The sequence below is a fragment of the Kitasatospora sp. NPDC101235 genome (assembly GCF_044767505.1).
Lineage (GTDB): Bacteria > Actinomycetota > Actinomycetes > Streptomycetales > Streptomycetaceae > Kitasatospora.
This window is the reverse complement of sequence record NZ_JBIWNZ010000003.1, coordinates 159,645-271,722: the sequence shown is the minus strand read 5'-3', so window position 1 is coordinate 271,722 and position 112,078 is coordinate 159,645. Positions and strand designations below refer to the sequence as shown.

General features: G+C 71.0%; 113 protein-coding genes and 5 tRNA genes (2 of these 118 only partly in view). 100 read left to right on the top strand and 18 right to left on the bottom strand.

Going from position 1 to position 112,078, the window contains the following annotated elements:
- A protein-coding gene (locus ACIRRH_RS07365; RefSeq protein ID WP_403062984.1) for a sigma-70 family RNA polymerase sigma factor crosses the window boundary here: on the top strand, window positions 1-766 show its 3' portion. 173 nt of this gene lie to the left of the window's left edge; 766 of the gene's 939 nt are visible here — the last part of the coding sequence; its start codon lies off the left edge, out of view; it ends in the stop codon at window positions 764-766.
- Between the two features lie 22 nt (window positions 767-788).
- Here the strand turns inward: ACIRRH_RS07365 and ACIRRH_RS07360 are convergent, their stop codons facing one another.
- Window positions 789-1,793, bottom strand: coding sequence for an NADP-dependent oxidoreductase (locus ACIRRH_RS07360; RefSeq protein WP_403062981.1), 1,005 nt, complete (start codon window positions 1,791-1,793; stop codon window positions 789-791).
- Window positions 1,794-1,931: 138 nt separating this feature from the next.
- Between ACIRRH_RS07360 and ACIRRH_RS07355 the strand changes: the two genes are divergently transcribed.
- The gene (locus ACIRRH_RS07355; protein ID WP_403062978.1) at window positions 1,932-2,945 is read left to right on the top strand and encodes a LysR family transcriptional regulator; all 1,014 of its coding nucleotides are present in this window, start codon (window positions 1,932-1,934) and stop codon (window positions 2,943-2,945) included.
- Here ACIRRH_RS07355 and mug read toward each other — a convergent pair.
- The 3 genes from mug to ACIRRH_RS07340 all read right to left on the bottom strand — a co-directional run bounded on the left by mug (window position 2,870) and on the right by ACIRRH_RS07340 (window position 5,782).
- Complete coding sequence (mug, locus tag ACIRRH_RS07350; protein WP_403063673.1) at window positions 2,870-3,427, bottom strand: G/U mismatch-specific DNA glycosylase; 558 nt, start codon at window positions 3,425-3,427, stop codon at window positions 2,870-2,872. The genes ACIRRH_RS07355 and mug overlap by 76 nt on opposite strands.
- Before the next feature lie 14 nt (window positions 3,428-3,441).
- Window positions 3,442-4,509 carry a phosphatase PAP2 family protein gene (locus ACIRRH_RS07345; protein WP_403062975.1) on the bottom strand — a complete coding sequence of 356 codons (1,068 nt, stop codon included), beginning with the start codon at window positions 4,507-4,509 and terminating at the stop codon, window positions 3,442-3,444.
- A 109-nt stretch (window positions 4,510-4,618) separates the two neighbouring features.
- Window positions 4,619-5,782, bottom strand: a complete 1,164-nt coding sequence (locus tag ACIRRH_RS07340) for a M24 family metallopeptidase (RefSeq protein ID WP_403062972.1) — start codon at window positions 5,780-5,782, stop codon at window positions 4,619-4,621.
- Window positions 5,783-6,372: 590 nt separating this feature from the next.
- On the opposite strand from ACIRRH_RS07340, the gene ACIRRH_RS07335 reads away from it, so the two are divergent.
- Window positions 6,373-6,867, top strand: coding sequence for a hypothetical protein (locus tag ACIRRH_RS07335; protein ID WP_403062969.1), 495 nt, complete (start codon window positions 6,373-6,375; stop codon window positions 6,865-6,867).
- A 156-nt stretch (window positions 6,868-7,023) separates the two neighbouring features.
- On the opposite strand, the gene ACIRRH_RS07330 is transcribed toward ACIRRH_RS07335, so the two are convergent.
- A complete protein-coding gene (locus ACIRRH_RS07330) occupies window positions 7,024-7,512 on the bottom strand; it encodes a YajQ family cyclic di-GMP-binding protein (protein ID WP_224280366.1) in 489 nt (162 codons plus the stop codon).
- A gap of 217 nt (window positions 7,513-7,729) precedes the next feature.
- On the opposite strand from ACIRRH_RS07330, the gene ACIRRH_RS07325 reads away from it, so the two are divergent.
- The 8 genes from ACIRRH_RS07325 to ACIRRH_RS07290 all read left to right on the top strand — a co-directional run bounded on the left by ACIRRH_RS07325 (window position 7,730) and on the right by ACIRRH_RS07290 (window position 18,511).
- Window positions 7,730-7,810, top strand: a tRNA-Tyr gene (locus ACIRRH_RS07325).
- Between the two features lie 384 nt (window positions 7,811-8,194).
- Window positions 8,195-10,027: an APC family permease gene (locus ACIRRH_RS07320; RefSeq protein ID WP_403062966.1), complete on the top strand. Its 1,833-nt coding sequence runs from the start codon at window positions 8,195-8,197 to the stop codon at window positions 10,025-10,027.
- 498 nt (window positions 10,028-10,525) lie between these two features.
- Window positions 10,526-10,615: a K(+)-transporting ATPase subunit F gene (gene kdpF, locus ACIRRH_RS07315; protein WP_380608319.1), complete on the top strand. Its 90-nt coding sequence runs from the start codon at window positions 10,526-10,528 to the stop codon at window positions 10,613-10,615.
- Between the two features lies 1 nt (window position 10,616).
- A complete protein-coding gene (gene kdpA, locus ACIRRH_RS07310; protein WP_403062963.1) occupies window positions 10,617-12,281 on the top strand; it encodes a potassium-transporting ATPase subunit KdpA in 1,665 nt (554 codons plus the stop codon).
- Window positions 12,281-14,389, top strand: coding sequence for a potassium-transporting ATPase subunit KdpB (kdpB, locus tag ACIRRH_RS07305; protein ID WP_403062960.1), 2,109 nt, complete (start codon window positions 12,281-12,283; stop codon window positions 14,387-14,389). The genes kdpA and kdpB overlap by 1 nt, the downstream gene beginning before the upstream one ends.
- Before the next feature lie 21 nt (window positions 14,390-14,410).
- The gene (gene kdpC, locus ACIRRH_RS07300) at window positions 14,411-15,046 is read left to right on the top strand and encodes a potassium-transporting ATPase subunit KdpC (RefSeq protein WP_403062957.1); all 636 of its coding nucleotides are present in this window, start codon (window positions 14,411-14,413) and stop codon (window positions 15,044-15,046) included.
- Window positions 15,047-15,178: 132 nt separating this feature from the next.
- Window positions 15,179-17,740, top strand: coding sequence for an ATP-binding protein (locus ACIRRH_RS07295; RefSeq protein WP_403062954.1), 2,562 nt, complete (start codon window positions 15,179-15,181; stop codon window positions 17,738-17,740).
- A 96-nt stretch (window positions 17,741-17,836) separates the two neighbouring features.
- The gene (locus tag ACIRRH_RS07290; protein ID WP_403062951.1) at window positions 17,837-18,511 is read left to right on the top strand and encodes a response regulator; all 675 of its coding nucleotides are present in this window, start codon (window positions 17,837-17,839) and stop codon (window positions 18,509-18,511) included.
- Window positions 18,512-18,759: 248 nt separating this feature from the next.
- Here the strand turns inward: ACIRRH_RS07290 and ACIRRH_RS07285 are convergent, their stop codons facing one another.
- Window positions 18,760-20,028 carry a hydrolase gene (locus tag ACIRRH_RS07285; protein WP_403062948.1) on the bottom strand — a complete coding sequence of 423 codons (1,269 nt, stop codon included), beginning with the start codon at window positions 20,026-20,028 and terminating at the stop codon, window positions 18,760-18,762.
- 278 nt (window positions 20,029-20,306) lie between these two features.
- Here ACIRRH_RS07285 and ACIRRH_RS07280 point away from each other — a divergent pair.
- From ACIRRH_RS07280 to ACIRRH_RS07245, 8 genes are all read left to right on the top strand, one after another.
- Window positions 20,307-20,379 (top strand) — tRNA-Thr (locus ACIRRH_RS07280).
- A 43-nt stretch (window positions 20,380-20,422) separates the two neighbouring features.
- A tRNA-Met gene (locus tag ACIRRH_RS07275) sits at window positions 20,423-20,495 on the top strand.
- 83 nt (window positions 20,496-20,578) lie between these two features.
- Window positions 20,579-20,743, top strand: coding sequence for a 50S ribosomal protein L33 (gene rpmG / locus ACIRRH_RS07270; RefSeq protein WP_006604855.1), 165 nt, complete (start codon window positions 20,579-20,581; stop codon window positions 20,741-20,743).
- Window positions 20,744-20,858: 115 nt separating this feature from the next.
- Complete coding sequence (locus tag ACIRRH_RS07265; RefSeq protein WP_403062945.1) at window positions 20,859-21,317, top strand: MaoC family dehydratase N-terminal domain-containing protein; 459 nt, start codon at window positions 20,859-20,861, stop codon at window positions 21,315-21,317.
- Between the two features lie 5 nt (window positions 21,318-21,322).
- Window positions 21,323-21,745, top strand: a complete 423-nt coding sequence (locus ACIRRH_RS07260; RefSeq protein WP_030055766.1) for a MaoC family dehydratase — start codon at window positions 21,323-21,325, stop codon at window positions 21,743-21,745.
- A gap of 102 nt (window positions 21,746-21,847) precedes the next feature.
- Window positions 21,848-22,411: a TetR/AcrR family transcriptional regulator gene (locus ACIRRH_RS07255; protein ID WP_403062942.1), complete on the top strand. Its 564-nt coding sequence runs from the start codon at window positions 21,848-21,850 to the stop codon at window positions 22,409-22,411.
- Between the two features lie 98 nt (window positions 22,412-22,509).
- Window positions 22,510-23,955, top strand: a complete 1,446-nt coding sequence (locus ACIRRH_RS07250) for an MFS transporter (protein WP_403062939.1) — start codon at window positions 22,510-22,512, stop codon at window positions 23,953-23,955.
- A 17-nt stretch (window positions 23,956-23,972) separates the two neighbouring features.
- Complete coding sequence (locus ACIRRH_RS07245) at window positions 23,973-25,055, top strand: UDP-N-acetylmuramate dehydrogenase (RefSeq protein ID WP_403062936.1); 1,083 nt, start codon at window positions 23,973-23,975, stop codon at window positions 25,053-25,055.
- Here ACIRRH_RS07245 and ACIRRH_RS07240 read toward each other — a convergent pair.
- Window positions 25,052-26,116 carry an adenosine deaminase gene (locus ACIRRH_RS07240; protein WP_403062933.1) on the bottom strand — a complete coding sequence of 355 codons (1,065 nt, stop codon included), beginning with the start codon at window positions 26,114-26,116 and terminating at the stop codon, window positions 25,052-25,054. The genes ACIRRH_RS07245 and ACIRRH_RS07240 overlap by 4 nt on opposite strands.
- Before the next feature lie 165 nt (window positions 26,117-26,281).
- On the bottom strand, window positions 26,282-27,529 hold the full coding sequence (locus ACIRRH_RS07235) for a pyridoxal phosphate-dependent aminotransferase (protein ID WP_224278186.1): 1,248 nt from the start codon (window positions 27,527-27,529) through the stop codon (window positions 26,282-26,284).
- 283 nt (window positions 27,530-27,812) lie between these two features.
- On the opposite strand from ACIRRH_RS07235, the gene ACIRRH_RS07230 reads away from it, so the two are divergent.
- The 18 genes from ACIRRH_RS07230 (at window position 27,813) to ACIRRH_RS07145 (ending at window position 49,347) form a co-directional block, all read left to right on the top strand.
- Window positions 27,813-27,885, top strand: a tRNA-Trp gene (locus ACIRRH_RS07230).
- A 146-nt stretch (window positions 27,886-28,031) separates the two neighbouring features.
- Entirely contained in the window at window positions 28,032-28,361 is a 330-nt protein-coding gene (gene secE, locus ACIRRH_RS07225) for a preprotein translocase subunit SecE (RefSeq protein WP_403062929.1), read from the top strand.
- Between the two features lie 209 nt (window positions 28,362-28,570).
- The gene (gene nusG / locus ACIRRH_RS07220) at window positions 28,571-29,449 is read left to right on the top strand and encodes a transcription termination/antitermination protein NusG (RefSeq protein ID WP_403062927.1); all 879 of its coding nucleotides are present in this window, start codon (window positions 28,571-28,573) and stop codon (window positions 29,447-29,449) included.
- Between the two features lie 165 nt (window positions 29,450-29,614).
- Window positions 29,615-30,049: a 50S ribosomal protein L11 gene (rplK, locus tag ACIRRH_RS07215; protein ID WP_207809812.1), complete on the top strand. Its 435-nt coding sequence runs from the start codon at window positions 29,615-29,617 to the stop codon at window positions 30,047-30,049.
- Window positions 30,050-30,146: 97 nt separating this feature from the next.
- Entirely contained in the window at window positions 30,147-30,869 is a 723-nt protein-coding gene (gene rplA, locus ACIRRH_RS07210) for a 50S ribosomal protein L1 (RefSeq protein WP_207809814.1), read from the top strand.
- Window positions 30,870-31,087: 218 nt separating this feature from the next.
- The gene (locus tag ACIRRH_RS07205) at window positions 31,088-31,870 is read left to right on the top strand and encodes a hypothetical protein (RefSeq protein ID WP_403062924.1); all 783 of its coding nucleotides are present in this window, start codon (window positions 31,088-31,090) and stop codon (window positions 31,868-31,870) included.
- A 125-nt stretch (window positions 31,871-31,995) separates the two neighbouring features.
- A complete protein-coding gene (locus tag ACIRRH_RS07200; RefSeq protein WP_403062921.1) occupies window positions 31,996-32,841 on the top strand; it encodes a hypothetical protein in 846 nt (281 codons plus the stop codon).
- Between the two features lie 88 nt (window positions 32,842-32,929).
- On the top strand, window positions 32,930-33,847 hold the full coding sequence (locus tag ACIRRH_RS07195) for a hypothetical protein (RefSeq protein WP_403062918.1): 918 nt from the start codon (window positions 32,930-32,932) through the stop codon (window positions 33,845-33,847).
- 195 nt (window positions 33,848-34,042) lie between these two features.
- Window positions 34,043-34,921, top strand: a complete 879-nt coding sequence (locus ACIRRH_RS07190; protein WP_403062915.1) for a hypothetical protein — start codon at window positions 34,043-34,045, stop codon at window positions 34,919-34,921.
- A gap of 368 nt (window positions 34,922-35,289) precedes the next feature.
- A complete protein-coding gene (rplJ, locus tag ACIRRH_RS07185) occupies window positions 35,290-35,853 on the top strand; it encodes a 50S ribosomal protein L10 (protein WP_207809823.1) in 564 nt (187 codons plus the stop codon).
- 91 nt (window positions 35,854-35,944) lie between these two features.
- Window positions 35,945-36,328: a 50S ribosomal protein L7/L12 gene (gene rplL, locus ACIRRH_RS07180; protein ID WP_403062911.1), complete on the top strand. Its 384-nt coding sequence runs from the start codon at window positions 35,945-35,947 to the stop codon at window positions 36,326-36,328.
- Window positions 36,329-37,009: 681 nt separating this feature from the next.
- Window positions 37,010-40,486 carry a DNA-directed RNA polymerase subunit beta gene (rpoB, locus tag ACIRRH_RS07175; RefSeq protein WP_224278208.1) on the top strand — a complete coding sequence of 1,159 codons (3,477 nt, stop codon included), beginning with the start codon at window positions 37,010-37,012 and terminating at the stop codon, window positions 40,484-40,486.
- A 98-nt stretch (window positions 40,487-40,584) separates the two neighbouring features.
- Entirely contained in the window at window positions 40,585-44,478 is a 3,894-nt protein-coding gene (locus ACIRRH_RS07170; RefSeq protein WP_403062909.1) for a DNA-directed RNA polymerase subunit beta', read from the top strand.
- Window positions 44,479-44,641: 163 nt separating this feature from the next.
- Window positions 44,642-44,715 (top strand) — tRNA-Met (locus ACIRRH_RS07165).
- Window positions 44,716-44,905: 190 nt separating this feature from the next.
- Complete coding sequence (locus ACIRRH_RS07160) at window positions 44,906-45,646, top strand: SIR2 family NAD-dependent protein deacylase (RefSeq protein ID WP_403062907.1); 741 nt, start codon at window positions 44,906-44,908, stop codon at window positions 45,644-45,646.
- Between the two features lie 91 nt (window positions 45,647-45,737).
- The gene (locus ACIRRH_RS07155; RefSeq protein WP_403062905.1) at window positions 45,738-46,952 is read left to right on the top strand and encodes a cytochrome P450; all 1,215 of its coding nucleotides are present in this window, start codon (window positions 45,738-45,740) and stop codon (window positions 46,950-46,952) included.
- A 20-nt stretch (window positions 46,953-46,972) separates the two neighbouring features.
- Window positions 46,973-47,971: an ADP-ribosylglycohydrolase family protein gene (locus ACIRRH_RS07150; RefSeq protein ID WP_403062902.1), complete on the top strand. Its 999-nt coding sequence runs from the start codon at window positions 46,973-46,975 to the stop codon at window positions 47,969-47,971.
- A 56-nt stretch (window positions 47,972-48,027) separates the two neighbouring features.
- Entirely contained in the window at window positions 48,028-49,347 is a 1,320-nt protein-coding gene (locus ACIRRH_RS07145) for a serpin family protein (RefSeq protein ID WP_403062899.1), read from the top strand.
- A gap of 18 nt (window positions 49,348-49,365) precedes the next feature.
- On the opposite strand, the gene ACIRRH_RS07140 is transcribed toward ACIRRH_RS07145, so the two are convergent.
- The 4 genes from ACIRRH_RS07140 to ACIRRH_RS07125 form a co-directional block, all read right to left on the bottom strand.
- The gene (locus tag ACIRRH_RS07140; RefSeq protein ID WP_403062896.1) at window positions 49,366-50,478 is read right to left on the bottom strand and encodes an ADP-ribosylglycohydrolase family protein; all 1,113 of its coding nucleotides are present in this window, start codon (window positions 50,476-50,478) and stop codon (window positions 49,366-49,368) included.
- 59 nt (window positions 50,479-50,537) lie between these two features.
- On the bottom strand, window positions 50,538-51,809 hold the full coding sequence (locus tag ACIRRH_RS07135) for a DUF2786 domain-containing protein (RefSeq protein WP_403062893.1): 1,272 nt from the start codon (window positions 51,807-51,809) through the stop codon (window positions 50,538-50,540).
- Between the two features lie 155 nt (window positions 51,810-51,964).
- Window positions 51,965-53,578 carry a transporter gene (locus tag ACIRRH_RS07130; RefSeq protein WP_403062890.1) on the bottom strand — a complete coding sequence of 538 codons (1,614 nt, stop codon included), beginning with the start codon at window positions 53,576-53,578 and terminating at the stop codon, window positions 51,965-51,967.
- A 73-nt stretch (window positions 53,579-53,651) separates the two neighbouring features.
- The gene (locus ACIRRH_RS07125) at window positions 53,652-54,473 is read right to left on the bottom strand and encodes an ABC transporter ATP-binding protein (RefSeq protein ID WP_403062887.1); all 822 of its coding nucleotides are present in this window, start codon (window positions 54,471-54,473) and stop codon (window positions 53,652-53,654) included.
- 260 nt (window positions 54,474-54,733) lie between these two features.
- On the opposite strand from ACIRRH_RS07125, the gene ACIRRH_RS07120 reads away from it, so the two are divergent.
- The 9 genes from ACIRRH_RS07120 to ACIRRH_RS07080 all read left to right on the top strand — a co-directional run bounded on the left by ACIRRH_RS07120 (window position 54,734) and on the right by ACIRRH_RS07080 (window position 66,150).
- Window positions 54,734-55,297, top strand: a complete 564-nt coding sequence (locus tag ACIRRH_RS07120; RefSeq protein ID WP_403062884.1) for a DUF1707 and DUF4190 domain-containing protein — start codon at window positions 54,734-54,736, stop codon at window positions 55,295-55,297.
- Window positions 55,298-55,479: 182 nt separating this feature from the next.
- A complete protein-coding gene (locus tag ACIRRH_RS07115) occupies window positions 55,480-57,081 on the top strand; it encodes a DUF2142 domain-containing protein (protein ID WP_403062881.1) in 1,602 nt (533 codons plus the stop codon).
- A gap of 377 nt (window positions 57,082-57,458) precedes the next feature.
- Complete coding sequence (gene rpsL / locus ACIRRH_RS07110; protein WP_014144289.1) at window positions 57,459-57,830, top strand: 30S ribosomal protein S12; 372 nt, start codon at window positions 57,459-57,461, stop codon at window positions 57,828-57,830.
- Window positions 57,831-57,832: 2 nt separating this feature from the next.
- Complete coding sequence (gene rpsG / locus ACIRRH_RS07105) at window positions 57,833-58,303, top strand: 30S ribosomal protein S7 (RefSeq protein WP_030232420.1); 471 nt, start codon at window positions 57,833-57,835, stop codon at window positions 58,301-58,303.
- Between the two features lie 39 nt (window positions 58,304-58,342).
- Window positions 58,343-60,448 (top strand): elongation factor G, encoded by a 2,106-nt coding sequence (gene fusA / locus ACIRRH_RS07100; protein ID WP_403062878.1) that lies wholly within the window; start codon window positions 58,343-58,345, stop codon window positions 60,446-60,448.
- Window positions 60,449-60,648: 200 nt separating this feature from the next.
- Window positions 60,649-61,842: an elongation factor Tu gene (gene tuf, locus ACIRRH_RS07095; protein WP_403062875.1), complete on the top strand. Its 1,194-nt coding sequence runs from the start codon at window positions 60,649-60,651 to the stop codon at window positions 61,840-61,842.
- Between the two features lie 354 nt (window positions 61,843-62,196).
- Entirely contained in the window at window positions 62,197-63,147 is a 951-nt protein-coding gene (locus tag ACIRRH_RS07090) for a glycosyltransferase (RefSeq protein ID WP_403062872.1), read from the top strand.
- Between the two features lie 102 nt (window positions 63,148-63,249).
- Entirely contained in the window at window positions 63,250-65,670 is a 2,421-nt protein-coding gene (locus ACIRRH_RS07085; protein ID WP_403062869.1) for a hypothetical protein, read from the top strand.
- 27 nt (window positions 65,671-65,697) lie between these two features.
- A complete protein-coding gene (locus ACIRRH_RS07080) occupies window positions 65,698-66,150 on the top strand; it encodes a GtrA family protein (RefSeq protein ID WP_363380916.1) in 453 nt (150 codons plus the stop codon).
- A 42-nt stretch (window positions 66,151-66,192) separates the two neighbouring features.
- Here the strand turns inward: ACIRRH_RS07080 and ACIRRH_RS07075 are convergent, their stop codons facing one another.
- The 3 genes from ACIRRH_RS07075 to rfbA form a co-directional block, all read right to left on the bottom strand.
- Window positions 66,193-67,476 carry an acyltransferase family protein gene (locus tag ACIRRH_RS07075; protein ID WP_403062866.1) on the bottom strand — a complete coding sequence of 428 codons (1,284 nt, stop codon included), beginning with the start codon at window positions 67,474-67,476 and terminating at the stop codon, window positions 66,193-66,195.
- Window positions 67,477-67,594: 118 nt separating this feature from the next.
- Entirely contained in the window at window positions 67,595-68,194 is a 600-nt protein-coding gene (locus tag ACIRRH_RS07070) for a dTDP-4-dehydrorhamnose 3,5-epimerase family protein (protein WP_403062863.1), read from the bottom strand.
- Window positions 68,191-69,066: a glucose-1-phosphate thymidylyltransferase RfbA gene (gene rfbA / locus ACIRRH_RS07065; RefSeq protein WP_403062860.1), complete on the bottom strand. Its 876-nt coding sequence runs from the start codon at window positions 69,064-69,066 to the stop codon at window positions 68,191-68,193. Before rfbA ends, ACIRRH_RS07070 begins: the two co-directional genes overlap by 4 nt.
- Before the next feature lie 81 nt (window positions 69,067-69,147).
- On the opposite strand from rfbA, the gene rfbB reads away from it, so the two are divergent.
- The 43 genes from rfbB (at window position 69,148) to glmM (ending at window position 99,418) form a co-directional block, all read left to right on the top strand.
- A complete protein-coding gene (gene rfbB / locus ACIRRH_RS07060) occupies window positions 69,148-70,125 on the top strand; it encodes a dTDP-glucose 4,6-dehydratase (protein ID WP_403062857.1) in 978 nt (325 codons plus the stop codon).
- Window positions 70,122-71,057 (top strand): dTDP-4-dehydrorhamnose reductase, encoded by a 936-nt coding sequence (rfbD, locus tag ACIRRH_RS07055; protein WP_403062854.1) that lies wholly within the window; start codon window positions 70,122-70,124, stop codon window positions 71,055-71,057. The genes rfbB and rfbD overlap by 4 nt, the downstream gene beginning before the upstream one ends.
- Window positions 71,058-71,107: 50 nt before the next feature.
- Window positions 71,108-72,391: a lipopolysaccharide biosynthesis protein gene (locus ACIRRH_RS07050; protein ID WP_403062851.1), complete on the top strand. Its 1,284-nt coding sequence runs from the start codon at window positions 71,108-71,110 to the stop codon at window positions 72,389-72,391.
- Between the two features lie 68 nt (window positions 72,392-72,459).
- The gene (locus ACIRRH_RS07045; RefSeq protein ID WP_224273900.1) at window positions 72,460-73,149 is read left to right on the top strand and encodes a glycosyltransferase family 2 protein; all 690 of its coding nucleotides are present in this window, start codon (window positions 72,460-72,462) and stop codon (window positions 73,147-73,149) included.
- Complete coding sequence (locus ACIRRH_RS07040; RefSeq protein WP_224273902.1) at window positions 73,146-73,544, top strand: DUF2304 domain-containing protein; 399 nt, start codon at window positions 73,146-73,148, stop codon at window positions 73,542-73,544. Before ACIRRH_RS07045 ends, ACIRRH_RS07040 begins: the two co-directional genes overlap by 4 nt.
- Before the next feature lie 4 nt (window positions 73,545-73,548).
- Window positions 73,549-74,454, top strand: a complete 906-nt coding sequence (locus ACIRRH_RS07035) for a glycosyltransferase family 2 protein (RefSeq protein WP_403062847.1) — start codon at window positions 73,549-73,551, stop codon at window positions 74,452-74,454.
- Window positions 74,455-74,749: 295 nt separating this feature from the next.
- A complete protein-coding gene (locus tag ACIRRH_RS07030) occupies window positions 74,750-76,555 on the top strand; it encodes a hypothetical protein (protein WP_403062844.1) in 1,806 nt (601 codons plus the stop codon).
- Between the two features lie 393 nt (window positions 76,556-76,948).
- Entirely contained in the window at window positions 76,949-77,257 is a 309-nt protein-coding gene (rpsJ, locus tag ACIRRH_RS07025) for a 30S ribosomal protein S10 (protein ID WP_012785157.1), read from the top strand.
- Window positions 77,258-77,271: 14 nt separating this feature from the next.
- The gene (gene rplC / locus ACIRRH_RS07020; RefSeq protein ID WP_207810335.1) at window positions 77,272-77,919 is read left to right on the top strand and encodes a 50S ribosomal protein L3; all 648 of its coding nucleotides are present in this window, start codon (window positions 77,272-77,274) and stop codon (window positions 77,917-77,919) included.
- 5 nt (window positions 77,920-77,924) lie between these two features.
- A complete protein-coding gene (gene rplD, locus ACIRRH_RS07015) occupies window positions 77,925-78,602 on the top strand; it encodes a 50S ribosomal protein L4 (protein ID WP_403062841.1) in 678 nt (225 codons plus the stop codon).
- Window positions 78,602-78,919 carry a 50S ribosomal protein L23 gene (gene rplW / locus ACIRRH_RS07010; RefSeq protein WP_030280768.1) on the top strand — a complete coding sequence of 106 codons (318 nt, stop codon included), beginning with the start codon at window positions 78,602-78,604 and terminating at the stop codon, window positions 78,917-78,919. Before rplD ends, rplW begins: the two co-directional genes overlap by 1 nt.
- A 46-nt stretch (window positions 78,920-78,965) precedes the next feature.
- Window positions 78,966-79,802, top strand: coding sequence for a 50S ribosomal protein L2 (gene rplB / locus ACIRRH_RS07005; RefSeq protein WP_403062838.1), 837 nt, complete (start codon window positions 78,966-78,968; stop codon window positions 79,800-79,802).
- Between the two features lie 11 nt (window positions 79,803-79,813).
- Window positions 79,814-80,095 carry a 30S ribosomal protein S19 gene (rpsS, locus tag ACIRRH_RS07000; protein ID WP_030280772.1) on the top strand — a complete coding sequence of 94 codons (282 nt, stop codon included), beginning with the start codon at window positions 79,814-79,816 and terminating at the stop codon, window positions 80,093-80,095.
- A 55-nt stretch (window positions 80,096-80,150) separates the two neighbouring features.
- Window positions 80,151-80,498: a 50S ribosomal protein L22 gene (gene rplV / locus ACIRRH_RS06995; protein ID WP_030280773.1), complete on the top strand. Its 348-nt coding sequence runs from the start codon at window positions 80,151-80,153 to the stop codon at window positions 80,496-80,498.
- Window positions 80,498-81,322, top strand: a complete 825-nt coding sequence (gene rpsC, locus ACIRRH_RS06990) for a 30S ribosomal protein S3 (RefSeq protein WP_355253411.1) — start codon at window positions 80,498-80,500, stop codon at window positions 81,320-81,322. The genes rplV and rpsC overlap by 1 nt, the downstream gene beginning before the upstream one ends.
- 5 nt (window positions 81,323-81,327) lie before the next feature.
- On the top strand, window positions 81,328-81,747 hold the full coding sequence (gene rplP / locus ACIRRH_RS06985) for a 50S ribosomal protein L16 (RefSeq protein ID WP_030300385.1): 420 nt from the start codon (window positions 81,328-81,330) through the stop codon (window positions 81,745-81,747).
- Window positions 81,747-81,971 carry a 50S ribosomal protein L29 gene (gene rpmC / locus ACIRRH_RS06980; protein ID WP_403062834.1) on the top strand — a complete coding sequence of 75 codons (225 nt, stop codon included), beginning with the start codon at window positions 81,747-81,749 and terminating at the stop codon, window positions 81,969-81,971. The genes rplP and rpmC overlap by 1 nt, the downstream gene beginning before the upstream one ends.
- On the top strand, window positions 81,971-82,243 hold the full coding sequence (gene rpsQ / locus ACIRRH_RS06975; RefSeq protein ID WP_153460991.1) for a 30S ribosomal protein S17: 273 nt from the start codon (window positions 81,971-81,973) through the stop codon (window positions 82,241-82,243). Before rpmC ends, rpsQ begins: the two co-directional genes overlap by 1 nt.
- A 102-nt stretch (window positions 82,244-82,345) precedes the next feature.
- The gene (gene rplN / locus ACIRRH_RS06970; protein WP_030232481.1) at window positions 82,346-82,717 is read left to right on the top strand and encodes a 50S ribosomal protein L14; all 372 of its coding nucleotides are present in this window, start codon (window positions 82,346-82,348) and stop codon (window positions 82,715-82,717) included.
- Between the two features lie 15 nt (window positions 82,718-82,732).
- The gene (rplX, locus tag ACIRRH_RS06965; RefSeq protein WP_030263484.1) at window positions 82,733-83,044 is read left to right on the top strand and encodes a 50S ribosomal protein L24; all 312 of its coding nucleotides are present in this window, start codon (window positions 82,733-82,735) and stop codon (window positions 83,042-83,044) included.
- Window positions 83,044-83,613, top strand: a complete 570-nt coding sequence (rplE, locus tag ACIRRH_RS06960; protein WP_153460990.1) for a 50S ribosomal protein L5 — start codon at window positions 83,044-83,046, stop codon at window positions 83,611-83,613. Before rplX ends, rplE begins: the two co-directional genes overlap by 1 nt.
- Window positions 83,614-83,617: 4 nt before the next feature.
- Window positions 83,618-83,803 (top strand): type Z 30S ribosomal protein S14, encoded by a 186-nt coding sequence (locus tag ACIRRH_RS06955; protein ID WP_030055830.1) that lies wholly within the window; start codon window positions 83,618-83,620, stop codon window positions 83,801-83,803.
- Between the two features lie 267 nt (window positions 83,804-84,070).
- Window positions 84,071-84,478 carry a 30S ribosomal protein S8 gene (gene rpsH / locus ACIRRH_RS06950; protein ID WP_350503566.1) on the top strand — a complete coding sequence of 136 codons (408 nt, stop codon included), beginning with the start codon at window positions 84,071-84,073 and terminating at the stop codon, window positions 84,476-84,478.
- A gap of 22 nt (window positions 84,479-84,500) precedes the next feature.
- Window positions 84,501-85,040, top strand: coding sequence for a 50S ribosomal protein L6 (gene rplF, locus ACIRRH_RS06945; protein ID WP_403062829.1), 540 nt, complete (start codon window positions 84,501-84,503; stop codon window positions 85,038-85,040).
- 3 nt (window positions 85,041-85,043) lie between these two features.
- Window positions 85,044-85,427 (top strand): 50S ribosomal protein L18, encoded by a 384-nt coding sequence (gene rplR / locus ACIRRH_RS06940; RefSeq protein ID WP_030280785.1) that lies wholly within the window; start codon window positions 85,044-85,046, stop codon window positions 85,425-85,427.
- Window positions 85,428-85,475: 48 nt separating this feature from the next.
- Window positions 85,476-86,096, top strand: coding sequence for a 30S ribosomal protein S5 (rpsE, locus tag ACIRRH_RS06935; protein ID WP_030393306.1), 621 nt, complete (start codon window positions 85,476-85,478; stop codon window positions 86,094-86,096).
- Window positions 86,096-86,278: a 50S ribosomal protein L30 gene (gene rpmD / locus ACIRRH_RS06930; protein WP_030055835.1), complete on the top strand. Its 183-nt coding sequence runs from the start codon at window positions 86,096-86,098 to the stop codon at window positions 86,276-86,278. The genes rpsE and rpmD overlap by 1 nt, the downstream gene beginning before the upstream one ends.
- Before the next feature lie 2 nt (window positions 86,279-86,280).
- Window positions 86,281-86,733 carry a 50S ribosomal protein L15 gene (gene rplO, locus ACIRRH_RS06925; RefSeq protein WP_030280790.1) on the top strand — a complete coding sequence of 151 codons (453 nt, stop codon included), beginning with the start codon at window positions 86,281-86,283 and terminating at the stop codon, window positions 86,731-86,733.
- Between the two features lie 309 nt (window positions 86,734-87,042).
- Window positions 87,043-88,353 carry a preprotein translocase subunit SecY gene (gene secY / locus ACIRRH_RS06920; protein WP_403062826.1) on the top strand — a complete coding sequence of 437 codons (1,311 nt, stop codon included), beginning with the start codon at window positions 87,043-87,045 and terminating at the stop codon, window positions 88,351-88,353.
- Entirely contained in the window at window positions 88,353-89,006 is a 654-nt protein-coding gene (locus ACIRRH_RS06915; protein WP_403062823.1) for an adenylate kinase, read from the top strand. Before secY ends, ACIRRH_RS06915 begins: the two co-directional genes overlap by 1 nt.
- Window positions 89,007-89,123: 117 nt before the next feature.
- Complete coding sequence (gene map, locus ACIRRH_RS06910; protein WP_403062820.1) at window positions 89,124-89,963, top strand: type I methionyl aminopeptidase; 840 nt, start codon at window positions 89,124-89,126, stop codon at window positions 89,961-89,963.
- Between the two features lie 142 nt (window positions 89,964-90,105).
- The gene (gene mscL / locus ACIRRH_RS06905) at window positions 90,106-90,531 is read left to right on the top strand and encodes a large conductance mechanosensitive channel protein MscL (RefSeq protein WP_403062817.1); all 426 of its coding nucleotides are present in this window, start codon (window positions 90,106-90,108) and stop codon (window positions 90,529-90,531) included.
- A 193-nt stretch (window positions 90,532-90,724) separates the two neighbouring features.
- The gene (gene infA / locus ACIRRH_RS06900) at window positions 90,725-90,946 is read left to right on the top strand and encodes a translation initiation factor IF-1 (protein WP_003956442.1); all 222 of its coding nucleotides are present in this window, start codon (window positions 90,725-90,727) and stop codon (window positions 90,944-90,946) included.
- Window positions 90,947-90,979: 33 nt separating this feature from the next.
- Window positions 90,980-91,093 (top strand): 50S ribosomal protein L36, encoded by a 114-nt coding sequence (gene rpmJ / locus ACIRRH_RS06895; RefSeq protein ID WP_003956441.1) that lies wholly within the window; start codon window positions 90,980-90,982, stop codon window positions 91,091-91,093.
- 176 nt (window positions 91,094-91,269) lie between these two features.
- On the top strand, window positions 91,270-91,650 hold the full coding sequence (gene rpsM, locus ACIRRH_RS06890; RefSeq protein WP_188306769.1) for a 30S ribosomal protein S13: 381 nt from the start codon (window positions 91,270-91,272) through the stop codon (window positions 91,648-91,650).
- Window positions 91,651-91,722: 72 nt separating this feature from the next.
- A complete protein-coding gene (gene rpsK, locus ACIRRH_RS06885) occupies window positions 91,723-92,130 on the top strand; it encodes a 30S ribosomal protein S11 (RefSeq protein ID WP_014136257.1) in 408 nt (135 codons plus the stop codon).
- Between the two features lie 167 nt (window positions 92,131-92,297).
- Window positions 92,298-93,320, top strand: coding sequence for a DNA-directed RNA polymerase subunit alpha (locus ACIRRH_RS06880; RefSeq protein ID WP_049649049.1), 1,023 nt, complete (start codon window positions 92,298-92,300; stop codon window positions 93,318-93,320).
- A 127-nt stretch (window positions 93,321-93,447) separates the two neighbouring features.
- Window positions 93,448-93,942, top strand: coding sequence for a 50S ribosomal protein L17 (gene rplQ, locus ACIRRH_RS06875; RefSeq protein WP_403062814.1), 495 nt, complete (start codon window positions 93,448-93,450; stop codon window positions 93,940-93,942).
- A 97-nt stretch (window positions 93,943-94,039) separates the two neighbouring features.
- Window positions 94,040-94,951 carry a tRNA pseudouridine(38-40) synthase TruA gene (truA, locus tag ACIRRH_RS06870; protein ID WP_403062811.1) on the top strand — a complete coding sequence of 304 codons (912 nt, stop codon included), beginning with the start codon at window positions 94,040-94,042 and terminating at the stop codon, window positions 94,949-94,951.
- Window positions 94,952-94,992: 41 nt separating this feature from the next.
- Window positions 94,993-96,651, top strand: a complete 1,659-nt coding sequence (locus tag ACIRRH_RS06865) for an ABC-F family ATP-binding cassette domain-containing protein (RefSeq protein WP_403062808.1) — start codon at window positions 94,993-94,995, stop codon at window positions 96,649-96,651.
- Between the two features lie 244 nt (window positions 96,652-96,895).
- On the top strand, window positions 96,896-97,339 hold the full coding sequence (rplM, locus tag ACIRRH_RS06860; protein WP_035848207.1) for a 50S ribosomal protein L13: 444 nt from the start codon (window positions 96,896-96,898) through the stop codon (window positions 97,337-97,339).
- Window positions 97,340-97,384: 45 nt separating this feature from the next.
- Complete coding sequence (rpsI, locus tag ACIRRH_RS06855; protein WP_224273932.1) at window positions 97,385-97,888, top strand: 30S ribosomal protein S9; 504 nt, start codon at window positions 97,385-97,387, stop codon at window positions 97,886-97,888.
- A gap of 165 nt (window positions 97,889-98,053) precedes the next feature.
- Window positions 98,054-99,418, top strand: a complete 1,365-nt coding sequence (glmM, locus tag ACIRRH_RS06850; RefSeq protein ID WP_403062804.1) for a phosphoglucosamine mutase — start codon at window positions 98,054-98,056, stop codon at window positions 99,416-99,418.
- Between the two features lie 54 nt (window positions 99,419-99,472).
- On the opposite strand, the gene coaA is transcribed toward glmM, so the two are convergent.
- Window positions 99,473-100,468 carry a type I pantothenate kinase gene (gene coaA, locus ACIRRH_RS06845; protein ID WP_403062801.1) on the bottom strand — a complete coding sequence of 332 codons (996 nt, stop codon included), beginning with the start codon at window positions 100,466-100,468 and terminating at the stop codon, window positions 99,473-99,475.
- A gap of 99 nt (window positions 100,469-100,567) precedes the next feature.
- On the opposite strand from coaA, the gene glmS reads away from it, so the two are divergent.
- From glmS to ACIRRH_RS06815, 6 genes are all read left to right on the top strand, one after another.
- Window positions 100,568-102,424, top strand: coding sequence for a glutamine--fructose-6-phosphate transaminase (isomerizing) (gene glmS, locus ACIRRH_RS06840; protein WP_224273943.1), 1,857 nt, complete (start codon window positions 100,568-100,570; stop codon window positions 102,422-102,424).
- Between the two features lie 314 nt (window positions 102,425-102,738).
- On the top strand, window positions 102,739-104,214 hold the full coding sequence (locus ACIRRH_RS06835; RefSeq protein ID WP_403062797.1) for an NAD(P)H-hydrate dehydratase: 1,476 nt from the start codon (window positions 102,739-102,741) through the stop codon (window positions 104,212-104,214).
- A 174-nt stretch (window positions 104,215-104,388) separates the two neighbouring features.
- Window positions 104,389-105,588, top strand: a complete 1,200-nt coding sequence (gene alr / locus ACIRRH_RS06830) for an alanine racemase (protein WP_403062794.1) — start codon at window positions 104,389-104,391, stop codon at window positions 105,586-105,588.
- Window positions 105,585-106,820 carry an alpha/beta fold hydrolase gene (locus ACIRRH_RS06825; protein ID WP_403062791.1) on the top strand — a complete coding sequence of 412 codons (1,236 nt, stop codon included), beginning with the start codon at window positions 105,585-105,587 and terminating at the stop codon, window positions 106,818-106,820. The genes alr and ACIRRH_RS06825 overlap by 4 nt, the downstream gene beginning before the upstream one ends.
- 97 nt (window positions 106,821-106,917) lie before the next feature.
- On the top strand, window positions 106,918-107,415 hold the full coding sequence (tsaE, locus tag ACIRRH_RS06820; RefSeq protein WP_403062788.1) for a tRNA (adenosine(37)-N6)-threonylcarbamoyltransferase complex ATPase subunit type 1 TsaE: 498 nt from the start codon (window positions 106,918-106,920) through the stop codon (window positions 107,413-107,415).
- Window positions 107,416-107,515: 100 nt separating this feature from the next.
- The gene (locus ACIRRH_RS06815; protein WP_403062785.1) at window positions 107,516-107,710 is read left to right on the top strand and encodes a hypothetical protein; all 195 of its coding nucleotides are present in this window, start codon (window positions 107,516-107,518) and stop codon (window positions 107,708-107,710) included.
- Window positions 107,711-107,761: 51 nt separating this feature from the next.
- Here ACIRRH_RS06815 and ACIRRH_RS06810 read toward each other — a convergent pair whose 3' ends face one another.
- Window positions 107,762-108,328 carry a hypothetical protein gene (locus tag ACIRRH_RS06810; protein WP_403063670.1) on the bottom strand — a complete coding sequence of 189 codons (567 nt, stop codon included), beginning with the start codon at window positions 108,326-108,328 and terminating at the stop codon, window positions 107,762-107,764.
- Between the two features lie 155 nt (window positions 108,329-108,483).
- On the opposite strand from ACIRRH_RS06810, the gene tsaB reads away from it, so the two are divergent.
- The 5 genes from tsaB (at window position 108,484) to ACIRRH_RS06785 (ending at window position 112,026) form a co-directional block, all read left to right on the top strand.
- The gene (tsaB, locus tag ACIRRH_RS06805) at window positions 108,484-109,158 is read left to right on the top strand and encodes a tRNA (adenosine(37)-N6)-threonylcarbamoyltransferase complex dimerization subunit type 1 TsaB (protein WP_403062782.1); all 675 of its coding nucleotides are present in this window, start codon (window positions 108,484-108,486) and stop codon (window positions 109,156-109,158) included.
- A gap of 23 nt (window positions 109,159-109,181) precedes the next feature.
- A complete protein-coding gene (gene rimI / locus ACIRRH_RS06800; RefSeq protein WP_224283492.1) occupies window positions 109,182-109,670 on the top strand; it encodes a ribosomal protein S18-alanine N-acetyltransferase in 489 nt (162 codons plus the stop codon).
- Window positions 109,663-110,769, top strand: a complete 1,107-nt coding sequence (gene tsaD, locus ACIRRH_RS06795) for a tRNA (adenosine(37)-N6)-threonylcarbamoyltransferase complex transferase subunit TsaD (RefSeq protein WP_403062779.1) — start codon at window positions 109,663-109,665, stop codon at window positions 110,767-110,769. Before rimI ends, tsaD begins: the two co-directional genes overlap by 8 nt.
- Window positions 110,766-111,026, top strand: a complete 261-nt coding sequence (locus ACIRRH_RS06790) for a hypothetical protein (RefSeq protein WP_403062776.1) — start codon at window positions 110,766-110,768, stop codon at window positions 111,024-111,026. Before tsaD ends, ACIRRH_RS06790 begins: the two co-directional genes overlap by 4 nt.
- Window positions 111,027-111,117: 91 nt before the next feature.
- A complete protein-coding gene (locus tag ACIRRH_RS06785) occupies window positions 111,118-112,026 on the top strand; it encodes a polysaccharide deacetylase family protein (RefSeq protein WP_403062773.1) in 909 nt (302 codons plus the stop codon).
- Here the strand turns inward: ACIRRH_RS06785 and ACIRRH_RS06780 are convergent.
- Window positions 112,002-112,078, bottom strand: the 3' end of a protein-coding gene (locus ACIRRH_RS06780) for an SAM-dependent methyltransferase (RefSeq protein ID WP_403062770.1). It continues 1,120 nt past the right edge of the window; only the last 77 of its 1,197 coding nucleotides appear in the window; the start codon falls outside the window, past its right edge — the gene reads right to left on this strand; its stop codon occupies window positions 112,002-112,004. The two genes, ACIRRH_RS06785 and ACIRRH_RS06780, sit on opposite strands and share 25 nt — an antisense overlap.

Sequence of the window (112,078 nt, the reverse complement as noted above, 5' to 3'; positions counted from 1 at the left end):
GGAGGCCTGGCTGCGGCTGGTCCGCACCGATCCGGCGGAGATCGACAACCTGCCCGGCTGGCTGACCACGGTGGTCTCCCGGATCTGCCTGGACCTGCTGCGGGCCCGTGCCGCGCGCCGCGAGGAGCCGACCGACGAGGCGCTGCCGGACGCGACGGGCGGCGGCCCGGAGCCGGAGCGGGAGGCGCTGCTGGTCGAGTCGGTGGGCCGGGCGCTGCTCGTGGTGCTGGACCGGCTGGGCCCGGCCGAGCGGGTCGCCTTCGTGCTGCACGACGGCTTCGCGGTGCCCTTCGACCGGATCGCGCCGATCGTCGGGCGGACTCCGGCGGCCGCCAAGAAGCTGGCCAGCCGGGCCCGGCAGCGGGTCCGCGGCACGGCCTCGCCGCCCCCGGAGCCGTCGGCCGGGCACCGGCGGGTGGTGGAGGCCTTCCTGGCCGCCGCCCGGGGCGGGGACCTGGCGGACCTGCTGGCCGTACTGGCCCCGGACGTGGTGCGGCGGGCCGATCCGGCGGCGCTGGGGCCCGGCCGCGCCCTGGTGGCCCGGGGCGCGCAGGCAGTCGCCCGGGAGACCACGGTCTTCGGCCGCCGGGCCCGCTACGGCGCGGTGGCCCTGGTGGACGGGGAGCCCGGCATCCTGATCGCCCCGGACGGGCGGCTGCGGCTGGTGCTGCGGGTGGCGGTCGCGGACGGCCGGGTGGCCGGCTACGAGGTGGTGGCCGACCCGGCCCGGCTCGCGGCGCTCGAACTGGCCGTACTGCCGGGGTGAGCGCGTGGCCGGCCGAGCCCGGTCAGTCGGCGATCCGGACCAGCATCTTGCCGGTGTTGGCGCCGCGCAGCATGCCGAGGAAGGCGTCCACGACCCGGTCGAAGCCGTCCACGACCGTCTCGTCCGGGACGACGGCGCCCGAGCGCAGGTGCGGGACCAGGAAGTCGTACAGCTCCGGCCGGGCGTCGAGGTGGTTGCGGACCAGGAAGCCCTCCAGCCGCAGGCTCTTCCCGACCACGTCGAACAGGTTGCGCGGCGCGGCCGGCGGGTTCCCGAGCCGGTTGTACTGGGCGACCGCGCCGCACCAGGCGATCCGGCCGTGGTCGCGCAGGGCGCCGATGGCGGCCTCCAGGTGGTCGCCGCCGACGTTGTCCAGGTAGACGTGCAGCCCCTCGGGAGCGGCCTCGCGCAGGCGCTCCGCGATCGGGCCGTCGTGGTAGTCGAAGGCGGCGTCGAAGCCGAGCAGCTCGGTGAGGCGGGCGGCCTTGGCGGCGGAGCCGGTGCTGCCGACGATCCGTCCGGCGCCGAGCAGGCGGGCGAGCTGTCCGGCGGCGGTGCCGACGCCGCCGGCGGCCGCCGAGACGAAGAGCGTCTCGCCGGGCTGGAGCCGGGCGATCCTGGTCAGGGCGACCCACGCGGACAGGCCGGTGCCGCCGAGCACCGACAGGTGGGCGCTGAGCGGGACTCCGGCGACATCGGGCAGCAGGCTCGCCCGCTCGGCGGTGACCACCGAGTGGGTGCGCCAGGCCTGGCGGTGCTGGACCAGCGCCCCGGCCGGCAGGGCGTCGGCCCGGGACTCCACCACCCGGCCGAGGGTGCGGCCCTCCAGCGGGGCGTGCAGCTCCCAGCCGCCCTCCTCCATCTCCTCGCGCATGTACGGGTCGACGGACTGGTAGAGGTTCTCGACCAGGGCCTCGCCCGCCGCGAGTGCCGGGACGGTCTCGTCGACGAAGGCGAAGTTCGCGGCGGTCGGCGCGCCGTCGGGGCGGGAGACCAGGTGGACGGCGCGGGCGGTGGGACGGGACATCGGATGCTGCTCCAGGGGCGCGGGGGCGGGCGACGTGACCACCGTAGGAAGCGGAGGAGCGGCCGGGCAGGGGCGCCGGTCGATGGAACGGCGGCATCCATGAGCAGGATCGATGGATCGCGGGTTAGATTCGGGCGCATGACCGATCTCGCCCCGCACGAGCTGCGGACCCTGGTCGCCGTCGAGGAGGAGCGGAGCTTCACGGCGGCCGCCGCGCGCCTGGGCACCACCCAGTCCGCCGTCTCGCACGCCGTGCGCGCCTGCGAGCGGAAGCTCGGCACGGTGCTCTTCGACCGCGGGCGCCACGGTGCGCGCCCCACCGAGGGCGGCGCGCGGGCGGTGGCGTACGCCCGCCGGATCCTGCGGCTGCTGGACGCGATGGGCCCCGAGGTGCGCGGCGCGGGAGCGGACGGGCCGCTCACCGGCACCCTGCGGATCGCCGCCTTCCGCAGTGCGGCCGCCCATCTGCTGCCGCCCGTCCTGGCCCGGCTCGCCGAGCGCCACCCCGGGCTCGGCACCCACGTCCGGATCGTCCGGGAGATCGGCCGCGGCACCGCCGGGGAGGTCGCGGACGGGCGCGCCGACCTCGGGCTGGCGACGCTCGACGCGGGCGGCCCGCCGTCCGTCCCGGGCCTGGTCGCGGTGCGGCTGTACGAGGAGTCGTACGCGCTCGCGCACCCGCAGGGCCACCCGGCGCCGCGCGAGCTCCCGCTGGTCGACTGGAACGAGAACTGCGGCTCGTACACCCGGGACTGGTGGCGACGGCAGGACTGGATCCCGCCCGCGACGGTGGACGTGGAGGACGACACGGTGGCCGTCTCGCTGGTCGCCCAGGGCCTGGGCATGGCGATCATGCCCCGGACGGCCCTCCTCGGCGCCCCGGCCGGCCTCGCCGTCACCGACCTCGGACCGCAGCCGCCGAGCCGCTCCGTCGGGTACGTCACCACGCCCGAGCTGGCCGGGACGGCCGCCGTCCGGGCGCTGATCCGCGAGCTGCGCGAACTGCCGCTGCCGGCCGGGCTGTCGGCGGCCCGACCCCCGACGACCCGGCCCCCGGCGGCTCAGCTCCCGGCGGTTCAGCTCCCGACGGTTCGGTCCTCGACGGCCTCCCGGAGCGTGCGGAACTCCTCGGCCAGCCCGTCCAGGGTGTAGTGGGCGTTGAGGCCGCTGGGGTTCGGCAGCACCCACACCTCGGTGTCGCCGATGCCCTCCGGCTGTCGCCCGAGCGCGGCCCGGCGCTGCCCGAAGGCCGTCCGGTAGGCGCCGATGCCGAGCACGGCCAGGACGCGCGGGCGCAGCCGCAGCACCCGTTCGCGCAGCGCGGCGCCGCCCTCGCGCAGCTCCTCGGCGGTCAGCTCGTCGGCCTTGGCGGTGGTGCGCGGGGCGACGTTGGTGATGCCCAGGCCGAGTGCGAGCAACTCCTGCTGCTCGTCCGGCCGGTACTGGCGTGCGGTGAAGCCGGAGCGGTGCAGGGCGGGCCAGAAGCGGTTGCCCGGGCGGGCGAAGTGGTGGCCGGTGGCGCCGGACCACAGGCCCGGGTTGATGCCGCAGAACAGCACCCGCAGCCCGGGCCCGGTGACGTCCGGGATGGTGGTGTCCTTGGCGGCGAGCAGCTGCTCGGCGGTGGGCTTCATCGGTGCGCTCGGATTCACCCGGCCAAGTCTGCCCGGCCCTCCGTCGGGGCCTGCGCCGGGCCCTTTGCCGAAGCCGGAGCCGGAGTCGAAGCCGGAGTCGCGGCCGGAGTCGCGGCAGCGGAGCGGCGGTTGCGCAGCAGGCGCAGACCGAACACCACCGCGGCCGCGTAGGCCCAGCCGACGAAGACGTCGATGATGAAGTGCTCCGCGCCGTAGACCAGGGTGAAGGTCATCGCGAGCGGGTAGGCGACCAGCACCGCCCGCAGCCAGCGCTTGGCGGTGGGCCAGAAGAAGAAGAGCAGCATCGCCGGGTAGGCGGAGTGCAGCGAGGGCATCGCGGCGACGTCGTTGGCGAACTGACTGCCGTTCTCCAGCAGCGAGTCGGCCTGCGGCAGCCCGCTCACCGAGATCACCTCCCAGACCACCCGGGACAGGTGCGGCAGGTTGCCCTCCTGGGAGACCAGCCACGGCGGGTCGGCCGGATAGAGGAGGTAGGTGGCGAAGCCCGCGAAGGTGAGCGTCAGGTAGCAGGCGAGCAGCTGCCGGAACCGGTGGTGCGCGCGCCGCCAGAGCACCGCGAGCAGCAGGAAGACGACGAAGAAGTGCGAGAGGTAGACGGCCACCGCGGCGTAGTCGTACCAGTGCGGCGAGCCGGAGGTGTAGAGGGCGTGCTGGAGCCGGACGGTCCAGGTCTCGCCGAGGCCGAGCACCTCGTCGAAGCGGAGCTGCGGCAGCCAGTGCGGGGCCCACGGGGTGTGCGCGCCGTAGCCGCGCAGCAGCGAGTACGTCCACACCACGGCCATCACCGGGACCCAGTCGCGCAGGACCAGGAGGAAGCCGCGGGGGCCGTGCCCGCTGTGCACGGCGGCGGTCAGCAGGGCGGCGATCAGCCAGAGGAACAGCACGTCGTTGGCCGCGGGGATGCCCTCGGTGCGCAGGAACCAGAGGAAGAACGTCAGGTAGAGCGGCCAGGCCAGCCACCGGAGTCTCGACCAGCCCGTCACGCGGGGTCGGGGCGGAGGCACCGGGCGCGGCTGTCCGGCCCGCACGTGGTGCGGGGCCGGGCGGAGGGTCTTGGTCATGCGCACCGAAACTAGCAACTCAAGCTTGGAGGACACTGGGTGAAATATGACCGGATCGTAAGAACAGCCGACTCGGTCGGCACCCGGTTCGACACACGGTCAGACATGGTCAGGCCACGATGCCGAGCTCGTGCGGGGTGTTGTTGAAGCGGCGGCCGCCGGCCGGGGTGACGGTGACGATGTCCTCGATCCGCACCCCGAACCGGCCGGGCAGGTAGACGCCGGGCTCGATCGAGAAGCACATGCCGGGCACCAGCGGCCGTTCCTCGCCCTCGACCAGGTAGGGCGGTTCGTGCGTGGTGGTGCCGATGCCGTGGCCGGTGCGGTGGATGAAGTACTCGCCGTAGCCGCCCTCGGTGATCACCCGCCGGGCGATCCGGTCGATCTCCTGGCACGCGACCCCGGGGCGGACCGCCTCGAAGGCGGTCTGCTGGGCCCGCCGGACCAGCTCGTGCACCTTCCGCACCTCGTCCGGAACGTCCGGGCCGACGTGCACCGTCCGGGTGGTGTCGGAGCCGTAGCCGTCCTTGAGGCCGCCGAAGTCCAGCACCACGGTGTCACCCGTACGGATGACCCGGTCGCCGGCCTCGTGGTGCGGGTTGGCGCCGTTCGGGCCGGAGCCGACCACGGTGAAGTCGACCTGGCTGTGTCCGTACTGGATGAGCAGCGCGCCGAGGTCGGCGGCCACGTCGGTCTCCCGGCGGCCGGCGAAGTCGACCTCCAGGATGCGCCGGTAGGCGGCGTCCGCCGCGCCGCCGGCCGCGGCCAGGCGGTCCAGCTCCTCGGCGTCCTTGACGGCGCGCAGCATCGGCAGGCTGTCGGTGAGCGAGGTGAAGGAGACGCCGGGCAGCGCGGCCTGGAAGCCGAGCAGGTGCAGCGCCCAGGTGTTGTCGGAGACGCCGTACCGTCCGGCCGGGTCGAGCAGGGGGCCGGCGGTGGCGAACGGGTCCTCGCCGTCGGACCAGTCGAGCAGCCGGACGGCCGGGGCGCCGACCGCCTCCTCGGCGTCCGGGCGCTCCAACTTGGGGACCACCATGGCGGGTTCGTTCCCGGCGGTGAGGACGAGGGCGGTCAGCCGCTCGGTGATCGCGGTGGGCGAGTAGCCGCACAGGTAGGCCAGGTCGGGGCCGGGGGCGACGACCAGGCCGGCCAGCCCGGCGGCGGTCGCCTCGGCGGTGGCACGGGCCATCCGGGCGGCGTGGTCCTCGACGGTGAAGGGGCGGGGCACGGCGGTTCCTCCTCTGGGGCCGGACGGGCTCTGCTGAGACGCCATCGGGTCAACTCCATCACTTCCTCGCCGAGTTGGCGAAGCCCTCGGAGAGGCACCGCCGCGATCCGGACGGCGGGCCGGCCGATCCTCCGCCGGCCGGGGCGGCTTCGACGGTTCCGCCGGACCCCGGCGGGGGCCGTCGTCACCCCGGCCGGCGACCGGCGCGGTCGGCAGCCGGAACGCGAGCGCCGGGACGAGGCGCAGGAGGACGTGGGCCAGAACGCCGACCGCCGTGGCCGGGGTGGTGGCCGGCCGGTCCGGTGGGGGCGTGTCCGTGGAATGCATGCGGTCCTCCTCCGTACGGCCCCGGCCGGAAGCGCCCGGCTGCACGGGAGCCGGGGGAAAGGGCCCGGGACGGGCCGTACCCGGCCAGTCCACCCGGGTGCCGCGGCCGCCGCACGCGCACGCGCCCGAGCGGGTGACCGGGGGCGCGATCGGCGCCGAGGCCGGTACCGGGACCAGCGGCAGGAACGGCTCCGGGGCCGGCCGCGGTCCGCGCCGGGGTGCTCCGCAGTCTGCTCTACGGTCTCCGACCGGGCACGGAATCATAAATTCCAGGCCGACTGTCGGTGCCGTGGGACACCATGTCCGGCATGTCCTACGAACTCCAGGCGCTGATCGGAACATGTGAGCTGCTGACGGTGGCGGCGGCGGAGGTTCCGGCGGCCCGTGTGGTGCCGCTGGCGCAGGGGCTTGCGCTGATCCCGGTCACCTCCGCCGTCCGCGCCGCGCTCCAGGGGGACGGCAGCGTACGCAGGCCCGGTGGCGGGGCCGGGTTCGGCTGGCACTCGGACGGCTTCGAGCTCCGGCTGGCCGCCTGGTCGAAGGCCGGCCCGATCGCCTGCGTCGAGGCGGAGTACTTCGGTGGCAGCGGTACCCAGCGTGCCGCCGTCTGGTCGGACGGCAGGGTCGTCCTCGGCCCGCTCACCATCGGCGAGTTCGAGCCCGCCCCGGCCGAGGGCACTCCGATATCCCGCGCCCTGCGGCGGGTCGGCGCACGCACGGAGGAGGGCCGGGCGGACGAGTTCGAGTCGGTCGGCCTGGGCCGGCACCGCAGCACCGGCGGCTGGGCGGAGCCGGCCGGCTGACCGCGTCGGCCCCGTGCTCGTGGATCCGCCGCGCGCCCACCCTGCGGCCGGACGGGAAGAGCGCGACGGGGCGCGGTGCCGAAGACGTCCTCGGCGCCGCGCCCCGTCATGCCCGTGGCTGCTCGGAGCCCGCGCTCGCGCAGGCCCGGGCCCGTACTAGCGGTAGTTCACGAACTGGACCGCGAAGTCCAGGTCCTTGCCCTTGAGCAGGGCCTGCACGGCCTGGAGGTCGTCGCGGCTCTTCGAGCTGACGCGCAGCTCGTCACCCTGGACCTGCGCCTTGACGCCCTTCGGGCCCTCGTCACGGATGATCTTCGCGACCTTCTTCGCGTCCTCCGTGGTGATGCCCTCCTTGACGTTGGCGAAGATCTTGTACTCCTTGCCGGACAGCTGCGGCTCGCCGGCGTCCAGAGCCTTCAGCGACAGGCCGCGCTTGATGAACTTGGTCTGGAGGACGTCGAGGATGGCGCGCACGCGCTCCTCGCCGTTCGCCTTCATCTCGATCTTCTCGCCGGAGCGGCTGATCTCGCCGCCGACGCCCTTGAAGTCGAAGCGCGTCGCGATCTCGCGGGAGGTCTGGTTGATCGCGTTGTCGACCTCCTGCCACTCGACCTTCGAGACGATGTCGAAACTGGAGTCGGCCATGGGTGTTGGTCTCCTTGATGCTCTGGCTGCACTGGCACGGCCCGCCCCTCCGGGCGCCCGCAGCCCCAGCCTATCCAGCGCCACACGGGCCCCGCCCGTAGTGGTCGCCCGAGGTTTCTTGATCATCGTGTGATCTATCGAGTGGCGGAACACCCCCCGGCATCAGGTATGGTTTACCAAGTCGAACGGGGTGAACGCCCCGGGAAACAAGAATCCTGGCTGGTTGCCCGAGCGGCCAAAGGGAGCAGACTGTAAATCTGTCGCGCAAGCTACGCAGGTTCGAACCCTGCACCAGCCACAGGATGGAGAAACAGCCCCCGATCTGCGGAAACGCAGATCGGGGGCTGTTTCGTTTTCTCCCGGCCCTCCCGTCCGGAGCCGGTCGGGCCCCGGGCACACTTATTGCACATTGCTTGCAATTACTGGCCCCAGGCAGCAGAGTGGGGGCCGGGGGTGGGAGTCCTTCGACAGAGCTGATCGTCTTCCCAGCCGGCGACCGCCGGGACAACGGCTCGCCCCACCCCCGCCACCAGCCACCGGACGGCGCCGGCACGGCGTGACGGCCTCGTCAAGGGCGCGTCAAGGCCGCTCGTGACGGCGTCAGGAACGCGTAGGGCCCGCCGGGCGGCGGGCGCGTGGACCGCAGGATCGGACCAACTACCGACTGCGGAGGTCCCGTCCGATGCCCAGCGCCACCACCATCTCGGCCGTCACGGCCGAACCCGAGCCGCCTGATACCGGTACGGGCGGCGACCGGCACCGGCTCAGCGCGCTCGGCGGGCTGGCCGCGCTCTCGTTGGACGCCATGGCTTCGGTCGCGTACGGACCGGAGTCGATCGTGCTGGTGCTGGCCGCCGCCGGGGCGTACGGGCTGGGCTTCACGCTGCCGGTCACCGCGGCGATCGCCCTGCTGCTGGCGGTGCTGGTCGCCTCCTACCGGCAGGTGATCGCGGCCTTCCCGGACGGCGGCGGCTCCTACGCGGTGGCCAAGGCGCACCTGGGCCGCCGGACCGCGCTGACCGCGGCCGCCTCGCTGGTCATCGACTACGTCCTGAACGTCGCCGTCTCGGTCACCGCCGGCGTCGCCGCGCTCACCTCGGCCGTCCCGGGCCTGTACGACGACCGGGTCTGGCTCTGCCTGGGCGTGCTCGCACTGGTCACCGCGGTGAACCTGCGCGGGATCGCCGAGTCGGCGCGCTGGTTCATGGCGCCGACCGCCGTCTTCGTGCTCTCCATCCTGGCGATCATCGTGGCCGGCCTGTTCCGGGACGGCCCGGCCAGCACCGCGGCCGCCACCGGCCACGCCTCGACGCTCGCCGAGAACGCCACCACCGTCGGCGCGCTGCTGCTCCTCAAGGCCTTCGCGGCCGGCTGCTCCGCGCTGACCGGCGTGGAGGCGGTGGCCAACGCCGTCCCCTCCTTCCGCACCCCGCGGATCAGGCGCGCGCAGCACACCGAGGTGGCGCTCGGCGCCCTGCTCGGCGTGATGCTGATCGGGCTGGCCGTGCTGATCGGCCGCTTCCACCTCCAGCCGGTCGAGGGCGTCACCGTGCTCGCCCAGCTCGCCGACGCCTCGCTCGGCCACGGCTTCGGCTTCTACGTCGTCCAGTTCGCCACCGTGGTGCTGCTCGGGCTGGCCGCCAACACCTCCTTCGGCGGGCTGCCGGTGCTGCTCGACCTGCTGGCCCGGGACAACCACCTCCCGCACCTGTTCGCGCTGCGCGCCGACCGCCAGGTGTACCGGTACGGCGTGCTGTTCCTGGCCGCGGTGTCGGCGGCGCTGCTGGCCGGCTCCGGCGGGGACGTCAACAGCCTGGTGCCGCTGTTCTCGATCGGCGTGTTCGTCGGCTTCACCGTCTGCCAGGTCGGCATGGTCCGGCACTGGCTGCTGCACCGGCCCTCCGGCTGGCGGTGGAAGGCCGCGCTGAACGGCTTCGGCGCGGTGCTCACCGGTGCCGCGGCGGTGGTCGTCACCGGCACCAAGTTCACCGAGGGCGCCTGGGGCATCGTGGTGGCGCTGCCGCTGCTGGTGGTGCTGTTCGAGGCGGTCCACCGCAGCTACGCGCGGATCGGCGAGCGGCTGGAGCTGGGCCGGGTGCCCGGCCCGGTGACCAGGCAGCGCAGTCTGGTCGTCGTCCCGGTGACCGCGATCACCCGGCTGACCAGGGACGGCCTGTCGGCGGCGCTCTCGCTCGGCGACGAGGTCATGGCGGTGACCGTGGTGCACGAGCCGGCCGCCGCCGAGGCGCTGCGCCGGGACTGGGAGCTGTGGCGGCCGGGCGTGCCGCTGGTGGAGATCCCGGACGTCCACCGCCGGCTGGGCCGGCCGATCGCCGACTTCGTCAACGAGCTGGGGGCGGAGCACGTCTACGACCGGCTGACCGTGCTGATCCCCGAGGTGGAGCCGGCCCGCTGGTGGCAGCGGGCGCTCCAGAACCGGCGCGGTGCCGTCATCGACCGCGCCCTGCGGCGGCACACCGACGCGGTGGTCTGCCGGCTGCGCATGCGGATGTGACCGGGAACGGGGGTGAACGGCCCCGGACGGCAGCCTGCCGTCCGGGGCCGTTCCGTTCCCCGGCGTGCCGCCGGGCCGCCCGCCGGACCCCGCCGCCGGGCGGCCCGCCGGACCCCGCCGCCGGGCCGCCCCCGGATCTCGGCCCGATCACGACGGTCTCGGTCCGATGAAGCGCCCGTCAACGTCGCGTCAACGTCGCGCTATCACCCGTATGGAGGGCGTCAGGGAGCCATAACGCGCCCCTGACGGCTGCTTTGCTGCATCTGCCGGTCGTCCGCCGGTGCCGCACGAGCCCCTTCGGCCCAGGTCGCGGCATCTCCCGAACCACTCTGGTGGAGCCCATGTCCGATCTCATCTACGTCGGTGTCACGGTCGCCGTGTTCGCCGTCATCGCCCTGATCGCGCGGGGGGTGGAGAAGCTGTGAACGAGCGCAGCGAGCGAACCATCAACAGGGGCGTGTTGCGCGAAGCGCCCGCCGAGCGCAGCGAGGTGGGCGCATGAGCGTCGAGAACATCGCTGGTCTGGTCGTGGCCGTCGCGCTCGTCGGCTATCTCGTCGTGGCGCTGATCTTCCCGGAGAAGTTCTGACATGGGATCCACTCTCGCGGGCTGGATCCAGGTCCTCGCCCTCGTCGGCGCGCTGGCCCTGTGCTACCGGCCCCTCGGCGACTACATCGCCAAGCTCCTCACCTCCGCCAAGCACCTCAGGGTCGAGCGCGGCATCTACAAGGTGATCGGCGTCGACGGCGACGCCGATCAGCGCTGGCCGGCGTACCTGCGTTCGGTGCTGGCCTTCTCGGCCGTCTCGGTCCTCTTCCTCTACGGCCTGATCCGCCTCCAGGGCTACCTGCTGCTGAACCTGGGCGTTCCGCAGATGGAGGGCCACCAGGCCTGGAACACCGCGATCTCGTTCGTCGCCAACACCAACTGGCAGTCCTACGGCGGCGAGTCCGCGATGGGCCACCTGGTGCAGATGGCGGGCCTGGCGGTGCAGAACTTCGTCTCCGCGGCCGTCGGCATCGCCGTCGTCGCCGCGCTGATCCGGGGCTTCACCCGTAACAGGACGGACCGGGTCGGCAACTTCTGGGTCGACCTCACCCGGATCAGCCTGCGCCTGCTGCTGCCGATCTCGGTCGTCTTCGCCCTGGTCCTGGCCGCCAACGGCGTGATCCAGAACTTCCACGGCTTCCACGAGGTGACCACCCTCGCGGGCGAGGTCCAGAAGATCCCTGGCGGTCCGGTGGCCTCCCAGGAGGTCATCAAGCTGCTCGGCACCAACGGCGGCGGCTTCTTCAACGCCAACTCGGCGCACCCGTTCGAGAACCCGACCGGCTTCACCAACCTGGTCGAGATCTTCCTGATACTGCTGATCCCGTTCGCGCTGCCGCGGACCTTCGGCCGGATGGTGGGGGACAACCGCCAGGGCTACGCGATCGTCGCCGTGATGGGTCTGTTCTGGGTCGCCTCGGTGGCCCTGCTCACCTTCGCCGAGTCGCAGCACCAGGGCAGCGCCCTGCAGGCCGCGGGCGCCGCGATGGAGGGCAAGGAGCAGCGCTTCGGCATCGCCGCCAGTTCGCTGTTCGCCGCGTCGACCACGCTGACCTCGACCGGCGCGGTGAACTCCTTCCACGACTCGTACACGCCGTTCGGCGGCGGGCTGACGGTCTTCAACATGATGCTGGGCGAGATCGCGCCCGGCGGTGTGGGCTCCGGCCTGTACGGCATGCTGGTGCTGGCGGTCGTCGCGGTGTTCGTGGCTGGCCTGATGGTCGGGCGCACCCCCGAGTACCTGGGCAAGAAGCTCGGCGGCCGGGAGATGAAGTTCGCCTCCCTGTACATCCTCACCACGCCGACGATCGTGCTGGTCGGCACCGGTGTGGCGATGGCCCTGCCGGGCGAGCGCGCCGGGATGCTCAACTCGGGCGCCCACGGCTTCTCCGAGGTGCTGTACGCCTTCACCTCGGCCGCCAACAACAACGGCTCGGCCTTCGGCGGCATCACCGTCAACACCGACTGGTACGACACCGCGCTCGGCCTGGCGATGATCTTCGGCCGTCTCCTGCCGATCGTCTTCGTCCTGGCGCTGGCCGGCTCGCTCGCCCAGCAGCAGCCGGTCCCGGCCACCCCGGGCACCCTGCCCACCCACAAGCCGCTGTTCGTGGGCCTGCTGTCGGGCGTGATCCTGATCGTCGTCGGCCTCACCTACTTCCCGGCCCTGGCTCTCGGGCCGATCGCGGAAGGTCTGTCCTCCTGATGTCCACCCCTACGCTCAACCCCGCACCGGCCGACACCAACGCCGAGCCGCACAGAGTGGCGAGCGGCCTGCTCGACCCGAAACTGATCGTCGCGTCCCTGCCGGACGCGGTGAGGAAGCTCGACCCCCGGGTGATGGTCAAGAACCCGGTGATGTTCGTGGTCGAGGTCGGCTCGGTGGTCACCACGGTCTCCGCGATCGCCAGCCCGTCCGTGTTCGCCTGGGCGATCACCGTCTGGCTCTGGCTCACCACGGTCTTCGCCAACCTGGCGGAGGCCGTCGCCGAGGGCCGCGGCAAGGCCCAGGCCGACACCCTGCGCAAGACCAAGACCGAGAGCGTCGCCCGTCGGCTCACCGACTGGCCCGCGACCCGGGCCGAGGAGGAGGTGCCCGGCACCGCGCTGCGGCTCGGCGACCACGTGGTGGTCGAGGCCGGGCAGATCATCCCCGGCGACGGCGACGTGGTCGAGGGTGTCGCGAGCGTCGACGAGTCGGCGATCACCGGTGAGTCCGCGCCCGTCATCCGCGAGTCCGGCGGCGACCGCTCCGCGGTGACCGGCGGCACCAAGGTGCTGTCCGACCGGATCGTGGTGAAGATCGCCTCGGAGCCCGGCAAGTCGTTCATCGACCGGATGATCGCCCTGGTCGAGGGCGCCGCCCGGCAGAAGACGCCGAACGAGATCGCGCTCAACATCCTGCTGGCCTCGCTGACCATCGTCTTCCTGGTCGCGGTCGTCACGCTCCAGCCGATGGCCACCTACGCGGGCGCCCCGCAGTCGATGATCGTCCTGGTCGCCCTGATCGTGGCGCTCATCCCGACCACCATCGGCGCGCTGCTCTCCGCGATCGGCATCGCCGGCATGGACCGCCTGGTGCAGCGCAACGTGCTGGCGATGTCCGGCCGCGCCGTCGAGGCCGCCGGCGACGTCAACACCCTGCTGCTCGACAAGACCGGCACCATCACCCTGGGCAACCGCCAGGCCGCCGAGTTCCTGCCCGCCCCGGGCGTGGGCACCGACGAACTGGCCAGCGCGGCGCAGCTCTCCTCCCTCGCGGACGAGACCCCGGAGGGCCGCTCGATCGTGGTCCTGGCCAAGACCGAGTACGGCCTGCGGGCCCGCGCCCAGGGCGAGCTGACCCACGCCACCTGGGTCCCGTTCACCGCCCAGACCCGGATGTCGGGTGTCGACCTGGACGAGGCCGAAGGGGTCCACCAGGTCCGCAAGGGAGCCGCCGGCGCGGTCACCAACTGGGTCACCGGGAACGGCGGTTCGGTCGGCAACGAGGTCTCCGCCCTGGTCGACGGCATCTCCGCGGCCGGTGGCACCCCGCTGGTGGTGGCCACCAGGCTCGGCGGCGAGCCCGCCCGCGTCCTGGGGGTCATCCACCTCAAGGACGTGGTCAAGGAGGGCATGCGGGAGCGCTTCGACGAGCTCCGCCGGATGGGCATCAAGACCATCATGATCACGGGCGACAACCCGCTGACCGCCAAGGCGATCGCGGAGGAGGCCGGCGTGGACGACTTCCTCGCCGAGGCCACGCCCGAGGACAAGATGGCCCTGATCAAGAAGGAGCAGGAGGGCGGCAAGCTGGTCGCGATGACCGGCGACGGCACCAACGACGCCCCCGCGCTCGCCCAGGCCGACGTCGGCGTCGCGATGAACACCGGGACCATGGCGGCCAAGGAGGCCGGCAACATGGTCGACCTGGACTCCAACCCGACCAAGCTGATCGAGATCGTGGAGATCGGCAAGCAGCTGCTGATCACCCGCGGCGCGCTGACCACCTTCTCGATCGCCAACGACGTGGCCAAGTACTTCGCGATCATCCCCGCGATGTTCGCCGGGGTCTACCCGGGCCTGAGCCACCTCAACATCATGGGCCTGCACAGCCCGCAGTCCGCGATCACCTCGGCGATCATCTTCAACGCCCTGGTCATCATCGGCCTGATCCCGCTCGCCCTGCGCGGCGTGCGCTACCGCCCGTCCGACGCCGGCTCGCTGCTGCGCCGCAACATCGGGGTCTACGGCTTCGGCGGCCTGGTGGTGCCGTTCGTCGGCATCAAGCTGATCGACCTGATCGTCCAGTTCATCCCCGGCCTCAACTGACGCGGGGAAGGAGAGGAAACCATGTCCAAGCCCCTGCCCGCCGTCGTGCGGACCCACCTCACGGCCCTGCGGGTGCTCCTGGTGCTGACCGTGATCCTCGGGGTCGCGTACCCGCTGCTGATCACCGGCATCTCCCAAATCGCCTTCACCGACAAGGCGAACGGCTCGCCGGTGGAGTCCGACGGCAAGGAGATCGGCTCCAGCCTGGTCGGCCAGAGCTTCAACCTGCCCAAGGCCAACCCGGACGACCCGAAGGAGGAGGCCCAGCCGGACCCGAAGTGGTTCCAGCCCCGCCCCTCCGCGGCCGGGACCGGCTACGACGCCTCCTCCTCCGGCGCCAGCAACCTCGGCCCCAACAACGAGGACCTGCTGAAGGCCGTCGACGACCGCCGCGCCGCCGTCGCCGCGTTCGACGGCGTCGACCCGGCGAGCGTCCCGGCCGACGCGCTGACCGCCTCCGGCTCCGGCCTCGACCCGCACATCTCCGTCGCGTACGCCAGGGAGCAGGTCGACCGGGTCGCCAGGAACCGCAACCTGCCGGTGGAGACGGTGACCAGGCTGGTCGACGAGTACACCGAGAGCCGCTCGCTCGGCTTCCTCGGCAACGAGGGCGTCAACGTCGTCCTGCTCAACAAGGCACTCGGCGAGCAGAAGTGACACCACATCACACACATGCATGACCTGGCCGGCCCGGCCGCGGGAGCACGTCTCCCGTGACCGGGCCGGTCGCGCCACACCCACACACGCACCATCCAAGCTGTCGGCTTCTCGATGGAAAGAGCAGTGCCCATGGCCCGCGACCTCACCCCCGGCACCGGCAACCGCGGAGGCCGGCTGAGGGTGTACCTCGGCTCCGCGCCGGGGGTCGGCAAGACCTATCGGATGCTGGACGAGGCCCGGCGCAGACAGGAGCGCGGGGCCGATGTCGTGGTCGGGTACATCGAGTGCCACGGCAGACGCCACACCGAGGCCATGCTGGCGGGCCTGGAGGTCCTGCCTCGGGTCCACCGCTCCTACCGGGACGCCGAGTTCGAGGAGATGGACCTCGACGGCGCGCTCGCCCGCCGCCCGGCCGTCGTGCTGGTGGACGAGCTGGCGCACACCAACATCCCCGGCGGCCGGCACGCCAAGCGCTGGCAGGACGTCGAGGAACTGCTCGCCGCCGGGATCGACGTCATCACCACCGTCAACATCCAGCACCTGGAATCGCTGAACGACGTCGTCCGGAAGATCACCGGCATCCCGCAGCGCGAGACCGTTCCGGACGAGGTGGTCCGCCGGGCCGACCAGATCGAACTCGTCGACATGGCCCCGCAGGCACTGCGCCGCCGGATGGCCCACGGCAACGTCTACAGGGCGGAGAAGGTGGACGCCGCGCTCTCCAACTACTTCCGGGTCGGCAACCTCACCGCCCTGCGAGAACTCGCCCTGCTCTGGGTGGCCGGGCGGGTGGACGAGGGCCTGCGCGACTACCGGGCCAGCCACAACATCGACCGGGTCTGGGAGACCCGCGAGCGGGTCGTGGTCGCCCTCACCGGCGGCCCCGAGGGCGAGACCCTGGTCCGCCGCGCCGCCCGGATCGCCGACCGCACGGCCGGCGGCGACCTGCTGGCCGTCCACGTCTCCCGCAGCGACGGCCTGGCCGGCGCCTCCTCCGGCGCGCTCGCCCAGCAGCGGCAGCTGGTGGAGGCCCTCGGCGGCAGCTACCACGTGGTGGTCGGCGACGACGTCCCCACCGCGCTGCTCGCCTTCGCCCGTGCCCACGACGCCACCCAGCTGGTGCTCGGCACCAGCCGCCGCGGCCGGATCAACCGGTTCCTCACCGGCCCCGGCACCGGGCAGACCACCGTGGACGCCTCCGAGGACATCGACGTCCACATGGTCACCCACGAGTTCACCGGCCGCGGCCGGCTGCCCTCGCTCGGCCGCCGCCACTCCCGGCGCCGCACCATCGTCGGCTACCTGGCCGGCCTGGTGCTGCCCTGGCTGCTCACCGCCCTGCTCTCGCAGGCGGACCACAGCATCAACCTGACCACCGACGCGCTGATGTTCCAGCTCGGCGTGGTCGTCGTCGCCCTGCTCGGCGGCGCCGTGTCGGCCCTGCTGGCCTCGGTCGTCGCCTCGGTGCTGCTCAACTACTACTTCATCCCGCCGATCCACAGCCTGACCATCGGCGAGACCAACAACATCGTCGCCCTGGTGGTCTTCGCCGCCATCGCGCTCACCGTCTCCACCGTGGTCGACCACGCCGGCCGGCTCACCAGCCGGGCCGCCCGCGCCACCGCCGAGGCCGAGACGCTCTCCACCCTGGCGGGCAGCGTGCTGCGCGGCGCCGACGCGCTGCCCGCCCTGCTGGAGAAGTCCCGGACGGCCTTCGGCATGCGGGCCGTCGCCCTGCTCTCCCGGGCCGACGGCGAGGTGCTCGCGCTCTGCGAGGACGACCACCAGGGCGACGGCGAGGGGCCGCACGGGACCACCGAGGTCCCGGTCGGCGCGGACGCCGTCCTGGTGCTCACCGGCCGCCGGCTGCCCGCCGCCGACCAGCGGGTGCTGACCGCCTTCGCCGCCCACGTCGCCGCCGCGCTGGAACGCGACCGGCTGGCCGTGGTCGCCGCCGAGGTCGAGCCGATCAAGGCCGCCGACCGGATGCGCACCGCCCTGCTCGCCGCCGTCAGCCACGACCTGCGCACCCCGCTGGCCGCCGCCCGCGCCTCGGTCGGCTCGCTGCGCAGCCCCGACGTCGAGTTCTCACCCGAGGACCAGGCCGAACTCCTCGCCACCGCCGACGAGTCGCTGGTCAAGCTCACCCGGCTGGTCGACAACCTGCTCGACATGAGCCGCCTCCAGGCCGGCGCGCTCACCCTGCACCTCACCGGGACCCACCTGGACGAGGTCCTGCCCCGGGCGCTCGACAGCCTCCCCGACCCGTACGCGCCGATCCAGCCGCTCGACCTCGACACGATCCCGCCGGTGCTCGCCGACCCGCCGCTGCTGGAGCGGGTGCTCGCCAACGTGATCACCAACGCGCTGCGGCACAACGCCCCCGGCGCGCCCGTCCTGGTCACCGCCAGCCACCACGCCGACCAGGTCGAGATCCGGGTGATCGACCGCGGCCCCGGCATCGCCCCCGAGGACCGCGACCGCGTCTTCCTGCCCTTCCAGCGCCTCGGCGACACCGACAACACCACCGGCGTCGGCCTCGGCCTCGCGCTCTCCCGCGGTCTCGCGGAGGCGATGGGCGGCAGCCTGGAGGTCGAGGACACCCCCGGCGGCGGCACCACCATGCTGCTCACCCTGAACGCCGCCACCACCGAGCCCGCAGCCCCCGGGGAGGAATCACCGCATGAGTGAACGGAGTGATCGCATCACCGAGAGGTGCGCGTCCCGCGGAGCGACCGTCGAGCGGTGGGGGTCCCCCCGGCCGCAGGCGGGGGCGGGGGCGGACGCATGAGCGAGATCCTGGTCGTCGACGACGAGCCGGCCCTCCTGCGCACCCTGCGGATCAACCTCAGCGCCCGGCACTACGCCGTCCGCACCGCCGCCAGCGGCGGGGAGGCGCTCGACCGCGCGGCGCACTCGGCCCCGGACGCCGTCCTGCTCGACCTCGGCCTGCCCGACCTCGACGGGATGGACGTGCTGCGCGGCCTGCGCACCCGCAGCGCGGTGCCGGTCATCGTGCTCTCCGGCCGGACCGACGCCGCCGACAAGGTGGGCGCCCTGGACGCGGGCGCCGACGACTACCTCACCAAGCCGTTCCTGATGGACGAACTGCTGGCCCGGCTGCGCGCCGTGCTGCGCCGGCCGCCGGGCGGCGTGCCGCTGGGCCGGCCGGTGATCGGCGACCACACCGTGGACCTCGCGGCCACCGCGGTGAACGGCCCGAACGGCCCGGTCCGGCTCACCCCGACCGAGTGGCGCATCCTCACCCTGCTGCTCGCCAACCCCGGCCGGCTGGTGCCCGGGAGGCAGATCCTGCGCGAGGTGTGGGGCCCGGCCCAGGAGGGGCGCGGCAACTACCTGCGGGTCTACTTCGCCGGGCTGCGCCGCAAACTGGAGCGCGACCCGGCCCGGCCGCGGCACCTGATCACCGAGCCGGGGATCGGGTACCGGTACGTGCCGTGACCGGCGGCCGGCGCGCCCTGCGTCAACGAGCCGTCAAGAGCCGGACGGTGGGCGACAGGAAGGCGTCAAGGCCGCCCGGTGGCGGTGCTTCGCGGGCGTAGCGTCGGTGTCGAAGGAGCGGGCCCTGCTCCGTGTGGGGGAGGCCCGGGGCCGCTCCGGCCGCCGTCCCCGGACGGCCAGCAGGTGGGGGAGGGGCGCGCGACACCGGTCGCGCGCCCCCATGTGCCCACGGACCGACCCGGCCCGGCTCAGCCGTCCGCGCCCCCGGTCTGCCGGGGCAGCGCCAGCACCACTGTGTCCGCGAACTCCCGGACCGCACTGGTCCGGCTGACCACCCGGCCGCTGTGCACCACCAGCCGGCTGTGCCCGCCCGCGAGCGCCCCGGCCAAGCTGTCCCCGCGCACCGCCAGCAGCTCCGCCGGGAACCCGGCGTCCACCCGGACCGGCGCCAGGCCGAGCGCCGCCCGGGCCTGGTTCGCCACCGCGTCGTACGCCGCCTCCGGGGCCAACTCCCCACCGGCCGCCAGCAGATAGGCCGACTCCAGCGGATCCGCCCGGCCGACCGGATTGGACGGGTCGCGCAGGGCCCCGCTGCCCGCCGCCAGCGGCACCCGGGCGGCCGCCAACTCCCGCACCAGGCCGGGTCGCAGGCCTGTCGTCCGGCCCTCCAGTCCGGTGCAGCAGCCGTTCTGCGGAAGGCAGACCACCCGGACCCCGCTGGTCGCCAGCACCGTCGACGCACCCCGGGCCAGCGCCCCGCACGGGCCGAGCGTCACCCGCGGCCGAAGCGGCGCCAACGCCCCGGCCATACGGGCCAGTTGGGCGGAATCTGCGGCGCTGGTGTGCAGGTCCACCGGGCAGTCGGCCTCCCGGGCGGCCTCCAGCAGCAGCTGTACGTACCCGGCAGGGTCCGGGTCCAGCTCCGGGCAGCCGCCGGCCGCCGTGGCGCCCAGCTTGAGCGCCTCGCGCAGCTGTGCCCGGCCGTCCGCCCCGGCTCGTCCGGTGAGCAGCCGGGGCATCGCCACCGCCTGGAGCTCGGCCAGCCCGCGCAGCGCCTGCCGGGCGGTGAGCACCGCCTCCAGCCGGCGCAGCCCGTGCACGTCGCCGATCCGGACGTGGGTGCGCTGCGCGGTGGCGCCGTAGCCGAGCGAGGTCAGCGCGGCCTCGGTGATCCGCCGGGTGAGGTCGGCCGGGGTCTCCGGCGGCGGGGTGGGCAGGGCGGCGGAGAAGGCGGCGTCGTAGTGGCCGTGCGCCTCGGCGGGGGCCGGGAGGAGCAGGTAGCCGCGCAGGTCGATCCGGGCGCCGGTGGTGACGGTGGGCGTGCCGGGCAGGGCGGGCAGCGGGCCGAGGCTGCCGACGGTGCCGACCGCCTGGATCCGGTCGCCGCTGATCCGGACGTCCACCACCCGTCCGTCGGCCAGCCGGGCACCGGTGAGCAGCAGGACCGGGCCGTGCCCGAGCGGGTTGGCCGCCGGGCCGGGCCCGGAGTGCGGCCCGTCGGCGGCTGCGCTGTCCATCGCCGGCTCCTTCTCGGGCCGGCCCGTGCGGTCGGCCCCGTACGGCCGGCCCGTACCGCCGGCCAGCCCTCCCGATCAATGAGCGTCGAGCCTATGGGCCCGGGGGGCGGGGCGCTGGGAGGCGGGCATTAGTCGTATCGGGTCGGGCCGTGCGGCTCGTGGGCCGATCGAACGCCGGGCCTTGGATCGTCCGCCAGTACCCCTCGCCCACCTGCGGTCTTCGCCGCGGGATACGGATTTCACCTCCGGGCGCGGAACGTGTAATCTCTTCCTCGTTCGCCCCTATAGCTCAGTCGGTAGAGCGTCTCCATGGTAAGGAGAAGGTCTGCGGTTCGATTCCGCATGGGGGCTCGGGTGAGAAGCAGTCAGCTCCGGCTGTTCTGCTGATCACTGTGGCGGTGTAGCTCAGTTGGTAGAGCAAGCGGCTCATAATCGCTGTGTCACCGGTTCAAGTCCGGTCACCGCTACCCCGCGTAGTCGGTCGGGAGATCGCACTCCCGGTCGGCTACTCTTGTTGTGTTCTTATTCGTTGTCCAAGGAAGGCACTCCCGTGGCTGCCACCGACGTCCGCCCGAAGATCACGCTGGCCTGCGTGGAGTGCAAGGAGCGGAACTACATCACCAAGAAGAACCGGCGTAACGACCCGGACCGTCTTGAGATGAAGAAGCACTGCCCCCGTTGCAACTCGCACACCGCGCACCGCGAGACCCGCTGACCCTTTCGCAGGGCGACGGGCCTGTGTGAAACCAGGTCTTCGACTCCGGGCCGCATCCCTCACAGGGGTGCGGCCCGGAGTTTTTTCGTATCCACCCGCGTTCCGAGGAGCTGCCATGGCGCTCGACCCCTCCTTCATCGGGCGTAGTTACCCGCCCACCGAGCCGTACGAGGTCGGCCGGGAGAAGATCCGTGAGTTCGCGACCGCGATCGGCGACGCCAACCCGGCGTACACCGATCCGGAGGCGGCGAAGGCGCTGGGCCACCCCGACGTGATCGCCCCGCCGACCTTCCCGTTCGTGATCACCTACCGCGCGGCCGGTCAGGTGGTCGAGGACCCGGAGCTGGGCCTGGACTTCAGCCGGGTGGTGCACGGCGACCAGAAGTTCACCTACACCCGCCCGGTGCGGGCCGGCGACCGGCTGTCGGTCGCGGTGACCATCGACAACATCAAGTCGCTGGCGGGCAACGACGTGCTCACCGTGCGCGGTGAGGTGACGGACGGGACCGGCGAGCACGTTGTGACGTCGGTCATGACCCTGGTGGCCCGGGCCGCCGACGAGGCGGGGGAGTGAGCGCGATGGCGATCAGCTACGACGAGGTCGAGGTCGGCACCGAGCTGCCGGCGCAGTCCTTCCCGGTGACCCGCGACACGCTGGTGCGGTACGCGGGCGCCTCGGGCGACTTCAACCCGATCCACTGGAACGAGAAGTTCGCCCTGGAGGTCGGCCTGCCGGACGTCATCGCGCACGGCATGTTCACCATGGCCGAGGCGATCCGGGTGGTCACCGACTGGGTCGGCGACCCGGCCGCGGTGGTCGAGTACGGCGTGCGCTTCACCCGCCCGGTGCCGGTGCCGAACGACGGGGTCGGCGCGGTGGTCGAGGTCTCCGCCAAGGTCGCCAAGAAGCTGGACGACCGCAAGGTGCAGGTCGACCTGCTGGCCACCACGGGCGGCCAGAAGGTGCTCGGCATGTCCCGGGCCGTCGTCCGGCTCGGCTGAGCCGCTCCCGCGCGCCGGCGGCCGCGGCCGGAGTCCGTACCGTACGGATCTCCGGCCGCGGCCGTCTTGCCTGGATAGTGATTGGCCACTAACTTGGGGTCCATGGCGAAGTCGAGCATCCGGATGAGTGCGGAGGAGCGGCGCGAGAGCGTCGTCCGGGCCGCCCTGACCGAGTTCGCCCGGGGCGGGTACCACGGCACCTCCACCGAGGCGATCGCCCGCCGGGTGGGCGTCTCGCAGCCGTACCTGTTCCGGCTGTTCCCGGGCAAGCAGGCGATCTTCGCCGCGGCCGCCGAGCGCTGCGTGGAGGAGACCTGGCGGGTCTTCGACGAGGCCTCGGCCGGGCTGTCCGGCGCGGAGGCCGCACGGGCGATGTCCGACGCGTACATGGGCCTGGTCGAGGACCGCGACCAGCTCATGATGCAGATGCAGCTCTACGTCTCGGTCTTCGCGGCCCGGGCGGTCGGCGAGGAGGAGATCGGGGAGACCGCCCAGCGGCTGTGGGAGAGCCTGTTCGACCGGGTCAGGATCCGGATCGGCGGCGACATGAAGGACGCCACGCAGTTCTTCGCGTACGGGATGCTGATCAACACCCTGGTGGCGCTGGGCTACCCGCCGGACCACCGGATCTGGACCGGCTTCGACGGGTGCGAGGTGCCTGAGTAGACGGGCCGCACGGTGGCGTCCGTGCGGCCCCTTTTCGGCCCGTAGAAGTTATTGAGCAATAACTACCTGAAATGCCCAGAGGAACCTTGGGGGAAGTCATGACGGAGAAACCGGCCATGGGCAGAGCCGCGATCTGGACCCTGGTGATCGTCAGCGCGGCCGGCTTCATGGCCGCACTGGACAACCTGGTGGTCACCACCGCACTGCCGTCGATCCGCGAGGAGCTCGGCGGCGGGCTGTCCGACCTCGAATGGACGGTCAGCGCCTACACCCTGAGCTTCGCGGTGCTGCTGATGTTCGGCGCCGCCCTCGGCGACCGCTTCGGCCGGCGCCGGATCTTCCTGGCCGGCCTGGCGGTCTTCACCGCCGGCTCCGCCGCGGCCGCCCTGTCCCCGGGCATCGGCGAACTGATCGCCGCCCGTGCCCTCCAGGGCACCGGGGCGGCGGTGATGATGCCGCTCACCCTCACCCTGCTCACCACCGCCGTGCCCGAGGCCAGGCGGGGGCTGGCCTTCGGCATCTGGTCGGGCGTCAGCGGCCTCGCCGTCGCCGCCGGGCCGCTGATCGGCGGCTCGCTGACCGAGCACTTCTCCTGGCAGTGGATCTTCTGGGTGAACGTCCCGGTCGGCCTCGCCCTGCTGCCACTGGCCTTCCTGCGGCTCGGGGAGAGCCGGGGCGCGGGCCGGGCCCTGGACGTGCCCGGAACCCTGCTGGTCAGCCTGGGGATGTTCGGGATCGTCCTCGGCCTGATCCGCGGGAACCCGGACGGCTGGACCAGCCCGCTGGTCCTCGCTGCCCTGATCGCCGGCGCCCTGCTGCTCGTCGCCTTCGTCTGGTACGAGCAGCGGGTGGCCGCCCACCCGATGCTGCCGATGCGGCTGTTCCGCAGCCGGGCCTTCTCCGCCGTCAACGCGGCCAGCCTGCTGATGTACCTGGGGATGTTCGGCTCGATCTTCCTGATCAGCCAGTACCTCCAGGGCGTCGGCGGCTTCAGCCCGCAGGAGGCGGGCATCCGGATGCTGCCGTGGACGGCGATGCCGCTGCTGGTCTCGCCGGTCGCGGGCATCGTCTCCGACCGGATCGGCGGCCGGCCGATCGTGGTCGCCGGGCTGGCGCTGCAGGCCGCGGGCCTGGCGCTGTTCGGCCTGGTCGCGGACGGGAGCACCGGCCTCGACTACCTCGCCCAGATCCCGGCCATCGTGATCTGCGGAATCGGCATGTCGCTGTACTTCGGCCCGACCGCCCAGCTGGTGATGGCCAGTGTCCGGCCGCAGGAGCAGGGGATCGCCTCCGGCGCCAACAACGCGCTGCGCGAGGTCGGCGGGGCGCTCGGGGTGGCCGTGCTCGCGGCGGTGTTCTCGGAGCAGGGCGGCTACCAGTCCGCGCGGGCCTTCACGGACGGGCTGGTGCCCGCGCTGTACGCCGGCGCGGCCGCCGTCGGGCTCGGCGCGCTCGCCGCGGCGTTCATCCCGCGGCGGCGCAAGGCGCTGGTCGCGGCGGCGGGGGAGCGGGCCGGGGAACCGGCCGCGCCCGCGCGGGTCTGAGCCGCCGGGTGGCAGGGGTGCCGGGGGGCACCCCTGCCACCCGTACGCTGGTGGGCGTGCTGGTAGAAAACGACGCCCCCCTCGCCCCGCTGACCACGCTCCGGCTCGGCGGCCCGGCCCGCCGCCTGGTGACCGCCCACACCGACGACGAGGTGATCGCCGCCGTGCGCGAGGCCGACGCGGCCGGCGAGCCGCTGTTGGTCCTCGGCGGCGGCTCCAACCTGGTGATCGGCGACGCCGGCTTCCCCGGCACCGTGCTGCGGATCGCCACCGGGGGCTTCGCCCTGGACGGCACCGCGCTGGAGGTCGCGGCCGGCGAGACCTGGTCCGAGGTGGTCCGCCGGACCGTGCTGGACCACGACCTGGCGGGCATCGAGTTCCTGGCCGGCATCCCCGGTTCGGTGGGTGCCACCCCGGTGCAGAACGTGGGCGCGTACGGCCAGGAGGTCGCGCAGTCGATCACCGAGGTGGTCGCGTACGACCGCACCGCCGACGAGGTGGTCGTGCTCCCGAACGCCGAGTGCGCGTTCTCCTACCGGCACAGCCGCTTCAAGGCCGAGCCGGACCGCTACGTGGTGCTGCGGGTGCGGTTCCGGCTGGAGGACAACGGCGGGCTCTCCACTCCCGTCCGCTACGCCGAGACCGCCCGGCACCTGGGCGTCGAGCAGGGCGACCGGGTGGCGGTCGGCACGGCCTGGAACGCGGTGCTGCTGCTGCGCGCCGGCAAGGGCATGGTGCTGGACCCGGCGGACCACGACACCTGGTCGGCTGGCTCCTTCTTCACCAACCCGGTGCTCACGGCCGCGCAGTACGAGTCCTTCCGCACCCGCCCGGGCGCCGAGGACGCCCCCGCCTACCCGGCCCCGGAGGGCTGCACCAAGACCTCGGCGGCCTGGCTGATCGACCGGGCGGGCTTCGGCAAGGGCTACGGCAGCGGCCGGGCGACGCTCTCCACCAAGCACACCCTGGCGCTCACCAACCGGGGCTCGGCCACCGCCGACGACCTGCTGGACCTGGCCCGGGAGATCCGGGACGGGGTCCGCGAGGCCTTCGGGGTGGAGCTGGTGAACGAGCCGGTGATGGTCGGCGTCAAGCTCTAGACGGGTACGGCGGCCGCGTCCGCGGGGGCGTGGCCGTCCACCAGCCAGGCGTCGATGTCCGCCAGCAGCTCCTTGCGGACGGCCTCCGGTGCGACCGAGCCGCGCACCGACTGCCGCGCCAGCTCGGCGAGCTCGGCGTCGGAGAAGCCCAGCACGTCCCGGACCAGCTCGTACTGGGCGGCCAGTCGGCTGCCGAACAGCAGCGGGTCGTCCGCACCCAGTGCGACTGGCACCCCGGCGTCGAAGAGCCGGCGCAACGGGACCTCCTCGGGGTGCTCGTAGACGCCGAGCGAGACGTTGGAGGACGGGCAGACCTCGCAGGTGACCTGCCGGTTCGCCAGCCGCTCCATCAGCCGGGGGTCCTCGGCGGCCCGCACGCCGTGGCCGATCCGGCCGGCGCCCAGGTCGTCCAGGCAGTCCCGGACGGACTCCGGGCCGGACAGCTCGCCGCCGTGCGGGGCCGCCAGCAGCCCGCCCTTGCGGGCGATCGCGAAGGCCCGGTCGAAGTCCCGGGCCAGGCCCCGGCGCTCGTCGTTGGAGAGGCCGAAGCCGACCACCCCGTGGTCGGCGTATCGGACGGCCATCCGGGCCAGCGTCCGGGCGTCCATCGGGGACTTCATCCGGTTGGCCGCGACCAGGACCCGGATGCCCACCCCGGTGGCCGCGGCGGCGTGCTCCACCGCGTCCAGGATCAGCTCCAGGGCGGGGATCAGCCCGCCCAGCCGGGGCGCGTACGAGGTCGGGTCGACCTGGATCTCCAGCCAGCGGGAGCCGTCCCGCCGCTCGTCCTCGGCGGTCTCCAGGACCAGCCGGCGGATGTCCTCCTCGTCCCGCAGCACCGAGCGGGCGGTGTCGTACAGCCGCTGGAAGCGGAACCAGCCCCGCTCGTCGGTGGCCCGCAGTCGGGGCGGCTCGCCGGAGCTGAGCGCCTCCGGCAGCCGGACGCCGTGCTTGTCGGCCAGCTCCAGGAGGGTGGCGGGGCGCATCGAGCCGGTGAAGTGCAGGTGCAGGTGGGCCTTCGGGAGGCCCCTGACGTCTCGCGGGTTCAACAGGCGTTCCATTCACCGATTTTGCCGTATACGGGCCCCGAACGGGAACCGCCCTCTTTCCATCCCCCGAAGGGGTGAAAGAGGGCGGTGTGCCGGGTGAATCCCGTATGTCCGATTGACGTCAGTACCGGAACGGCCTCGGCGGTGGGCCTCAATCGCGGGCCTCAGCAAGGGGCCTCAGTCGCGGGCCTCGCCGAGCAGCTTCTGGATCCGGCTGATGCCCTCGACCAGGTCCTCGTCGCCGAGCGCGTAGGAGAACCGCAGGTAGCCGGGGGTGCCGAAGGCCTCGCCGGGGACGGCGGCGACCTCGACCTCGTCCAGGATCAGGCTCGCCAGCTCGCCGGAGGTCTGCGGGCGACGGCCGCGGATCTCCTTGCCCAGCAGGCCCTTGACCGACGGGTACGCGTAGAAGGCGCCCTCGGGCTCGGGGCAGACGACGCCCTCGATCTCGTTGAGCATCCGCACGATGGTCTTGCGACGGCGGTCGAAGGCGGTGCGCATCTCGTGCACCGCGGACAGGTCGCCGGCCACGGCGGCGATCGCGGCGCGCTGGGCGACGTTGGAGACGTTCGAGGTGGCGTGCGACTGGAGGTTGGTCGCGGCCTTGATCACGTCCTTGGGGGCGATCACCCAGCCCACCCGCCAGCCGGTCATCGCGTAGGTCTTGGCGACACCGTTGACCACGATGCACTTGTCGGCCAGCTCGGGCAGCAGGGTCGGCAGCGAGGTGAACTTCGCGTCGCCGTAGACCAGGTGCTCGTAGATCTCGTCGGTGAGCACCCACAGGCCGTGCTCCAGCGCCCAGCGGCCGATCGCCTCGGCCTCGGCCTCGGTGTACACCGCGCCGGTCGGGTTGGACGGCGAGACGAACAGCACCACCTTGGTGTTCTCGGTGCGGGCGGCCTCCAGCTGCTCGACCGAGACCTTGTAGCCGGTGGTCTCGTCGGCCACGACCTCCACCGGGACACCGCCGGCCAGCTGGATCGACTCCGGGTAGGTGGTCCAGTACGGCGCCGGGACGATGACCTCGTCGCCCGGGTCCAGGATCGCGGCGAAGGCCTCGTAGATCGCCTGCTTGCCACCGTTGGTGACCAGCACCTGGGAGGCGTCCACCTCGTAGCCGGAGTCGCGCAGCGTCTTGGCGGCGATCGCGGCCTTCAGCTCGGGCAGGCCACCCGCCGGGGTGTAACGGTGGTTCCTCGGGTCGCGGCAGGCCTCGACGGCCGCCTCGACGATGTAGTCCGGCGTGGGGAAGTCGGGCTCGCCGGCACCGAAGCCGATCACCGGACGGCCGGCCGCCTTGAGGGCCTTGGCCTTGGCGTCCACGGCGAGGGTCGCGGACTCGGCGATCGCGCCGATCCGGGCGGAGACCCGGCGGTCGGCGGGGCGGATGGACTGGTCGGGCTGCGGGGTGGAAGCGCTCATGCCTGCATCGTCGCAGAACCCGGACGGACCGGGCAGCGGGGTACCGGCATCCGTACGTTCCCGTCCGGATCGCGGCCCCGGCGATCCGGCGGCGGCGGCCCCGCCGGGCCGGACATCCGCCGGGCGACCGGCCGGTCCGGAAGAAGAGGTTCGACCAAACACCCCTCGACCACGTACACTCGCTGCTCGACGGCCCGCCGAAAAGACCGGAGCTTTCACCGCCTGTACAGACAGCGGGGGGAGATGCGGTAGGTTGGTCGCCACCGGAGCCGCGAGGCACCGTAGGGCAATAGCTCAATTGGTAGAGCACCGGTCTCCAAAACCGGCGGTTGGGGGTTCGAGTCCCTCTTGCCCTGCTGCTAGACCCGTTTCAGCCCGTTCGCTCCACAGGAGTGAGCGGGCTTGATGCGGAGATGGCACCGATCAGCACCGCTAGCCGACTGGCCGTGCCCCACCGGGTGCGTGGCGAAGCTCGGCAGGACCCGGATTCAGGTGAGGACGAGTGACGGAGACCACGGGCTCCACCGCAACGCCTGAGAGCGGCAACCCCGAGGGTGCCGACGGCGCTGCCGAGACCACGTCGACCGAGGGGTCGGGCAAGCGCGGCAACCGCGAGAAGAAGTCCGGCAAGCGGGCCAAGAAGGGCCTGTTCGCCCGCATCGGCCTGTTCTACCGCCAGATCATCGCGGAACTGCGCAAGGTCGTCTGGCCGACCCGCGGCGAGCTCACCAACTACACCGCCGTCGTGGTCACCTTCGTGGTGGTCGTGATGGCCTTCGTGGCCGGCCTGGACTACGGCTTCTCCAAGCTGAGCCTCTGGGTCTTCGGCTGACCGGCCGCCCCACCTCTCGAACAACCTCCCGACCCGGGCCGAATCCTCGGCCCGGGTCGAGCTGTCGGTGCCGGACGTACGCGCGGTTACCGTGGACTCGGTACTGTTGAAGTCTCCGAGACCTCACCTGGCGCCCGCGCGAGCGGCCGTACGCCGGGCGGGTCGAGGAGCGCGCCACCTTCACCATCTCCAGGAAAGAAGCCGCCACCGTGTCTGAGTCCCCCCTGTACGACGCCGACGAGACCGTCCGCGAGGCGGATGTCGCCGCCGAGCTGGACGCGGCCGAGCTGGCTGACGACACCGAGTCCGCCGAGCAGATCGTGGACGCCGCGGACAGCGACGAGGACGAGGTCGAGGCGTACGACGAGGCCGAGGCCGGCGAGCCCGCCGAGGCTGCCGCGCTGCACGTGGAGGGCGACGCCGAGTCCGCCGTCGCCGAGGAGTCCGTCGAGGAAGCCGCCGAGGCGGAGCCGGCCGAGGAGGTCGACCCGGTCGCCAAGTTCCGCGAGGACCTGCGCTTCATGCCGGGTGAGTGGTACGTGATCCACACCTACGCCGGCTACGAGAACCGCGTGAAGCAGAACCTGGAGCAGCGCGCCGTCTCGCTGAACGTCGAGGAGTACATCTTCCAGGCCGAGGTGCCGCAGGAGGAGGTCGTCCAGATCAAGAACGGCGACCGCAAGACCATCCGCCAGAACAAGCTTCCCGGCTACGTCCTGGTGCGCATGGACCTCACCCCCGAGTCCTGGGGCGTCGTGCGCAACACCCCGGGTGTCACCGGCTTCGTCGGCAACGCCTACGACCCGTACCCGCTGACCCTGGACGAGGTCGTCAAGATGCTCGCCCCCGACGTCGAGCGCCAGGCCGCCAAGGAGGCCGGCAAGGCCTCGCCGGTCCGCCCGGTCGAGGTCCAGGTGCTGGACTTCGAGGTCGGCGACTCGGTCACCGTCACCGACGGTCCGTTCGCGACCCTCCAGGCGACCATCAACGAGATCAACCCGGACTCGAAGAAGGTCAAGGGCCTGGTCGAGATCTTCGGCCGGGAGACCCCGGTCGAGCTCTCCTTCGACCAGATCCAGAAGAACTAGTCGTACGCTCTTCGGATTCGGGGCAGGGCCACGGGCCCTGCCCCGAATCCGTTTTGGTCCAGCGGCGCGGACGCGTTAGCCTGGTCCGATGTGTGTGCTGGCGGCCGGGTGTCGCCCCGGTTCCGCACGCACCAGCAATCACCTCTCGGAAGGACCCGGAGAGACATGCCTCCCAAGAAGAAGAAGGTCACGGGGCTTATCAAGCTCCAGATCAACGCCGGTGCGGCCAACCCGGCCCCGCCGGTCGGCCCCGCGCTGGGTCAGCACGGCGTCAACATCATGGAGTTCTGCAAGGCCTACAACGCTGCGACCGAGTCGCAGCGCGGCATGATCGTGCCGGTGGAGATCACGGTCTACGAGGACCGTTCCTTCACCTTCATCACGAAGACGCCGCCGGCCGCGCGCCTCATCCTGAAGGCCGCCGGTATCGACAAGGGCTCCAGCGAGCCGCACAAGACCAAGGTCGCCAAGCTCACCAGCGCCCAGGTCCGCGAGATCGCCACGACCAAGATGCCCGACCTGAACGCCAACGACCTGGACGCCGCGGAGAAGATCATCGCCGGCACCGCCCGGTCGATGGGCATCACCGTCGAGGGCTGATCTCTCCCGTCAGGGACAGATCGGCTCAGCCGTCCCCTGTGGTAGGGCCCGCGCAGGCCCGTGACACCACAACTCCATTCACCATTCAGGAGCAGCCATGAAGCGCAGCAAGGCCCTGAAGGCCGCGGACGCCCAGGTCGACCGCGAGCGCCTTTACGCCCCCCTCGAGGCCGTCCGCCTCGCCAAGGCGACCAGCACCACCAAGTTCGACGGCACCGTTGAGGTCGCCATGCGTCTGGGCGTCGACCCGCGCAAGGCCGACCAGATGGTCCGCAGCACCGTGATCCTCCCGCACGGCACCGGTAAGACCGCTCGGGTCCTGGTCTTCGCGACCGGCGAGCGTGCCGAGGCCGCGCGTGCTGCGGGCGCCGACATCGTCGGTGCCGACGAGCTGATCGACGAGGTCGCGAAGGGCAAGCTGGACTTCGACGCCGTCGTCGCCACCCCGGACCTCATGGGCAAGGTCGGCCGCCTCGGCCGCGTGCTCGGTCCCCGTGGTCTGATGCCGAACCCGAAGACCGGCACCGTGACCCCGGACGTCGCCAAGGCTGTCAACGACATCAAGGGCGGCAAGATCGAGTTCCGCGTCGACAAGCACTCGAACCTGCACTTCATCATCGGTAAGGCCTCCTTCACCGACGAGCAGCTGGTCGAGAACTACGCCGCCGCGCTGGACGAGGTGCTCCGCGCCAAGCCGTCCGCCGCCAAGGGCCGGTACATCAAGAAGACCGCCTTCTCCACCACCATGGGCCCCGGCATCCAGGTCGACCCGAACCGCACCCGCAACCTCCTCGTCGAGGAGGACCCGGCCGCGGTCTGAGCCCCAGTGCTCTAGAGCAGTCCGTACGGCGGGCCCGCACCCCCTTCACCCGGGGGTGCGGGCCCGCCGTCGTTCCCGCAACCGGGGCCGGGCCGGGAGCGCAGGCGGGCCGGAACGGTTGCCGGATCGGGACACCGGCGGATGGGAACAGCGGGCCGAACCGTCGTACGCTCTGCCGGTCAGACCACGTGGAGAAGCTGTGACCGCCGGAGTGTGCCGTGCCGCCCGCCCCTCGCCCCACCGTTCTCGCAGCGGCCCTGCTGCTGCTCGCCACCACCACCGGGTGCAGCCTGCTGGCCGCCCCGACCACCGGCACCCCCGGCGGGCCCGCGCCGGTGCCGCCCAAGCAGGTGGTGCTCGCGGCCGCGCAGATGCTGGACGACACCGGCAGCGCCCGGATCGACGTGGTGCAGGAGGGCCCGGGCGGCCGGCGCACCGCGAGCGGCTCACTGGTCTGGGGCGCCTCGGACGAGGCCGCACTGACCGTCACCGACGAACTGGGCAGCGGACGGCTGACCGTGAAGGACGGCGCGCTCGACCTCGTCTACCAGGGCGGCGCGGCCAAGCACGCGGAGCGGAGCACCGCCGAGTCGGTCGACCCCGGGGCGGGCCCCGACCCGGAGGGCTTCGCGGGCGGCTGGACGACCGCGCTGATCACCGGTCCGGGGGGCCGGGCGTACGCGGTCGCGCAGAGCGTCAAACTCGGCTCGCTCGGCGGCGAGCAGCTGGCCGGGGTGACCGCGGCGCACTACCAGGGCTCCGCGCCGGTGGCCGAACTGTTCGGCAAGGACGAGGAGTTGAGCCCGCAGCGGCGTGCGGCCACACTGGACTGGTACCGGCAGCACGGGGTGACGGCGATCGGCTACGACGTCTGGGTCGGGCCCGGCATGCAGCTGCTGCGGCTGCGTGAGACGGTCCGGGGGAGTGCGGGAACCACGGTGACCACGACCGATGTCTCGGCTCCCGGGGCGGCGGACGCGACGCCCGCCGCGGGCGGGTGACGGGGAGGGGATATCCGGTGCGTGGGGATGTCGACGATCCGTTAGAGTCCGCCCGAGAAGAACATGAGAAGAATTGATGATCGGTTCTTCTCATGGGGGATGCAGATCTCACGGGGGGTAGTTTCATGCGCGCTCTGCGCCTCGCCTCGGCCGTCGCCACGGCGGCCGTCCTGCTCGGTGCGGTCACCGCCTGCGGAAGCAGCGGCGGCAGTGGCACCGAGGGCGGTGACACCAAGTCCGGTGACACCAAGGGCGGCGACCCGCTCGCGGCGGCGCTGGCCGGGGACCCGAAGGCCGCGCTGGCCGCCTCCGCGGTGGTGATGCAGAAGGCCGGGAACGGCAAGGTCACCATGGTCCCGTCCAACCCCGACAACCCCGGCGGCACCGGCGACGCGGACTGGAAGGACCCGGCCAGGACGGCCGTGGACCTGGCCGGCGACATGGGGGGCAAGAACCTCCGGATCCGGGTGATCGGCACGGACGCCTACCTCGGCGGGGACGAGGCGGCCCCGGCCCTGGGCGGCAAGCACTGGGTCAAGCTGTCCTCGGACGAGACGGGCGACAGCTTCCGGGCGGCGGGCCAGATGATGAACCCGGTCGTCCTGCTCACCGTCGCGGCCCAGAGCGGAAAGCTCTCCAAGGTCGGCCAGGAGACCGTGGACGGCGTCCAGACCACCCACCTGCGGGCGGAACAGGACACCGCCGCGGTGGTCGCCGGGATGTCGTCGCTCCCGGCGGACCGGCGCCAGGCCGTCCAGAAGGCGCTGGAGGAGGACGGCAAGACCCTCACCATCGACTTCTGGCTGAACGGCAAGCAGGAGCTCGTCCAGTACCAGGAGTACGGCGAGAAGAACGGCAGCAAGGACGCCGTCACCGTCAAGTACGCGAACCTCGGCAAGGCCGCCGCGATCGCGGCGCCGGCCGCCGCCGACCTCGGCAACGAGGCCGACCTGCTCAAGCTGCTCGGCTGATCCCGCCGGACCGTACACCGAGCCCACAGGCAACAACCGGCTACCACCCCGGGAGCACCTCGCGCCCGGGTTCCTCAAGGGGGGAATCATGGCTGGAACCCGCAACACCGCCGTCGCCGTCGTCCTCGCCGCCCTGGCGCTGACCGCGACCGCGTGCAACAACAACGACGACAAGAGCGCCGCCCCGGCCGCGCCGACCACGGCCGCCGCCACCTCGGCCACCCCGTCGGCCGCCGCCCCGGCCACCGGCGCGAAGCCGCAGAAGGTCAGCCCGGCGGTCTTCCTGGAGCAGGTCACCCAGAAGACCAGCGCGGCCAAGTCGGCGAAGGTCGACGAGCTGATCAAGGTCGGCGAGACCACCATGAAGGGCAAGGGGGCGGTGTCCTGGGCCGACGGCCTGGAGGCCGACCTCACGATGGACCTGTCGGGCTCCCCGATGGCCAAGGTCATGGAGCCGGTGACCGGCGGACCGAACGTGCGGTACCTGTACACCAAGGACGCGATGTTCATGCGCATGGGCGGGAAGATCGTGCAGGACGGCGGCCCGCAGTGGGTGCGCTACAGCAAGGCCGACCTGGCCAAGGCGTCCGGCGGCTCGACCGACCAGCTCCAGAGCGCCGACCCGGTGCAGGGCGTGCGGACCCTGATCGCCAGCGGCAAGGTCACCGAGGTCGGCCAGGAGACGGTGAACGGCAAGGACGCCACCCACTACACCGGCGTGCTCAGCGCCGCCGACGTGGCCAAGGCCACCAGCCAGGGCATGACCCAGGCGCAGGTCGAGCGGCTCAAGAAGAACCTGGACGCGGCCGGCGTCACCAGCGACCAGATCGACGTCTGGGTCGACGCCGACCAGCTCGTGGTCAAGCGGCGCGAGCAGGCCGAGACCAAGGCCGGGACGATGGACATCACCGTCAACTACTCGGACTACGGCACCCCGGTGACCGCCTCCGCCCCGACGGACTTCATCGACCTCGCCGACATCCAGAAGGCCGGCGCCACCAGCTGATCCGCGCGGCCGGGGGGCGACGGGGTGCCGGCACCCCGTCGCCCCCCGGGCGGCGTGCCGCCGCCGGTCCCGGCTCGGCCGGCCCGGTGGATGCGTCCGCCCGAGGGGGCCGCCGCCGGGCGGACCGGGGACGGGTGGCAGGGTGGCCGGAACGAGGCCGCCGTCGGACGGGGCCGGGCGAGAGGGGAACGGACGATGGCGGGACGGCAGCGGTTGGCGGCGGTGGCCGTCGTCGTCCTGCTGACGAGCGGGTTGAGCGGCTGCAGCGGGGGCGGGGACGCACCCGCCACGCCGTCCGGCAGCCCCACCCCGACCAGCGCCTCGCCGTCCGCCGCCTCCCCGAGCGCCCACGCCAAGCCGACCGACCGCTCGCCGCACGGGGTGCTGCTCTCCGCCCAGCTGGCCATGCAGACCGCCCGCCGGGCCAAGGTCAGCTACCGGCTCGGCGCGGACGCCGGGTCCGGCCCGCTGTTCTGGCAGCCCAAGACCGCGCTCCAGATCAAGCGCTCCACCCCGGCCGAGGCCGAGCAGCTGATCGTCGTGGACACCGTCGCCTACCAGGGCGGGGACACCGCCACCGCGGCCCGGCAGGGCGGGAAGCACTGGGAACGCTTCACCGTCCCGCCGGACGCGGACGGCCACAAGGAGATCCCGTACGCCGGGCTGATCGACCTGCTGAACCCGGTCGAGGCGCTGACCGCGGCCACCGCCGAGGGGACGGTGCCCGAATTCGTCGGCGAGGAGAAGTTCGAGGACTCGACCGTCGAGCACTACCGGGTCACCACCACCGCCGAGAAGTACGCGGCCGCCCAGACCCAGCTGACCCAGTCCCGCCGGGACGGCCTGCGGGCCGCGCTCGCGCCCGGCGGCTCGCTCTCGCTCACCCTGGACCTCTGGCTCAACGACAAGGACCAGCTGGTCCGGCTCCAGCGCACCGGCAGCGGGGACAGCGGCCAGGCGGACGACTCGGTGCTCTACACCGACCTCGCCGGGGCGCTGCTCTCGGCGCAGGCGCCGGCCGAGACGGACACCGTGGACACCGGCGTCCGGACGGTCTCCCCGCTGGCCCGCTGAGCCGTTCCGGGCCGCGCCGAGGGGCCCGGGTTGCTCTGTCCGAGGGCGATTTGCACCTGACGAGCGGCTCCGGCTAATCTGACCGAAGCCAAAGACCGCTGGTTGTCGCCGCGCGCCCGTCAGGGAGCCGGTGGCCGAAGGATCTGCGCTTCGTCGCAGGCAGCCCGCGCAGGTGTGTCTGGAGCTTCGACTTCCGGGTCCGCGTTCGCGCGGTCGCCCGTCGAGGTCGTTCCGAGCCCCGTGCCCCTGCGCACCGGGGCTCATTGCATTTTCGCAGGAGCTTTCCTTCCGTCCGGTCGGTCCACGGCGACCTAGGTCGACTTTCGCGGTCGGCCCGACTTCGACATCACGGAAGGAGGCGTAAGCCTATGGCCAGGCCCGACAAGGCTGCTGCCGTCGCCGAGATCACGGACAAGTTCCGTGGCTCCTCCGCGGCGCTGCTGACCGAGTACCGCGGTCTCTCGGTGAAGCAGGTCAAGACCCTGCGTCGCTCGCTCGGCGACAACGCCGAGTACGCCGTGGTGAAGAACACGCTGACCAAGATCGCGGCCAATGAGGTCGGGATCACGGAGCTCGACGACCTGTTCACTGGTCCGACGGCTGTCGCCTTCGTCACCGGTGACCCGGTGGAGTCGGCGAAGGCTCTGCGTGACTTCGCCAAGGAGAACCCCGCTCTCATCATCAAGGGCGGTGTCCTTGACGGCAAGGCGCTGTCCGCCGATGAGATCAAGAAGCTCGCGGACCTCGAGTCCCGCGAGGTGCTGCTCGCCAAGCTGGCGGGTGCCCTGAAGGCCAAGCAGTCCCAGGCTGCCGCGCTCTTCCAGGCCCTGCCGTCGAAGCTCGTCCGCACTGTGGACGCGCTGCGCGACAAGGTCGAGCAGGGCGGTGCCGGTACGCCGGCTCCCGCCGCCGAGGACGCTGCCGCCGAGTAATTCGGCAGGCTCACGCCTCGCTGCGGGCCCGTACGCCCGCCCCACCCGTACATCCGGCACCAACCTGCCGATTTAGTGGAAGGACGCCATCATGGCGAAGCTGTCCCAGGACGAGCTGCTCGCGCAGTTCGAGGAGCTCACCCTCATCGAGCTGGCCGCCTTCGTGAAGGCCTTCGAGGAGAAGTTCGACGTCACCGCTGCCGCTCCGGTCGCCGTTGCCGCCGCCGGCGTTGCCGGCCCGGCCGCCGAGGCCGTTGAGGAGCAGGACGAGTTCGACGTCATCCTCGAGGCCGCTGGCGACAAGAAGATCCAGGTCATCAAGGAGGTGCGCACCCTGACCTCCCTCGGCCTGAAGGAGGCCAAGGACCTCGTTGACACCGCTGGTGCCAAGGTCCTGGAGAAGGTTGCCAAGGACGTTGCCGAGAAGGCCAAGGCTGCCCTCGAGGGCGCCGGCGCCAAGGTCACCGTCAAGTGATCTCGCGCCCCCTCTGAGGGGGCGTACGGCCGGGCCGACCACCCTTGCGGGTGGTCGGCCCGGCCTTTTCGCGTTTCCGGGGCGGGCCCGTTCGCCCAATCGGCCGGTCCGGGCCACCGGTGTGGCCGATCGGTCACTCGGCACCGTCGGTGCCGGGGGGTAGGGTGATCACCGTCGTCGAGGGCGGCCCCACCACGGCTTCTGTAACGCCGAGGGGGTCCGGATCGATAGACCGGTCGAGGCCCGCACCGTCGGTGGGCCCTTGACGAACCCGGCGGGGCGCGCGATTCTCAAGGCGCGAGTCCGCCCGGTTGGTTCGCCGCTGGATGCATAACCAGTGGCCCGGCGGGAAATGACTCCACGTGAGTTAGAGCAGTACCCGGTGGGCGCCCGCGCCCGCCGGCTACCGGGAGGAGTCTCCGATTCGGTCTCCGAATCAGAGCTGGACAGCAGTGTCGCCTTTGGCTACACTGTCCCTTTGCGCTGCCTGTTAGCTGCTCCGTGACTCGTCGCCCGGAGTTTGCGTTGCCCTGAAGGGGTCTGGCACCGCCTCCGCAAAGCGGCTCTGACCTGGGGTTTCGACTCCGGCAGAGGCCAGTGGCGAGGGAGGCGGCACCAAGCCCAAGCAGGCCCGGCTGGTACGCGCGTAGTGAGCTCCGAGCCCTCGGAAGGACCCCCCTCTTGGCCGCGCCGCGCAACGCCTCGAACAATTCCGCCGCATCCACCGCCCCGCTCCGCGTCTCCTTCGCGAAGATCAAGGAGCCCCTCGAGGTCCCGAACCTCCTGGCCCTGCAGACCGAGAGCTTTGACTGGCTGCTCGGCAACGCGGCCTGGAAGGCCCGGGTCGAGGAGGCGCTGGAGTCCGGTCAGGACGTCCCCACCAAGTCCGGTCTGGAGGAGATCTTCGAGGAGATCTCCCCGATCGAGGACTTCAGCGGGTCGATGTCGCTGACCTTCCGCGACCACCGTTTCGAGCCGCCGAAGAACTCCATTGACGAGTGCAAGGACCGCGACTTCACGTACGCGGCCCCGCTCTTCGTCACGGCCGAGTTCACCAACAACGAGACCGGTGAGATCAAGTCTCAGACGGTCTTCATGGGCGACTTCCCGCTCATGACCCACAAGGGCACGTTCGTGATCAACGGCACCGAGCGTGTCGTCGTGTCGCAGCTGGTCCGCTCCCCGGGTGTGTACTTCGACTCCACCCTGGACAAGGTGTCCGACAAGGACATCTACTCCTGCAAGGTCATCCCCTCGCGTGGTGCCTGGCTGGAGATGGAGATCGACAAGCGCGACATGGTCGGCGTCCGCATCGACCGCAAGCGCAAGCAGTCCGTCACCGTGCTGCTCAAGGCCCTCGGCTGGACCAACGAGATGATTCTCGAGGAGTTCGGCGAGTACGAGTCGATGCGCAACACCCTGGAGAAGGACCACACCCAGGGCCAGGACGACGCGCTGCTGGACATCTACCGCAAGCTGCGTCCGGGCGAGCCGCCGACGCGCGAGGCCGCGCAGACGCTGCTGGAGAACCTGTACTTCAACCCGAAGCGCTACGACCTCGCCAAGGTCGGCCGCTACAAGGTCAACCGCAAGCTGGGCAACGCCGAGTCGCTGGACTCCGGCGTGCTCACCGAGCCCGACATCATCGGTGCGATCAAGTACCTGGTGAAGCTGCACGCGGGCGAGACCGAGTGGCGTGACGGCGAGGGCCGCGACATCGTGGTCGAGGTCGACGACATCGACCACTTCGGCAACCGCCGCCTGCGCAACGTCGGCGAGCTCATCCAGAACCAGGTCCGTACGGGTCTCGCCCGTATGGAGCGCGTCGTGCGCGAGCGCATGACCACCCAGGACGTCGAGGCGATCACGCCGCAGACCCTGATCAACATCCGGCCGGTCGTCGCCTCCATCAAGGAGTTCTTCGGCACCAGCCAGCTGTCGCAGTTCATGGACCAGACGAACCCGCTGTCGGGCCTGACCCACAAGCGCCGTCTGTCCGCGCTGGGCCCCGGTGGTCTGTCCCGTGAGCGGGCCGGCTTCGAGGTCCGTGACGTGCACCCCTCGCACTACGGCCGCATGTGTCCGATCGAGACCCCCGAAGGCCCGAACATCGGTCTGATCGGCTCGCTGGCCTCGTACGGCCGGGTCAACGCGTTCGGTTTCATCGAGACGCCGTACCGCAAGGTCGTCGACGGTGTGGTCACCGAGCAGGTCGACTACCTGACCGCCGACGAGGAGGACCGCTACGTCATCGCCCAGGCGAACGCGCCGCTGACCGCGGACCTGCACTTCGCCGAGCCGCGCGTCCTGGTCCGCCGCCGTGGCGGCGAGATCGACTACATCCCGGGCTCCGAGATCGACTACATGGACGTCTCGCCGCGCCAGATGGTGTCGGTCGCGACCGCCATGATCCCGTTCCTCGAGCACGACGACGCCAACCGCGCGCTCATGGGCTCGAACATGATGCGCCAGGCGGTGCCGCTGCTGAAGAGCGAGGCCCCGCTGGTCGGTACCGGCATGGAGTACCGCTGCGCCGTCGACGCCCAGGACGTCATCACCGCCGAGAAGGCCGGTGTGGTCCAGGAGGTCTCGGCCGACTACGTCACCGTGGCCAACGACGACGGCACGTACACCACGTACCGCGCCGCCAAGTTCACCCGCTCCAACCAGGGCACCTCCTTCAACCAGAAGGTGCTCGTGGACGAGGGCGCCCGGGTCGAGGTCAACCAGGTGCTGGCCGACGGCCCGTGCACCGACGAGGGCGAGATGGCCCTCGGCAAGAACCTGCTCGTGGCGTTCATGTCGTGGGAGGGTCACAACTACGAGGACGCGATCATCCTGTCGCAGCGCCTCGTGCAGGACGACGTCCTCTCCTCGATCCACATCGAGGAGCACGAGGTCGACGCCCGTGACACCAAGCTCGGCCCCGAGGAGATCACCCGGGACATCCCGAACGTCTCCGAGGAGGTCCTGGCCGACCTCGACGAGCGCGGCATCATCCGGATCGGCGCCGACGTCGTCACCGGCGACATCCTGGTCGGCAAGGTCACCCCGAAGGGTGAGACCGAGCTGACCCCCGAGGAGCGCCTGCTCCGCGCGATCTTCGGCGAGAAGGCCCGCGAGGTCCGTGACACCTCGCTGAAGGTCCCGCACGGTGAGTCCGGCAAGGTCATCGGCGTGCGCGTGTTCGACCGCGAGGAGGGCGACGAGCTTCCCCCGGGCGTCAACCAGCTGGTCCGCGTCTACGTGGCCCAGAAGCGCAAGATCACCAACGGTGACAAGCTCGCCGGCCGCCACGGCAACAAGGGCGTCATCTCCAAGATCCTGCCGGTCGAGGACATGCCGTTCCTGGAGGACGGCACCCCGGTCGACATCATCCTCAACCCGCTGGGTGTCCCGTCCCGAATGAACCCGGGACAGGTCCTGGAGATCCACCTCGGCTGGCTCGCCAAGCAGGGCTGGGACGTCTCCGGCCTCGCCGACGAGTGGGCCAAGCGCCTTCAGGCGATCGGCGCCGACCAGGTCGAGGGCGGCACCAACCTCGCCACCCCGGTCTTCGACGGCGCCCGCGAGGACGAGATCACCGGCCTGCTGGACAACACCATCCTCACCCGTGACGGTGAGCGCCTGGTGAACTCCACCGGCAAGGCCCGGCTGTTCGACGGCCGCTCCGGCGAGCCGTTCCCGATGCCGATCTCGGTCGGCTACATGTACATCCTCAAGCTGCACCACCTGGTCGACGACAAGCTGCACGCCCGTTCGACCGGTCCGTACTCGATGATCACCCAGCAGCCGCTCGGTGGTAAGGCGCAGTTCGGTGGTCAGCGCTTCGGTGAGATGGAGGTGTGGGCCCTCGAGGCGTACGGCGCGGCCTACGCGCTCCAGGAGCTGCTCACCATCAAGTCCGACGACGTCCTCGGCCGGGTCAAGGTCTACGAGGCCATCGTCAAGGGCGAGAACATCCCCGAGCCCGGCATTCCCGAGTCCTTCAAGGTTCTCATCAAGGAAATGCAGTCGCTCTGCCTCAACGTGGAGGTGCTGTCCTCGGACGGCCAGTCCATCGAGATGCGGGACTCCGACGAGGACGTGTTCCGCGCCGCCGAGGAGCTCGGCATCGACCTGTCCCGGCGCGAGCCGAGCAGCGTCGAAGAGGTCTGACGGAGGTTGGGCCGGCCGCAGCAGCGGTCGGCCCGCCCCCAGGCCCCCCTCAGACCACATGAACGACTCTCGACTTACGAAAGAGGGCTTGACGACCAGTGCTTGACGTCAACTTCTTCGACGAGCTCCGCATCGGCCTGGCCACCGCCGACGACATCCGCCAGTGGTCGCACGGCGAGGTCAAGAAGCCGGAGACCATCAACTACCGCACCCTGAAGCCCGAAAAGGACGGCCTCTTCTGCGAGAAGATCTTCGGCCCCACCCGGGACTGGGAGTGCTACTGCGGTAAGTACAAGCGCGTCCGCTTCAAGGGCATCATCTGCGAGCGCTGCGGCGTCGAGGTGACCCGCGCCAAGGTGCGCCGTGAGCGGATGGGCCACATCGAGCTGGCCGCCCCGGTCACCCACATCTGGTACTTCAAGGGCGTGCCGTCCCGCCTGGGCTACCTGCTCGACCTGGCGCCGAAGGACCTCGAGAAGGTCATCTACTTCGCCGCCTACATGATCACCTGGGTCGACGACGAGCGCCGCCAGCGCGACCTGCCGTCCCTGGAGGCGCACGTCTCGGTCGAGCGCCAGCAGATCGAGAACCGTCGCGACTCCGACCTCGAAGCCCGCGCCAAGAAGGCCGAGACCGACCTGGCCGAGCTGGAGGCCGAGGGCGCCAAGGCCGACGTGCGCCGCAAGGTGCGCGAGGGCGCCGAGCGCGAGATGAAGCAGCTGCGCGACCGCGCGCAGCGCGAGCTCGACCGCCTCGACGAGGTGTGGGCCCGCTTCAAGAACCTCAAGGTCCAGGACCTCGAGGGCGACGAGCTGCTCTACCGCGAGCTGCGCGACCGCTTCGGCACCTACTTCTCCGGCTCGATGGGCGCGGCGGCCCTCAAGGACCGCCTGGAGACCTTCGACCTGGCGGAGGAGTCCGAGCGCCTGCGCGAGATCATCCGCACCGGCAAGGGCCAGAAGAAGACCCGTGCGCTGAAGCGCCTCAAGGTCGTCTCCGCGTTCCTGCAGACCACCAACAAGCCCAACGGCATGGTGCTGGACTGCGTCCCGGTCATCCCGCCGGACCTGCGTCCGATGGTGCAGCTGGACGGTGGCCGCTTCGCGACCTCCGACCTGAACGACCTGTACCGCCGCGTCATCAACCGCAACAACCGCCTGAAGCGCCTGCTCGACCTCGGTGCCCCCGAGATCATCGTGAACAACGAGAAGCGCATGCTCCAGGAGGCCGTCGACGCGCTGTTCGACAACGGCCGCCGCGGCCGTCCGGTCACCGGTCCGGGCAACCGCCCGCTGAAGTCCCTCAGCGACATGCTGAAGGGCAAGCAGGGTCGTTTCCGCCAGAACCTGCTCGGCAAGCGAGTCGACTACTCGGCCCGTTCGGTCATCGTCGTCGGCCCGCAGCTCAAGCTGCACCAGTGCGGTCTGCCGAAGGCCATGGCGCTGGAGCTCTTCAAGCCGTTCGTGATGAAGCGCCTGGTCGACCTGAACCACGCGCAGAACATCAAGTCGGCCAAGCGCATGGTCGAGCGTGCCCGCCCGGTCGTGTGGGACGTGCTCGAAGAGGTCATCGCCGAGCACCCGGTCCTGCTGAACCGTGCGCCCACCCTGCACCGCCTCGGCATCCAGGCCTTCGAGCCGCAGCTGGTCGAGGGCAAGGCCATCCAGATCCACCCGCTCGTCTGCACCGCGTTCAACGCGGACTTCGACGGTGACCAGATGGCCGTCCACCTGCCGCTCTCCGCGGAAGCGCAGGCCGAGGCCCGCATCCTGATGCTGTCCTCGAACAACATCCTGAAGCCGGCCGACGGTCGCCCCGTCACCATGCCGACCCAGGACATGGTGCTCGGTCTGTTCTTCCTGACCTCGGACCGCGAGAACGTGAAGGGCGCCGGCCGCACCTTCTCGTCGACCGCCGAGGCGATCATGGCCTTCGACGCCCGCGACCTGGACGTCCAGGCCCCGATCGAGCTGCGCCTGCCGGCCGGCACCGTCCCGCCGCGCGGCTGGACCGCCCCGGTGGACGAGGACGGCCAGTCGACCTGGTACGACGGCGAGCCCTTCCGCCTGACCACCACCCTGGGCCGCGCGCTCTTCAACGAGCTGCTGCCCGAGGACTACCCGTTCGTCGACTACGAGGTGGGCAAGAAGCAGCTCTCCGCGATCGTCAACGACCTGGCGGAGCGCTACCCCAAGGTCGTCGTCGCGGCGACCCTGGACAACCTGAAGGCGGCCGGCTTCCACTGGTCGACCCGCTCGGGTGTCACCGTCTCGATCTCGGACGTCATCGTCCCGCCGAGCAAGCCCCAGATCCTGGAGGGCTTCGAGGCGAAGGCGGAGAAGGTCCAGAAGCAGTACGAGCGCGGTCTGATCACCAACGACGAGCGCAAGCAGGAGCTCGTCGGCATCTGGACCCAGGCGACCAACGAGGTCGCGGACGCCATGGCCGCGAACTTCCCGAAGACGAACCCCATCTTCATGATGGTCGACTCGGGTGCTCGTGGAAACATGATGCAGATGCGCCAGATCGCCGGTATGCGTGGTCTGGTGTCGAACGCCAAGAACGAGACCATCCCGCGACCCATCAAGGCGTCGTTCCGTGAGGGTCTCACCGTGCTGGAGTACTTCATCTCCACCCACGGTGCCCGTAAGGGTCTGGCCGACACCGCCCTCCGTACCGCCGACTCCGGTTACCTCACCCGTCGTCTGGTCGACGTCTCCCAGGACGTCATCATTCGCGAGGAGGACTGCGGCACCGAGCGCGGCCTGAAGCTGGCGATCGGTTCCGTGGGCGCGGACGGCGTGCTGCGCAAGGCCGACGACGTCGAGACCAGCGTGTACGCCCGCATGCTCGCCGAGGACATCACCGTCGACGGCAAGCTGCTGGCCACCGCCAACACCGACCTCGGTGACGTCCTGATCGACGAGCTGATCCGCCACGGCATCGGCGAGGTCAAGACCCGCTCGATCCTGACCTGTGAGTCGGCCGTCGGCACCTGCGCCATGTGCTACGGGCGCTCGCTGGCCACCGGCAAGCTGGTCGACATCGGTGAGGCGGTCGGCATCATCGCCGCCCAGTCCATCGGTGAGCCCGGTACCCAGCTGACCATGCGTACCTTCCACACCGGTGGTGTGGCCGGTGACGACATCACCCAGGGTCTGCCGCGTGTCGTCGAGCTCTTCGAGGCCCGTACCCCCAAGGGTGTGGCCCCGATCTCGGAGGCCGCCGGCCGGGTCCGGATCGAGGACACCGAGAAGACCCGCAAGCTGGTCGTCACGCCGGACGACGGCAGCGACGAGATCGCCTACCCGGTCTCGAAGCGCGTGAAGCTGCTGGTCAGCGAGGGCGAGGCGGTCGAGGTCGGCCAGAAGCTGACCATGGGTGCCACCAACCCGCACGACGTCCTGCGCATCATGGGCCAGCGTGCCGTCCAGGTCCACCTGGTCGCCGAGGTCCAGAAGGTCTACAACTCGCAGGGTGTGTCGATCCACGACAAGCACATCGAGATCATCATCCGGCAGATGCTCCGCCGCGTGACGATCATCGAGTCGGGCGACGCCGAGCTGCTGCCCGGTGAGCTGGTCGAGCGCGGTCGCTTCGAGCAGGAGAACCGCCGCGTCGTCGCCGAGGGCGGTCACCCCGCCTCCGGCCGTCCGCAGCTGATGGGTATCACCAAGGCCTCGCTGGCCACCGAGTCCTGGCTGTCGGCCGCCTCCTTCCAGGAGACGACCCGGGTCCTCACCGACGCGGCGATCCACGCCAAGTCGGACCCGCTGCTGGGCCTCAAGGAGAACGTCATCCTCGGTAAGCTCATCCCGGCCGGTACGGGTCTGCCCCGCTACCGCAACATCCGGGTCGAGCCGACCGAGGAGGCCAAGGCCGCGATGTACTCGGCCGTCGGCTACGACGACTACGACCTGTCGCCCTTCGGCGCCGGCTCCGGCCAGGCGGTCCCGCTGGACGACTACGACTACGGCCCGTACACCGGCTGAGTCACCTCCCGGCCCGACGACGGGCCCGGACCGCATGGGCGGTCACCCCGCACGGGGTGGCCGCCCTGCGGCGTTCCCGGCCCCTCGGCCGAGCGCCGCAGGGGGCCGGAAGGAAACCCGGTTAGGACATTCGGCCGGAGTCGCGTAGAGTCGTGTTCACCGACGCGGGGTGGAGCAGCTCGGTAGCTCGCTGGGCTCATAACCCAGAGGTCGCAGGTTCAAATCCTGTCCCCGCTACTCGTTCGAAGGGCCTGGAGGCATCAAGCCTCCGGGCCCTTCGGCGTTCCGTCCCGCTTGCCGCCTGCTCGCGCTCGCCCCGCGCGCCGTCCTGGCCTGAAGTACGCGTCCTGGCCCGAAGTGTGCCCCGGCCCGGCGCACCCGGATTTTCGGTGGCCGTGGGCGGGGCGCCGCCCGTACCGTCCGGGGTATGAACGCGAAGCGCCCCCTGATCGCCGTCCTGACCGGCGCGGGCATCTCGACGGACTCCGGAATCCCCGACTACCGCGGCCCGCAGGGGCTGTGGCAGAAGGACCCGTCGGCCCAGGAGCTGGTCACCATCGGGCCGTACCGGGACGACCCGGAGGTGCGCCGGCGGGCCTGGCGGATGCGTCTGGAGACGGGCGCACTGGCCGCCGAGCCGAACGCCGGGCACCGGGCGCTGGTCGACCTGGAGCGTTCCGGGCTGCCGCTGAGGGTGCTCACCCAGAACATCGACGGGCTGCACCAGAAGTCCGGGCTGACCGCCCGCAAGGTGCTCGAACTGCACGGCAACGCACGGGAGACGCAGTGCCTGCGCTGCCGGGTGGTCGGTTCGATGGCGGAGGCTCTGGACCGGGTCGGGGCGGGCGAGCCGGACCCGGCGTGCCGGGAGTGCGGGGGGATCCTCAAGCCGCGCATCGTGATGTTCGGCGAGAACCTGGACCCGGAGGTGCTCGGGCAGGCCGACTCGGTCGCCCGGGCCTGCGACGTGTTCATCGCGATCGGGACCAGTCTGCAGGTGTTCCCGGTGGCGGCGCTGCCGTACAACGCGGTGAGGACCGGGGCGAAGCTGATCATCGTGAACGCCGAGCCGACGCCGTACGACGAGGCGGCGGCCGAGGTGATCCGGGAGCCGATCTCCCAGGCGCTGCCCGGGCTGGTGCGCCGACTTGTCCTGGAGCGGGCCTGAGCAGGAGCCGGAAGGGTCATATTCCCGGACGTACCGCGTGCGTACGATGATCTTTCCGGCTTCCCCCCTCATGGCCTGGAGTGATCGACCGATGACGACGACGGCGAAGTTCGACCCCTGGTCGGCGGCGTTCGTGGCCCACCCGTACGACGCGTACGCCGAACTGCGCGAGCAGGCGCCGGTGACGTACTTCGAGCCGACGAACCAGTGGCTGGTCTCGCGCCACGAGGACGTCAGCGCCCTGCTGCGCGACCGGCGGCTGGGCCGCACCTACACCCACCGCTTCAGCCACGCGGAGTTCGGCCGCCCCGAGCCCGATCCGGCGCACGAGCCCTTCCACACCCTGAACGACCACGGGCTGCTGGACCTGGAAGGGCCGGACCACACCCGGCTGCGCCGGCTGGTCTCCAAGGCCTTCACTCCGCGCATGGTCGAGGGCCTGCGCCCCACCGTGCAGCGGCTGGCCGGCGAGCTGGTCGACGAACTGCTCGCGGCCGGCGGCGGCGACCTGATCGCCACCGTCGCCGAGCCGCTGCCGGTCGCCGTGATCGCCGAGATGCTCGGCGTGCCGGAGGGCGACCGGTACCTGCTGCGGCCGTGGTCCGCCGACATCACCGGGATGTTCGAGCTCAACCCGACCGAGGAGGCCGCCCGCCGGGCCGTCACCGCGAGCATCGAGTTCTCCGACTACCTGCGCACCCTGATCCGCGAGCGCCGGGCGAACCCGGGGACGGACCTGATCAGCGCGCTGATCCAGGCCCAGGAGGGCTCCGACGCGCTCAGCGAGCAGGAGATGATCTCCACCTGCGTGCTGCTGCTCAACGCCGGCCACGAGGCGACCGTCAACACCACCGGCAACGGCTGGTGGGCGCTGTTCCGCAACCCCGGGGAGCTCGCCCGGCTGCGCGGCTCGGTGGACGAGCTGCTGCCCACCGCCATCGAGGAGCTGATGCGCTGGGACACCCCGCTGCAGATGTTCGAGCGCTGGGTGCTGGAGGACATCGAGGTCCGCGGCGTCACCATCCCGCGCGGCGCCGAGATCGCCCTGCTCTTCGGCTCCGCCAACCGCGACCCGGAGCGCTTCGCCGACCCGGACCGCCTCGACCTCGGCCGCACCGACAACCCGCACATCACCTTCGGCGCCGGAATCCACTTCTGCCTCGGCGCCCCGCTTGCCAGACTGGAGCTCACCGAGTCCTACGGCACGCTGCTGCGCCGGGCCCCGGGCCTGCGGCTGGTCCGCGAGCCCGAGTGGAACCCGGGCTACGTGATCCGCGGGCTCAAGGAACTGCTGGTCGAGGTGTAGCGAGTGGAGGGGGAGCGGCCGTGGGCAAGGCGACGGGGGCGCTGCTGGGGCTGGCGATCGGGGACGCGATCGGCCGGGTGACCGAGTTCAAGAGCGTCGAGCAGATCGCCGCCGACCACCCGGACTGGCGGCGGCTCCCGCTGCCGCAGCGGGCGCTGGTCACCGACGACACCCAGATGACCCTCGCCCTGGCCCGCGGCCTGCGCACCGGCCTGGCGCGCGGGCCGCTGACGCCCCTGCGGCTGGAGCGACCGGTCCGCGAGGAGTTCGTCGACTGGTGGCGCTCCCCGCAGAACAACCGCGCCCCCGGCATGACCTGCCTGCGCGCCTGCGAGCGGCTCAGCCACGCGCAGTACCGCTGGCAGCAGGCCAGCGACGTCGGCTCCAAGGGCTGCGGCGCCAACATGCGGGTCGCCCCGATCGGGCTGGTCCGCGACCTGGACGCCCGGCAGCACTCCGGCGCCGCCCAGCTCCAGTCCGCGCTCACCCACGGCCACCCCACCGCGCTCGCCGCCGGCGACCTCACCGCGTACGCCGTCCGCAAGCTCGCCGAGGGCCTGCCGCCGGCCGGTCTGCCCGCGGTGCTGCGGGCGTACGCGACGGCGAGCCGCGAGCGGTACGACGAGTTCTGGCTCGGCGACCTCGCCGACCGCTGGTACGGCAGCTCCCCGCAGGCCGTCATCGCCCGCGGCTGGGACGACTGCCTCAAGGTGCTCGACCAGCTGGACGCCGCGCTCGCCGCCCCCGACGTCGAGGCCGACCCGTGCCTGGCCACCGGCGAGGGCTGGGTCGCCGAGGAGGCCTTCGGCACCGGTCTGCTCTGCTTCCTGCTGCTGCCGGGCGACCCGGTGGCGGCCGTCCGCCGGGCCGCGTACTCCAGCGGCGACTCCGACTCGCTGGCCTGCCTGACCGGCGCCTTCGCGGGCGCCCACCACGGCGAGGCGGCCTGGCCGGCCGACTGGGTGGAGCGGATCGAGCACCGGGACGAACTGCTGGAGTTCGGGGCGCTCTGGGACTGATCCGGGGCGCTCCGGGCCGGACGGAACCGGGCTTCGGGGCGGCGCGTCGAAGGGCCATGACGAACCGCAGCACCGCAACCCGCCGCACCCTCCGCCGCCCGGCGGCGCTGCTCCTCGCGGCCGCGCTCGCCACACCGCTGCTCGCCGGCTGCGGCAGCACCGGAGCCGCCGCGCCCGTGGAGCTCCGGGCCTCCGGGCCCGCGAGCCGGCCGCCCGTCGACCCGGCCCAGGTGGCCGCCACCGCGACCGCCACCGACGCCTTCGGCCTGGACCTCCTGCACGCCCTGACCACCCAGCCGGACGCCGCCGGGAGCAACCTCGTGGTCTCCCCGTCCGGCCTGGCCACCCTGCTCGCCATGCTGCTGCCCGGCGCCCGCGGCACCACCGCCGACGAACTGGCCAAGGCCCTGCACACCGGGCTCAGCCCCCAGCAGTACGCGTTCGCCACCGGCGCGCTGAACCGGCCGGTCCCGGCCACCGACAAGCTCACCCTGCGCCGCAGCGACGACGTCTGGACGCAGCAGGGCCTGGCCGTCGCACCGGACTACCTGGCCACCCTCGCCGCCGCCTTCGACACCGGCGTGCACCAGGCCGACTTCGCCAAGGACCCGGACGGGGCCCGCAGGACCGTCAACGCGGCCGTGGAGAAGGCCACCGACGGCCGGATCAAGGACCTGTTCGGCCGGGACGCGATCACCCCGAACACCCGGCTGGTGCTCACCGACGCGCTCTACCTCAAGGCCGCGTGGGCCTCCGCCTTCAAGCCCTCGCACACCGCCGACCGCCCGTTCCACAAGCTCGACGGCTCCGCCCCGGCCGTCCCCACGATGGCGCAGACCGGGGACTTCAAGTACGCCGACGGCTCCGGCGGGATCGTCGGCGAGCCCTGGCAGGCCGTCGAACTGCCGTACGCGGACGGCGGGTTGGTGATGGACCTGATCGTCCCCGCGCAGGGGGGCTTCGCCGCCTTCGCCAAGGGCCTGGACCAGCCCCAGCTCGACCGGATCCTCGGCGCCCTCGCCGAGCGGCAGGTCGACCTCCAACTGCCGCGCTTCCACTTCGGCACCTCGAAGGAGCTCACCCCCGCGCTGCGGGCGCTCGGCGTGCAGGCGGCCTTCGACCAGGCCGACTTCGGCGGCATCGTCAAGGACCCGCTGGTCGTCGGCACGGTGGTGCAGAAGGCCACCATCGAGGTCGGCGAGGACGGTACGGTCGCGGCGGCCGGCAGCGGTGCCGGGCTGGACGCGGTGGCGGCACCGAACGCCGACCGGTCGGTCCAGGTGCACCTCGACCGGCCGTTCCTGTTCCTGATCCGGGACGCCCGGGGCGGAGCGCCGCTGTTCCTCGGCCAGGTCACCGATCCGCAGGCCCGGTAGGACCGTGGCCCGGGCGGCTCACCAGGCCGGGTAGCGCCCGCCGAGTCCCGGATGCAGCGGGTCGCGGCTGCCGAACAGCACCAGCAGGTCGTCCGCGACCTGCCGCAGCTCCGTCCGGCCCTCGACCGCTCCGGCCCACTCGGCGGGCAGCGCGGCGGCGCCGTACGCGGCCCCGACCAGGTTGCCGCAGACCGCGCCCGTCGAGTCGCTGTCCCCGGAGTGGTTCACCGACAGCAGCAGCGCGGTGCGCACCGGGTCGGGGTCCAGGGTGGCCGCCAGCAGTGAGTACACCGCGATGGCCAGGCACTCCTCGGCGGTCCAGCCGAGCCCGACCCGCTCCACCGTCTCCGCCGCAGGCTCGGCCTCCTGGGCGAGCCGCACCGCCCGGGCCAGCGCCTGGACGGTCTCCTTGGAACTCGGCAGCTCGCGGATCTGCTCCACCGTCTCGCCGACCGCCGCCCACGGCTCGGTGCCGCCCGCGAGCCGCTCGACCAGTGCCGCGAAGGCGCCCGCCGCGAGGTAACCGGTCGGGTGGCCGTGGGTGAGCTGGGCGCACTGGACCGCCAGCCCGAAGGACTGCTCGACACCCAGCCGGGCCAGCCCGAACGGCGCCGAGCGCATCACCGTGCCGCAGCCCTTGGAGCCCGGGTTGACCGGCCCGTTCAGCCCGATCGCGGACGGCGCCTCGAACACCGGGTGCTCGGACACCCCGCTCAGGCAGGCGTTGCCCGGCGCCCGCCGTGCGTACAGGAAGGGCCGGCTCAGCAGCCAGCCGTCGTAGGGGCGGGGCTGCGGCTCGGCGTCCGGCGAGGGCTGGTACTGGGTCAGCAGCCAGCGCCGGTAGGCGCCGTGCACGGCCTCCGGCACCGAGCCGCCGCCGCCCGTCCAGCCGCGGACGAAGCCGCGGATCAGGCCCTCGGCGGTGAACAGCGTCATCTGGGTGTCGTCGGTGACCTCGACCGGCCCGGGCCCGGTCGGCAGCCCGGTCACGCCCTGCGGTCCGTACCGGCCCTGGATCTGGTGGAGCTGCTGGAACTCCACCGGCCAGCCCAGCGCATCGCCGATCGCTCCGCCGAGCAGCGCTCCGCGCACCCGGTCCCGGTACCCCGACTCCGCCGCCGGTTCCGTCACGTCGAATCCCCCTTCGTTCGTGGCGGACTACGTTCTATCAGGTCGCTCCGTGACCCGCCCTACCGGCGGATCGCCCCGGCGCGCCCGTGCAGCGCGGCCCGGTCGGCGGCGGCGCGTCCGGCCGCCCAGCCGACGCCGTCGCTGACCCGCACCCGCTGCGAGACCAGCTTCGGGAACAGCCGGCCGACCTCCTCGTCCACCGCCTCGGAGCGGGCGGCGAGTGCGGGCAGCAGCCGCTCGTCGGGCAGCAGCTGCTCCTCGGTGCCGTCCTCGCGCAGGTGCCGCCCGGCCGCGGCGGCGCTGGTGGCTCGATCGGTCGCGGCGGTCAGCCGCTCGCGGATCCGCGCCGCGTACGCGACCAGGAAGGACTGTCGGAAGGCCTTGCTGCGCGAGTCCTTGCGGGAGCCCGCCTTGTTGAGCGCGTGGGTGGCCTGCACCAGCAGCGAGGTGTACAGCAGCTCGACGCCGTCCAGGTCGCCGTCGAAGCCGACCACGGTGCAGAAGCCGAACTCCTTCGCCCACACCACCCGGCACCGGTTGGCCGCCGCGACCGCGTCCAGCAGCATCGTCTTGGGGCCCTCGTACGGGTTGTCCACCCCGATCCGCAGCGCCGCCGGGGTGTCGCGGTCGGCGCCGGCCACGGCCAGCAGCGCCTCGTCGATGCTGTGCTGGGCCATCAGCTGCTGGGCCTTGGCGGTCAGCGCCTCGGCCTCCTCCGGGTACTCGGTGGACTCGGCCTTGGCCAGCAGCGCCCGGATCCGCGCGAGCATCCGCGGCTCGCCGGTCACCGGCGCCGAGCGCTGCGGCCGCACGGTCTGCCCGGGGGCGGGCCCCACCGGGGCGATCGGCGGCAGCCGGCCCCAGGTGCGCAGCAGCTCCAGGACGGCGGTGGCGAGCGCGAAGCGGTCCAGCCGGTGCCGGTGGGCGAAGGCGCCGAGGTACTCCTCGTCGCCGGGCCACCACACCTCGGTCTCCAGCTCGCGCAGCTGCTCCCGCCAGCGCCGGTCCAGGGCGGCCGCGGGGTGGCGGCGGCCCTCGGCGGCGATCAGGTCCACCGCGAGGGCCAGGTGGACGGGTTTCAGCTCGCGCCGCACCACCCGGGCCAGGTCGGCGGGCCGCCATCCGGCGGACCAGCAGCGGCCGACGGCGGTGTCCGCGTGGCCGAGCAGCGCCCGGCTGACCTCCGGCCACTGCCCGGCCGAGGCGGCCAGCAGCGAGGCCCCGGTGTCCAGGGCGAGGTCCAGTGCGTCATCCGGGGCCGTCAGCACCGACCGCACCGCCTGCTCCAGCAGCGGCCCGGCGGTCCCGGTCTGCTGCGCGCGCTTGCCCACGGTGTGTCCCTGCTCTCCTCGACGGTCCGGCCTCCTACCCATGATGCCGGAGCCGCGGCGAGGACCGTCCGGCGAGCAGGCCGCCGAACCGTTTCACCGGGCGGGCGGGTTCCCCCGCTGCCCGGCGAAACGGTTCGGCTCGGCGGCAGCCCGGCTCAGCGCTCGATGGCCTTGGCCAGGATCTCCGGCGTGCGCTCCAGCAGCCGGCCCGCCGCCAGCCGCACGCCCAGCGTCGCGACCAGGGCGCCGTACAGCGGGCCGATCAGCAGCACCGGCCAGCTCGGCCCGTCCGAGATCAGCGCCCAGGCGAGGTAGCCGCCGACCGGCAGCGCCAGCACCGCGACGCCGAGCATCGAGCCGAACTGGTTGAGCAGGATCAGCCCGCCCTGCCCCGGGGCGGCGTTGCGCATCGGGTTGCTGTCGGCCGGCATGGTGTACGGCGCCAGCACGCTGAACATCGAGCCCAGCGCGATCCCGCAGCCGAGCATCGTCAGCGCCAGGCCGAGCGCGGACGGCAGCTCGCTCCACCGGCCGGTGACGGCCGCCAGCACCAGTCCGAGCACCACCGTCACCGGGACGGCGTACGACAGCACCGCGTACGCCCGGCCGCGCAGCTCGGACCGGGCGTCGGCCGGGGTGCGCAGGGTGGCGGCGACCATCCAGAACGCCGAGCCGTCCATGCCGAACAGGTTGAGCATCTGCAGCCCGAGGAACACCCCGGTCATCGCCAGCAGGTAGACGCTCGCCCAGCCCTGAACCATCGACAGCACGCAGATCACCAGCGTCATCCCGATGCTGGTGAACAGCGCCGCCTTGGCCCGCGGCTCGCGCCAGGCGTACCGCAGGTGGCGCTGCATCACCGCGCCGGTCCGGCCCTGGGGCAGGAAGCCCCAGCCGCGCGCCTTCTGCACCCCGCGGGCCACCTCCAGGGTGGAGGAGTCGGCGGTGACCATCAGCTCCTGCAGGCTCCGCTGCCACCAGCGCAGCAGCAGCGCCAGCAGTGCGGCGGCCGCGGCGAGCTGGAGCAGCGCCGCCCCGTACCGGCCCTCGCCGACGGTGCGCGGCGCGTCCGCCGCGCTGATCGGGGGGATCCAGCGCAGCACCGAGGCGATCGGCTTCAGCGGGCTGAGGTCGATCGGCCCGCCCCGGCGGCCGAGGATGCTCTGCGAGCCGACGTTGGCGACCTGCACCAGCAGTGCGAAGGCCAGCCCGCCGAAGATCGCGAAGTCCTTGCCGCGCCGGCTGGAGAGCATCCGGGCGTTGCCCGCCGCGACCGCCCGGGAGAGCGTGACCAGACAGAGCACCGCGAGCGGCACGCCGAGCACGGCGACCGCGGCCGAGGCGCCGCCGGCCGCGCCGGCCAGCACTGCGCCGGTCACCAGCACCAGGCTGATCAGCGGCCCCGGCCCGATCAGCGCGGCCAGCAGCGAGCCGCGCAGCAGCGGGCCGGGCCGCAGCGGCAGCATGGTCAGCCGGGTCGGGTCGGCGCTCTCGTCGCTGGAGAAGAGGAACAGCGGCAGCGCGGCCCAGCCCAGGGTCAGCACGCCGAGCAGCATCACCCCGGCGTCCCCGGAGCCTTCGTGCCGCCCGTTCAGCGCGGTCATGCCGACGGCGATGCCGGCCGCGAAGGCCAGGCCCACCATGGCGCCGATCACGTAGACGGCGGTCCGGCCGGGGCTGCGCCGCAGCCCGTTGCGCAGCAGCCGCAGCTTGAGCGCCACCAGGGCGCGGACGACCGTCCGCCCGTCGGGCACCGAGGCCGTACTCATGCGCCCACCTCGCTCCGCTCGGCAGGGGCATTCGCCCGCACGCACCTTTCGACGGTGACCTCGCTCCGCTCGCTCACCGTGCGCCCCCGGCCTGCCCGCCGCCGAGCCAGCCGAGCGCCTGCCCGTCGTCCTCGCGCACGCCGATCAGGTCCAGGAAGGCCTCGTGCAGGCTGCGCCCGCCCCGTACGGAGTCCAGCGGACCCTGGGCTATCACCCGGCCGGCGTTGACCACCGCGACCCAGTCGCAGAGCTGCTCGACCAGCTCCATCACGTGGCTGGAGAAGACCACCGTGGAACCGGCCGCCGCGTACCGCTTGAGCACGCCGCGGATGGTCTGGGCGGAGACCGGGTCGACGCCCTCGAAGGGCTCGTCCAGGAACAGCACGTCGGGGTTGTGCAGCAGCGCGGCGGCCAGACCGATCTTCTTGCGCATGCCGGTGGAGTAGTCGGCGACCAGCTTGTCGGCGTCCCGGCCGAGGTCCAGGACGGTCAGCAGCTCCTCGGCCCGCCGGTCCACCTCGGCGCCGGGCAGGCCGCGCAGCCGCCCGGTGTACTGGAGCAGCTCGCGCCCGCTGAGCCGCTCGAACATCCGCAGGCCCTCGGGCAGGATGCCGATCCGGGCCTTGACCGTGACCGGGTCCGCCCACACGTCGCTGCCGTGCACCAGGACGGTGCCCTGGTCGGGCCGGAGCAGCCCGGTGACCATCGACAGCGTGGTCGTCTTGCCGGCGCCGTTCGGCCCGACCAGGCCGATGAACGCCCCGGCCGGCAGCTCCAGGCTCAGCCCGGCCACGGCGGCTTGGGCGCCGAAGTGCTTCCAGAGCCCCTGGATGCTGACGGCGGACGGGGTTCCCGGCCCGGGGAGGTCGGAGGACGGCGGCGCTGACGCCTGCATGGCGGCCTTCTCTGCTCTCGTAGTGGTGAAAAGTCCTGGTGGAGGGTTTCTCGGGGCCAGCCTGTCACTGCTCGAACAGGCTGTCGCCCGAGTTGAGCATCCCCTGAGTGTGCCCGCCGAACGGGTGAGGCACGCCGGGCCGGCATCCGCATCCCGGCGGCTGCCGGCCCGATTTGGCAACTACTCAGCTCGGCTGTTCGTCCTGCACCATGAGGAAGCAGTGACGTGCGCGGGGATGCCGCGCTACCGGGAGGTGGCGGATGTCCGTACAACCATGGGGCGAGCCTGGTTCCGGCAATCCGCCCGGCAAGTGGCCGGCGGGGGACCGGCAGCCCGCGCCCGCGGCGGCGTCGCAGGCCGTGATGCGGGCGGGCCACGCGGACCGGGACCGGACGATCGACGTGCTCAAGGCTGCGTTCGCCGAGGGGCGGCTCTCCGCCCAGGAGTACGAGCAGCGCCACGAGGCGGTGGCCGCTTCGCAGACCTACGGCCAGCTGGCCGCGCTGGTGGCCGACCTGCCCTCCGGACCGATGGCGGTGCCGCCGGTCGCCGTGCAGCCCATCCCGGCGACCTTCCTCCAGCCCCCTCCGCCTGCGCCCCGACCCGTCAATGTGCTCGCGGTCACCTCGCTGGCGCTCGGAGTGTTCGGCTTCTCCCTGCCCGCCGTGATCACCGGCCACATCGCCCGGTCACAGATCCGCCGCCGCGACATGAACGGTGACTGGGCGGCCGTCGCCGGTCTGGTCGTCGGCTATGCGGGCACTGCGCTCTGGACCTTGATGATCATGCTGGGTACCGTCGCCGCCGTCGCCGGAGCGCACTGAACCTGCCCGACTCACGGACCGTCATCGGGAGGGCGCCATTAGTCCCTCGGGGCTCCGTTCGGTACGGTCTTCTCGTCCATGGCTGACGCTGCCTGTTGCATCTCGTCGACGCGAGCACCCACCACGCCCGGCCATGGGTGCCGCACGCCGAGTTCGGACCGACCCCGAAGGCCCATTTCCAAATGATGATCACTGCCGTCAAGAGCATCGCCGAGCGGCTCGCGTCCTCGCCCCGGCGGCTGTGGGCGGGCGCGTTCGCGATCCTGTTCGCGCTGAGTGCGTCCTGGGCGCTGGCGACTCCGATCGGCGGCGCGCCGGACGAACCCGCGCACCTCATCCGGGCGGCCGCGGTCGCGCGGGGCCAGGTCAACGGCACCGAGGTCATGGTCCCGCACGAGGTCGGCGGGATCAAAGGCCACTGGGCCGAGAGCGGGGTCGAGCTCCCGCGGATCTACGAGGACCTGGCGGAGACCCATCTCTGCTACGCCTTCAAGCCCTGGCAGTCGGCCGACTGCGCACCCGCGCTCAAGCACAGCCCCGGGACGGCCGAGGTGACCACGTCGGCGGGCCGCTACCACCCGGCGTACTACTTCGCCGTCGGCTGGCCCAGCCTGCTGCTCCCGGGCAAGACGGCCTTCTACCTGATGCGCCTGATGTCGGCCGCGATCTGCTCCGCCCTGGCGGCGAGTGCGGTGGTCACGGCGGCGGAGTGGCGTCGGCGTTCCTTCACCCTGTTCGGGGTGGTGGCGGCCACCACCCCGATGTCACTGTTCATGTTCGGTGTGGTCAACCCGAACGGCCCGGAGATCGCCGCGAGCATCCTGGTCTGGAGCGCTGCCGTGGCGCTGCTGATGAACCCGGACCCGGAACTCCTGAACCGCCGCCTTGCCCGGCTCGGCATCGGTGCGGTGGTGCTGATCAGCATCCGGCCGCTGGGCCTGATCTGGTTGCCCGGGGCGGTCTTCTTCGCCCTGCTGCTCGGAAGCAGGGACGCGCTGCGCGCGGTCCTGCGTCACCGGACGACCTGGGTCTGGGGCGGTGTGGCCCTGGTCACGGCCGGCCTGGCCCTCCTCTGGTCCTCGACCCACCCTGACCACTCGGTCTTCAACAGTAATCTCACTCCGCTGGCCGCGGCTCGTAAGACCTTCGACAACGGTCTGACGTACATCAAGCAGATGATCGGTTACTTCGGCTGGCTGGACGCCGAGCCGCCGGCCGCGACGCTGCTGCTGTGGAGCGGCGTGGTGGTCGCCCTGGTGCTGCTCGCGCTCTGCTACGCGCGGCGTCGGGACGCACTGGCCGTCCTGGGGGTCCTCGCCGGGATCGTCGTCATACCGCTGGTGGCCCAGGCCATGCAGGCGCGGGAGCTCGGCATGATCTGGCAGGGCCGCTACCTGCTGCCGTTCGCCGTCGGGCTGCCGATCGTCTGCGCCGCGGTCTGCCACGAGCGGCTGCCGGGCGGTTTCGCCTGGCGCCGGCTGCTGATGCTCTGCTCCGGCGCGCTCGCCGTGGCCGACTTCGCGGGGTTCTTCTGGGCGCTGCGCCGCATGACGGTCAGCAACGGTGGCTCGTTCTTCATCAGCCCGGCCCACTGGTCGCCGCCGGTGGGCTGGCAGCCCTGCGTGCTGGTGTACGCGGTGGCCGTGGTGGCGCTGGGGCTGCTCGTCGCCGTGCCGGACAGGCAGGGGGCGGACCGGCAGCAGGACGCGTCGCCGGCCGGGCCCTCCGAGGACGGTGACGACGGTGGGAGCGCCCAGCTCGCCGCTGTTCGTGTGCAGGCGTAAGGTTTCGCGGTGCGGGGGGTTCTCGGCCATGGTATGGGCGCCGCCCGCGTCGGTTCCCGTCCCGTTTCGAGTCCAAGCCCCGCGACCTGCGGCGTTGCATTTGTTTTGACCGCGCCCGATGCGCTAGGTACGCTCTGACCTTGTGCCTGGGGTGTCCCCGGGTCCTTGTGCGTGCATGCACACCGGTCGCCGCGCCGAGCCGGAGCGCTTCCCAGCGCGCCGCGCGTAGAGCGCCGTCGCTGTACATCAGCTCATGGGATTCCGTGTCGTAACAAGCCCAACACACCCGACCGCGTGGGTCGACCACGGGGCCGTGTGCGAGGGAGACGCCGCAGGTTAGTTCCACCAAGCCTTGGCACACAGAAAACGGAGAAACGGTGCCTACGATCCAGCAGCTGGTCCGAAAGGGCCGGCAGGACAAGGTCGAGAAGAACAAGACTCCCGCGCTGAAGGGCTCCCCGCAGCGCCGTGGGGTCTGCACGCGTGTGTACACGACCACCCCGAAGAAGCCGAACTCGGCTCTCCGCAAGGTCGCCCGTGTGCGCCTCACCAGCGGGATCGAGGTCACCGCTTACATCCCGGGCGAGGGCCACAACCTGCAGGAGCACTCCATCGTGCTGGTGCGCGGTGGTCGTGTGAAGGACCTTCCTGGTGTCCGCTACAAGATCATCCGCGGTTCGCTTGACACCCAGGGTGTCAAGAACCGCAAGCAGGCCCGCAGCCGCTACGGCGCCAAGAAGGAGAAGTAAGAATGCCTCGTAAGGGCCCCGCCCCGAAGCGCCCGGTCATCATCGACCCGGTTTACGGCTCCCCGGTCGTCACCCAGCTGGTCAACAAGATCCTGCTGCACGGCAAGCGCTCCACCGCCGAGCGGATCGTCTACGGCGCCCTCGAGGGCGTCCGCGACAAGACCGGCTCGGACCCGGTCGTCACGCTGAAGCGCGCGCTGGAGAACGTCAAGCCGGCCCTCGAGGTCAAGTCCCGCCGTGTCGGTGGCGCGACCTACCAGGTTCCGGTCGAGGTCCGTCCGGGCCGCGCCAGCACCCTGGCGCTGCGCTGGATGGTCGGTTACTCCCGCGCCCGTCGCGAGAAGACCATGACCGAGCGCCTGATGAACGAGATCCTCGACGCCAGCAACGGCCTGGGCGCTTCCGTGAAGCGTCGCGAGGACACCCACAAGATGGCCGAGTCCAACAAGGCCTTCGCGCACTACCGCTGGTAGTCCGTACCCCGTCACTAGACAGAGAGAGAACGAGCCACCATGGCTGCAACCTCCCTTGACCTCGCCAGGGTCCGCAACATCGGGATCATGGCGCACATCGACGCGGGCAAGACCACCACCACCGAGCGGATCCTGTTCTACACCGGTGTCTCGTACAAGATCGGTGAGGTCCACGATGGCGCTGCCACCATGGACTGGATGGAGCAGGAGCAGGAGCGCGGCATCACGATCACGTCGGCCGCGACGACCTGTCACTGGACGGTCGACGACGTCGACAACACCATCAACATCATCGACACCCCGGGTCACGTCGACTTCACCGTCGAGGTGGAGCGTTCGCTGCGCGTCCTCGACGGTGCCGTGACGGTGTTCGACGGTGTCGCTGGTGTCGAGCCCCAGTCCGAGACCGTGTGGCGGCAGGCTGACCGCTACGGCGTCCCGCGCATCTGCTTCATCAACAAGCTGGACCGCACGGGCGCGAACTTCTTCTTCTGCGTGCAGACCATCGTGGACCGCCTCGGCGCCACCCCGCTGGTCATGCAGCTCCCGATCGGTGCCGAGTCGGACTTCCAGGGCGTTGTCGACCTGGTCCGCATGAAGGCTCTGGTCTGGTCCGCCGAGGCCGCCAAGGGCGAGATGTACGACGTCGTCGACATCCCGGCCGAGCTGCAGGAGCAGGCCGCGGAGTACCGCGAGGCGCTGATCGACACCGTCTCGAACGTCAGCGACGAGATCATGGAGCTCGCCCTCGAGGGCGAGGAGATCCCGGTCGAGCTGCTGCAGGACGCGATCCGCAAGGGCACCCTGAACTCGGACTTCACCCCGATCTTCTGCGGTACCGCCTTCAAGAACAAGGGCGTTCAGCCCCTGCTCGACGCGGTCGTCAAGTACCTGCCGTCGCCGCTGGACATCGAGTCCATCGAGGGCACCAAGCCCAACGACCCGGACACCAAGATCTCCCGCAAGGCGTCGGACGACGAGCCGCTGTCCGCGCTGGCGTTCAAGATCATGTCCGACCCGCACCTGGGCAAGCTCACCTTCGTCCGGATCTACTCCGGCCGCCTGGAGTCCGGCACCTCGGTGCTGAACGCCGTGAAGGGCAAGAAGGAGCGCATCGGCAAGATCTACCGCATGCACGCGAACAAGCGTGAGGAGATCGAGTCGGTGGGCGCCGGCGACATCGTCGCCGTCATGGGCCTGAAGCAGACCACCACCGGTGAGACGCTGGCCGACGAGAAGAACCCGGTCATCCTGGAGTCCATGGACTTCCCGGCCCCGGTCATCCGCGTCGCCATCGAGCCCAAGTCCAAGGGTGACCAGGAGAAGCTGGGTGTCGCCATCCAGCGTCTCGCCGAGGAGGACCCGTCCTTCCAGGTCAACACGGACGAGGAGACCGGCCAGACCATCATCGCGGGTATGGGCGAGCTGCACCTCGAGGTGCTCGTCGACCGTATGCGCCGTGAGTTCAAGGTCGAGGCCAACGTCGGCAAGCCGCAGGTCGCGTACCGCGAGACCATCCGCCAGGCGGTCGAGCGCATCGACTACACCCACAAGAAGCAGACCGGTGGTTCCGGTCAGTTCGCCAAGGTGCAGATCGCGATCGAGCCGCTCGAGCAGGCCGAGGGCTACGAGTTCGTCAACAAGGTCACCGGTGGCCGCGTTCCGCGCGAGTACATCCCGTCGGTCGACGCCGGTTGCCAGGAGGCCATGGAGTTCGGTGTCCTCGCCGGCTACCCGCTCCAGGGTGTCCGCGTGAGCCTGCTGGACGGCCAGTCGCACGACGTCGACTCCTCCGAGCTCGCGTTCAAGATCGCCGGTTCGATGGCCTTCAAGGAAGGCGCGAGGAAGGCCAAGCCGGTCCTCCTCGAGCCGATGATGGCCGTCGAGGTCACCACGCCCGAGGACTACATGGGCGACGTGATCGGCGACATCAACTCTCGCCGTGGCCAGATCCGGTCCATGGACGAGCGTCACGGTGCCCGCGTCGTCACGGCGCTGGTGCCCCTCTCCGAGATGTTCGGCTACGTCGGTGACCTGCGCAGCAAGACCTCTGGTCGCGCGAGCTACTCGATGCAGTTCGACTCGTACGCCGAGGTTCCGAAGAACGTGGCGGACGACATCATCGCCAAGGCCAAGGGCGAGTGACGTCCCGATATTCGGGACGATAGCGAAGCCTTTAGGCTATTAGGAGGCAACCCGGGAGGATCCGGTCGGATCCTCCCGGGGCCTCCGGCCCCCCCTACCAGCGGGACGGCACGGGGTGTCCTGCGGACAACCCGCACCAAAACCGATCAAGACCAACTGACGTCACCACGGCGTACAGGAACTGTCCTCAGGAGGACTCAGTGGCGAAGGCGAAGTTCGAGCGGACGAAGCCCCACGTCAACATCGGCACCATCGGTCACATCGACCACGGCAAGACCACGCTGACTGCGGCCATCACCAAGGTGCTGCACGACGCGTACCCGGACCTGAACCCCTTCACGCCGTTCGACCAGATCGACAAGGCCCCGGAGGAGCGTCAGCGCGGTATCACCATCTCGATCGCGCACGTCGAGTACCAGACCGAGGACCGTCACTACGCGCACGTCGACTGCCCGGGTCACGCTGACTACATCAAGAACATGATCACCGGTGCCGCCCAGATGGACGGCGCCATCCTGGTGGTCGCCGCCACCGACGGCCCGATGCCGCAGACCAAGGAGCACGTGCTCCTGGCCCGCCAGGTCGGCGTTCCGTACATCGTCGTCGCCCTGAACAAGGCCGACATGGTGGACGACGAGGAGATCCTGGAGCTCGTCGAGCTCGAGGTCCGTGAGCTCCTCAGCGAGTACGAGTTCCCGGGCGACGACCTGCCGGTCGTCCGCGTCTCCGCGCTGAAGGCGCTGGAGGGCGACGCCGAGTGGGGCCAGAAGCTCCTCGGCCTGATGAAGGCCGTCGACGAGAACATCCCCACCCCGGCCCGCGCCGTGGACCAGCCGTTCCTGATGCCGATCGAGGACGTCTTCACGATCACCGGTCGTGGCACCGTCGTCACCGGTCGTATCGAGCGTGGCATCCTGAAGGTCAACGAGACCGTCGACATCATCGGCATCAAGCAGGAGAAGACCACCACCACGGTCACCGGCATCGAGATGTTCCGCAAGCTGCTCGACGAGGGCCAGGCCGGTGAGAACGTCGGTCTGCTCCTCCGTGGCATCAAGCGCGAGGACGTCGAGCGCGGCCAGGTCATCATCAAGCCGGGTTCGGTCACCCCGCACACCGACTTCGAGGCCCAGGCCTACATCCTGTCGAAGGACGAGGGTGGCCGCCACACCCCGTTCTTCAACAACTACCGCCCGCAGTTCTACTTCCGTACCACGGACGTGACCGGCGTCGTGACCCTCCCCGAGGGCACCGAGATGGTCATGCCGGGCGACAACACCGCCATGACCGTCGCGCTGATCCAGCCGATCGCCATGGAGGAGGGCCTGAAGTTCGCCATCCGTGAGGGTGGCCGCACCGTCGGCGCCGGCCAGGTCACCAAGATCATCAAGTAATTGATGCTCTGACCTGCCTGCCTCGTACAGGCTCAGTCCGAAGGGCCCCGCACACCCCGGTGTGCGGGGCCCTTCGGCGTGTCGGGATATCGAATCGACGGCGATCGGGTAACAGGCCCGTGGAGAGTGAGGCTGGACCGGACTGCTATCCTGCCGCTCATTGGCTCTCCCTCGCTGCTGCCCGCGACGCTCCGGGTGCGGAGGGAGGAGGATTCCGGCCGGTGGGGTCGACCCGGCGGTCCATGCCTTCCGACCGCTTTCGGATCACATGGGGACAGGCGAAGAAGGATGCTCAACGCAGGAGATCAGGGAGTTGGGTCGGCCGGGGAGCCGGCGCCGCTGTTGTCAGTCGTCATGCCGATCTACAACGAGCAGGAGGCACTGCCGCTGACGGTGCAGCGCCTGCGCCCGATCCTCGACGGGCTGGGGATCACGTACGAAGTGGTCGGCATCGACGACGGAAGCACGGATGCCACCCCGGTACTGATGCAGAAGATCCACCAGGACTGGCCGGAGTTCCGGATCGTCCGCTTCGCCCGCAACTCCGGGCACCAGGCCGCGCTCACCGCCGGCATCCACCGCGCCTTCGGCGACTACGTCGTCTCCATCGACGCCGACCTCCAGGACCCGCCGGAGAAGATCCCCGAGATGCTCTCGCTCGCGCGGGAGCGGAACCTCGACATCGTCTACGGCGTGCGCGGCGACCGCGGCACCGACACGATCTTCAAGCGCCGCACCGCGGGCGCCTACTACTGGCTGATGCGCAGGCTCGTCGGCAAGAAGATGCCGAACCAGGCCGGAGACTTCCGTCTGCTCAGCCGTGCCGCGGTGGACGCGCTCAAGGCGATGCCCGAGCACCAGCCGGTCTACCGGCTGCTGGTGCCGTGGCTCGGCTTCCCCAGCGGCGAGGTCGTCTACGTGCGCGAGGAGCGGGTCGCCGGTTCGACCCACTACCCGCTGTCCAAGATGATCCGCCTCGCCGTCGACAGCATCACCAACTTCTCCGCGAGCCCGCTGCGGCTCGCCACCTGGCTCGGCCTGCTGAGCTTCCTGCTCTGCTTCGCCCTCGGCGTCTACACCGTGGTCGAGTACGCGCTCGGCAAGACCGTCCCCGGCTGGTCCTCGCTGTTCATGGGCATGCTGTTCCTCGGCGCCGTCCAGCTCGTCTGCATCGGTCTGCTGGGCGAGTACGTCGGCCGCATCTACTCGGCGGCGCAGGCCCGGCCGGCCTACTTCGTCGGCTACGACTCGGCGGAGGGGCCCGACCCCGCGACGGCTCGCCGCAGCGCCTCCTACGCCGGCTGACCCGGAGTCGCTCCGACGCCGGTCGGCGGACCGCCGTCGGCCTCCGCCAGGCTGCCGTGCTGCGAGCTGCGAGTTGTGAGCTCGGACGAGAGAACGGACACCATGCAAACGAACAGCACCGCGACCGGATCGGCGCCGGCCACCGGAGGACATCCGGGGGTCCCGGCGCCGTCCGGCGGGCCGTCCGGCGGCGCGGCGGACACGGGATCCAGGGCCCACGCCTTCTGGCGGTTCCTGCCCGCGGTCTCGGCGTACCTGCTCCTGGTGGGGCTGCTGCTGGCCGCGGACACCAGGGTCGGCGACATCGCCCGGTACACCTTCTACGCGGCCTGGGGCGTGGTGCTGCCCGGCACCCTGGTCTTCCGGGCCCTGCGCAGACGTCCGCACACCCTGATGGAGGACCTGGCCTTCGGCGCGGTGACCGGGCTGGTGCTGGAGCTGGGGGCCTGGGCGGTCCTCGTCCGTTCGGGCCTCCAGTCGGTGGCCGTTGCCTGGCCGCTCGCGGTGGTGATCCCGTTCGCGCTCGTCCCGGGCCTGCGCCGGCACTGGCGCTCCGGCGGTTACCGGCGGCCGTCCCTCGCCTGGTCCTGGTCGCTGGCCGCGGTGGTGGGCCTGACCGGCCTGTACTACTTCCAGGTCTTCCTGTCGAAGTTCCCGGTCCTGGCGGTCGACGAGCAGTCGCGGCTGTTCGGCGACATGCCGTACATGCTGTCGCTGGCGGCCAACGCCAAGCAGCACGTGCCGCTGACCGTGCCGCAGGTGGCGGGGGAACCGCTCCACTACCACTGGTTCACGTTCTCCCACATGGCGATGACCAGCATGGTCGGCCACATCGACCTGCCGGTGGTCGAGACCAGGCTGCTCGTTCCCGCGTTCGCCGCGCTCGGTGTGCTGATCATGGCGGTGGTGGCCCACCGGATCACCAGTCGGGCGTGGGCCGGCCCGCTGGCCGCGCTGCTGCTCTTCGCGGTCGGCGAGTTCACCGCGATCTACCCGAACAACGTGATGTCCTGGACCTTCGGTGCGCCGGCTGTGCGGCTGATGTCCTGGTCGAGCATGTCGCTGGCCTACAGCCAGCCGCTGCTGATCGCGTTGGTCGGCGTGGTCGCCGACGGGCTCCGCCGGGTCGCCGGCCCGGGCGACGCGGACGGGAGGTCCCGCGCGCCGGGCTTCGGGCGGGGCGTCTTCGTCCTGACGGCGTTGTTCGCGACCGCCTCCAGCGCGGCCAAGGCGAGCACCCTCCCGGTGGCCCTCGCGGGCCTGGCCGTCGCCGGCCTGGCAGTCCTGATCAGGACCCGGCGCATCCCCTGGACGATCGTCGGGCTGGGGGCGGTCATCGCGGGCGCCCAGCTCTTCGCGACCGCGGCGATCTTCGACTTCGAGAGCTACGGTCTGGAAGTCATTCCCTTCGGCAACATCGAGAAGTACTGGGCCGAACCGCTGGACGGCAGGCCCGTGCTGCTCCAGAGCGGTGTGGTCGTGGCGGTCCTGATCGCCTTCTTCCTGAACCACCAGATCAAGTTGCTGGGCGCCGTGCCGCTGCTGTGGCGGCGTCGGTTCCGACTGGAACCGGCGCAGTGGTTCCTGCTCGGCGGGGTGGTCGCCGGACCGGCGGCCTACCTGATGGTCAACGGTTACAACGCCAGTTACTTCACCATCTCCGCGATGCCCTTCGGGGTGGTGCTGTCCGCCTGGGGGTACTGCGAGGCCTTCGAACGTGCGGCGCTGCCCAGGGTCGGCAAGGCCGCCCTGGCCGTCGGCGCGGCGGCCCTGACCGGGCTGTTCACCTGGCTCTCGTACCGGTACTCGGCGGACCTCGCGACCTTCCTGGGCGCGCACACCGAGGACGCCACGGGCACCGAGCCGTACACGCCACTGCTGCCGGCGCTGAGCGTGGCGGCCGCGTTCGCGGTGCTGGCGGGCCTCCTGGGGCTGCTCTGGTGGCTGTTCTCCCGGGCGGCGCGCGGCCTGCGGCGCCGGGGCGGGATCGTCCTGCTCACCGCCGGACTGACGCTCGGCACCCCGAGCCTCGCCCTCGACGCCCTCCAGTCCCAGGAGTTCCTGTGGCAGGGCAGCTGGGTGATGCCGGCGAGCCAGGTGAACGCCGCACGCTGGATCCGCTCGCACAGTGCCCCTTCGGACGTCCTGGCGACGAACAGCCACTGCTGGGAGTACAACAACTACGTGTACGGCACGGCGTGCGACAACTACCGTTCGCAGTGGCTCAGCGGCTATTCGGAGCGCTCGGTCCTCGTCGAGGGCTGGGCGTACGCACCGAGGCTGATGGCCACCGCGGGCGGGGCGGCGGCCGCCGTGGCGCCGTTCTGGGACACCGAGCTGTTCAACCTCAACGAGGCCGCGTTCTACGCGCCGACGCCGGACATCCTGCGTCGGCTGCACGACGACCACAAGGTCCGCTACCTGGTGGTCCAGCGGATGGCGGGCGCCGAGTCGCCGCAGCTCAGGAACCTCGCCAAGCCGGTGTTCGACAACGGCCGGGTGGCCGTCTACGAGCTCTCCTGACCCGACGAACGAAGCAGTGGGCAAACCATGGTCTCCACCGACAACGTGCCGGTACCGGCACCCGACGGCCGGGCGGTTTCCCCGGCCGGCACCGCCAAGCGGCAGCTTCCGTCGTTCCTGGTCATCGGCGTGCTCAGCACGCTCTTCTACCTCGGCCTGTACGTGGTGGCCCGCCAGGTCGTCGACCAGCAGGCGGCCAACCTGATCGCCCTGGCGGTGAGCGCGGTCGCCAACACCGCCGCCAACCGGCGCTTCACCTTCGGCATCACCGGCTCGGAGGGCGCGGTGCGCCACCAGCTGCAGGGCGCCGTCGCCTTCCTGATCGGTCTGGGCCTGAGCAGCGGCGCGCTCGCCCTGCTCGCCCTGCTCGCGCCGAACGCTTCGCGGGTGGTCGAGGTCGCCGGCCTGGTCGTGGCCAACGGCCTCGCGACGGTGGCCCGGTTCGTCCTCCTCAAGGTGTGGGTCTTCAGGACCCACTGAGGACGAACCGGGCCACCGTGTGCCGGGCCGGGCGCCGCGTGATCAGGGTGCGGGGACCGCGGACCTCGCCGGTTCCCCGGCCGGCTCGGCCGTCCCGGGGACCGCGACCCCGCGGGCCCGGCGCTCGGCCAGGGCGCGTACCGGTCGCGGCGTCCAGTCCTTCGCCTTCAGCGCGGGCTTCTCGACCAGGTACCAGGAGAGCGCGGCGAGGACGACCGTCCCGGCGAGCGACAGCGGGAGGTAGACCCGCATGCCGTGTGCGTTGTAGCCGAGTGCGGCGACGACCTGTTCGACGGTGAAGCCGTAGATGTAGATGCCGTACGAGAGGTCCCGCTTGACGCCGATCCGCTGGAACGGCACGGGCAGCCGGACCGCCAGCCAGAAGAGCAGGTACGCGAAGGCCGGGTAGCCGAACACGAAGAGCCCGCCGTAGTGCAGGCTGGCGACGAGCACGGCGACCGACAGCAGCGCGAGCCCGGCGTTCATCGGGATCCGGTCCTTGTACAGCTGCACCGTGGCGCCGAGCAGGAAGACGAACCCCAGGTAGACGAAGTACTGCACGTAGATCTGGCCGAAGACCGGCACGTGCAGGAAGTGGCCCATGCTGTTGGGGATGTTGACGTAGCCGGGGGTCGCCCGCCAGTCCCAGAGCATCAGGATCCAGACCACCAGGGTCAGCAGCGGCACCGCCTTCTTCGCGCGCAGCAGCACGCCGCCGGCGGCCAGCAGGCCCATCATGATGTAGCAGAGCATCTCGTAGTCGAGCGACCAGAGGGAGCCGTTGATCCCGGGGTCGTGGTTGGTGCCGGCCGCGACGCCGTCGGCGACCACGTTCGAGATGTCCCACCCGTTGGTGAACGAGGCGTTCCAGGCACCCGCCAGGTAGTGCAGCGGCCCGGCCGGGTGCGACCAGTAACCGGTGAGCGAGTGGTGGGTCCGGTAGTACAGGGCGGGCGCCACCACCAGGACGCTGACCAGGAGCGAGACCCAGAGCCCGGGCAGGATGCGCAGGGCGCGGTGCCAGGAGTACCGGCCGATCGTGCTGCGCATCGCACTGCCGGTGATCATGAAGCCGGAGAGCGCGAAGAAGCCGACCACCGCGAGCCGGCCGAGGTCGATCTGGCCGCCGCTGAACTGGGAGAGCGGAGCGGGCCGGCCCCACCCGAGCGGATAGGCGTGGGAGTAGACGACGGCTACCGCGAGGGCCGTCCGGATCGCGCCGAAGCTGTTCTGGCGGCCGGACAGACTGCCTCCCCTCAGCCACGCGGGGCGCCGGGTGTCGGCGCCTTCGCGTATGCCGCGTGAGGGTCCCGCTTGGTGGGTCATGGTCCGTCCGATCCGGCCGGCTGGGAGCGGCCTGAGAAGGGGCCTGGGAGGTGGCAGGAAGTATGACTGAGGGGACGTGTGCGCCTGCGCGCACGTCCCCTCGGTCGGCCTCGCGTGGCTACTGCTGCTTCAGCGAGTCCGTGTAGGCCTTGCAGGCCTGGTAGTCCGGGAGCAGGCCGGTGGCGAGGGCCTCCGAGAGGGAGGGCGCCACCGCGTCGCGGGCCGAGAGCTGCGGGGCGTCGGTCGGCCATTCGATGCCGAGCTCCGGGTCCAGCGGGTGCACGCCGTGCTCGCCGGTCGGGTTGTACGTCGCCGAGCAGAGGTAGGTCAGCGTGGCGTCGTCGGTGAGGGCGCAGAAGCCGTGGCCGAGGCCCTCGGGGATGTAGACGGCCTTGCGCTCGGTGTCGTCCAGTCGGACGAACTCCCACGTGCCGAAGCCGGGCGAGCCGACGCGCAGGTCCACGATCACGTCCAGCACCGCGCCGCGGGTGCAGGCCACGTACTTGGCCTGGCCGGGCGGGACGTCGGCGAAGTGGATGCCGCGGACGACGTCCTTGGCGGAGAGCGACAGGTTGGCCTGGGCCAGGTTCAGCGGGTGGCCGACGACCTCGGCGAGGCGGTCGAAGCGGTACCACTCGGTGAAGTGGCCGCGGGCGTCGCCGTGCACCTGCGGGGTGATCTCGAAGGCGCCCTCGATGGAGAGCTCACGGAACTTCACTTGGCGGCCGCCTCGTCGAGCAGGTCCAGCAGGTACTGGCCGTAGCCGCTCTTCAGCAGCGGCTCGGCGAGCTCGCGCAGCTGGGCGTCGTCGATCAGCCCGGCCCGCCAGACGGCCTCCTCGATGCAGCCGATCTTGAAGCCCTGGCGCTCCTCGATGACCCGGACGAACTCCGAGGCCTGGACCATCGACACGAACGTGCCGGTGTCCAGCCAGGCGGTGCCGCGGTCGAGGGTCGTCACGTGCAGGTCGCCGGTGCGCAGGTAGGCGTCGTTGACGGCGGTGATCTCCAGCTCGCCGCGGGCGCTCGGCTCCAGGGTGCGGGCGATCTCCACGACCCGGTTGTCGTAGAAGTACAGCCCGGGGACGGCGTAACGGGACTTGGGCTCGGCCGGCTTCTCCTCGATGGAGATGACCTGGCCGGTCTCGTCGAACTCGACCACGCCGTACGCGGTCGGGTCGGCCACCGGGTAGGCGAAGACCCGGCCGCCCTTGATGTCGGAGTGCTCGGTGAGCGAGGTGCCCAGGCCGCTGCCGTGGAAGATGTTGTCGCCGAGGATCAGGGCCACCGGCTCGTCGCCGATGAAGTCCGCGCCGAGCACGAAGGCCTGGGCGATGCCCTCGGGCTTCTCCTGGACGGCGTACTGGAGCTTCAGGCCGAACTGCGAACCGTCGCCCAGCAGCCGCTCGAACTGGTCCCGGTCGTTCGGGGTGGTGATGATCAGGATTTCGCTCATCCCGGCCATCACGAGGGTCGAGAGGGGGTAGTAGATCATCGGCTTGTCGAAGACCGGCAGGAGCTGCTTCGACACCGCACGGGTCAGGGGCCACAGCCGCGAGCCGGTGCCGCCGGCCAGGAGGATTCCACGCATGGGTGCACCCTATTCGAGATCGGTGGACGCGGGAGGGGCCGGGTCGGGAGGGTGTTCGGGCGACGGTAGACTACGCGCATTATGCGCATCCTCGTGACCGGCGGCGCCGGATTCATCGGTTCGGAGTTCGTCCGTCAGCTCCTCGGAGCTGACGAGAATGCCCGGATCACAGTCTTTGACAAGCTCACCTACTCGGGTGTCCTGGAGAACCTGGCCCCGGTGGCCGGCCACCAGGGCTACACCTTCGTCCAGGGCGACATCTGCGACGTGGACGCCGTCGACCAGGTCATGCCGGGCCACGACGTGGTGGTGCACTTCGCCGCCGAGTCCCACGTGGACCGCTCGATCGCCGGCGCGGGCCCGTTCGTGCTGACCAACGTCGTGGGCACCCAGGTCCTGCTCGACGCCGCCCGGAAGCACGGCGTCGGCCGCTTCGTGCACATCTCCACCGACGAGGTCTACGGCTCGATCAGCGAGGGCTCCTGGACCGAGACCTGGCCGCTGGCGCCGAACTCCCCGTACTCGGCCTCCAAGGCGTCCTCCGACCTGCTGGCGCTGGCCTACCACCGCACCCACGGCATGGACGTGGTGGTGACCCGCTGCTCCAACAACTACGGGCACTACCAGTTCCCGGAGAAGGTCATCCCGCTGTTCACCACCAACCTGATCGACGGCAAGAAGGTGCCGCTGTACGGCGACGGTGGCAACGTCCGCGACTGGCTGCACGTCTCGGACCACTGCCGGGGCATCGAGCTGGTCATGCGCGGCGGCCGCGCGGGTGAGGTCTACAACATCGGCGGCGGCACCGAGGCCACCAACAAGGAGCTGACCGGCCTGCTGCTGGAGGCCGCGGGCGCCGGCTGGGACATGGTCGAGCACGTCGAGGACCGCAAGGGCCACGACCTCCGCTACTCGATCGACATCAGCAAGATCCGCGAGGAGCTCGGCTACGAGCCGCAGGTCCGCTTCGAGGACGGCCTCGCCGCGACCATCGCCTGGTACCGCGAGAACCGCGCCTGGTGGGAGCCGCTGAAGCAGAAGGCGGCCCTGGCCAAGTGACCGCGAACGCCGCCGGGCCCGTGCGCTGGCTGGTCACCGGCGCGGCCGGGATGCTCGGGCAGGACCTGCTGTCGGTGCTGGGCGCCGACGCGACCGCCGAGATCACCGCGCTGCGCCGGGCGGACCTCGACATCACCGACGCGGCGGCCGTCCAGGCCGCCGTCGAGGGCCACGACATCGTGGTCAACTGCGCCGCGTGGACGAACGTCGACGCCGCGGAGACCGAGGAGGACGCCGCCACCGCCGTCAACGGCACCGGCGTGCGCCACCTGGCCGCGGCCTGCGCCAAGAGCGGTGCGCGGCTGCTGCAGGTCTCCACCGACTACGTCCTGCCGGGCGACGCCACCGAGCCCTGCCCGGAGGACGCCCCGACCGCGCCGGTGAACGCGTACGGCCGCAGCAAGCTGGTGGGGGAGGAGGCGGTCGCCGAACTGCTCCCCGAGCACGGCTACGTGGTGCGCACCGCCTGGCTGTACGGCGAGCACGGCCCGAACTTCGTGGCCACCATGCTCAAGCTCGCCGCCCAGCGGGACACCCTCGACGTGGTGGACGACCAGCACGGCCAGCCGACCTGGTCGTACGCGCTGGCCGGCCGCCTGGTCGAGCTCGGCCGGGCCGCGCTCGCCGGGCAGGCCCCGGCCGGGGTCTACCACGGCACCGCGAGCGGCCGGACCACCTGGTGCGGCCTGGCCCGCGAGGCCTACGCACTGAGCGGGCTGGACCCGGAGCGGATCCGCCCGACCACCTCGGAGGCCTTCGTCCGGCCGGCCGTCCGCCCGGCCTTCAGCGTGCTGGCCCACGACCGCTGGGCCGCCGCCGGGCTGGCGCCGCTGCCCGAGTGGCGGGCCATGCTGGCCGAGGCCCTGACCCAGCCCGTCTTCGCCGAACTGGCCGCCACGGCCCGGAGCACGGAGAGCGACAGACCTCAGTGAAGAACCCGCTGACGAAGGTGGCTGCCGCGCTACCGCCAGGAACCCTGGCGGTGGCCGGCGGCACCGTCGTACTGGGCGCCGCCAACTACATCCACCTCGGGGTGGCGGGCCACAGCCTGTCCGTCGACGACATGGCGAACGTCTCGCTGCTGTGGACGATCGTGATGTCCGTCGGCATCGGCGTCTTCTTCCCGATCGAGCAGGAGCTCACCCGGATCGTCGCGGCGCGCGCGGCGCTCGGCCACGGCGCCGCGCCGGTGCTGCGCCGGGCGACCCTGCTCACCGGTGGGATCCTCGCGGCGACCCTGGCCGTCCTCGGGGCCGCCTCCGGCCCGATCGCCCGGGCGATGTTCCACGGTGACCGCTCGCTGGTGCTGGCCCTCGGCGGCGCCTTCACCGGCATGGCCGTCTGCTACCTCACCCGCGGCGTGCTGGCCGGCCTCGGACGCTTCGGTGCGTACGGCACCCAGCTCGGCCTGGACGGCGGCCTGCGGATCGGCCTGGCCCTCGCCTGCGGCGTGGCCGGGGTGCACTCGGCGCTCGCGTTCAGCCTGATCCTGGCCGTCGCGCCGATCCTCGCCACGATCGCGACGCTGCCCCCGCTGCTGCGCGCGGTCAAGCCCGGCGAGCAGGTCGGCTGGTCCGAACTCTGTTCCGGGCTCGGCCTGTTGATCTGCTCGACGCTGCTCTCGCAGGCCGTGGTGAACGCGGCCGTGGTGAGCACCAAGCTGCTCGCGCCCTCCGACTCCGCGCTGATCGCCGCCCTGCTCAACGCGCTGGTGCTGGCCCGGGTGCCGCTGTTCGTCTTCGGTTCGCTCCAGGCCTCGCTGCTGAACGGCCTCTCCGCCGCGATCGCGGTCGGGGACCGGGCCGCCTTCACCGGGATGCTCAAGAAGATCGGCGTCGTGGTGGGCGCGCTCGGCCTGCTCGGCGGCATCCCGGCGGTCGCCCTCGGCCCGTGGCTGATCCAGGTGCTGTTCGGCGCCAAGCCGGTGCTCGGCTGCCTCGACTTCTTCTGGTTGTCCGCCGGAACCGTCGCGTACATGTTCGCGATGGTGCTCGGACAGGCATTGATGGTATTCAAGCGGCACAACCTTCAGCTGCTCTGCTGGGCGGTCGGCACCGCGGTCCTCGCCGGGGTGACCTTCCTGCCGGGTGAGGTGTCCACCCGCGTGATCCTTGCGTATACGGCGGGTTCCGTGGCCACCGTCCTCGGTATGCTGGCGGTTCTGAGGCAGAGTTTCGCCCGTTCGGCGACGAATTCCGCCGGTCTCGCCCAGCAGTCGGGGGACCCGAACGCCGGGGTGTTGAGCAGTCGGACGGCCGGTGACTGACCGTGTCCGCCCCTCATCTTCAGATCGCCGCGCAGCAGCGCGGGCCAGACCCCATTCATGGAGCCTCCGTGTCCCAGTACGACGATGTTTGGCTGGTGATCCCGGCCTACAACGAGGGCCAGGTGATCGCCGACGTTGTGGAGGGGGCGCGAAAGACGTTCCCGAACATCGTGGTGGTCGATGACGGCAGCGGCGACGACTCGGCCAAGCACATCATGCAGACGGGCGCGCACCTGGTGCGCCACCCGGTCAACCTCGGCCAGGGCGCCGCCCTCCAGACCGGCCTCGCCTACGCCCTGGCCCAGCCGGGCGCCAAGTACTTCGCCACCTTCGACGCCGACGGCCAGCACCAGACCGCCGACGTCGAGAAGATGGTCGCCCTGCTGCGGGAGGGCGATGTGGACGTCGTCCTCGGCTCGCGCTTCATCGAGCAGAACGGGCAGGTGCCGTGGATCAAGCGGGTCGTCCTGCGCACCGCGGCGACCGTCAGCCCCACCGCGCGCAAGCTCAAGCTGACCGACGCCCACAACGGCCTGCGCGTGCTGAACCGCGAGGCCGCCGGTCGGCTGCGGATCACCATGAACGGCATGGCACACGCGTCGGAGATCGTCAGCTTCCTCGCCGGCTCGGACCTGCGGGTCGCCGAGCTCCCGGTGGACATCCTGTACACCGAGTACTCACGCGCCAAGGGTCAGTCCCTGATCAACGGCGTCAACATCATCTTCGACATCTCGCTGCGGGAGCGTAGCCGCCGATGAAATTCTTCTGGATCCAGCTGGTTCTCATTCTCGGCTCGGTCGCTCTCGCCTTCATGTTCATCCGGCGTTGGGACCGTGCCAACACCCGCGCCTGGAAGCGGATCGCGTTCTCGGTCTTCGTGATCGTGAACATCTACGCGGTGCTGCGCCCCACCGACGTGACCTGGCTGGCCCACCAGCTCGGCGTCGGCCGCGGCACCGACCTGGTGCTGTACGTGATGGTGCTGGCGATGGGCTTCCTGACCCTGAACACCTTCCTGCGCTTCCGCTCGCTGGAGAAGAAGCTCACCGACCTGGCGCGCACCGTGGCGATCAACGAGGGCGCCCGCCTGAACGAGGAGCGCTTCGACCTGGACCTGCCGGTCTCGGCGCCGGTCGACCGCAGCAAGGCCTGATCCCATGGCGACCTTCGAGTTCATGCTGCCGTACTACGGCGACGTGGCGCTGATGCAGGCCGCGGTGCGGAGCATCCTCGCGCAGACCGACCGGGACTTCCGGCTGACCGTCATCGACGACGGCAAGGAGCCGGACGTCCCGGGCTGGTTCGCCTCGCTCGGCGACGACCGGGTGAGCTACCTGCGCAACGAGCAGAACCTCGGCATCACCAAGAACTTCCAGAAGTGCGTGGAGCTGTCCACGGCCGACCACGTGGTCATCATGGGCTGCGACGACCTGCTGCACCCGCACTACCTGGAGACCGTCCGGGCGATCGTGAAGGACAACCCGGACCTGGGCATGGTGCAGCCGGGCGTCGAGGTCATCGACGGCAACGGCGAGGTCAGCCGTTCGGGTCTGGCGGACAACGTCAAGGAGAAGATCTACGCGCCGACCGTCAAGGGCCGGCGACTGATGGGCGGCGAGGAGCTGGCCGCCAGCGTGCTGCGCGGCAACTGGCTCTACTTCCCGTCGATCTGCTGGCGCGGCGAGGCGCTGCGCGCGGTCAACTTCCGTGACGAGTACTCGGTGATCCAGGACCTGGCCCTGGTCGTGGACCTGCTGGAGCTCGGCGAGCAGATGCTGGTGGACAACACCACCGTCGTCTTCCAGTACCGCCGGCACGCCGTCAGCGAGTCCTCGGTGCAGGCCTTCTCCGGCACCCGGTTCACCGAGGCGGAGCGGTACTTCAACGCGGTGGCCGAGCGGATGGACGCCCGCGGCTGGCCGAAGGCCGCCCGTGCGGCCCGGTTCCGCAGCGCCTCCCGCCTGCACGCGCTGACCATGCTGCCGGGCGCGCTGAAGCGCGGCCAGCGGGCCGGCGCCAGGGTCCTGGTCCGCCACGCGCTGACCGGCGGAGAGCGGCACTGACGCCTCGCAAGCCCTGATGCGGCACTGGGCCGGCAGTCCGGAGTCCGGACTGCCGGCCCAGTGCCGTTCGCGTTCCCGGTGCGGGCTGTCACCCGGCCGAGGGGAATCCGGCACCGGCCGAACCGCCGTTCCCGAGCGGGCCGTTGTCGTCCGTGGGGGAGGAGCGCGTTGGCTCCGGCCGATCGCCGCGTGGCACACTGCCGATGCGCTTCGACGAGTGGTGGCGGAAACCGTGGCGCCGCCCGGAGCCGGTCATGACGAGATCGTCAACTCACACAAGTAGGGAAGTGTCTCGGTGCAGCCGCTGATCGACTCTGCCCACACGTCCGACAGGCCGGACCGGGGTGAGGACGGCGGCACGAACGCGCCCGGCACCCCGGCCGTGCCGGCCCGGCTGCGGGCGCTGGCCGCCCACCGCTGGTTCTGGCCGGTGGCCCTGCTGCTCGGGTACGGCGGGCAGGTGGCGTTCCGCCTGGTGCTGTCGATCCACAACTACTTCCCGTCGGTGCACGCCGACGAGGACTCCTACCTGGCGATAGCGCGGGTGCTGGCCGGCCGGCCGACCACCGAGATGCCGGTCGGGGTGGTGATCCCCGGCGGGTACCCGCTGCTGATCTCGCCGGCGCTGCGGATCGCCGACAACCCGGCCACCGCGTACCACCTGGTCATGGCCATCAACGCGGTGCTCAACGCGCTGGTGTTCCCGCTCGCCGTGGCGGCGGCGCGCCGGGTGGGCCTGTCCCGGCCGCAGGCGTACCTGGTGGGCACCGCCGTGGCCCTGGTGCCGCCGGTGATCTTCTACTCCCAGTTCGCCATGTCGGACACCGTGCTGCCGGTGCTCCTGCTGGCCTGGCTGATCGCGATGCACGGCTGGCTCTCGCCCGGCTCGACGCGCCGCCGCGCGCTGTACGCGGCGGGGATGGGCCTGGCGGCCGGCTACACGTTGGCCACCCACGACCGCGGCGGCGTGGTCGTGGTGCTGACCGCGCTGGTCCTGCTCGTGGTGCTGATCCTCGGCTGGGCGCCGCGGCTCGCCTCGCTCGCCGGCGTCGGCACGCTCGGGGCGTCGTACCTGGGCGCGAAGCTGCTGGCCGGCTTCGTCGAGAGCCAGTTCAAGGACGTGCCGCCGAGCGACGTCGGCAACAAGGTCTTCGAGAACCTCGAGGACAGCAAGTACATCGGCACGATCATCGCCCGCACCTTCGGGCAGCTGTGGTACTTCATGACCTCCACGTACGGCTTCGGGGCGATCGCCCTGGTGCTGTGCGTGGTGGTCGTGTTCCGGCGCCGGTACTCGGTGGCCGAGCGGGTGGTGGCCTGCACCATGGTGGCCATGCTGTTCGGCACCGCGCTGGCCTCCGCGGCCGGCCTGGCGGACAACAACCGGACCGACAACTGGGTGTACGCCCGGTACTGCGCGGTGCTGGTGCCGCTGTTCCTGGTGGTGGGCCTGGCCGCGCTGTTCCGGGCCAGGGCCCGCGCGCTGCTGTGGATGGCGCTGGTCGGCACGGTGGTGATCGGCGTCATCCAGGTGTCGGTCGGGTCGTACGCGGGTGCCGAGCTCAAGCTCTGGGTCAGTCCGTGGACGGTGCCGGACGCCATGTTCCTGGCCTCGAGCTGGGAGGGCCTGCACATGGTCCGTACGAGCTTCGGCGCACTGGCGGTGCTGGCCGCCTGCCTGTTGCTGCGGGTGGCCGGCGGGCGCCGGGTGGTCGCCGCGCTGGTGGCCTGCGTGGCGCTGTTCGCCGCCTACGCGACGGTCGCCGTCACCGACAACGTCTCCGAGCCGCACGCCCAGGAACGCAAGTACCAGGCGGTCGGCGTGCCAAAGGAGGCAGGCCTGCGCAAGGGCGACAACGTCGTCCTGGACACGGACCTCGACTGGGACGCCCGCATGGCGATGGCCTACGAGGTCTACTGGGGCCGGGTCTGGTCGGAGGACCTGAAGGGCGGCTCCAACCCGCCGGAGAAGGCCACCGCGGTCCTGGCCGGCTGGTACAAGGGTGCCCTGCCGCAGGACAGCTGGCCGCACCCGGAGCCCGGCTGGCACATCGCGAAGTACAACAAGGACCGCAACTGGGTGCTCTGGCGCAAGGACTGACCGGGGTCGTCACCCCATCGGGGCCGGTGAGGAACGCCTCACCGGCCCCGATTGGCATCCGGGCTGCTCCATGTGGCAGTATGTCCAAGTTGCTCGGTTGAGTGCCGATGCTGCGCGCCTCCCGCCGGGAGGACCGGAAGCGAGTCCCATGTACTCGTCGTTCCCGTGATGGCCGTCAAGCGTGAGTTCTACGCCACGGCAGCTGCGGGGCGAAAGTACGGGAATCTTCCGGGAAGCGCATGCGGGGCCTCGGCCCGGCGCCCCCCCACCCCGAAAGTTCGAAACCGACGAAGTGCTTCGCCGGTTTTTTGCAAGCGCGAGTGCGACACGCCCGAGCGCGGGGGTCGGAGGGGGGTCGTGCAGTGACTAAGGACAAAGGACTACTGAGTAGCCATGGCGGGACAGAAGATCCGCATCCGGCTCAAGGCCTACGACCACGAGGTCATCGACTCCTCGGCGAAGAAGATCGTCGAGACGGTGATCCGTACTGGTGCGCAGGTCGCGGGCCCGGTGCCGCTGCCCACTGAGAAGAACGTGTACTGCGTCATCCGCTCGCCGCACAAGTACAAGGACTCGCGCGAGCACTTCGAGATGCGTACTCACAAGCGTCTGATCGACATCCTCGACCCCACGCCGAAGACGGTTGACTCGCTCATGCGTCTCGACCTGCCGGCGGGCGTCGACATCGAGATCAAGCTCTGAGAGGCGCACCGAAGATGGCTAAGCAGATTAAGGGCATCCTGGGCGAGAAGCTCGGCATGACCCAGGTCTGGGACGAGAACAACCGGGTCGTCCCGGTGACCGTCGTCAAGGCCGGGCCGAATGTCGTGACCCAGGTCCACACCGCCGACAGCCCGGCCGGCTACAGCGCCGTCCAGCTCGGCTTCGGCGAGATCGACCCCCGCAAGGTGAACAAGCCCCTCGCGGGCCACTTCGCCAAGGCCGGTGTCACCCCGCGCCGCCACCTGGTCGAGATCCGTACCTCGGACGCGTCCGAGTACACCCTGGGCCAGGAGATCACCGCCGAGCTGTTCGAGGCGGGTGTCAAGGTCGACGTGACCGGCACCTCCAAGGGCAAGGGCTTCGCCGGTGTCATGAAGCGTCACAACTTCAAGGGCCTCGGCGCCGGTCACGGCACCCAGCGCAAGCACCGCTCGCCCGGTTCCATCGGTGGCTGCGCCACCCCGGGCCGTGTGTTCAAGGGCCTGCGCATGGCTGGTCGGATGGGCCACGAGCGTGTGACCACCCAGAACCTGACCGTGCACGCGGTCGACGCGGAGAAGGGTCTGCTGCTCATCAAGGGCGCCGTCCCGGGCCCGAACGGCGGCCTCGTCCTCGTCCGCACCGCGGCGAAGGGGCTGTGAAGGATATGAGCACCATTGACATCCTGTCGCCGGCTGGCGACAAGACCGGCAGCATCGAGCTGCCGGCCGAGATCTTCGACGCGAAGGTCAGCGTTCCGCTGATGCACCAGGTCGTCGTGGCGCAGCTCGCTGCGGCCCGTCAGGGCACCCACAAGACCAAGACTCGCGGCGAGGTTCGTGGCGGCGGCAAGAAGCCGTACCGCCAGAAGGGCACCGGCCGCGCCCGTCAGGGCTCGACCCGTGCGCCGCAGTTCGCCGGCGGTGGCGTCGTGCACGGTCCCGTGCCGCGCGACTACTCGCAGCGGACCCCGAAGAAGATGATCGCCGCCGCCCTGCGCGGTGCGCTCACCGACCGGGCCCGCCACAACCGCATTCACGTCGTCACCGGCGTGACCGCGACCGAGGCGCCGTCGACCAAGGCAGCCAAGGGCCTGTTCGGCAAGATCACCGACCGCAAGAACGTCCTCCTGGTCGTCGAGCGCGAGGACGAGCTGGGCCTGAAGTCCGCTCGCAACCTGCCGAACGTGCACATCCTGGACGCCGGTCAGCTGAACACCTACGACGTGCTCGTCTCCGACGATGTGGTCTTCACCCAGGCCGCCTTCGAGCGTTTCGTGGCCGGTCCGGCCGCGTCCGCCAAGGCCGTTGCCGCTGAGGGCGAGCTCGAAGGGAGCGCCGCCTGATGAGCGACGTTACGAGCAAGACGTTCACGGACCCCCGTGACGTCCTGGTGAAGCCGGTCATCTCGGAGAAGAGCTACTCGCTCCTCGACGAGAACAAGTACACGTTCATCGTGTCGCCGGGCGCCAACAAGACCCAGATCAAGCAGGCCGTCGAGGCGGTCTTCTCGGTCAAGGTCGAGGCTGTCAACACGATCAACCGTCAGGGCAAGCGCAAGCGGTCCAAGACGGGCTTTGGCAAGCGCAAGGACACCAAGCGCGCCATCGTGACGCTGGCCGAGGGCAACCGCATCGACATCTTCGGTGGTCCGGTCTCCTGAAGAGGGAGATCGTGATCGTCGATTAGGACGAGGACGAGAGAGCCAAATGGGCATCCGCAAGTACAAGCCGACTACGCCGGGCCGTCGTGGCTCCAGCGTGGCCGACTTCGTAGAAATCACGCGGTCCACGCCGGAGAAGTCGCTGGTTCGCCCCCTGCACAGCAAGGGCGGCCGTAACAACGCCGGTCGTATCACCGCTCGCCACCAGGGTGGCGGTCACAAGCGCGCCTACCGCGTGATCGACTTCCGTCGTCACGACAAGGACGGCGTGCCGGCCAAGGTCGCGCACATCGAGTACGACCCGAACCGCACCGCGCGCATCGCGCTCCTGCACTACGCGGACGGCGAGAAGCGCTACATCATCGCGCCGCGCGGCATCACGCAGGGCGACCGGATCGAGAACGGCGCTGGCGCCGACATCAAGCCGGGCAACAACCTGCCGCTGCGCAACATCCCGGTCGGTACCACCATCCACGCGGTGGAGCTGCGTCCCGGCGGCGGTGCCAAGCTGGCCCGCTCGGCCGGCTCCGGCATCCAGCTGCTGGCGCGTGAGGGCAAGATGGCGCACCTGCGCATGCCCTCCGGTGAGATCCGCCTGGTCGACGCGCGCTGCCGCGCCACCGTCGGCGAGGTCGGCAACGCCGAGCAGTCGAACATCAACTGGGGCAAGGCCGGCCGTATGCGCTGGAAGGGCGTCCGCCCGACCGTGCGTGGTGTGGCCATGAACCCGATCGACCACCCGCACGGTGGTGGTGAGGGTAAGACCTCCGGTGGTCGCCACCCGGTCTCGCCGTGGGGTAAGCCCGAGGGCCGTACCCGTCGCCCGAACAAGGCGTCGGACAAGCTCATCGTGCGCCGCCGCAAGACCAACAAGAAGCGCTAGGAGCAGGTCAGATGCCGCGCAGTCTCAAGAAGGGCCCCTTCATCGACGGCCACCTCATCAAGAAGGTGGACGCTCAGAACGAGGCGGGTACCCAGAACGTCATCAAGACCTGGTCCCGTCGTTCCGTGATCTCGCCGAGCATGCTCGGTCACACGATCGCGGTTCACGATGGCCGTAAGCACGTCCCGGTGTTCGTCACCGAGTCGATGGTCGGCCACAAGCTCGGCGAGTTCGCTCCGACCCGCACCTTCCGTGGCCACGTGAAGGAAGACCGGAAGTCGAAGCGTCGCTAAGCCTGAGCTTGCGCGCCAAAAAGACTCAATGACTTACTCCATTAAGGGGACAACCATGGAAGCCAGGGCACAGGCGCGGTACATCCGCGTGACGCCCATGAAGGCCCGCCGCGTGGTGGACCTCATCCGTGGCATGAATGCCACGGAGGCCCAGGCCGTCCTGCGTTTCGCTCCGCAGGCCGCCACCGTGCCGGTCGGCAAGGTGCTCGACAGCGCCATTGCCAACGCCGCGCACAACTACAACCACTCCAACGTGGACGACCTCTACATCTCCGAGGCGTACGTTGACGAGGGCCCGACCCTGAAGCGGTTCCGTCCGCGTGCCCAGGGCCGCGCCTACCGGATCCGCAAGCGGACCAGCCACATCACCGTGGTCGTCAGCAGCAAGGAAGGGACCCGGTAATGGGCCAGAAGGTTAACCCGCACGGGTTCCGCCTCGGCATCAGCACGGACTTCAAGTCCCGCTGGTACGCCGACAAGCTGTACAAGGACTACGTCAAGGAAGACGTTGCCATTCGTCGCATGATGACGAAGGGCATGGAGCGCGCCGGCATCTCCAAGGTCGAGATCGAGCGCACCCGCGACCGCGTCCGCGTCGACATCCACACCGCCCGCCCCGGCATCGTCATCGGTCGCCGTGGCACCGAGGCCGACCGCATCCGCGGCGACCTCGAGAAGCTGACCGGCAAGCAGGTCCAGCTGAACATCCTCGAGGTCAAGAACCCCGAGCTGGACGCCCAGCTCGTGGCTCAGGGCGTCGCGGAGCAGCTGTCCTCCCGCGTCTCCTTCCGCCGTGCCATGCGCAAGTCGATGCAGGGCACCATGAAGTCCGGCGCCAAGGGCATCAAGGTCCAGTGCTCCGGTCGTCTCGGCGGCGCCGAGATGAGCCGTTCGGAGTTCTACCGCGAGGGTCGCGTGCCGCTGCACACCCTGCGTGCGAACGTCGACTACGGCTTCTTCGAGGCCAAGACCACCTTCGGCCGCATCGGCGTGAAGGTCTGGATCTACAAGGGCGACGTCAAGAACATCGCCGAGGTCCGCGCTGAGAACGCCGCTGCCCGCTCGGGCAACCGCCCGGCCCGTCCCGAGGGTGGTCGTCCCGCCCGCGGTGGCGACCGCCGTGGTGGCGAGCGCGGTGGCCGTGGCCGTCGTCCCGCCGCTGCCGAGGCCCCCGCGGCCCCGGCCGTCGAGGCTCCGGCTGCTGAGAACACCGGAACGGAGGCCTGACCCCAATGCTGATCCCCCGTCGGGTCAAGCACCGCAAGCAGCACCACCCGAAGCGCCGCGGCGCTTCCAAGGGTGGCACCGAGCTGGCGTTCGGCCAGTTCGGCATCCAGGCCGTGACCCCGGCCTACGTGACGAACCGTCAGATCGAGTCCGCTCGTATCGCGATCACCCGTCACATCCGTCGTGGTGGCAAGGTCTGGATCAACATCTACCCGGACCGCCCGCTCACCAAGAAGCCGGCCGAGACCCGCATGGGTTCCGGTAAGGGTTCGCCGGAGTGGTGGATCGCGAACGTGCACCCGGGTCGGGTCATGTTCGAGCTGTCGTACCCGAACGAGAAGGTTGCTCGCGAGGCGCTCACCCGCGCCGCGCACAAGCTGCCGATGAAGTGCCGGATCGTCCGGCGCGAGGACGGTGAGAGCTGATGTCGGCCGCTACCAAGGCTGCTGAGCTTCGCTCGCTGGACAACGAGGCCCTCGTTGCCAAGCTGCGCGAGGCCAAGGAGGAGCTGTTCAACCTCCGCTTCCAGGCGGCGACCGGGCAGCTCGACAACCACGGACGGCTCAAGCTCGTCCGCAAGGACATCGCGCGGATCTACACCCTGATGCGCGAGCGCGAGCTGGGCATCGAGACGGTGGAGAACGCCTGATGACTGAGAACACCAACGAGACGCGCGGTTTCCGCAAGACCCGTGAGGGTCTCGTCGTCAGCGACAAGATGGACAAGACCGTCGTCGTCGCCGTCGAGGACCGCGTCAAGCACGCTCTGTACGGCAAGGTCATCCGCCGTACGAACAAGCTGAAGGCGCACGACGAGCAGAACGCGTGCGGCGTGGGCGACCGGGTCCTCCTGGCGGAGACCCGCCCGCTGTCCGCGAGCAAGCGCTGGCGCGTCGTCGAGATCCTCGAGAAGGCCAAGTAACGAAGCCGATGAGGTACGGCCGTATGTGCACCGGGTCCCTGCGGGACGCCGGTGTGAGCAGCGGCCGGCCCGTCGACTCTCGTTGACGATCAGGAGAAAGCTGTGATCCAGCAGGAGTCGCGACTGCGTGTTGCCGACAACACTGGTGCCAAGGAGATCCTTTGCATCCGTGTTCTCGGTGGCTCCGGTCGCCGCTACGCCGGTATCGGGGACGTCATCGTCGCGACCGTCAAGGACGCGATCCCCGGTGGTTCGGTGAAGAAGGGTGACGTCGTCAAGTGCGTCGTCGTCCGTACCGTCAAGGAGCGTCGTCGTCCGGATGGCTCGTACATCCGCTTCGACGAGAACGCCGCTGTCGTGCTCAAGAACACTGAGGGTGACCCCCGTGGCACCCGCATCTTCGGCCCGGTCGGCCGCGAGCTGCGCGACAAGAAGTTCATGAAGATCATCTCGCTGGCGCCGGAGGTGCTCTAACCCATGGCGAACAGCATGAAGATCAAGAAGGGTGACCTGGTCCAGGTCATCACCGGCAAGGACAAGGGCAAGCAGGGCAAGGTCATCCAGGCCATGCCGGCTGAGAACAAGGTCCTCGTCGAGGGTGTCAACCGGGTCAAGAAGCACACCAAGCCGGGTCCGGGTACCCAGGGTGGCATCGTGACCGTCGAGGCCCCGGTGCACGTCTCCAACGTCCAGCTGGTCGTGGAGAAGGACGGCAAGAAGGTCGTCACCCGCGTCGGCTACCGCTTCGACGACCAGGGCAACAAGATCCGCGTTGCCAAGCGAACCGGTGAGGACATCTGATGTCTGAGACGACTGTTGAGAAGGTGGCCCCCCGCCTCAAGGAGCGTTACAACTCCGAGATCAAGGGCCAGCTGAACGAGCAGTTCAAGTACGAGAACGTCATGCTGATCCCCGGCCTGGTCAAGGTCGTGGTCAACATGGGTGTCGGCGAGGCTGCCCGCGACAGCAAGCTGATCGAGGGCGCGATCCGCGACCTGACCGCCATCACCGGTCAGAAGCCGGCCGTGACCAAGGCTCGCAAGTCCATCGCGCAGTTCAAGCTGCGCGAGGGCCAGCCGATCGGCACGCACGTCACCCTCCGTGGTGACCGCATGTGGGAGTTCCTGGACCGTCTGGTGTCGCTGGCTCTGCCGCGTATCCGCGACTTCCGTGGTCTCTCCCCGAAGCAGTTCGACGGCCGTGGCAACTACACCTTCGGTCTGACCGAGCAGGTTATGTTCCACGAGATCGACCAGGACAAGGTCGACCGTCAGCGCGGTATGGACATCACCGTCGTGACCACCGCTCAGACCGACGACGAGGGCCGGGCGCTCCTGCGCGCTCTGGGCTTCCCGTTCAAGGAGGCGTGAGCCAATGGCGAAGAAGTCCCTCATCGCGAAGTCCGAGCGCAAGCCGAAGTTCGGCGTCCGGGCCTACACCCGGTGCCAGCGCTGCGGCCGTCCGCACTCGGTGTACCGCAAGTTCGGCCTCTGCCGTGTCTGCCTTCGTGAGATGGCGCACCGTGGCGAGCTGCCGGGCGTGACCAAGAGCTCCTGGTAATCCCAGGCTCTAGGCACAGCTAGCGAAGCAGAGGTGCCCGATCCCACACCGCCCGTTTTTGGGCTGCCGTACGGATTCCCGTAAGGTAGTGGGGTCGGGCCCCCCGCCACGGCTTCCCCATGGATACCCGTGGTCCTTCATCGGAAGGGCTCGCACCCAGTCTTACTACGTCGTAGGTCCCCTGCGCTTGTGCCTCTGGCGCACTCCTTGAGTGCGACGGGGGGACCTGGTGCGGAGAAACCACGGCGAGAGAGGCCTGAGGCCATCATGACCATGACCGACCCCATCGCAGACATGCTCACGCGTCTGCGTAACGCGAACTCGGCGTACCACGACACCGTGGCGATGCCGGCCAGCAAGATCAAGGCGCACGTCGCCCAGATCCTGCAGCAGGAGGGTTACATCTCCTCCTACAAGGTTGAGGAGCCTGCTGAGGGCGAGGTCGGCAAGAAGCTGACCATCGAGCTCAAGTTCGGCCCCAACCGTGAGCGCTCCATCGCCGGCATCAAGCGCATCAGCAAGCCGGGTCTGCGCGTTTACGCAAAGTCCACCAACCTGCCGAAGGTGCTCGGCGGCCTGGGCGTGGCGATCATCTCCACGTCCTCCGGTCTCCTCACCGACAAGCAGGCCGCCAAGAAGGGCGTAGGCGGAGAAGTTCTCGCCTACGTCTGGTAATTCGGGAAACGGAGGTACAGCAATGTCGCGCATTGGACGGCTGCCCATCCAGGTCCCCGCTGGCGTGGACGTCACCATCGATGGCCAGGCGGTCTCGGTGAAGGGCCCGAAGGGCTCCCTCACCCACGTCGTCGCCGCGCCGATCGAGATCGGCAAGGGCGAGGACGGCACCGTGCTCGTCACCCGCCCGAACGACGAGCGTCGCTCGAAGGCCCTGCACGGCCTGACCCGCACGCTGGTGGCGAACATGATCACCGGTGTGACCCAGGGCTACCGCAAGTCGCTGGAGATCAGCGGTGTTGGTTACCGAGTCACGGCGAAGGGCTCCGACATGGAGTTCGCGCTGGGCTACAGCCACCCGATCCTGATCACCGCGCCGGAGGGCATCTCCTTCGTCGTCGAGTCGCCCACCAAGTTCCACGTGGACGGCATCGACAAGCAGAAGGTCGGCGAGATCGCCGCCAACATCCGCAAGCTGCGCAAGCCCGACCCGTACAAGGCCAAGGGTGTCAAGTACGCGGGCGAGGTCATCCGCCGCAAGGTCGGAAAGAGTGGTAAGTAAGCGATGAGCGTCTCTGTCAAGATCGGCAAGGGCAACGCCTACAAGAGCGCCGCTCGCAAGCGCCGCGCGATCCGCGTTCGCAAGCGCGTCGTCGGCACCGAGGTGCGTCCGCGTCTCGTCGTGACGCGCTCGAACCGTCACATGGTCGCCCAGGTCATCGACGACGCCAAGGGTCACACCCTGGCGTCGGCGTCCACCCTCGACGTGTCCATCAAGGGCGCCGAGGGCGACAAGACCGAGCTGGCCAAGAAGGTCGGGAGCCTGGTCGCCGAGCGCGCCAAGGCCGCCGGCATCGAGTCGGTCGTCTTCGACCGCGCGGGCAACCGGTACGCCGGCCGCATCGCCGCCCTGGCGGACGCGGCCCGCGAGGCCGGGCTCGACTTCTAAGCCGCTCGTCGACTCTGTCGACGGACGTAAACGAGAGAGGTAAATCCAATGGCTGGACCCCAGCGCCGCGGTAGCGGCGCCGGTGGCGGCACCGGTGGCGAGCGGCGCGACCGTAAGCGTGACGACCGGGGCAACGCCCCCGCCGTCGAGAAGACCGCTTACGTCGAGCGCGTCGTCGCGATCAACCGTGTCGCCAAGGTTGTCAAGGGTGGCCGTCGCTTCAGCTTCACCGCGCTCGTCGTGGTGGGCGATGGCGATGGCACCGTGGGTGTCGGTTACGGGAAGGCGAAGGAGGTTCCGGCCGCCATCGCCAAGGGCGTTGAGGAGGCCAAGAAGAACTTCTTCAAGGTCCCCCGTATCCAGGGCACCATCCCGCACCCGATCCAGGGTGAGAAGGCCGCCGGCGTCGTGCTGCTGAAGCCCGCCGCCCCCGGTACCGGTGTTATCGCCGGTGGTCCGGTGCGCGCCGTCCTGGAGTGCGCCGGCATCCACGACATCCTGTCGAAGTCGCTCGGCTCGGACAACGCGATCAACATCGTGCACGCCACCGTGGCCGCTCTGAAGGGCCTCGTGCGCCCCGAGGAGATCGCTGCCCGTCGTGGCCTGCCGCTGGAGGACGTGGCCCCCGCCGCCCTGCTGCGGGCTCGTGCTGCCGGGGTGAGCGCCTGATGGCTCGCCTGAAGATCACGCAGACCAAGTCGTACATCGGCAGCAAGCAGAACCACCGCGACACCCTGCGTTCGCTTGGCCTCAAGCGCATGCACGACGTGGTGGTCAAGGAGGACCGTCCCGAGATCCGCGGGATGGCCCACACGGTCCGTCACCTGGTGACGGTTGAGGAGGTGGACTGATCATGGGCGACAACCCGATCAAGATCCACAACCTGCGTCCCGCCCCGGGTGCCAAGACCGACAAGATCCGCGTGGGTCGTGGTGAGGGCTCCAAGGGTAAGACCGCTGGTCGTGGTACCAAGGGCACCAAGGCCCGCTACCAGGTTCCGCAGCGCTTCGAGGGTGGCCAGATGCCGCTCCACATGCGCCTGCCGAAGCTGAAGGGTTTCAAGAACCCGTTCAAGATCACCTTCCAGGTCGTCAACCTCGACAAGCTGGCCGAGCTCTACCCGCAGGGTGGCGAGGTCACGGTCGAGGACCTGGTCGCCAAGGGCGCGGTTCGCAAGAACTCGCTCGTCAAGGTGCTCGGCACCGGCGAGGTCTCGGTCGCCCTCCAGGTGACGGTGGACGCCGTCTCCGGTTCGGCCGCCGAGAAGATCAAGGCCGCCGGCGGTACGGTCACCGAGCTCGTCTGAGCCCGCTGACTCCGTCGTACGAGCCCCGCACCTCCTTCGGGAGGTGCGGGGCTCGCGCCGTTCCCGGGGACATCCGGCCGGACGGCGCTCGTTCTTTTGTGTGGCAAACCCGGGCATCCCGTACCCCATGAGTGGGGGAGCGGCGGTACGCGCTTCTTCCGAGTGGCTGCGCACTGTTAGAGTCCGTGGAGTTCCCTTGTAGGCTGCGCGTAGGCTCGCCTGTGCCGTCTGTACGGGAGCCCGAACCGCAAACTCCCCATTCAGGACCGACCCTCCCGCCGACGACGCGCGGGAGGCGCAGGAGGCACCGTGCTCAGTGCGTTCGCGCGGGCGTTCCAGACGCCCGACCTGCGCAAGAAGCTGCTGTTCACGCTGGGCATCATGGTGCTGTTCCGGCTGGGCTCGCACATCCCGATCCCGGGCGTGAGCTTCACGGCCGTGAACGAGTGCGTGAAGGAGACCAAGAACAGCGGCCTCTTCGGACTCGTCAACCTGTTCAGCGGTGGCGCGCTCCTCCAGCTGACGATCTTCGCCCTCGGCATCATGCCGTACATCACGGCGAGCATCATCCTCCAGCTCCTCACCGTCGTGATCCCGCGACTGGAGATGCTGAAGAAGGAGGGGCAGGCCGGCCAGGCGAAGATCACCCAGTACACCCGCTACCTGACCATCGCGCTGGCGGTGCTCCAGGGCACCGGCATCGTGGCGACGGCCTCCAGCGGCGCGCTGTTCTCGGGCTGCCCGCTGGCCAACGAGATCGTCCCGGACACCGGTGTGTTCCGGGTCGCCGTCATGGTGCTCACCATGACCGCCGGCACCACGGTCATCATGTGGCTCGGTGAGCTGATCACCGACCGCGGCATCGGCAACGGCATGTCGCTGCTGATCTTCACCTCGATCGCGGCGCAGTTCCCGTCCTCCATGTGGAACATCAAGACCACCGGCACCATCGGCGGCGGCTGGGTCGAGTTCCTCTCGGTGGTCGCGGTCGGCATCATCGTCGTGATGCTGGTCATCTTCGTCGAGCAGGCCCAGCGCCGGATCCCGGTCCAGTACGCGAAGCGGATGATCGGCCGCCGGGCGTTCGGCGGGACCTCGACCTACATCCCGCTCAAGGTGAACCAGGCCGGTGTGATCCCGGTCATCTTCGCCTCCTCGCTGCTGTACATCCCCGCCCTGGTGGTCCAGCTGACCAACAGCCAAGCGGGCTGGGCCACGTGGATCCGGACGAACTTCGTCAAGGGTGACCACCCGATCTACATGGCCACCTACTTCCTGCTGATCGTCTTCTTCGCCTTCTTCTACGTCGCCATCTCCTTCAACCCCGAAGAAGTTGCCGACAACATGAAGAAGTATGGTGGGTTCATCCCGGGTATCCGGGCCGGCCGACCGACGGCCGAGTACCTGAACTACGTGCTGACCCGAATCACGTGGCCGGGTTCGCTCTACCTGGGCCTGATCGCGTTGATCCCGATGATCGCCCTGGTCGCCTTCGGACAGCAGACCAACTTCCCGTTCGGCGGCACCAGCGTGCTCATCGTCGTCGGCGTCGGACTCGAAACTGTGAAGCAGATCGAGAGCCAGCTCCAGCAGCGCAATTACGAAGGGTTCCTCCGCTGATGCGTATCGTCCTCGTTGGTCCTCCCGGGGCCGGGAAGGGTACTCAGGCGCACCTGCTCGCCAAGACCCTGTCCATTCCCCACATCTCCACCGGCGACCTGTTCCGTGCGAACATCAGCCAGGGCACCCCGTTGGGGCTCGAGGCCAAGAGCTACATGGACGCGGGACACCTGGTGCCGGACGAGGTCACCATCGGGATGGCCAAGGACCGGATGCTCCAGGAGGACGCCGCCAACGGCTTCCTGCTCGACGGCTTCCCCCGCAACCTCGGGCAGGCCAAGGCGCTGGACGAGTTCCTCGCCGAGCAGGGCATCACGCTGGACGGCGTGCTGGACCTGGAGGTCCCCGAGGACGAGGTCGTCCGCCGGATCGCCGGCCGCCGCCTGTGCCGCAACGACGGTGGCCACGTCTTCCACGTGGACTACAACCCGCCGAAGGCCGAGGGCGTCTGCGACGAGTGCGGCGGCGAGCTGTACCAGCGCTCGGACGACACCGAGGACAAGGTGCGCACGCGCCTGGAGGTCTACCACACGGAGACCGAGCCGATCATCGACTACTACGTCCAGCAGGGCCTGGTGGCGACCATCTCGGCCCTCGGCAAGGTGGACGAGGTCACCGCCCGCTCGATCGAGGCGCTGAAGCAGGACAGCTGAGTCTCTCGGCGAACGTACGACGGTACGGCCGGGTCGCCCGCCCAGCGCGGGAGGCCCGGCCGTTTCGGCGTCGTACGGTGGTACCAGTGGTAATCCGGACTTGGAAGGCGTGACCAGATGGTGGAGATCAAGACCCCCGAGCAGATCGCGAAGATGCGAGCGGCCGGGCTGGTCGTCGCCGAGGCCCTGAAGGCCTGCCGCGAGGCGGTCGTCCCCGGGGTGACCACCCAGGAGCTCAACGACATCGCGGACAAGGTCATCACCGGCCACGGTGCCACCTCGAACTTCCGCGCCCACCATGGCGGGCTCTGGTTCCCGGGCGTGATCTGCGCGTCGGTGAACAACGAGGTCGTGCACGGCATCCCGGGCGAGCGGGTGCTCCAGGAGGGCGACGTCATCTCGATCGACTGCGGCGCCATCCTGGACGGCTGGCACGGCGACTCGGCCATCACCGTGGCGGTCGGCGAGGTCCGTCCGGAGGTCGAGATGCTGAGCCACGTCACCGAGGGCTCGATGTGGGCCGGCATCGCCCAGATGAAGAAGAACAACCGCCTGGTGGACGTCTCCAAGGCGATCGAGGGCTACATCCGCCGCCAGCCGCTGCCGCCGAAGGGCAAGTGGGGCATCACCGAGGGCTACGGCGGCCACGGCATCGGCACCGCGATGCACATGGAGCCGCACGTGCTGAACTACGTCGAGCGCGGCCGCGGCAAGGGCCCGAAGCTGGTCCCCGGCACCGTGCTGGCGATCGAGCCGATGGTCTCGCTCGGCACCCCGCACACCACCGTGCTGGACGACGAGTGGACGGTCGTCACCAACGACGGCACCTGGGCCTCGCACTGGGAGCACTCGGTGGCCGTCACCGAGCAGGGCCCGCTGGTGCTGACGGCCTTCGACGGCGGCAAGGCGGAACTGGCCAAGCTGGGTATCACCGCAGCTCCGGACCCCCTCGCGTAGTCGTGGCGGCACCCGACTGCCGCTGCTGACAAGGGATCAAAGCCCTGGAGGTTTGGACCTCCAGGGCTTTTGTCCTATTTTTATCCGCTGGCAGTGGTCTGCTGCGGCCTGACTGGTTTACGAGCGATGCAGGAGAGAGCACGTGCTCAAGGGATTCCGCGACTTCATGATGCGCGGCAACGTCGTCGACATGGCGGTCGGTGTGGTCATCGGTGCCGCGTTCACCGCGGTGGTGACCGGTTTCGTGTCCGCCTTCCTCACCCCGCTGGTGGGTGTGGTGGTCGGCGCGGCCGGCGACTTCAGCTCGTACAAGGCGCACATCGCCGGAGTGACCTTCCCGTACGGGCAGTTCCTCAACGTGCTGATCGCGTTCTTCATGACCGCCGCGGTGCTGTACTTCTGCGTGGTGCTGCCGATCACCAAGGCGACCGCGCGCTACATGCCGAAGAAGCCGAAGGCGCCGAAGCGCCCCTGCCCCGAGTGCCTGACCGAGATCCCCCAGGCCGCCCGCCGCTGCTCGGCCTGCACCGCGCACGTCGAGCCGCTGTCGGTCACCACCGGGGTCTGACGTAGCAGGTGTGACGGCGACCGCTTTCAGGGGCCCCGTTTTGGTCCATCGCACGCGCTGGCGTAGGATGGACCGTCGGCTCACTCGTAGCGTGCTCCAGCACGCCCTCTTCCCCTCGGGGGCGGGGTGAACCCAGGTTCGCACGAGCGTTCCGCATACGGTAGCCGGTCCCGGAAGGTGGATCTCGCAGTTCATGGCTAAGAAGCAAGGCGCCATTGAGATCGAGGGCACCGTGATCGAGTCTCTTCCGAACGCGATGTTCAAGGTCGAGCTGCAGAACGGTCACAAGGTCCTCGCGCACATCAGTGGCAAGATGCGCATGCACTACATCCGCATCCTGCCGGACGACCGGGTCGTCGTGGAGCTCAGCCCCTACGACCTCACGCGCGGGCGGATCGTCTACCGCTACAAGTAAGAACGTCAGATCTAGACCCGGAGAACCTGAAACATGAAGGTCAAGCCGAGCGTCAAGAAGATCTGCGACAAGTGCAAGGTGATCCGCCGCCACGGCCGGGTCATGGTGATCTGCGACAACCTGCGCCACAAGCAGCGCCAGGGCTGATCTCTCCCCAGCATTTCTCGTAGTACTTCGCGCGACGCGAAAACGTCATGAGCGGGCTACCCGATCCGATCCGCGAGGAACGGACTGCCGCCCCCGGTCAGAGGCCGGGGCTCCCTCACCGTGAGGTGTCGGAGTAGGTAGCACGCAAGACCTCTGAAGAACCACAGGAGCCTTGAATGGCACGCCTCGCCGGCGTTGATCTCCCCCGTGAGAAGCGGATCGAGATCGCCCTCACCTACGTGTACGGCATCGGCCGTACCCGCGCCCAGCAGACCCTCGCCGAGACCGGTGTCAACCCGGATGTCCGCGTTCGCGACATCTCCGAGGACGACCTGGTCAAGCTGAGCCAGTACATCGACGCCAACTACACGGTCGAGGGTGACCTCCGCCGTGAGGTGGCCGCCGACATCCGCCGCAAGGTCGAGATCGGCTGCTACGAGGGTCTGCGTCACCGCCGTGGCCTGCCGGTCCGCGGTCAGCGCACCCACACCAACGCGCGTACCCGCAAGGGCCCGCGTCGCGCGATCGCCGGCAAGAAGAAGCCGGGCAAGAAGTAGTCCGTCCCGTAACCGGACATCCCTCCGGCCCGCGGGTCAGCGGACCGACCACCTCAGTAGGAGAACAGACTTATGCCCCCCAAGGGTCGTCAGGCTGCCGGCGCGAAGAAGATCCGCCGCAAGGAAAAGAAGAACGTCGCTCACGGCCACGCGCACATCAAGAGCACGTTCAACAACACCATCGTTTCGATCACGGACCCGTCCGGCAACGTGATCTCCTGGGCCTCCGCCGGCCACGTCGGCTTCAAGGGCTCGCGCAAGTCCACCCCGTTCGCCGCGCAGATGGCCGCCGAGGCCGCTGCCCGTCGCGCGCAGGAGCACGGCATGCGCAAGGTTGACGTCTTCGTGAAGGGTCCGGGCTCCGGCCGCGAGACCGCGATCCGTTCGCTCCAGGCCACCGGCCTGGAGGTCGGCTCGATCCAGGACGTCACCCCCACCCCGCACAACGGCTGCCGTCCGCCGAAGCGCCGCCGCGTCTGACGCAGCGCCTTCGGGCACGCTGGGTTCTGCTTTAAACCTCGTACGGGCTCCCACACAGTTGATTGCGAAACTGTCTTCGGGAGCCCGTACGCTTGGCGTGAGGCCACCGCCTCATGGCCATTCGTTCGGCGTCAAATAGTGGGCGCCGGAGACTGGAGGATCGAAACATGCTCATCGCTCAGCGTCCCTCGCTGACCGAAGAGGTCGTCGACGAGTTCCGCTCGCGGTTCGTGATCGAGCCGCTGGAGCCGGGCTTCGGCTACACCCTCGGCAACTCCCTGCGCCGCACGCTCCTGTCGTCGATCCCGGGTGCCGCTGTCACCAGCATCCGCATCGACGGCGTCCTGCACGAGTTCACCACCGTGCCGGGCGTCAAGGAGGACGTGACCGACCTCATCCTCAACATCAAGCAGCTGGTCGTCTCCTCGGAGCACGACGAGCCGGTCGTGATGTACCTGCGCAAGCAGGGCCCGGGTGTCGTCACCGCCGCCGACATCGCCCCGCCGGCGGGTGTCGAGGTGCACAACCCCGAGCTGGTCCTCGCCACCCTGAACGGCAAGGGCAAGCTGGAGATGGAGCTGACCGTCGAGCGCGGTCGCGGCTACGTCTCCGCCGTCCAGAACAAGGCCTCCGGCCAGGAGATCGGCCGCATCCCGGTCGACTCGATCTACAGCCCGGTGCTGAAGGTCACCTACAAGGTCGAGGCCACCCGTGTCGAGCAGCGGACCGACTTCGACAAGCTGATCGTCGACGTCGAGACCAAGCCCGCCATGCGTCCGCGCGACGCCATGGCCTCGGCCGGCAAGACCCTGGTGGAGCTGTTCGGCCTCGCCCGCGAGCTGAACATCGACGCCGAGGGCATCGACATGGGCCCGTCCCCGACGGACGCCGCCCTGGCCGCCGACCTGGCGCTGCCGATCGAGGAGCTGGAGCTCACCGTCCGCTCCTACAACTGCCTCAAGCGCGAGGGCATCCACACCGTGGGTGAGCTCGTCGCCCGCTCCGAGGCGGACCTGCTCGACATCCGCAACTTCGGCGCGAAGTCGATCGACGAGGTCAAGGCGAAGCTGGCCGGCATGGGCCTGGCCCTCAAGGACAGCCCGCCCGGGTTCGACCCGACCGCTGCCGCCGACGCCTTCGGCGCCGACGACCTCGACGACTCGCACTTCGCCGAGACCGAGCAGTACTAAGAGATTTGGCCGCGGGGGCGGTTCCACGGAGCCGCCCCCGTCGTCGTGAAAGCCGTACGGGCACAGTGCCCGTACGCCCGCTGCGGTACCTGGTACGGCCGCAGTCGGAGATTCAAGGAGTAATTCCATGCCGCGTCCCACCAAGGGTGCCCGCCTGGGCGGTGGCCCGCACCACGAGCCGCTGCTGCTCGCCGGTCTGGCCCGTGAGCTGTTCCAGTACGGCCGCATCACCACCACCGAGGCCAAGGCCCGCCGCCTGCGCCCGCTGGCGGAGAAGCTGATCACCAAGGCGAAGAAGGGCGACATCCACAACCGTCGCCTGGTGCGCAAGACGATCACCGACGTCGCCGTGCTGCACACCCTCTTCACCGAGATCGCGCCGCGCTACGAGAACCGCCCGGGTGGCTACACCCGCATCACCAAGATCGGTCCCCGTCGTGGCGACAACGCCCCGATGGCCGTGATCGAGCTGGTCGAGGCGCTGACCGTCGCGCAGACCGCCGTCGGCGAGGCCGAGGCCGCCACCAAGCGCGCCGTCAAGGAGGCCGAGGAGGCCAAGGTCGAGGCCCCCAAGGCTGACGACACCAAGGCCGACGAGGCTGCCGAGGCCGAGCAGGCCTGACACCTCCAGGTGTTCGCGGGCCCGCTTCCCCAGCGATGGGGGAGCGGGCCCGTTCCCGTCCAGTGGCCGATCAGAGCAGTCCGGGAGTCGAGAAGCAGTGGTCAACGATTGCGCCGAGCAGCCGCCGGTGAAGGACGGCCCGGCCGACGGGTACGTCCGGGTCCGGCTGGACCTCGCCTACCAGGGCGCCGAGTTCTCCGGCTGGGCCCGCCAGAAGGGCGGCCGCCGGACGGTCCAGGAGGAGATCGAGAGCGCGCTCCAGATCGTCACCCGCAGCCCGGAGCTGTTCCCGCTGACCGTGGCCGGCCGCACCGACGCCGGGGTGCACGCCCGCGGCCAGGTCGCCCACGTCGACCTGCCGGCCGAGCTGTGGGCGGCGCACCGGGAGAAGCTGCTGCGCCGGCTGGCCGGCCGGCTCCCCGGGGACGTCCGGATCTACCGGGTCGGCGAGGCACCGCCCGGGTTCGACGCCCGCTTCTCGGCGATCTGGCGCCGGTACGCCTACCGGGTCGCCGACCACCCCGGCGGGGTGGACCCGCTGCTGCGCGGCCACGTGCTCTGGCACGACCGGCCGCTGGACATCGACAGGATGAACGCGGCCGCGCAACTGCTGCTCGGCGAGCACGACTTCGCCGCGTACTGCAAGAAGCGCGAGGGCGCCACCACCATCCGCACCCTGCTGGAGCTGCACTGGGACCGCGTCCCGGTGGACTCCTACGCCGCCCAGGAGGGCTCGCTCGCGGTCGCCACCGTCCGGGCCGACGCCTTCTGCCACAACATGGTCCGGGCGCTGGTCGGCGCGATGCTGCTGGTCGGTGACGGGCACCGGCCGGTGGAGTTCCCCGGCGAGGTGCTGGCCGGCGGGGTGCGCAACTCCGCCGTCAACGTGATCCGGCCGTACGGGCTCACGCTGGAGGAGGTCGGCTACCCGCCGGACGACCAGCTGGCCGAGCGCAACCGGCTGGCCCGGCGGATGCGCACCCTGCCCGGGCAGCCCGCTCCCGGATAATCCGTTTTGGCCGGAGGCGTCGGCTTGCGAGAATCGTCCGCATGGGACACGTCGAGATTTCGCACCTGGAGTACTACCTGCCGGACGGGCGGGTGCTGTTCGACGACGCGTCCTTCCGGGTCGGCGAGGGCGCCGCGGTCGCCCTGGTCGGTGCCAACGGGGCCGGCAAGACCACCCTGCTGCGGATGATCGCGGGGGACATCCAGCCGCACGGCGGCTCGGTGACGATCAGCGGCGGGCTCGGCGTGATGCGCCAGTTCGTCGGCACCACCGGCCGCGAGGACCAGCAGTCCACCCCCGGTGCCCTGCCGGCCGACGCCTCGGTGCGCGACCTGCTGGTGTCGGTCGCCCCGGAGCGGATCGCCAGGGCGGCCCGCGCGGTGGACGCCGCCGAGCTGGCGATGATCGCCCAGGACGACGAGAAGACGCAGATGGCCTATGCCCAGGCGCTCTCCGACTGGGCCGACGTCGGCGGTTACGACTACGAGACCGACTGGGACGTCTGCACCATGGCGGCCCTCGGCATGCCCTTCGACAAGGCCCAGTGGCGCGGTCTGAACACCCTCTCCGGCGGCGAGCAGAAGCGGCTCGTCCTGGAGGCGCTGCTGCGCGGCCCGGAGGAGGTGCTCCTGCTCGACGAGCCCGACAACTACCTGGACGTCCCGGCGAAGCGCTGGCTGGAGGAGGCCATCAAGGCCACCCAGAAGACGGTCCTGTTCATCTCGCACGACCGCGAGCTGCTCTCCAAGACCGCCGACAAGATCATCAGTGTCGAGTCCGGCGCGGCCGGCAGCAGCGTCTGGGTGCACGGCGGCGGCTTCGACACCTTCCACGAGGCCCGCAAGGCCCGCTTCGAGCGCTTCGAGGAGCTGCGCCGCCGCTGGGACGAGGAGCACGCCAAGCTCAAGAAGCTGGTCGTCACCCTGCGTCAGGCCGCCTCCGTCAGCCACGACATGGCCTCCCGCTACTCCGCCGCGCAGACCCGGCTGAAGAAGTTCGAGGACGCCGGCCCGCCGGAGGCGCCGCCGCGCGAGCAGTCCATCACCATGCGGCTCAAGGGCGGTCGCACCGGCGTGCGCGCCTTCACCATGGAGCAGCTGGAGCTCACCGGCCTGATGCAGCCCTTCGACCTGGAGGTCTTCTACGGCGAGCGGGTCGCGGTGCTGGGCGCCAACGGCGCCGGCAAGTCACATCTCCTGCGGCTGCTGGCCGGTGACGGGACGGTCGCGCACAGCGGCGAGTGGAAGCTCGGCGCCCGGGTCGTCCCCGGCCACTTCCGGCAGACCCACGCCCACCCGGAGCTGTTCGGCCGCACCGTGCGGTCGATCGTCGAGGAGGAGCACGCGCTCAGCCGCGGCGCCGCGATGGGGGCGCTTCGCCGGTACGAGCTGGACCGTCAGGAGGAGCAGAAGTTCGAGTCGCTGTCCGGCGGGCAGCAGGCCCGGCTGATGATCCTCAAGCTCGAACTCTCCGGCGTGACGGCCCTGTTGCTCGACGAGCCGACCGACAACCTGGACCTGGAGAGCGCCGAGGCCCTGCAGGCCGGCCTGGAGGCCTTCGACGGCACCGTGCTGTGCGTCACCCACGACCGCTGGTTCGCCAAGACCTTCGACCGCTTCCTGGTGTTCGGCGCGGACGGCCGGGTGTACGAGTCGTCGGAGCCGGTCTGGGACGTGACCCGGGTGGAGCGCGAACGCTGAGTGACGGCCGCGCCTCCGGCGGGGACGGGTCCAGGCGATTTTTGACCCGTCCCGGCCGTGCCGGTAACCTGGACGCTTGATGTGCGTATTGGCTCGCTCTATCTCACGTGAGAGGTCGGTACGCCGGAGACATCAGGTCGTCGACCAGCGGTCCCCCTTGAATTGCGTCCAAGGATGGCCAGGCTGCTCTTCCGTCCGGGTGCTCCTGTCAGGACTCACTCACTGAAAAGCGAAGGCTACGACCGTGCGTACGTACAGCCCCAAGCCCGGCGACGTCCAGCGTCAGTGGCACGTCATCGACGCGACCGACGTCGTGCTGGGCCGCCTGGCTTCCCAGGCCGCCAACCTCCTCCGGGGCAAGCACAAGGCGATCTACGCGCCGCACGTTGACACTGGTGACTTCGTCATCATCATCAACGCCGACAAGGTGCACCTGTCCGGTAACAAGAAGACCCAGAAGCTGGCCTACCGCCACTCGGGCTTCCCGGGCGGTCTGCGCTCGGTGCGCTACGACGACCTCCTGGACAAGAACCCGGAGAAGGCCGTCGAGAAGGCCATCAAGGGCATGATCCCCAAGAACAGCCTGGGCCGCCAGATGCTCTCGAAGCTGAAGGTCTACTCGGGCGACCAGCACCCGCACGCTGCCCAGCAGCCGGTGCCGTTCGAGATCACCCAGGTCGCGCAGTAATTCGGCCACCAAGCCCCCCAACACTGAAAAGAGCTGAGGAACACCGTGGCCGAGACCACTGAAACCCTTGAGGTCGACTTCGACGAGACCGTCGTCGAGGGCGAGTACACCTCCGAGGAGAGCTACACCTCCGAGTCCCTGGCCGGCCGCTTCGGCGAGGCCGTCCCGGGCGCCGGCCTTGGCCGCCGCAAGGAGGCGATCGCCCGCGTGCGCATCGTCCCCGGCACCGGCCAGTGGAAGATCAACGGTCGCACCCTTGAGGGCTACTTCCCCAACAAGGTGCACCAGCAGACCGTGAACGAGCCCTTCAAGCTCCTGGAGCTGGACGGCCGTTACGACGTCGTCGCCCGCATCAGCGGTGGCGGCGTCTCCGGCCAGGCCTACGCGCTGCGCCTCGGCGTCGCCCGTGCCCTGAACGAGGCCGACGTGGACAACAACCGCGGCGCGCTGAAGAAGGCCGGCTTCCTGACCCGTGACGCCCGCGCCGTCGAGCGCAAGAAGGCCGGTCTGAAGAAGGCCCGCAAGGCGCCGCAGTACAGCAAGCGCTAATCGCCTCCCCGGGGGTGCGGTCCGCCCTGGCGGCGCACCCCCTGGTTGCGCGAAACCGTCGCCCCGGAGTACCCCGTGTACTCCGGGGCGACGTGTTCCCCGGCCATGGTGCGGCGGCCGGGATCATCGGTTGGGTTCCGAGCAGTGGTGATGGAGGACGGGACAGTGGGACGACTCTTCGGTACGGACGGCGTACGCGGGGTGGCCAACGAGGGCCTGACGGCGGAGCTGGCGCTCGGCCTGTCGGTCGCGGCGGCCCATGTGCTCGGCGAGGCCGGAGCCTTCGACGGCCACCGGCCGGTCGCGGTGGTCGGCCGTGACCCGCGTGCCTCGGGCGAGTTCCTGGAGGCCGCCGTCATCGCCGGTCTGGCGAGTGCCGGCGTCGACGTCCTGCGGGTCGGCGTCCTGCCCACCCCGGCCGTGGCGTACCTCACCGGCGCGCTCGGCGCCGACTTCGGCGTGATGCTGTCCGCCAGCCACAACGCCATGCCGGACAACGGCATCAAGTTCCTCGCCCGCGGCGGCCACAAGCTGGACGACCGGATCGAGGACGCGATCGAGGCCCACTACCGCAAGCACACGCTCGGCGACGAGGACTGGAACCGTCCGACCGGCGCGGCCGTCGGCCGGGTGCGCGAGTACACCGAGGGCTTCGACAGGTACGTCGCCCACCTGATCGGCGTGCTGCCCAACCGCCTGGACGGCATCAAGGTCGTCATCGACGGCGCCCACGGCGCGGCCGCCTACGTCGCCCCCGAGGCCTTCGCCCGGGCCGGTGCCGAGGTGGTCCACACCCTGGGGGCCGAGCCCACCGGCCTCAACATCAACGACGGCGTCGGCTCCACCCACCTGGACCGGCTGCGCGTGGCGATGAAGGAGCACCGGGCGGACCTGGGCATCGCCCTGGACGGCGACGCCGACCGCTGCCTGGCCGCCGACGCCGAGGGCAACGAGGTGGACGGCGACCAGATCATCGCCATCCTCGCGGTCGCCATGAAGGAGGCCGGCACCCTGCGCCGCAACACCGTGGTGGCCACCGTGATGTCCAACCTCGGCTTCAAGCTGGCGATGGAGCGCGAGGGCGTCGAGCTGGTGGAGACCGCCGTCGGCGACCGCTACGTGCTGGAGGCGATGAAGGAGCACGGCTTCGCGCTGGGCGGCGAGCAGTCCGGCCACGTGATCCTGCTGGACCACGCCACCACCGGTGACGGCACCCTGACCGGCCTGATGCTGGGCGCCCGGCTGGCCGCCACCAAGCAGCCGCTGGCCGACCTGGCCGCCGTGATGACCCGGCTGCCGCAGGTGCTGATCAACGTCAAGGGCGTCGACAAGTCCCGGGTGAGGACCAGCACCGAGCTGGCCGCCGCGGTCGCCGCGGCCGAGGCCGAGCTGGGCTCCACCGGCCGGGTGCTGCTGCGCCCGTCGGGCACCGAGCCGCTGGTCCGGGTGATGGTCGAGGCCGCCGACCCGGCGCAGGCCGAGACGGTCGCCCAGCGGCTGGCCGAGGCGGTGCGCACCCACCTGGGCTGAGCCCCGGACACGGCGAAGGGCCCCCGCGTACCGTGGGGGCCCTTCGACGTGCGCTCAGAGCTTGCGCAGCAGCGCCCGGCGGACCTTGTGGTCCGGGCCCTTCTGGAGGACCAGGGTGGCCCGGCCGCGGGTCGGCAGCACGTTCTCCAGCAGGTTGGGCTTGTTGATGGTGCGCCAGACCTGCCGGCCGTACTCCATCGCCTCCTCCTCCGGCACCTCGGTGAAGCGGCGGAAGTAGGAGTTCGGGTCCTGGAAGGCGGTCTGCCGCAGCTTGCGGAAGCGGTCCAGGTACCAGTGCTCGATGTCGTCGGTCCGGGCGTCGACGTAGATCGAGAAGTCGAAGTAGTCGGCCACCGCGAGGCGGGTGCGGCCGTCGGTGCCGGGCAGGGCCGGCTGGAGCACGTTCAGGCCCTCGACGATCAGGATGTCCGGGCGCTCCACGGTCAGCCGCTTGTCCGGCACGATGTCGTACACCAGGTGCGAGTAGACCGGTGCGCTGACCCGCTCCTTGCCCGCCTTCACGTCCGCGACGAAGCGCATCAGCGCCCGGCGGTCGTACGACTCGGGGAAGCCCTTGCGGGCCATCAGGCCGCGGCGGCGCAGCTCCGCGTTGGGCAGCAGGAAGCCGTCGGTGGTGACCAGTTCGACCCGCGGGTGCTCGGGCCAGCGGGCGAGCAGCGCCTGGAGCAGGCGGGCGGTGGTGGACTTGCCGACGGCGACGGAGCCGGCCACGCCGATGATGAACGGGGTGCGGGTGCGCTCGGTGTCCGGGGTGTCCAGGAAGGTGCCCAGCGCGCCGCGCAGCTCGTGCGTGGCGTGGATGTACAGGTTCAGCAGGCGCGACAGCGGCAGGTAGACGTCGCGGACCTCGTCCAGGTCGAGGGCGGTACCGAGGCCGCGCAGCCGCTCCACCTCCTCGGCGCTCAGCGGCAGCGGCGTACGCTCGCGCAGCGCGCTCCACTCGGCCCGGCTGAGGTCCACGTAGGGGGACGGCGACGGGCCGGGCGTGGCGGCGCCCCGCGTACAGAGTTCGGTCAGCACATGCTCCATTGTGAGCCGTAGCGGCGTTCACGGTGGCTGTGGTGTCGGTCACGCAGCGTTCCCGCGCGGCGGGAATGCGGTCGCAGAACCGCCCTTATGCTGGCACGCATGTGCGGAATTGTTGGATATGTGGGCGCCCAGTCAGCCCTCGACGTAGTAATCGCCGGCCTGCAGCGCCTGGAGTACCGGGGTTACGACTCGGCCGGCGTCGCAGTGCAGGTCCAGGACTCCGAGGGGCAGTGGACCCTGGCCACCGACAAGCGGGCGGGCAAGCTCGCCAACCTGGAGAAGTCGCTCGCCGAGACCCCTCTGCCCGGCGGCACCACCGGCATCGGCCACACCCGCTGGGCCACCCACGGCGGCCCGACGGACGCCAACGCCCACCCCCACCTGGACGACCACCAGCGGGTGGCCGTGGTGCACAACGGCATCATCGAGAACTTCGCCCAGCTGCGCGCTGAGATCGCCGAGCGCGGCCACACCCTCCGGTCCGAGACCGACACCGAGGTCGTCGCCCACCTGCTGGGCGAGGCCTACACGGGTGACCTCGCCGAGGCCATGCGGGTGGTCTGCCGTCGGCTGGAGGGCGCCTTCACCCTCGTCGCCGTGCACGCGGACGCGCCGGACGTGGTCGTCGGTGCCCGCCGCAACTCGCCGCTGGTGGTCGGCCGCGGCGAGGGCGAGAACTTCCTCGCCTCGGACGTCGCCGCCTTCATCGCCCACACCCGCGAGGCGATCGAGCTGGGCCAGGACCAGGTGGTCGAGCTGCGCCGGGAGGGCGTGACCGTCACCAACTTCGACGGCACCCCCGCCGACGTGCGCGAGTACCACGTCGACTGGGACGCCTCCGCCGCCGAGAAGGGCGGCTACGACTACTTCATGCTCAAGGAGATCGCCGAGCAGCCGAAGGCGGTCGCCGACACCCTGCTCGGCCGGATCGGCACCGACGGCCGGCTGACCCTGGACGAGCTGCGGATCTCCGACGCCGACCTGCGCTCGGTCGACAAGGTCGTCATCGTGGCCTGCGGCACGGCCTTCCACGCCGGCATGATCGCCAAGTACGCCATCGAGCACTGGACCCGCATTCCCTGCGAGGTCGAGGTCGCCTCCGAGTTCCGCTACCGCGACCCGATCATGGGCCCGGGCACGCTGGTCATCGCCATCTCGCAGTCCGGCGAGACCATGGACACCCTGATGGCCCTGCGGCACGCCCGTGAGCAGGGCGCCAAGGTGCTGGCGATCTGCAACACGAACGGCTCCACCATCCCGCGCGAGTCGGACGCGGTGCTGTACACCCACGCCGGCCCGGAGGTCGCGGTCGCCTCCACCAAGGCGTTCCTGACCCAGCTGGTCGCCTGCTACCTGGTGGCCCTGTACCTGGGCCAGGTGCGCGGCACCAAGTGGGGCGACGAGATCTTCGCCGTCATCAAGGAGCTCGGCGACGCGCCGAAGCAGGTCGAGCAGGTCCTGGAGACCATGGAGCCGGTGCGCGAGCTGGCCCGCTCGCTGGCCGACGCCCGCTCGGTGCTGTTCCTCGGCCGCCACGTCGGCTTCCCGGTGGCCCTGGAGGGCGCGCTCAAGCTCAAGGAGCTGGCGTACATGCACGCCGAGGGCTTCGCGGCGGGCGAGCTCAAGCACGGCCCGATCGCGCTGATCGAGGAGGGGCTGCCGGTCGTGGTGGTCGTGCCCTCGCCGCGCGGGCGGTCGATCCTGCACGACAAGATCGTCTCCAACATCCAGGAGATCCGGGCCCGCGGCGCCCGCACGATCGTGATCGCCGAGGAGGGCGACGAGGCGGTCGTCCCGTACGCCGACCACCTGATCCGCATCCCGGTCACCCCGGTGCTGCTCCAGCCGCTGGTCTCCACCGTTCCGCTCCAGGTCTTCGCCTGCGAGCTGGCCACGGCCAAGGGCCACGAGGTCGACCAGCCGCGCAACCTGGCGAAGTCGGTCACCGTCGAGTAGTCCCACGCCCGTCGGCAACGGCGCCCCCGCGGTGGCTGCGCCCTACCGCAGGGGCGCCGTGTCGGGTGCGAAGGAGAACGGAACCTCCGTCCGGCGGCGGCGTCACGACGATCTCCCCTTCGATGAGCCCTGCCTCGTCCACGGCCCTTCCTCCTCCTGCTGGTTCGTGCCGAGCCACAAGGTAGGTGCACGGACTCAAGCCGGTGGGGGGATCGAAGCGGTTGTCACTCGAAAGCGTGCCGCAGGCCCGGCTCCCGCGGGGCGGTGGCGCGGGTTAGCGTCGACGGTACGTCGACTGCTGAAGGAGCCCTGACATGCGTCATGCACACCGGGTGGACGTCGTCCGGGCCGCCGAGGGCGAGCTGATGGCGCGGCTGCCCGAGGGAACGTTGATGCAGCGGGCGGCCGCCGCACTGGCGGCGACCTGCGCCCGGCTGCTGACCCGGCGCCGGGGGAGGGTGTACGGCAGCCGGGTGACGGTGCTCGCCGGCAGCGGGGACAACGGGGGTGACGCCCTGTACGCCGGGGCCGCGCTGGCCCGGCGCGGGGCGCGGGTGACGGCGGTGCTGCTGGCGCCGGAGAAGGCGCACCCGGGCGGGCTGGCCGCGCTGCGGGCCGCCGGTGGGCGGGTGACGGTGGAGCAGGAAGTCGGCCTGGCCGACTTCTCGCGCGCGGACCTGGTGCTGGACGGCATCGTCGGCATCGGCGGCCGGGGCGGGCTGCGCCCGGAGGCCCGGCCGTACGCGCAGGCCCGGCGGTCCGGGATCGTGGTGGCGGTGGACCTGCCGAGCGGGGTGGACGCCGACACCGGCGAGGTGCCGGGGGCGGCCCTGCGCGCGGACGTCACGGTCTGCTTCGGCACCTACAAGCCCGGGCTGCTGGTGGACCCGGGGGCCGAGTACGCGGGCGCCGTGCAACTGGTCGGCATCGGGCTGGAGCTGCCCGCCGCGGAGGTGACGGCGCTCCAGCACGTGGACGTGGCGGCGCTGCTGCCGGTGCCGGGCGCGGAGAGCGACAAGTACCGGCGCGGCGTGGTCGGGGTGGCGGCCGGTTCGGCGACCTACCCGGGGGCGGCGCTGCTGGCGGTGGCCGGGGCGCTGCACGGCGGCGCGGGCGCCGTCCGGTACGTGGGCACCGCCGCCGAGGAGGTGGTCCGGCGCTTCCCGGAGGCGCTGGTCACCGAGGGCGGGCCGGCCGGGGCCGGGCGGGTGCAGGCCTGGGTGGTCGGGCCGGGCGGCGGCGAGGGGGCGCGGCAGGCGCTGACCGAGGCGCTGGCGAGCGACGTCCCGGTGCTGGTGGACGCGGACGGGCTGACCGAGCTGGGCCGGCTGGGCCCGGACGCGCTGGCCGGCCGCACCGCACCCACCCTGCTCACCCCGCACACCGGCGAGGCCGCCCGGCTGCTCGCGGGCGCCGGGGGCGGCACGCCGCCGGCCGCCGACGACCTGGCCTGCGCCCGGCTGGCCACCGCCCGCCGGCTGGCGGCCGGCTACCGCGCGACGGTGCTGCTGAAGGGCTCCACCACGGTGGTCGCCGACCCGGGCGGGGCCGTCCGGGTGAACCCCACCGGCACCTCCTGGCTGGCCACCGCCGGCAGCGGCGACGTCCTGGCCGGGCTGGCCGGCTCCCTGCTGGCGGCGGGCCTCGCGCCGTTGGACGCCGCGTCGGCGGCCGCCTACCTGCACGGTCTGGCCGGCCGCGAGGCGGCGGGCGAGCCGGGCGCCCCGACGACGGCGCTCTCGGTGGCCGGGGCGCTGCCGGCGGTGTGGCGGGCGGTACGGGCCGACTAGCCCGGAACGTCCGGAAGGCCGGGAAACGGAACCGAACGGTCCGTCGAACGCGTCCGTGCAAGGGACGACGAGCGGTTCGCCGCAGGTCTGCGCGGTGTGCGCGGCCTGGTCGTCGGCAGCCGTGCCGACAGGCCGTTCGGCGAGGACTCCGGGACGTCTGGGAGACTGACCCTGATGACAACTGCGAACACGACCGGCACAGCCACCCTCACCGACGGCGTACGGGCCGAGGCGACCATCGATCTCGCCGCCCTGCGCGGCAACCTCGCGACGCTGCGCGAGCGCGTCGGCAGCGCGGCGGTGATGCTCGCGGTCAAGGCGAACGGCTACGGCCACGGCGCGGTCGAGTGCGCCCGGGAGGCGGTCGCGAACGGGGTTGGCTGGCTCGGTTGTGCGACGCCGGACGAGGCGCTGGCGCTGCGGGCCGCGGGCATCCGCCCGGAGCAGGCCCGCATCCTGTGCTGGCTGTGGACACCGGGCGGGCCGTGGCGCGAGGCGCTGCGCGCGGACCTGGACATCTCGGTCAGCGGCCAGTGGGCGCTGGACGAGCTGCTGCCCGCCGTGCGCGAGACCGGCATCCCGGCGCGGGTGCACCTGAAAGCCGACACCGGCCTCGGCCGCAACGGCTGCCAGCCGCACGACTGGCCGCAGCTGGTGGCCGCCGCCCGCCGCGCCGAGGCGGAGGGGCTGCTGACGGTCGTCGGCGTCTGGTCGCACTTCGCCGCGGCGGACGAGCCCGGCCACCCGTCGATCCAGGCCCAGCTGGACTCCTACCGCGCAGCGCTGGCCGCGGCCGAGGCCGCCGGGCTGCGCCCCGAGGTCCGGCACCTGGCGAACTCCCCGGCCACCCTGCTGCTGCCCGAGTCGCACTTCGACCTGGTCCGCACCGGCCTGGCCGCGTACGGGCTGTCGCCGGTGCCCGAGGTGGGCTCGCCGGCCGACTTCGGGCTGCGTCCGGTGATGGCGCTGACCGCGCGGCTGGCGCTGGTCAAGCACGTCCCCGGCGGGCACGGGGTCAGCTACGGCCACCACTACACGACGCCGGGCGAGACCACCCTGGGCCTGGTCCCGGTCGGCTACGGCGACGGCATCCCGCGGCACGCCAGCGGCACCGGCCCGGTGCAGATCGACGGCAAGTGGCGCACGGTGGCCGGCCGGGTCGCCATGGACCAGTTCGTGGTGGACCTCGGCGGCGACACCCCGGCGATCGGGGACGAGGTGCTGCTGTTCGGCAACGGCGAGCGCGGCGAGCCCACCGCCGAGGACTGGGCCCGCGCCTGCGGCACCATCTCGTACGAGATCATCACCCGGATCGGCGACCGGGTGCCCCGCCGCTACCTGGGCGGCAGCCGCACCGAGGGCCCGTCGGCATGACCGGCACACCGGCCGAGGGCAATCCGGTCGCGGCGGTCGCCAAGGCGGCCGGCGCCGCCTCCGGGGTGAGCCGGGCGGGTGTGATCGGGATCTCGGTCGGCGTGCTGGCGGCCGGGGCGGCCGCGGGCCTCGCGATCGAGCGGCTGACGGTCGGCCGGGCGACGCGCCGCCGGGCCCGGACCGAGCTGGACGCGAACGCCCCGTACGGCTCGCTGCGCGGCCGCCCGAGGACGGTGACCGCGCCGGACGGCACCGAACTGTACGTCGAGCTGGACGGCACCGGCTGGAGCGAGCCGGACGGCGACGGCACCGGCGCCGAGCCGCTGACCGTGGTGTTCTGCCACGGCTACTGCCTCAACCAGGACAGCTGGCACTTCCAGCGGGCCGCGCTGCGCGAGGGCATGCGGCTGGTCTTCTGGGACCAGCGCAGCCACGGCCGCTCCGAGCGCTCCCGCTCGTACCTGGCGGGCGAGCCGGCCGGCATCGACCAGCTGGGCGGCGACCTCAAGGCGGTGATCGACGCCGTCGCCCCGACCGGGCCGCTGGTGCTGGTGGGCCACTCGATGGGCGGCATGACGGTGATGGCGCTGGCCGACCAGCACCCGGAGCTGTTCCGCGAGCGCGTCGCCGGTGTGGCGCTGATCGGCACCCTCGCCGGGGACTGGGACGAGGTCAGCCTCGGTCTGCCGAGGGCCGGCGCGAAGCTGTTCAAGAAGGTCGCGCCCGGGATGGTGAAGCTGCTGGGCCGCCAGGTCGACCTGGTCGAGGCGACCAGGCGGCTGGGCTCGGACGTGGCCGCCGTCTTCTACCGGAAGTTCTCCTTCGGCGGCCGGGACGTCGACCCGGGCGTGGTGCGCTTCGCCGAGCAGCTGCTGGACGCCACCCCGATCGACGTGGTCGCCGAGTTCTACCCGGTGTTCGGCGTGCACGAGAAGTACGAGGCACTGGCCGCCCTGCGCGGCCTGCCCGCGCTGGTGCTGGCCGGGACGAAGGACCTGCTGACGCCCTCGACGCACAGCGAGGCGATGGCCGAGCAGCTGCCCGGCGCCGAGCTGGTGCTGGCCGAGGGCGCCGGGCACCTGGTGATGCTGGAGCGCGCGGAGCTGGTCGACCACGAGCTGGCGCGGCTGCTTCGCCGGGCCGCTCGCTTCGCCGGGGCGGCGCCGCTGCCCGTGACCGTCCTCGACCTGGCCCGGGAGCGGGCCGCGGAACCCGTCGTCGACCCGGCCTAGGCCCCCGCGCGCCGCACCCGGGCGCGCCGATGTGGCACGGTAGCGGTGGCGGCCGGTGGTCGGTGCGCCGGTACGGACCGAAGGGCATGACACGCGCATGGGCTCGCACGCCACTCTCACCGTCCCCACGCCGGAGCGGATGGGCCGGCTCGGCCGGGAGCTGGCCGCGCTGCTGCGGCCGGGGGACCTGGTGCTGCTCTCCGGTGAGCTGGGGGCGGGGAAGACCACGCTGACCCGGGGCCTGGGGGAGGGCCTGCAGGTCCGCGGGGCGGTGACCTCGCCGACCTTCGTGATCGCCCGGGTGCACCCCTCGCTGATCGGCGGCCCGGCGCTGGTGCACGTGGACGCGTACCGGCTGGGCGGGGACCTGGACGAGATGGAGGACCTCGACCTGGACGTCTCGCTGCCCGAGTCGGTGGTCGTGGTCGAGTGGGGAGAGGGCAAGGTCGAGCAGCTGTCCGAGGACCGGCTGGAGGTCCGGATCGAGCGTGCCATCGGCGACACCGCGGACGGGGACGACCAGGACCCGCGCCGGGTGGTGCTGACCGGCATCGGCCCGCGCTGGTCGGACGTGGCGCTGGGGGACCTCGGATAGCCGACGGGTTGCCGACAGGCTGTCGGCAAGTGTTGCGGGCGGGGTGCCGGGCGTGGTGGGATGGGTGCTGCGGTTAGGTCTGCCTAACTAGGGAGGCGCCATGTCGAGCACCACCCCCGACCCGCAGCGCGCGGTCCCCGCCGCCGGGGCCGGAGACTCCGCCCGCCGCGCTCCGGGAGAGCCGATGCGGGCACTGCTGGCCGCCTGCGCGGCCGCCGAGGCGGTGTCCACCCCGCCCGAACCGCGGCCCAGGCAGGACGAACGGCCCGAGGCGCAGGCGCCCCGGGCCGCGTGAGGCCGCACGTCCCGGACCTGGAGCACGTGGGTCGTTCCGGGCCGTCCGGGATCAGGCGATCACGACCACCTTGGTGTCCTTCGGCGCGAAGTCCCAGAGCAGCTGCCCCTCGGCGCGGCCGCTGCGGATGCCGCCGGTCTTGGCGCTCGGGTCGGTGGTCGGCGTGGCGCCGTCGACCGCCGCGCTGAAGCCGAACACCACGCCGTTCTGCTGCGCGAAGCGCACCACGTGCTCGATCTGCCTGCCGTCCGTCCCCGTGGTGGTCTGGGTGCGGCTGTACACCGCGTAGCTGCCCGGGGCGGGCTCGACCGAGCCCGGGGTGACCGGGAAGGCGGCCACGGCCTGCGGGCCCTTCTTCGGGTCGACCAGCCAGACGTAGTGGCTGCCGATCGAGTACACCACCCGGAGACCGGTGCCGGAGGTGGCCGGCAGCGGCGGAACGGTCGGGGCGGGCGCGGGGGCCGGCGCCGCGGCGGTGGCCGTACCGGTCGCCGTGGTGGTGGCGGTGGGCTTGGCGCCGCCCGCCCGGTCCTGGGCGCCGTTGGCCTGGAAGGCCAGCAGGCTCACCACCGCCAGGGCCCCCAGGGTCAACCCCGTGACCACCACTCCAGGACCCATCTTCGCCACGTTGCCGCTCCCGCCGCCGTCCCTTTACGTACGGCCCCATCGTGCCAGGTTCATCCTCGCGGGTCGCAGCGCCTCGGATCTGTGTTCCCGGGTCGTACGCCTTGCCGATCGGCCGGTCGGCCCAACGTCGGTCTAACCTTGACCCCGTGCTGCTGCTCGCGTTCGACACCGCTACCCCCGCCGTCACCGCCGCCGTCCACGACGGCACGGCCGTTCTCGCCGAGACCCACCAGGTCGACGCCAGGCGCCACGGCGAACTGCTGCTGCCCGCGATCGACCGGGTGCTGCGGGCCGCCGGGGTGGACAAGCACCAGCTGACCGGCATCGCGGTCGGCGTCGGCCCCGGCCCGTACACCGGCCTGCGGGTCGGCCTGGTGACCGCCGCCGCGCTCGGCCACGCGCTCGGGCTGCCGGTGCACGGCGTCTGCACCCTGGACGCGATCGCCTTCCAGGCCCGCGCCGAGGGCCTGGCCGGGCAGCCGTTCACGGTCGCCACCGACGCGCGCCGCAAGGAGGTCTACTGGGCCTCGTACGACGCCGACGGCCGCCGCACCGAGGGCCCCGGCGTGGACCGCCCGGCCGAGCTGACCCCGCAGGAACGCTCCGTCGGCGCAGGCGCGCTGCTCTACCCCGACGCCTTCCCGGGCGCGCACGGCCCCGAGCACGTCTCGGCCGGCGCCCTGGCCGGCTTCGCCGCCGCCGAGCTGGCCGCCGGGCGCGAGCTGCTGGCGAACCACCCGCTGTACCTGCGCCGCCCGGACGCCCAGGTCCCCGCCGCCTACAAGACCGTTCTAGGGGGCAAGGCGGTGCTTCCGGCGTGAACCACGGCACCACCCTGCGCCCGATGCGCTGGTGGGACATCGCGCCGGTGCTGGATCTGGAGCTGCGGCTCTTCCCCGAGGACGCTTGGTCCGCCGGGATGTTCTGGTCCGAGCTGGCCGAATCCCACCCCGGCGGCACCCGCCACTACACCGTCGCGGCCGCCCCGGACGGCACGATCGTCGGCTACGCCGGGCTGATGGCGATCGCCGGCGAGGGCGACGTCCAGACCATCGCCGTCGACGAGCGCCGCCAGGGCGCCGGCCTCGGCGCGGCGCTGCTCACCGACCTGATCCGGGAGGCCGCCCGGCGCGAGTGCGCCGAGCTGCTGCTGGAGGTGCGGGTGGACAACCCGCGCGCCCAGCGGCTGTACGAGCGCCACGGCTTCGAACCGGTGGGCATCCGGCGCGGCTACTACCAGCCGGCCAACGTCGACGCGCTGGTGATGCGCCTCGACCACCCGAGCACTGACAGCACTGACCCGAAGGACATTGAGGACACCCGCCATGGCTGACGAACCGCTCGTCCTCGGCATCGAGACCTCCTGCGACGAGACCGGCGTCGGCATCGTGCGCGGCACCACGCTGCTGGCCGACGCGGTCGCCTCCAGCGTCAACGACCACGCCCGCTTCGGCGGCGTCGTCCCGGAGATCGCCAGCCGCGCGCACCTGGAGGCGATGATCCCGACCATCCAGCGCGCCCTGGACACCGCCGGGATCAAGGCGAGCGACCTGGACGGCATCGCCGTCACCGCCGGCCCCGGCCTGGCCGGTGCGCTGCTGGTCGGCGTCAGTGCCGCGAAGGCGTACGCCTGGGCGCTGGACAAGCCGCTGTACGGGGTCAACCACCTCGCCTCGCACATCTGCGTCGACCAACTGGAGCACGGCCGGCTGCCCTCGCCGACGATGGCCCTGCTGGTCTCCGGCGGGCACTCCTCGCTGCTGCTCAGCGAGGACATCACCAGCGACGTCCGCCCGCTCGGCGCGACCATCGACGACGCGGCCGGAGAGGCCTTCGACAAGGTCGCCCGGGTGCTCGGCCTCGGCTTCCCCGGCGGCCCGATCGTCGACCGCACGGCCCGCGAGGGCGACCCCGGGGCGATCGCCTTCCCCCGCGGCCTGAGCGGCAGGAACGACCCCGAGTACGACTTCTCCTTCTCCGGTCTCAAGACCGCCGTGGCCCGCTGGGTGGAGGCCAAGCGCCGGGCCGGCGAGGAGGTGCCGATCGCCGACGTGGCGGCGTCCTTCCAGGAGGCGGTCACCGACGTGCTCACCCGCAAGGCCGTCAAGGCGTGCAAGGACAACGGCGTCGACCATCTGATGATCGGCGGCGGCGTGGCGGCCAACTCGCGGCTGCGCGAGATGGCCCAGCAGCGCTGCGACCGGGCCGGCATCCGGCTGCGGGTGCCCCGGCCGGGCCTGTGCACCGACAACGGCGCGATGGTGGCGGCGCTGGGCGCCGAGATGGTGTGGCGCGACCGCGCGCCCTCCGCCTTCGACCTGTCGGCGGACTCCTCGATGCCGGTCACCGACGTCCACGTGCCGGCTGCGGACATCGGGCACGGCGACTTCCACGGCCAGGCCTACGACGCCCTCGGCGGCGGCGCGGCATGACCGTCGCGGCGATGTGGGAGGCCCGGGCGGCGACCGGCCGAGGGGCTGAACTCGCTGCCTGGGTGCGGGAGTTCGCGCTGCCGGCAGTCCGTGGCGCGGCCGGCCTGGAGCGCGCCGAGCTGCTCTCCGCCCCCGGGGAGCGCGTGCTGCTGATCACCTGGTGGAGCGGCGAGCCCGCGCCCGTCGCCGACCCGCCGGCCGAACTGCTCGGCCGCCCGGTGCACCGCTGGTCCTTCATCAGTGAGCACATCGAGTAATCCGAAAAGCGGATGATACGGGGAACCGCCGCCCCGGCCGCTACCGTGCATAGCTGAGAGGCAGCTGGACGGGAACCGGGAGCGCGGTGCGGTGAGCAGGGACGGGCGGAGCAGGACCAGGACGTACGCGGCGGGGGCACTGGCTCTGCTGGCCCTCGCCACCGGGTGCGGGGAAAAGGGGGGCGGCGGCAGCGCCGCCCCGGCCGCGACCGCGGCAGCCCCGGCCGCACCCCAGTCCGCCGGCGCCGCGCCGGCCGCCGCGGCCACCACACCCGGCACCGCCCCGGCCGGGGGCGACGCCGCGGCCTGGGCGAAGTGGAACCTCAAGCCGCTCGCCCCGGCCCCCGCGCCGCCCGCCGACAAGCCCGTCAAGCTCGAACGCACCGGTGCCGTGCCGGTGTTCAGCGACGTGAAGACGAGCGACAAGGTCGTCTTCATCACCATCGACGACGGCGCCGAGAAGGACCCGAAGTTCGTCGAGATGCTCACCGACCTCAAGGTGCCGATCTCGATGTTCCTGACCAAGGACATAGTCAAGAACGACTACGGCTACTTCAAGCCGCTCCAGGCGCTGGGCAACCACATCCAGAACCACACCGTCACCCACCCGGTGATGAGCAAGCTCGCGCCGGAGAAGCAGAAGGCCGAGATCTGCGACGACCAGTCCGCGCTCACCCAGCAGTACGGCACCGCCCCGCTGCTGTTCCGCCCGCCGTTCGGCGACGGCGCCAACACCCCGACGCTCAACACCTCGGTCCAGGAGTGCGGCCCGCGCGCCATAGTGCTGTGGCGCGAGTCGATGCAGATCCACGACATGCAGTACCAGGCCGGCGACAAGAAGCTGAAGCCCGGCGACATCATCCTGGCGCACTTCCGCGGCCCCAAGGAGCTCAAGGGCGCCACGATGACCCAGATGTTCGGCGACCTGCTCGCCCGGATCCAGGAGCAGGGCTTCTCGGTGGCCAGGCTGGAGGACTACATCCAGGCGCCCGCGTCCTGAGCGGCCCGTACGGGCTGCCCCAGCATCATCAGCGGCCCGTGGTCGGTGCGGC

Coding starts and splice junctions, on each gene's coding strand:
- ACIRRH_RS07360 (WP_403062981.1), bottom strand. CDS start 1,793: ATGTCCCGTCCCACCGCCCGCGCCGTCCACCTGGTCTCCCGCCCCGAC.
- ACIRRH_RS07355 (WP_403062978.1), top strand. CDS start 1,932: ATGACCGATCTCGCCCCGCACGAGCTGCGGACCCTGGTCGCCGTCGAG.
- mug (WP_403063673.1), bottom strand. CDS start 3,427: ATGAAGCCCACCGCCGAGCAGCTGCTCGCCGCCAAGGACACCACCATC.
- ACIRRH_RS07345 (WP_403062975.1), bottom strand. CDS start 4,509: ATGACCAAGACCCTCCGCCCGGCCCCGCACCACGTGCGGGCCGGACAG.
- ACIRRH_RS07340 (WP_403062972.1), bottom strand. CDS start 5,782: ATGGCGTCTCAGCAGAGCCCGTCCGGCCCCAGAGGAGGAACCGCCGTG.
- ACIRRH_RS07335 (WP_403062969.1), top strand. CDS start 6,373: ATGTCCTACGAACTCCAGGCGCTGATCGGAACATGTGAGCTGCTGACG.
- ACIRRH_RS07330 (WP_224280366.1), bottom strand. CDS start 7,512: ATGGCCGACTCCAGTTTCGACATCGTCTCGAAGGTCGAGTGGCAGGAG.
- ACIRRH_RS07320 (WP_403062966.1), top strand. CDS start 8,195: ATGCCCAGCGCCACCACCATCTCGGCCGTCACGGCCGAACCCGAGCCG.
- kdpF (WP_380608319.1), top strand. CDS start 10,526: ATGAGCGTCGAGAACATCGCTGGTCTGGTCGTGGCCGTCGCGCTCGTC.
- kdpA (WP_403062963.1), top strand. CDS start 10,617: ATGGGATCCACTCTCGCGGGCTGGATCCAGGTCCTCGCCCTCGTCGGC.
- kdpB (WP_403062960.1), top strand. CDS start 12,281: ATGTCCACCCCTACGCTCAACCCCGCACCGGCCGACACCAACGCCGAG.
- kdpC (WP_403062957.1), top strand. CDS start 14,411: ATGTCCAAGCCCCTGCCCGCCGTCGTGCGGACCCACCTCACGGCCCTG.
- ACIRRH_RS07295 (WP_403062954.1), top strand. CDS start 15,179: ATGGCCCGCGACCTCACCCCCGGCACCGGCAACCGCGGAGGCCGGCTG.
- ACIRRH_RS07290 (WP_403062951.1), top strand. CDS start 17,837: ATGAGCGAGATCCTGGTCGTCGACGACGAGCCGGCCCTCCTGCGCACC.
- ACIRRH_RS07285 (WP_403062948.1), bottom strand. CDS start 20,028: ATGGACAGCGCAGCCGCCGACGGGCCGCACTCCGGGCCCGGCCCGGCG.
- ACIRRH_RS07265 (WP_403062945.1), top strand. CDS start 20,859: ATGGCGCTCGACCCCTCCTTCATCGGGCGTAGTTACCCGCCCACCGAG.
- ACIRRH_RS07260 (WP_030055766.1), top strand. CDS start 21,323: ATGGCGATCAGCTACGACGAGGTCGAGGTCGGCACCGAGCTGCCGGCG.
- ACIRRH_RS07255 (WP_403062942.1), top strand. CDS start 21,848: ATGGCGAAGTCGAGCATCCGGATGAGTGCGGAGGAGCGGCGCGAGAGC.
- ACIRRH_RS07250 (WP_403062939.1), top strand. CDS start 22,510: ATGACGGAGAAACCGGCCATGGGCAGAGCCGCGATCTGGACCCTGGTG.
- ACIRRH_RS07240 (WP_403062933.1), bottom strand. CDS start 26,116: ATGGAACGCCTGTTGAACCCGCGAGACGTCAGGGGCCTCCCGAAGGCC.
- ACIRRH_RS07235 (WP_224278186.1), bottom strand. CDS start 27,529: ATGAGCGCTTCCACCCCGCAGCCCGACCAGTCCATCCGCCCCGCCGAC.
- rplK (WP_207809812.1), top strand. CDS start 29,615: ATGCCTCCCAAGAAGAAGAAGGTCACGGGGCTTATCAAGCTCCAGATC.
- rplA (WP_207809814.1), top strand. CDS start 30,147: ATGAAGCGCAGCAAGGCCCTGAAGGCCGCGGACGCCCAGGTCGACCGC.
- ACIRRH_RS07200 (WP_403062921.1), top strand. CDS start 31,996: ATGCGCGCTCTGCGCCTCGCCTCGGCCGTCGCCACGGCGGCCGTCCTG.
- ACIRRH_RS07195 (WP_403062918.1), top strand. CDS start 32,930: ATGGCTGGAACCCGCAACACCGCCGTCGCCGTCGTCCTCGCCGCCCTG.
- ACIRRH_RS07190 (WP_403062915.1), top strand. CDS start 34,043: ATGGCGGGACGGCAGCGGTTGGCGGCGGTGGCCGTCGTCGTCCTGCTG.
- rplJ (WP_207809823.1), top strand. CDS start 35,290: ATGGCCAGGCCCGACAAGGCTGCTGCCGTCGCCGAGATCACGGACAAG.
- rplL (WP_403062911.1), top strand. CDS start 35,945: ATGGCGAAGCTGTCCCAGGACGAGCTGCTCGCGCAGTTCGAGGAGCTC.
- ACIRRH_RS07160 (WP_403062907.1), top strand. CDS start 44,906: ATGAACGCGAAGCGCCCCCTGATCGCCGTCCTGACCGGCGCGGGCATC.
- ACIRRH_RS07155 (WP_403062905.1), top strand. CDS start 45,738: ATGACGACGACGGCGAAGTTCGACCCCTGGTCGGCGGCGTTCGTGGCC.
- ACIRRH_RS07145 (WP_403062899.1), top strand. CDS start 48,028: ATGACGAACCGCAGCACCGCAACCCGCCGCACCCTCCGCCGCCCGGCG.
- ACIRRH_RS07130 (WP_403062890.1), bottom strand. CDS start 53,578: ATGAGTACGGCCTCGGTGCCCGACGGGCGGACGGTCGTCCGCGCCCTG.
- ACIRRH_RS07125 (WP_403062887.1), bottom strand. CDS start 54,473: ATGCAGGCGTCAGCGCCGCCGTCCTCCGACCTCCCCGGGCCGGGAACC.
- ACIRRH_RS07120 (WP_403062884.1), top strand. CDS start 54,734: ATGTCCGTACAACCATGGGGCGAGCCTGGTTCCGGCAATCCGCCCGGC.
- ACIRRH_RS07115 (WP_403062881.1), top strand. CDS start 55,480: ATGATGATCACTGCCGTCAAGAGCATCGCCGAGCGGCTCGCGTCCTCG.
- rpsG (WP_030232420.1), top strand. CDS start 57,833: ATGCCTCGTAAGGGCCCCGCCCCGAAGCGCCCGGTCATCATCGACCCG.
- fusA (WP_403062878.1), top strand. CDS start 58,343: ATGGCTGCAACCTCCCTTGACCTCGCCAGGGTCCGCAACATCGGGATC.
- ACIRRH_RS07090 (WP_403062872.1), top strand. CDS start 62,197: ATGCCGATCTACAACGAGCAGGAGGCACTGCCGCTGACGGTGCAGCGC.
- ACIRRH_RS07085 (WP_403062869.1), top strand. CDS start 63,250: ATGCAAACGAACAGCACCGCGACCGGATCGGCGCCGGCCACCGGAGGA.
- ACIRRH_RS07080 (WP_363380916.1), top strand. CDS start 65,698: ATGGTCTCCACCGACAACGTGCCGGTACCGGCACCCGACGGCCGGGCG.
- ACIRRH_RS07075 (WP_403062866.1), bottom strand. CDS start 67,476: ATGACCCACCAAGCGGGACCCTCACGCGGCATACGCGAAGGCGCCGAC.
- rfbA (WP_403062860.1), bottom strand. CDS start 69,066: ATGCGTGGAATCCTCCTGGCCGGCGGCACCGGCTCGCGGCTGTGGCCC.
- rfbB (WP_403062857.1), top strand. CDS start 69,148: ATGCGCATCCTCGTGACCGGCGGCGCCGGATTCATCGGTTCGGAGTTC.
- ACIRRH_RS07040 (WP_224273902.1), top strand. CDS start 73,146: ATGAAATTCTTCTGGATCCAGCTGGTTCTCATTCTCGGCTCGGTCGCT.
- ACIRRH_RS07035 (WP_403062847.1), top strand. CDS start 73,549: ATGGCGACCTTCGAGTTCATGCTGCCGTACTACGGCGACGTGGCGCTG.
- rpsJ (WP_012785157.1), top strand. CDS start 76,949: ATGGCGGGACAGAAGATCCGCATCCGGCTCAAGGCCTACGACCACGAG.
- rplC (WP_207810335.1), top strand. CDS start 77,272: ATGGCTAAGCAGATTAAGGGCATCCTGGGCGAGAAGCTCGGCATGACC.
- rplD (WP_403062841.1), top strand. CDS start 77,925: ATGAGCACCATTGACATCCTGTCGCCGGCTGGCGACAAGACCGGCAGC.
- rplW (WP_030280768.1), top strand. CDS start 78,602: ATGAGCGACGTTACGAGCAAGACGTTCACGGACCCCCGTGACGTCCTG.
- rplB (WP_403062838.1), top strand. CDS start 78,966: ATGGGCATCCGCAAGTACAAGCCGACTACGCCGGGCCGTCGTGGCTCC.
- rpsS (WP_030280772.1), top strand. CDS start 79,814: ATGCCGCGCAGTCTCAAGAAGGGCCCCTTCATCGACGGCCACCTCATC.
- rplV (WP_030280773.1), top strand. CDS start 80,151: ATGGAAGCCAGGGCACAGGCGCGGTACATCCGCGTGACGCCCATGAAG.
- rpsC (WP_355253411.1), top strand. CDS start 80,498: ATGGGCCAGAAGGTTAACCCGCACGGGTTCCGCCTCGGCATCAGCACG.
- rplP (WP_030300385.1), top strand. CDS start 81,328: ATGCTGATCCCCCGTCGGGTCAAGCACCGCAAGCAGCACCACCCGAAG.
- rpmC (WP_403062834.1), top strand. CDS start 81,747: ATGTCGGCCGCTACCAAGGCTGCTGAGCTTCGCTCGCTGGACAACGAG.
- rpsQ (WP_153460991.1), top strand. CDS start 81,971: ATGACTGAGAACACCAACGAGACGCGCGGTTTCCGCAAGACCCGTGAG.
- rplX (WP_030263484.1), top strand. CDS start 82,733: ATGAAGATCAAGAAGGGTGACCTGGTCCAGGTCATCACCGGCAAGGAC.
- rplE (WP_153460990.1), top strand. CDS start 83,044: ATGTCTGAGACGACTGTTGAGAAGGTGGCCCCCCGCCTCAAGGAGCGT.
- ACIRRH_RS06955 (WP_030055830.1), top strand. CDS start 83,618: ATGGCGAAGAAGTCCCTCATCGCGAAGTCCGAGCGCAAGCCGAAGTTC.
- rpsH (WP_350503566.1), top strand. CDS start 84,071: ATGACCATGACCGACCCCATCGCAGACATGCTCACGCGTCTGCGTAAC.
- rplF (WP_403062829.1), top strand. CDS start 84,501: ATGTCGCGCATTGGACGGCTGCCCATCCAGGTCCCCGCTGGCGTGGAC.
- rplR (WP_030280785.1), top strand. CDS start 85,044: ATGAGCGTCTCTGTCAAGATCGGCAAGGGCAACGCCTACAAGAGCGCC.
- rpsE (WP_030393306.1), top strand. CDS start 85,476: ATGGCTGGACCCCAGCGCCGCGGTAGCGGCGCCGGTGGCGGCACCGGT.
- rpmD (WP_030055835.1), top strand. CDS start 86,096: ATGGCTCGCCTGAAGATCACGCAGACCAAGTCGTACATCGGCAGCAAG.
- rplO (WP_030280790.1), top strand. CDS start 86,281: ATGGGCGACAACCCGATCAAGATCCACAACCTGCGTCCCGCCCCGGGT.
- ACIRRH_RS06915 (WP_403062823.1), top strand. CDS start 88,353: ATGCGTATCGTCCTCGTTGGTCCTCCCGGGGCCGGGAAGGGTACTCAG.
- map (WP_403062820.1), top strand. CDS start 89,124: ATGGTGGAGATCAAGACCCCCGAGCAGATCGCGAAGATGCGAGCGGCC.
- infA (WP_003956442.1), top strand. CDS start 90,725: ATGGCTAAGAAGCAAGGCGCCATTGAGATCGAGGGCACCGTGATCGAG.
- rpmJ (WP_003956441.1), top strand. CDS start 90,980: ATGAAGGTCAAGCCGAGCGTCAAGAAGATCTGCGACAAGTGCAAGGTG.
- rpsM (WP_188306769.1), top strand. CDS start 91,270: ATGGCACGCCTCGCCGGCGTTGATCTCCCCCGTGAGAAGCGGATCGAG.
- rpsK (WP_014136257.1), top strand. CDS start 91,723: ATGCCCCCCAAGGGTCGTCAGGCTGCCGGCGCGAAGAAGATCCGCCGC.
- ACIRRH_RS06880 (WP_049649049.1), top strand. CDS start 92,298: ATGCTCATCGCTCAGCGTCCCTCGCTGACCGAAGAGGTCGTCGACGAG.
- rplQ (WP_403062814.1), top strand. CDS start 93,448: ATGCCGCGTCCCACCAAGGGTGCCCGCCTGGGCGGTGGCCCGCACCAC.
- ACIRRH_RS06865 (WP_403062808.1), top strand. CDS start 94,993: ATGGGACACGTCGAGATTTCGCACCTGGAGTACTACCTGCCGGACGGG.
- coaA (WP_403062801.1), bottom strand. CDS start 100,468: ATGGAGCATGTGCTGACCGAACTCTGTACGCGGGGCGCCGCCACGCCC.
- glmS (WP_224273943.1), top strand. CDS start 100,568: ATGTGCGGAATTGTTGGATATGTGGGCGCCCAGTCAGCCCTCGACGTA.
- ACIRRH_RS06835 (WP_403062797.1), top strand. CDS start 102,739: ATGCGTCATGCACACCGGGTGGACGTCGTCCGGGCCGCCGAGGGCGAG.
- alr (WP_403062794.1), top strand. CDS start 104,389: ATGACAACTGCGAACACGACCGGCACAGCCACCCTCACCGACGGCGTA.
- ACIRRH_RS06825 (WP_403062791.1), top strand. CDS start 105,585: ATGACCGGCACACCGGCCGAGGGCAATCCGGTCGCGGCGGTCGCCAAG.
- tsaE (WP_403062788.1), top strand. CDS start 106,918: ATGGGCTCGCACGCCACTCTCACCGTCCCCACGCCGGAGCGGATGGGC.
- ACIRRH_RS06815 (WP_403062785.1), top strand. CDS start 107,516: ATGTCGAGCACCACCCCCGACCCGCAGCGCGCGGTCCCCGCCGCCGGG.
- ACIRRH_RS06810 (WP_403063670.1), bottom strand. CDS start 108,328: ATGGGTCCTGGAGTGGTGGTCACGGGGTTGACCCTGGGGGCCCTGGCG.
- rimI (WP_224283492.1), top strand. CDS start 109,182: ATGCGCTGGTGGGACATCGCGCCGGTGCTGGATCTGGAGCTGCGGCTC.
- tsaD (WP_403062779.1), top strand. CDS start 109,663: ATGGCTGACGAACCGCTCGTCCTCGGCATCGAGACCTCCTGCGACGAG.
- ACIRRH_RS06790 (WP_403062776.1), top strand. CDS start 110,766: ATGACCGTCGCGGCGATGTGGGAGGCCCGGGCGGCGACCGGCCGAGGG.